The organism is Lewinella sp. 4G2 (genome assembly GCF_001625015.1).
Classification (GTDB): Bacteria; Bacteroidota; Bacteroidia; order Chitinophagales; family Saprospiraceae; genus Neolewinella.
The window spans coordinates 230,686-346,028 of the sequence record NZ_LVWJ02000019.1; the positions used below are offsets into that span (position 1 = coordinate 230,686).

General features: G+C 55.5%; 101 protein-coding genes and 3 tRNA genes (1 of these 104 running past the window's edge). 50 read left to right on the forward strand and 54 right to left on the reverse strand.

Annotation, left to right across the window (positions count from 1 at the left end; translation table 11 throughout):
* Positions 1 to 34 precede the first annotated feature (34 nt).
* Entirely contained in the window at positions 35 to 1,117 is a 1,083-nt protein-coding gene (locus A3850_RS17935) for a trypsin-like peptidase domain-containing protein (RefSeq protein ID WP_068220433.1), read from the forward strand.
* On the opposite strand, the gene A3850_RS17940 is transcribed toward A3850_RS17935, so the two are convergent.
* Complete coding sequence (locus A3850_RS17940) at positions 1,114 to 1,893, reverse strand: alpha/beta hydrolase (RefSeq protein ID WP_068220436.1); 780 nt, start codon at positions 1,891 to 1,893, stop codon at positions 1,114 to 1,116. The genes A3850_RS17935 and A3850_RS17940 overlap by 4 nt on opposite strands.
* A gap of 40 nt (positions 1,894 to 1,933) precedes the next feature.
* A complete protein-coding gene (locus tag A3850_RS17945) occupies positions 1,934 to 3,586 on the reverse strand; it encodes a glycosyltransferase family 39 protein (protein ID WP_157501427.1) in 1,653 nt (550 codons plus the stop codon).
* Between the two features lie 201 nt (positions 3,587 to 3,787).
* On the opposite strand from A3850_RS17945, the gene A3850_RS17950 reads away from it, so the two are divergent.
* A complete protein-coding gene (locus tag A3850_RS17950; RefSeq protein ID WP_068220442.1) occupies positions 3,788 to 4,897 on the forward strand; it encodes an OmpA family protein in 1,110 nt (369 codons plus the stop codon).
* A gap of 779 nt (positions 4,898 to 5,676) precedes the next feature.
* Here the strand turns inward: A3850_RS17950 and A3850_RS17955 are convergent.
* Positions 5,677 to 6,393, reverse strand: coding sequence for a polyprenol monophosphomannose synthase (locus A3850_RS17955; RefSeq protein ID WP_068220445.1), 717 nt, complete (start codon positions 6,391 to 6,393; stop codon positions 5,677 to 5,679).
* 177 nt (positions 6,394 to 6,570) lie between these two features.
* On the opposite strand from A3850_RS17955, the gene A3850_RS17960 reads away from it, so the two are divergent.
* Positions 6,571 to 7,410, forward strand: coding sequence for a hypothetical protein (locus A3850_RS17960; RefSeq protein ID WP_068220449.1), 840 nt, complete (start codon positions 6,571 to 6,573; stop codon positions 7,408 to 7,410).
* A 2-nt stretch (positions 7,411 to 7,412) separates the two neighbouring features.
* Here the strand turns inward: A3850_RS17960 and A3850_RS17965 are convergent, their stop codons facing one another.
* The 4 genes from A3850_RS17965 to A3850_RS17980 form a co-directional block, all read right to left on the reverse strand.
* Positions 7,413 to 8,150 (reverse strand): (Fe-S)-binding protein, encoded by a 738-nt coding sequence (locus tag A3850_RS17965; protein WP_068220452.1) that lies wholly within the window; start codon positions 8,148 to 8,150, stop codon positions 7,413 to 7,415.
* Positions 8,151 to 8,315: 165 nt separating this feature from the next.
* Entirely contained in the window at positions 8,316 to 8,513 is a 198-nt protein-coding gene (locus A3850_RS17970; RefSeq protein WP_068220455.1) for a hypothetical protein, read from the reverse strand.
* Complete coding sequence (locus A3850_RS17975) at positions 8,500 to 8,718, reverse strand: hypothetical protein (RefSeq protein ID WP_068220458.1); 219 nt, start codon at positions 8,716 to 8,718, stop codon at positions 8,500 to 8,502. The genes A3850_RS17970 and A3850_RS17975 overlap by 14 nt, the downstream gene beginning before the upstream one ends.
* A gap of 348 nt (positions 8,719 to 9,066) precedes the next feature.
* Positions 9,067 to 10,086: a hypothetical protein gene (locus tag A3850_RS17980; protein WP_068220461.1), complete on the reverse strand. Its 1,020-nt coding sequence runs from the start codon at positions 10,084 to 10,086 to the stop codon at positions 9,067 to 9,069.
* A gap of 501 nt (positions 10,087 to 10,587) precedes the next feature.
* On the opposite strand from A3850_RS17980, the gene A3850_RS17985 reads away from it, so the two are divergent.
* Positions 10,588 to 13,701: a DNA polymerase III subunit alpha gene (locus A3850_RS17985; protein ID WP_076639980.1), complete on the forward strand. Its 3,114-nt coding sequence runs from the start codon at positions 10,588 to 10,590 to the stop codon at positions 13,699 to 13,701.
* 2 nt (positions 13,702 to 13,703) lie between these two features.
* Here A3850_RS17985 and A3850_RS20540 read toward each other — a convergent pair whose 3' ends face one another.
* On the reverse strand, positions 13,704 to 14,315 hold the full coding sequence (locus A3850_RS20540; protein WP_068220467.1) for a CatB-related O-acetyltransferase: 612 nt from the start codon (positions 14,313 to 14,315) through the stop codon (positions 13,704 to 13,706).
* Between the two features lie 183 nt (positions 14,316 to 14,498).
* Positions 14,499 to 15,446 (reverse strand): winged helix-turn-helix domain-containing protein, encoded by a 948-nt coding sequence (locus A3850_RS17995; RefSeq protein ID WP_068220470.1) that lies wholly within the window; start codon positions 15,444 to 15,446, stop codon positions 14,499 to 14,501.
* 129 nt (positions 15,447 to 15,575) lie between these two features.
* Between A3850_RS17995 and A3850_RS18000 the strand changes: the two genes are divergently transcribed.
* A complete protein-coding gene (locus A3850_RS18000; protein ID WP_068220473.1) occupies positions 15,576 to 16,529 on the forward strand; it encodes a hypothetical protein in 954 nt (317 codons plus the stop codon).
* A gap of 78 nt (positions 16,530 to 16,607) precedes the next feature.
* On the opposite strand, the gene purE is transcribed toward A3850_RS18000, so the two are convergent.
* The 4 genes from purE to A3850_RS18020 form a co-directional block, all read right to left on the reverse strand.
* Positions 16,608 to 17,102, reverse strand: coding sequence for a 5-(carboxyamino)imidazole ribonucleotide mutase (gene purE / locus A3850_RS18005; protein ID WP_068220476.1), 495 nt, complete (start codon positions 17,100 to 17,102; stop codon positions 16,608 to 16,610).
* Positions 17,103 to 17,199: 97 nt separating this feature from the next.
* Entirely contained in the window at positions 17,200 to 17,595 is a 396-nt protein-coding gene (locus tag A3850_RS20640) for a four helix bundle protein (protein ID WP_068220479.1), read from the reverse strand.
* A 115-nt stretch (positions 17,596 to 17,710) separates the two neighbouring features.
* Positions 17,711 to 18,424, reverse strand: coding sequence for an NUDIX domain-containing protein (locus A3850_RS18015; RefSeq protein ID WP_068220481.1), 714 nt, complete (start codon positions 18,422 to 18,424; stop codon positions 17,711 to 17,713).
* A gap of 242 nt (positions 18,425 to 18,666) precedes the next feature.
* Positions 18,667 to 20,124, reverse strand: coding sequence for a nicotinate phosphoribosyltransferase (locus tag A3850_RS18020; RefSeq protein ID WP_068220483.1), 1,458 nt, complete (start codon positions 20,122 to 20,124; stop codon positions 18,667 to 18,669).
* A 30-nt stretch (positions 20,125 to 20,154) separates the two neighbouring features.
* Between A3850_RS18020 and modA the strand changes: the two genes are divergently transcribed.
* Positions 20,155 to 20,994: a molybdate ABC transporter substrate-binding protein gene (gene modA, locus A3850_RS18025; protein ID WP_082921950.1), complete on the forward strand. Its 840-nt coding sequence runs from the start codon at positions 20,155 to 20,157 to the stop codon at positions 20,992 to 20,994.
* Between the two features lie 151 nt (positions 20,995 to 21,145).
* Positions 21,146 to 21,424, forward strand: coding sequence for a hypothetical protein (locus tag A3850_RS18030; RefSeq protein ID WP_068220486.1), 279 nt, complete (start codon positions 21,146 to 21,148; stop codon positions 21,422 to 21,424).
* Between the two features lie 99 nt (positions 21,425 to 21,523).
* Here A3850_RS18030 and A3850_RS18035 read toward each other — a convergent pair whose 3' ends face one another.
* On the reverse strand, positions 21,524 to 23,014 hold the full coding sequence (locus A3850_RS18035; RefSeq protein WP_068220490.1) for a family 20 glycosylhydrolase: 1,491 nt from the start codon (positions 23,012 to 23,014) through the stop codon (positions 21,524 to 21,526).
* Between the two features lie 44 nt (positions 23,015 to 23,058).
* Between A3850_RS18035 and A3850_RS18040 the strand changes: the two genes are divergently transcribed.
* Positions 23,059 to 23,745, forward strand: a complete 687-nt coding sequence (locus A3850_RS18040) for a M15 family metallopeptidase (RefSeq protein ID WP_231915364.1) — start codon at positions 23,059 to 23,061, stop codon at positions 23,743 to 23,745.
* An 87-nt stretch (positions 23,746 to 23,832) separates the two neighbouring features.
* Here the strand turns inward: A3850_RS18040 and A3850_RS18045 are convergent, their stop codons facing one another.
* The gene (locus tag A3850_RS18045; RefSeq protein WP_068220494.1) at positions 23,833 to 25,845 is read right to left on the reverse strand and encodes a tetratricopeptide repeat protein; all 2,013 of its coding nucleotides are present in this window, start codon (positions 25,843 to 25,845) and stop codon (positions 23,833 to 23,835) included.
* A 104-nt stretch (positions 25,846 to 25,949) separates the two neighbouring features.
* On the opposite strand from A3850_RS18045, the gene surE reads away from it, so the two are divergent.
* The 6 genes from surE to A3850_RS18075 all read left to right on the forward strand — a co-directional run bounded on the left by surE (position 25,950) and on the right by A3850_RS18075 (position 30,142).
* The gene (surE, locus tag A3850_RS18050; RefSeq protein WP_068220496.1) at positions 25,950 to 26,726 is read left to right on the forward strand and encodes a 5'/3'-nucleotidase SurE; all 777 of its coding nucleotides are present in this window, start codon (positions 25,950 to 25,952) and stop codon (positions 26,724 to 26,726) included.
* A 90-nt stretch (positions 26,727 to 26,816) separates the two neighbouring features.
* On the forward strand, positions 26,817 to 27,185 hold the full coding sequence (locus A3850_RS18055) for a hypothetical protein (protein ID WP_068220499.1): 369 nt from the start codon (positions 26,817 to 26,819) through the stop codon (positions 27,183 to 27,185).
* Positions 27,186 to 27,343: 158 nt separating this feature from the next.
* A complete protein-coding gene (locus tag A3850_RS18060) occupies positions 27,344 to 27,646 on the forward strand; it encodes a hypothetical protein (RefSeq protein ID WP_068220502.1) in 303 nt (100 codons plus the stop codon).
* A gap of 34 nt (positions 27,647 to 27,680) precedes the next feature.
* On the forward strand, positions 27,681 to 28,367 hold the full coding sequence (locus A3850_RS18065) for a spermidine synthase (RefSeq protein ID WP_068220505.1): 687 nt from the start codon (positions 27,681 to 27,683) through the stop codon (positions 28,365 to 28,367).
* A gap of 225 nt (positions 28,368 to 28,592) precedes the next feature.
* Entirely contained in the window at positions 28,593 to 29,258 is a 666-nt protein-coding gene (locus A3850_RS18070) for a hypothetical protein (RefSeq protein WP_068220508.1), read from the forward strand.
* The gene (locus A3850_RS18075; RefSeq protein ID WP_068220510.1) at positions 29,252 to 30,142 is read left to right on the forward strand and encodes a glycosyltransferase family 2 protein; all 891 of its coding nucleotides are present in this window, start codon (positions 29,252 to 29,254) and stop codon (positions 30,140 to 30,142) included. Before A3850_RS18070 ends, A3850_RS18075 begins: the two co-directional genes overlap by 7 nt.
* A 52-nt stretch (positions 30,143 to 30,194) precedes the next feature.
* On the opposite strand, the gene A3850_RS18080 is transcribed toward A3850_RS18075, so the two are convergent.
* The 5 genes from A3850_RS18080 to A3850_RS18100 all read right to left on the reverse strand — a co-directional run bounded on the left by A3850_RS18080 (position 30,195) and on the right by A3850_RS18100 (position 36,149).
* The gene (locus A3850_RS18080; protein ID WP_068220512.1) at positions 30,195 to 31,154 is read right to left on the reverse strand and encodes an L-histidine N(alpha)-methyltransferase; all 960 of its coding nucleotides are present in this window, start codon (positions 31,152 to 31,154) and stop codon (positions 30,195 to 30,197) included.
* Between the two features lie 45 nt (positions 31,155 to 31,199).
* Positions 31,200 to 32,468 (reverse strand): ergothioneine biosynthesis protein EgtB, encoded by a 1,269-nt coding sequence (egtB, locus tag A3850_RS18085; protein ID WP_068220516.1) that lies wholly within the window; start codon positions 32,466 to 32,468, stop codon positions 31,200 to 31,202.
* Entirely contained in the window at positions 32,465 to 32,761 is a 297-nt protein-coding gene (locus tag A3850_RS18090) for a DUF427 domain-containing protein (protein WP_068220520.1), read from the reverse strand. The genes egtB and A3850_RS18090 overlap by 4 nt, the downstream gene beginning before the upstream one ends.
* 200 nt (positions 32,762 to 32,961) lie before the next feature.
* The gene (rplS, locus tag A3850_RS18095; protein ID WP_068220523.1) at positions 32,962 to 33,312 is read right to left on the reverse strand and encodes a 50S ribosomal protein L19; all 351 of its coding nucleotides are present in this window, start codon (positions 33,310 to 33,312) and stop codon (positions 32,962 to 32,964) included.
* A gap of 116 nt (positions 33,313 to 33,428) precedes the next feature.
* A complete protein-coding gene (locus A3850_RS18100; protein ID WP_068220525.1) occupies positions 33,429 to 36,149 on the reverse strand; it encodes a hypothetical protein in 2,721 nt (906 codons plus the stop codon).
* A 543-nt stretch (positions 36,150 to 36,692) separates the two neighbouring features.
* Between A3850_RS18100 and A3850_RS18105 the strand changes: the two genes are divergently transcribed.
* The 11 genes from A3850_RS18105 (at position 36,693) to A3850_RS18155 (ending at position 50,489) form a co-directional block, all read left to right on the forward strand.
* Positions 36,693 to 38,057, forward strand: a complete 1,365-nt coding sequence (locus A3850_RS18105; protein WP_068220528.1) for a lactate utilization protein B — start codon at positions 36,693 to 36,695, stop codon at positions 38,055 to 38,057.
* An 82-nt stretch (positions 38,058 to 38,139) separates the two neighbouring features.
* Positions 38,140 to 38,703: an LUD domain-containing protein gene (locus A3850_RS18110; protein ID WP_068220531.1), complete on the forward strand. Its 564-nt coding sequence runs from the start codon at positions 38,140 to 38,142 to the stop codon at positions 38,701 to 38,703.
* A 218-nt stretch (positions 38,704 to 38,921) separates the two neighbouring features.
* The gene (lon, locus tag A3850_RS18115; RefSeq protein WP_068220534.1) at positions 38,922 to 41,339 is read left to right on the forward strand and encodes an endopeptidase La; all 2,418 of its coding nucleotides are present in this window, start codon (positions 38,922 to 38,924) and stop codon (positions 41,337 to 41,339) included.
* 72 nt (positions 41,340 to 41,411) lie between these two features.
* Positions 41,412 to 42,062: a carboxypeptidase-like regulatory domain-containing protein gene (locus A3850_RS18120; protein ID WP_068220537.1), complete on the forward strand. Its 651-nt coding sequence runs from the start codon at positions 41,412 to 41,414 to the stop codon at positions 42,060 to 42,062.
* Positions 42,063 to 42,122: 60 nt separating this feature from the next.
* Positions 42,123 to 42,857 (forward strand): hypothetical protein, encoded by a 735-nt coding sequence (locus A3850_RS18125; protein ID WP_068220541.1) that lies wholly within the window; start codon positions 42,123 to 42,125, stop codon positions 42,855 to 42,857.
* A gap of 119 nt (positions 42,858 to 42,976) precedes the next feature.
* A tRNA-Glu gene (locus A3850_RS18130) sits at positions 42,977 to 43,048 on the forward strand.
* 181 nt (positions 43,049 to 43,229) lie between these two features.
* A tRNA-Glu gene (locus A3850_RS18135) sits at positions 43,230 to 43,301 on the forward strand.
* Between the two features lie 390 nt (positions 43,302 to 43,691).
* Entirely contained in the window at positions 43,692 to 44,684 is a 993-nt protein-coding gene (gene gap, locus A3850_RS18140) for a type I glyceraldehyde-3-phosphate dehydrogenase (protein ID WP_068220544.1), read from the forward strand.
* 188 nt (positions 44,685 to 44,872) lie between these two features.
* Positions 44,873 to 46,090 (forward strand): phosphoglycerate kinase, encoded by a 1,218-nt coding sequence (gene pgk / locus A3850_RS18145; protein ID WP_068220547.1) that lies wholly within the window; start codon positions 44,873 to 44,875, stop codon positions 46,088 to 46,090.
* 106 nt (positions 46,091 to 46,196) lie between these two features.
* Positions 46,197 to 48,584, forward strand: coding sequence for a GAF domain-containing protein (locus A3850_RS18150; protein ID WP_068220549.1), 2,388 nt, complete (start codon positions 46,197 to 46,199; stop codon positions 48,582 to 48,584).
* 105 nt (positions 48,585 to 48,689) lie between these two features.
* Positions 48,690 to 50,489 (forward strand): acyl-CoA dehydrogenase family protein, encoded by a 1,800-nt coding sequence (locus tag A3850_RS18155; RefSeq protein WP_068220553.1) that lies wholly within the window; start codon positions 48,690 to 48,692, stop codon positions 50,487 to 50,489.
* A 114-nt stretch (positions 50,490 to 50,603) separates the two neighbouring features.
* Here the strand turns inward: A3850_RS18155 and A3850_RS18160 are convergent, their stop codons facing one another.
* From A3850_RS18160 to A3850_RS18170, 3 genes are all read right to left on the reverse strand, one after another.
* Positions 50,604 to 51,632, reverse strand: coding sequence for a hypothetical protein (locus A3850_RS18160; RefSeq protein WP_068220555.1), 1,029 nt, complete (start codon positions 51,630 to 51,632; stop codon positions 50,604 to 50,606).
* A 236-nt stretch (positions 51,633 to 51,868) separates the two neighbouring features.
* The gene (locus A3850_RS18165) at positions 51,869 to 53,497 is read right to left on the reverse strand and encodes a T9SS type A sorting domain-containing protein (RefSeq protein WP_082921952.1); all 1,629 of its coding nucleotides are present in this window, start codon (positions 53,495 to 53,497) and stop codon (positions 51,869 to 51,871) included.
* A 37-nt stretch (positions 53,498 to 53,534) separates the two neighbouring features.
* Complete coding sequence (locus A3850_RS18170; RefSeq protein ID WP_068220561.1) at positions 53,535 to 56,342, reverse strand: TonB-dependent receptor domain-containing protein; 2,808 nt, start codon at positions 56,340 to 56,342, stop codon at positions 53,535 to 53,537.
* 533 nt (positions 56,343 to 56,875) lie between these two features.
* Here A3850_RS18170 and A3850_RS18175 point away from each other — a divergent pair.
* Positions 56,876 to 57,793 (forward strand): TIGR01777 family oxidoreductase, encoded by a 918-nt coding sequence (locus A3850_RS18175; RefSeq protein WP_068220563.1) that lies wholly within the window; start codon positions 56,876 to 56,878, stop codon positions 57,791 to 57,793.
* 11 nt (positions 57,794 to 57,804) lie between these two features.
* A complete protein-coding gene (locus A3850_RS18180) occupies positions 57,805 to 58,566 on the forward strand; it encodes a TIGR03915 family putative DNA repair protein (protein ID WP_068220566.1) in 762 nt (253 codons plus the stop codon).
* Here A3850_RS18180 and A3850_RS18185 read toward each other — a convergent pair.
* Both A3850_RS18185 and A3850_RS18190 read right to left on the reverse strand, forming a co-directional pair.
* On the reverse strand, positions 58,553 to 60,175 hold the full coding sequence (locus A3850_RS18185) for a choice-of-anchor B family protein (protein WP_068220568.1): 1,623 nt from the start codon (positions 60,173 to 60,175) through the stop codon (positions 58,553 to 58,555). The two genes, A3850_RS18180 and A3850_RS18185, sit on opposite strands and share 14 nt — an antisense overlap.
* Positions 60,176 to 60,294: 119 nt before the next feature.
* Positions 60,295 to 60,816 (reverse strand): YfiT family bacillithiol transferase, encoded by a 522-nt coding sequence (locus tag A3850_RS18190; protein ID WP_068220571.1) that lies wholly within the window; start codon positions 60,814 to 60,816, stop codon positions 60,295 to 60,297.
* Between the two features lie 333 nt (positions 60,817 to 61,149).
* Here A3850_RS18190 and A3850_RS18195 point away from each other — a divergent pair, with 333 nt between their 5' ends.
* The 4 genes from A3850_RS18195 to A3850_RS18210 all read left to right on the forward strand — a co-directional run bounded on the left by A3850_RS18195 (position 61,150) and on the right by A3850_RS18210 (position 63,734).
* Complete coding sequence (locus A3850_RS18195; protein WP_068220574.1) at positions 61,150 to 62,169, forward strand: hypothetical protein; 1,020 nt, start codon at positions 61,150 to 61,152, stop codon at positions 62,167 to 62,169.
* A 90-nt stretch (positions 62,170 to 62,259) separates the two neighbouring features.
* Positions 62,260 to 62,580: a hypothetical protein gene (locus A3850_RS20350; protein ID WP_068220576.1), complete on the forward strand. Its 321-nt coding sequence runs from the start codon at positions 62,260 to 62,262 to the stop codon at positions 62,578 to 62,580.
* Positions 62,581 to 62,620: 40 nt separating this feature from the next.
* Complete coding sequence (locus A3850_RS18205; RefSeq protein ID WP_197494108.1) at positions 62,621 to 63,091, forward strand: TlpA disulfide reductase family protein; 471 nt, start codon at positions 62,621 to 62,623, stop codon at positions 63,089 to 63,091.
* A 4-nt stretch (positions 63,092 to 63,095) separates the two neighbouring features.
* Positions 63,096 to 63,734, forward strand: coding sequence for an O-methyltransferase (locus A3850_RS18210; protein WP_068220582.1), 639 nt, complete (start codon positions 63,096 to 63,098; stop codon positions 63,732 to 63,734).
* A 350-nt stretch (positions 63,735 to 64,084) separates the two neighbouring features.
* Here the strand turns inward: A3850_RS18210 and A3850_RS18215 are convergent, their stop codons facing one another.
* The 8 genes from A3850_RS18215 to A3850_RS18250 all read right to left on the reverse strand — a co-directional run bounded on the left by A3850_RS18215 (position 64,085) and on the right by A3850_RS18250 (position 72,091).
* The gene (locus tag A3850_RS18215; RefSeq protein ID WP_068220585.1) at positions 64,085 to 64,681 is read right to left on the reverse strand and encodes a hypothetical protein; all 597 of its coding nucleotides are present in this window, start codon (positions 64,679 to 64,681) and stop codon (positions 64,085 to 64,087) included.
* A 32-nt stretch (positions 64,682 to 64,713) separates the two neighbouring features.
* The gene (locus A3850_RS18220; RefSeq protein ID WP_068220588.1) at positions 64,714 to 65,313 is read right to left on the reverse strand and encodes a hypothetical protein; all 600 of its coding nucleotides are present in this window, start codon (positions 65,311 to 65,313) and stop codon (positions 64,714 to 64,716) included.
* A 238-nt stretch (positions 65,314 to 65,551) separates the two neighbouring features.
* Positions 65,552 to 66,136: a Uma2 family endonuclease gene (locus A3850_RS18225; RefSeq protein WP_082921954.1), complete on the reverse strand. Its 585-nt coding sequence runs from the start codon at positions 66,134 to 66,136 to the stop codon at positions 65,552 to 65,554.
* Between the two features lie 101 nt (positions 66,137 to 66,237).
* Positions 66,238 to 67,272: an NAD(P)/FAD-dependent oxidoreductase gene (locus A3850_RS18230; RefSeq protein WP_068220591.1), complete on the reverse strand. Its 1,035-nt coding sequence runs from the start codon at positions 67,270 to 67,272 to the stop codon at positions 66,238 to 66,240.
* A 110-nt stretch (positions 67,273 to 67,382) separates the two neighbouring features.
* Complete coding sequence (locus A3850_RS18235; protein ID WP_068220594.1) at positions 67,383 to 68,066, reverse strand: phosphoadenylyl-sulfate reductase; 684 nt, start codon at positions 68,064 to 68,066, stop codon at positions 67,383 to 67,385.
* 3 nt (positions 68,067 to 68,069) lie between these two features.
* Complete coding sequence (locus A3850_RS18240) at positions 68,070 to 68,948, reverse strand: bifunctional precorrin-2 dehydrogenase/sirohydrochlorin ferrochelatase (protein ID WP_068220597.1); 879 nt, start codon at positions 68,946 to 68,948, stop codon at positions 68,070 to 68,072.
* A gap of 81 nt (positions 68,949 to 69,029) precedes the next feature.
* Positions 69,030 to 69,791 (reverse strand): uroporphyrinogen-III C-methyltransferase, encoded by a 762-nt coding sequence (cobA, locus tag A3850_RS18245; RefSeq protein ID WP_068220599.1) that lies wholly within the window; start codon positions 69,789 to 69,791, stop codon positions 69,030 to 69,032.
* Between the two features lie 179 nt (positions 69,792 to 69,970).
* The gene (locus A3850_RS18250; RefSeq protein WP_068220601.1) at positions 69,971 to 72,091 is read right to left on the reverse strand and encodes a nitrite reductase; all 2,121 of its coding nucleotides are present in this window, start codon (positions 72,089 to 72,091) and stop codon (positions 69,971 to 69,973) included.
* 307 nt (positions 72,092 to 72,398) lie between these two features.
* On the opposite strand from A3850_RS18250, the gene A3850_RS18255 reads away from it, so the two are divergent.
* Positions 72,399 to 73,406 carry an endonuclease/exonuclease/phosphatase family protein gene (locus A3850_RS18255; protein WP_068220604.1) on the forward strand — a complete coding sequence of 336 codons (1,008 nt, stop codon included), beginning with the start codon at positions 72,399 to 72,401 and terminating at the stop codon, positions 73,404 to 73,406.
* Between the two features lie 135 nt (positions 73,407 to 73,541).
* On the opposite strand, the gene A3850_RS18260 is transcribed toward A3850_RS18255, so the two are convergent.
* Positions 73,542 to 73,943, reverse strand: coding sequence for a DUF4345 domain-containing protein (locus A3850_RS18260; protein ID WP_197494109.1), 402 nt, complete (start codon positions 73,941 to 73,943; stop codon positions 73,542 to 73,544).
* A gap of 132 nt (positions 73,944 to 74,075) precedes the next feature.
* On the opposite strand from A3850_RS18260, the gene A3850_RS18265 reads away from it, so the two are divergent.
* Together A3850_RS18265 and A3850_RS18270 are read left to right on the forward strand one after the other, a co-directional pair.
* Positions 74,076 to 74,849 carry an ABC transporter ATP-binding protein gene (locus A3850_RS18265; RefSeq protein ID WP_068220607.1) on the forward strand — a complete coding sequence of 258 codons (774 nt, stop codon included), beginning with the start codon at positions 74,076 to 74,078 and terminating at the stop codon, positions 74,847 to 74,849.
* Positions 74,842 to 76,524: a hypothetical protein gene (locus A3850_RS18270; protein ID WP_068220610.1), complete on the forward strand. Its 1,683-nt coding sequence runs from the start codon at positions 74,842 to 74,844 to the stop codon at positions 76,522 to 76,524. Before A3850_RS18265 ends, A3850_RS18270 begins: the two co-directional genes overlap by 8 nt.
* 679 nt (positions 76,525 to 77,203) lie before the next feature.
* Here A3850_RS18270 and A3850_RS18275 read toward each other — a convergent pair.
* The 7 genes from A3850_RS18275 to A3850_RS18305 form a co-directional block, all read right to left on the reverse strand.
* Positions 77,204 to 77,878 (reverse strand): NAD-dependent epimerase/dehydratase family protein, encoded by a 675-nt coding sequence (locus A3850_RS18275; protein ID WP_068220613.1) that lies wholly within the window; start codon positions 77,876 to 77,878, stop codon positions 77,204 to 77,206.
* Positions 77,879 to 78,001: 123 nt separating this feature from the next.
* Positions 78,002 to 78,559 (reverse strand): PRC-barrel domain-containing protein, encoded by a 558-nt coding sequence (locus tag A3850_RS18280; protein WP_068220615.1) that lies wholly within the window; start codon positions 78,557 to 78,559, stop codon positions 78,002 to 78,004.
* Between the two features lie 47 nt (positions 78,560 to 78,606).
* A complete protein-coding gene (locus A3850_RS18285) occupies positions 78,607 to 79,257 on the reverse strand; it encodes a hypothetical protein (protein ID WP_068220620.1) in 651 nt (216 codons plus the stop codon).
* A gap of 177 nt (positions 79,258 to 79,434) precedes the next feature.
* Positions 79,435 to 80,184 (reverse strand): YsnF/AvaK domain-containing protein, encoded by a 750-nt coding sequence (locus A3850_RS18290; protein WP_068220623.1) that lies wholly within the window; start codon positions 80,182 to 80,184, stop codon positions 79,435 to 79,437.
* Positions 80,185 to 80,307: 123 nt separating this feature from the next.
* Positions 80,308 to 80,697, reverse strand: a complete 390-nt coding sequence (locus A3850_RS18295; RefSeq protein WP_197494110.1) for a DUF2382 domain-containing protein — start codon at positions 80,695 to 80,697, stop codon at positions 80,308 to 80,310.
* A gap of 337 nt (positions 80,698 to 81,034) precedes the next feature.
* Entirely contained in the window at positions 81,035 to 81,742 is a 708-nt protein-coding gene (locus A3850_RS18300) for a DUF2490 domain-containing protein (RefSeq protein WP_068221143.1), read from the reverse strand.
* A 23-nt stretch (positions 81,743 to 81,765) separates the two neighbouring features.
* On the reverse strand, positions 81,766 to 82,560 hold the full coding sequence (locus A3850_RS18305) for a carbonic anhydrase (RefSeq protein WP_082921955.1): 795 nt from the start codon (positions 82,558 to 82,560) through the stop codon (positions 81,766 to 81,768).
* Between the two features lie 347 nt (positions 82,561 to 82,907).
* On the opposite strand from A3850_RS18305, the gene A3850_RS18310 reads away from it, so the two are divergent.
* The gene (locus A3850_RS18310; protein ID WP_068220630.1) at positions 82,908 to 85,307 is read left to right on the forward strand and encodes a DUF3536 domain-containing protein; all 2,400 of its coding nucleotides are present in this window, start codon (positions 82,908 to 82,910) and stop codon (positions 85,305 to 85,307) included.
* Positions 85,308 to 85,341: 34 nt separating this feature from the next.
* On the opposite strand, the gene A3850_RS18315 is transcribed toward A3850_RS18310, so the two are convergent.
* Complete coding sequence (locus A3850_RS18315) at positions 85,342 to 86,214, reverse strand: energy transducer TonB (protein ID WP_068220633.1); 873 nt, start codon at positions 86,212 to 86,214, stop codon at positions 85,342 to 85,344.
* A 265-nt stretch (positions 86,215 to 86,479) separates the two neighbouring features.
* Here A3850_RS18315 and htpG point away from each other — a divergent pair, with 265 nt between their 5' ends.
* From htpG to A3850_RS18355, 7 genes are all read left to right on the forward strand, one after another.
* Positions 86,480 to 88,369 carry a molecular chaperone HtpG gene (gene htpG, locus A3850_RS18320; protein ID WP_068221151.1) on the forward strand — a complete coding sequence of 630 codons (1,890 nt, stop codon included), beginning with the start codon at positions 86,480 to 86,482 and terminating at the stop codon, positions 88,367 to 88,369.
* A gap of 579 nt (positions 88,370 to 88,948) precedes the next feature.
* A complete protein-coding gene (locus A3850_RS18330) occupies positions 88,949 to 89,377 on the forward strand; it encodes a Dabb family protein (RefSeq protein ID WP_068220640.1) in 429 nt (142 codons plus the stop codon).
* A gap of 78 nt (positions 89,378 to 89,455) precedes the next feature.
* Positions 89,456 to 90,079, forward strand: coding sequence for a thioredoxin family protein (locus A3850_RS18335; RefSeq protein ID WP_068220643.1), 624 nt, complete (start codon positions 89,456 to 89,458; stop codon positions 90,077 to 90,079).
* A 28-nt stretch (positions 90,080 to 90,107) separates the two neighbouring features.
* The gene (locus A3850_RS18340; protein WP_068220648.1) at positions 90,108 to 90,674 is read left to right on the forward strand and encodes a UbiX family flavin prenyltransferase; all 567 of its coding nucleotides are present in this window, start codon (positions 90,108 to 90,110) and stop codon (positions 90,672 to 90,674) included.
* A gap of 29 nt (positions 90,675 to 90,703) precedes the next feature.
* A complete protein-coding gene (locus A3850_RS18345; protein WP_068220651.1) occupies positions 90,704 to 91,060 on the forward strand; it encodes an arsenate reductase family protein in 357 nt (118 codons plus the stop codon).
* A 141-nt stretch (positions 91,061 to 91,201) separates the two neighbouring features.
* Positions 91,202 to 92,107, forward strand: coding sequence for an oxygen-dependent coproporphyrinogen oxidase (hemF, locus tag A3850_RS18350; protein ID WP_068220656.1), 906 nt, complete (start codon positions 91,202 to 91,204; stop codon positions 92,105 to 92,107).
* A 63-nt stretch (positions 92,108 to 92,170) separates the two neighbouring features.
* Positions 92,171 to 93,523, forward strand: coding sequence for a DUF58 domain-containing protein (locus tag A3850_RS18355; RefSeq protein ID WP_068220659.1), 1,353 nt, complete (start codon positions 92,171 to 92,173; stop codon positions 93,521 to 93,523).
* Between the two features lie 23 nt (positions 93,524 to 93,546).
* On the opposite strand, the gene A3850_RS18360 is transcribed toward A3850_RS18355, so the two are convergent.
* Positions 93,547 to 93,915, reverse strand: a complete 369-nt coding sequence (locus A3850_RS18360) for a YraN family protein (RefSeq protein ID WP_068220662.1) — start codon at positions 93,913 to 93,915, stop codon at positions 93,547 to 93,549.
* Between the two features lie 205 nt (positions 93,916 to 94,120).
* On the opposite strand from A3850_RS18360, the gene A3850_RS18365 reads away from it, so the two are divergent.
* Complete coding sequence (locus tag A3850_RS18365) at positions 94,121 to 94,744, forward strand: hypothetical protein (RefSeq protein WP_068220665.1); 624 nt, start codon at positions 94,121 to 94,123, stop codon at positions 94,742 to 94,744.
* 76 nt (positions 94,745 to 94,820) lie between these two features.
* Here the strand turns inward: A3850_RS18365 and A3850_RS18370 are convergent, their stop codons facing one another.
* The 3 genes from A3850_RS18370 to A3850_RS18380 form a co-directional block, all read right to left on the reverse strand.
* Positions 94,821 to 95,648 carry a mechanosensitive ion channel family protein gene (locus tag A3850_RS18370; protein WP_068220668.1) on the reverse strand — a complete coding sequence of 276 codons (828 nt, stop codon included), beginning with the start codon at positions 95,646 to 95,648 and terminating at the stop codon, positions 94,821 to 94,823.
* Between the two features lie 54 nt (positions 95,649 to 95,702).
* Positions 95,703 to 96,986 carry an asparagine synthetase B gene (locus tag A3850_RS18375; RefSeq protein ID WP_068220672.1) on the reverse strand — a complete coding sequence of 428 codons (1,284 nt, stop codon included), beginning with the start codon at positions 96,984 to 96,986 and terminating at the stop codon, positions 95,703 to 95,705.
* 65 nt (positions 96,987 to 97,051) lie between these two features.
* Positions 97,052 to 99,646, reverse strand: a complete 2,595-nt coding sequence (locus A3850_RS18380; protein WP_068220676.1) for a T9SS type A sorting domain-containing protein — start codon at positions 99,644 to 99,646, stop codon at positions 97,052 to 97,054.
* A gap of 214 nt (positions 99,647 to 99,860) precedes the next feature.
* Here A3850_RS18380 and A3850_RS18385 point away from each other — a divergent pair, with 214 nt between their 5' ends.
* The 3 genes from A3850_RS18385 (at position 99,861) to A3850_RS18395 (ending at position 102,107) form a co-directional block, all read left to right on the forward strand.
* The gene (locus A3850_RS18385; RefSeq protein WP_068221154.1) at positions 99,861 to 100,553 is read left to right on the forward strand and encodes a hypothetical protein; all 693 of its coding nucleotides are present in this window, start codon (positions 99,861 to 99,863) and stop codon (positions 100,551 to 100,553) included.
* Complete coding sequence (locus A3850_RS18390; RefSeq protein ID WP_076639981.1) at positions 100,496 to 101,425, forward strand: DUF92 domain-containing protein; 930 nt, start codon at positions 100,496 to 100,498, stop codon at positions 101,423 to 101,425. The genes A3850_RS18385 and A3850_RS18390 overlap by 58 nt, the downstream gene beginning before the upstream one ends.
* Before the next feature lie 91 nt (positions 101,426 to 101,516).
* Positions 101,517 to 102,107 carry a TIGR04282 family arsenosugar biosynthesis glycosyltransferase gene (locus A3850_RS18395; RefSeq protein ID WP_255360120.1) on the forward strand — a complete coding sequence of 197 codons (591 nt, stop codon included), beginning with the start codon at positions 101,517 to 101,519 and terminating at the stop codon, positions 102,105 to 102,107.
* Between the two features lie 309 nt (positions 102,108 to 102,416).
* Here A3850_RS18395 and A3850_RS18400 read toward each other — a convergent pair whose 3' ends face one another.
* Together A3850_RS18400 and A3850_RS18405 are read right to left on the reverse strand one after the other, a co-directional pair.
* Complete coding sequence (locus tag A3850_RS18400; protein WP_082921958.1) at positions 102,417 to 103,691, reverse strand: AI-2E family transporter; 1,275 nt, start codon at positions 103,689 to 103,691, stop codon at positions 102,417 to 102,419.
* A gap of 14 nt (positions 103,692 to 103,705) precedes the next feature.
* Positions 103,706 to 104,515, reverse strand: coding sequence for a hypothetical protein (locus A3850_RS18405; RefSeq protein ID WP_157501433.1), 810 nt, complete (start codon positions 104,513 to 104,515; stop codon positions 103,706 to 103,708).
* Between the two features lie 226 nt (positions 104,516 to 104,741).
* On the opposite strand from A3850_RS18405, the gene icd reads away from it, so the two are divergent.
* On the forward strand, positions 104,742 to 105,968 hold the full coding sequence (icd, locus tag A3850_RS18410) for an NADP-dependent isocitrate dehydrogenase (protein WP_068220686.1): 1,227 nt from the start codon (positions 104,742 to 104,744) through the stop codon (positions 105,966 to 105,968).
* Positions 105,969 to 106,102: 134 nt separating this feature from the next.
* On the opposite strand, the gene A3850_RS18415 is transcribed toward icd, so the two are convergent.
* Positions 106,103 to 106,681 (reverse strand): hypothetical protein, encoded by a 579-nt coding sequence (locus A3850_RS18415; RefSeq protein WP_068220691.1) that lies wholly within the window; start codon positions 106,679 to 106,681, stop codon positions 106,103 to 106,105.
* 156 nt (positions 106,682 to 106,837) lie between these two features.
* Between A3850_RS18415 and A3850_RS18420 the strand changes: the two genes are divergently transcribed.
* Both A3850_RS18420 and lptB read left to right on the forward strand, forming a co-directional pair.
* Positions 106,838 to 108,013, forward strand: coding sequence for a S1C family serine protease (locus tag A3850_RS18420; protein ID WP_068220694.1), 1,176 nt, complete (start codon positions 106,838 to 106,840; stop codon positions 108,011 to 108,013).
* A 55-nt stretch (positions 108,014 to 108,068) separates the two neighbouring features.
* Entirely contained in the window at positions 108,069 to 108,818 is a 750-nt protein-coding gene (lptB, locus tag A3850_RS18425; RefSeq protein ID WP_068220697.1) for an LPS export ABC transporter ATP-binding protein, read from the forward strand.
* Here the strand turns inward: lptB and A3850_RS18430 are convergent.
* Together A3850_RS18430 and A3850_RS18435 are read right to left on the reverse strand one after the other, a co-directional pair.
* Positions 108,815 to 109,327, reverse strand: a complete 513-nt coding sequence (locus tag A3850_RS18430) for a hypothetical protein (protein WP_068220699.1) — start codon at positions 109,325 to 109,327, stop codon at positions 108,815 to 108,817. The two genes, lptB and A3850_RS18430, sit on opposite strands and share 4 nt — an antisense overlap.
* Before the next feature lie 60 nt (positions 109,328 to 109,387).
* Positions 109,388 to 111,472 (reverse strand): TonB-dependent siderophore receptor, encoded by a 2,085-nt coding sequence (locus A3850_RS18435; protein ID WP_068220702.1) that lies wholly within the window; start codon positions 111,470 to 111,472, stop codon positions 109,388 to 109,390.
* Between the two features lie 303 nt (positions 111,473 to 111,775).
* Between A3850_RS18435 and A3850_RS18440 the strand changes: the two genes are divergently transcribed.
* Positions 111,776 to 111,853: transfer RNA gene (locus tag A3850_RS18440), tRNA-Val, on the forward strand.
* A gap of 110 nt (positions 111,854 to 111,963) precedes the next feature.
* Here A3850_RS18440 and A3850_RS18445 read toward each other — a convergent pair.
* From A3850_RS18445 to A3850_RS18455, 3 genes are all read right to left on the reverse strand, one after another.
* Positions 111,964 to 112,395 carry a hypothetical protein gene (locus A3850_RS18445; RefSeq protein ID WP_068220705.1) on the reverse strand — a complete coding sequence of 144 codons (432 nt, stop codon included), beginning with the start codon at positions 112,393 to 112,395 and terminating at the stop codon, positions 111,964 to 111,966.
* Between the two features lie 927 nt (positions 112,396 to 113,322).
* Positions 113,323 to 114,687, reverse strand: a complete 1,365-nt coding sequence (locus A3850_RS18450; RefSeq protein WP_157501479.1) for a Gfo/Idh/MocA family protein — start codon at positions 114,685 to 114,687, stop codon at positions 113,323 to 113,325.
* Positions 114,687 to 115,343, reverse strand: the 3' portion of a protein-coding gene (locus A3850_RS18455) for a DUF1080 domain-containing protein (RefSeq protein ID WP_068220711.1). It continues 138 nt past the right edge of the window; 657 of the gene's 795 nt are visible here — the last part of the coding sequence; its start codon lies beyond the right edge, outside the window; its stop codon occupies positions 114,687 to 114,689. Before A3850_RS18455 ends, A3850_RS18450 begins: the two co-directional genes overlap by 1 nt.

Genomic DNA, 115,343 nt, shown 5'->3' on the forward strand with positions numbered 1-115,343 from the left:
CCCACGGTGAACGCCCGCTTGCCTATCTTTCGGCATGCAATCCGACTACGTCATTCAGGTGGCTACCCCCTTCAGTACCGGCACCGGCGTGTACCTGCCCGACCTTGGCCTGGTAGTGACGAACGAACACGTAGTCCGCGACAATGCCAACGTGGTGATCGGCAGTAAATTGATCGAGGAGCAACTCGCCCCCGTAGTTTACCTGGATGCCTATTACGACCTAGCCTTTCTGCGGCCAGCAACGCATATTGACCTGCCCGAACTAAAGATTGCCATCTCTCCTCCCGGAGTCGGGGAACCCGTCGTCGCCATCGGCCAACATTTCGGCCACTCCCTCCGGACGAGCAACGGTGAGGTGCTGGAACTCGGCCACGAACACCACGGCATTCCCTTCATCCTCCACGATGCCTGGCAGGAGGCCGCCCACAGTGGTGGACCACTTTTCAATGCCGCTGGCCACCTGGCCGGCATCAATATGTACGACATCCGCGAGGGGAAGGGCCGCGCCCTGAGCCTGCCGGCCAGCTTCCTGCGGGAGTGCCTGGACCGTTTTGCCGAAGGCGAGGGCAAGAGCGCCGCCCGTTGCTTTAACTGCCATAAAGTGGTGTTTGAGGTGATGATCAACCCCAAGGGCCACTGCCCGAATTGCGGGGAGGCCATCGTCCTGCCGGATATGTTGGAGGATTATTCCCCGACCGGCATCCCCGCCACCGTGGAAAAGATCATCACCCACGCTGGCCACGATGCCCGCCTGGCTCGCCGAGGCCCCAGCCTATGGAACATCCGCCAGGGCAGCGCCATCATCCAACTGGCTTACCATGAGGATAGCGGCTTGGTCACGGGAGACGCTTATCTATGCTCGTTGCCGGACCTTCCTTCAGCGGAACTTTTCGAATTCCTACTCAAGGAAAACTTTAAACTGGAGCAACTCACCTTCAGCACCTACGGCCGCGACATCATCCTGAGCCTCCTTATTTACGACCGGTACCTGACGGCGGAAACGGCCCTTCCCCGCTTCGAGCACCTCTTCGAACGGGCGGATCACTACGATAATATTCTCGTAGATCGCTACGGTGCCGAGTGGTTACCCGGCGGCGCGACGGTGATCAGCGACTAACCGACCTTAATAAATTCTTCCACGGTTTCCCGCGCTACGCCGCCGAACATCCAGCGGCCGGCGTCCAGGTGTCGCCCCCCTTCGAGGTATTCCAGGTCGGCTTGGTGGCCCAGGGCCCGCAGTTTTTCCAGGAAGACTTCCGAATGGGCGGGGGCGACCACCGGGTCGATCGTCCCATGCAGGAGTTGCCACCGCAAAGGGTGTTCCGGGTGGGGTGGCTGGACGACCTGAATGGCATCCACATCCGCGTAGCGCGGCAGCAAGAAACGACCACTCCGCAGCAGGCCGAGGGATAAGGGGCCGGCACAGAGTAATGCCCGTTCGGGCGCAGCGGACCATCCTGCTCGTAACCAGCGTTTTGGCTGGGTAGCCAGGACGGCCGCGAGATGAGCACCGGCGCTGATTCCGCCGACGTGTACTATCGCTTCCGGACCGGCTTTGTTAGCAAAATGAGACACGGCGCTCCAACAATCCTCCACGATCCGGTGCAGCCCCACCATTGGTGGCCGCCGGTAGCTGGGTAGCACTACGGTGAACCCCTCCCGTAGCCAGGGAATGGCCGCCGGGGTAAAGGTCTCCGGTTTACCGAAGGTCCAGGCGCCCCCGTGAAAGTAGAAGGCGTAGCGGCCGGGCCGGCGCAGAGTTTCGTCGCGGTTCCGTACCACGATCGCGTATTGCCGCCAGTGTGGCCCATAGGCGACCTTGGTTTGGTGCACATCCATCGTAGCCTGCGCTTCGCGGCATTTTGCCCAGTAGCGGGGGAGGTTCAGGAGCATGGAGTGGGTTAGATGAGTCCTTACAATGCCTAAGCGCAGGTTAGGGTTCCCGCACGTAAAAGGAGAAACCTCCTTCCGAACGGAGCAGGATGGCGTCGGGCACCTCGCGAAGCACTTGTTCCGTCACGCGCAACGGGCTGGCAAAAAAGAGCGGCTTGGTGATCTTTTCGTGGAAGCGGCACTGTCGCTCCTGGCAACCTTCCGCGTACCGGTCCGGCGGCAGTTCCGCGAAATAGTAGTGGGCGTAGGACTTGTAGTAGGCCGTCCCGACGTAGACATCCCGTCCCGCCAGTTGCCGAAAAAATTGGGTCGGTGCGCCCTGGCTGTAAGTCTGCACGCGGGGGACGATAGTATATAAGGATGTCAGTAGTAGCAGCGGCGTCAGGAACAAGAGGGCGCTGCCGCGGGTGCCAAGTAATCGGGACCGGGCCGCGGCAGTGTTAGGACCGGCCCTCCGACCGAGGACCCACCACGCTACTATGCCGGCCACGCCCACGATGGCGGGAAGGAAGGTGTACCAGGGCCATTCAACATTGAGCTCCAGCCGGGATACCAGCTCAGCATCTTCGACAAAATGGATCCATTGCGGCACGGTCTGCCCGAGGGTCGGTACGGCGATTGCAATGATGGTGTACAGTAGCCAGGTTCCTAGCAAGCCGGTTGCCACGGCCCTGCGCCAACCTTTGATCAGGATGCCTTCCCCCAGGGCACGGGCGGCGAACCAAGCCAGCGGGAAATAACACAAACTGGAGTAGTGCACGATCTTGGTGTTGACGATCGAAAAGAGGATCAGGACAATCCAAAAGAGTGCGCGCATCCCCCGGTCCGTGGCGGAGGCAAAGACTTGGCGCCGAAACAGGGCCGGCAGGGCCAACCAGGCCGCCGGGAAACAACCCAGTAACAGGACGATGACGTGATAACCGGGGAATCCACCGTGGCCGGCATCCTCCCGCAAAAAGAGTCGCCACTGGTAGGTGATGAATTCCCGGGCAAAAACGCCCCCGTCCTGTTGCCAGACCAAGCCTACCCAAATGGCCATCGGAAGCAGCGCTAGGAGGCCCGCCGCACCGTACGCCAACAGCCGCCGGGGACGGTCTTGAGGCTGGCTAACGAGGAGGACGCTCCACAGTAAAGCAGCAATCAGCAGAGCGACGGGACCTTTAGTGAGCACCGCCAGCCCCAGGAAGAGGCCACCCTGGCAGATGGCCCTCCAGCCACTTGGCTGGCCCCGGTGGCTTGGCCACAGACCCAGTAAAATGAACAGATTGTACCAGGGGTCGATGATTCCAGACTGAAAATAGAGCAGTGGCAGGAGGCTCCCGCCGAGTAGCCACGGCCAGGATTCACTGCCTTTGGGCCGCGCGCGCCGTCCCCATCTGGCGAGCAGGATGATGGTGATCACTCCGGCAATAAGATTGGGAAAGCGGGCGCCACGTGGTGAAGCTCCAAAAATTTTTGTGCAGAAGGCCTGCATCCAGAAAAAAAGTGGGGGCTTTTCGTGGAAGGGCGCGTAGTTGATCTGTGGTGCCAGAAAGTTGCCGGACCGGCTCATTTCCCGGCTTACTTCGGCGAAGTTGAGCTCGTCCCAATCAAAGAGGTAGAGTTGGTTCGTCCCCAAAAAACAGAGGCCCGCAACTACGGGAAGTAGGCTGGCCAACTGAAGGGGCAAATTGCGTGGTAAGGGGCGGCTCACGGGAAGCGCAATTTACGGATAAGTAGTACAAGTCACGGGAACCGAAAACGGTTTAAAAAACCTGACGAAAAAACGTCATATAAGTTGCAGTTAATCAGCAAATCTCTTGATAGCTTGTATATTTGTAGTGAACATAGGCACTGGTTTGCCTCTTGTATAATGGTAACTTTCAAATAAACTTTACAAATCAACAGTTCTCCTATGAGATTATCTCTTACACTTTTTGCAGCTCTTGCCATTGGCGCGACCAGCGTCCAGGCTCAGCAGCTCCCCTCTAATCCTGATCCGAACAAGTGTTACGTTCGCTGTGTAACGCCTGACGTTTACCAGACCGAAACCGTTCGCGTTCAAACTCGCCCTGCTTACAAGCGCCTTAGCGTAGTTCCTGCTACCTACCGCACCGTAACTGAGCGTGTACTCTCCAAAGAAGGTTACAAGCGTTACGAATTCGTTCCCGCTACCTTCCGCACCGAAACCGTTACTTACCAGTCTCAGGCACCCGCCAAGAGCATGAGCGTCCAGCCTGCTTCTTTCGCTGATGCTAGCGAGCGCGTACTCATCAAGCCAGAAGTCAGCAAGTGGGAAACTACTGCTTACGAAGGTTGTGAGTCTGACGATCCTAACGACTGTCAGGTACTGTGTTACCGCACCTACGAAGCTGAGTACCGTACCGTTCCCGTTCAGCGCCTCGCTAACGACGCCGGTTCTACCTCTTCCGAAGTTCCCGGTAGCAACTCTACTTACACCAAGCAAGTAGTAGCCACGCCAGCACAGGTCCGTGAGATCGACGTTGAGCCTCAGTACGAGACCATCACCAAGCGTGTCGTCGACCAGCCTGCTTCTGTAACTACTCAAACTGTAGAAGCTGAGTACACGACCATCACCAAGGAAGTACTTGCTTCCAAGGGTGGTCTGAGCAGCTACGAAGAGATCGACTGTGAGTTAACCAGCTACAGCGTTCTTCCTATCCAGTACGAACTGGGTTCTGCTGCCATCACTGCTTCTAGCCGCCGCGTCATCGACGATCGCCTGTTGAACCTCCTCCGTGAGCGTCCCAACATCCGCATCCAGCTGAACGCCCACACCGACAGCCGTGGTTCTGCCGCTTCTAACCAAGACCTCTCTGAGCGCCGCGCCAAGTCCGTTGCTGACTACCTCGTTAGCCGTGGCATCAACCGCCAGCGCCTCGTAACCCGTGGTTACGGTGAGAGCCAGTTGAAGAACCGTTGCGCCGACGGCGTAAACTGCTCCGAAGCTGAGCACCAGGTTAACCGCCGCACGGAGTTCCGTGTACTTAACATGGACATGTAATTCAGTTACCACCGCGGTTTCTCATGAAATCGCCTATGTTCAATGAAAAGCCCCCAGCCTCTTTGCGAGGTTGGGGGTTTTTCTTTTTGGGACGTTAGATGTTGGATTTTAGATTTTGAGACGGAATACCTTGAGCCTACTCCAGGTACGTCGACCTTTAGGTCGACGCCTGAGACGTCTCACGTTCATTTGTTCTTCTCGGCTCCTGGTTCCAGACCGGGTTGCTCTAGATTTCCAGGTAATTCTTTCCAGTCTAGCACATCTTTTGTGACCACCACGCAGTAGCAGCGAAGCGCAATGAAGCGAAAGTCTTGTCCTATGACCATGGCTTAACGCGATTTGTTAATGGCTCGCGAGCTCCAGGTCGGGTTTGATGGGTTTAAATCTTGATAATTTTTCTTCTCTACCACTTCTTTTGTAGCCAAAAGAAGCAAAAGCTTTGTCCTGTGCAGGTGGCTTAACGCAAAATTTCTTCGGATTGCCTAAACGCTGCAAACTCGCTCAACGATCTGTTTTTCAATCTCCATCTTCAGTCTGCATTATACTTCGGTTCTAATCATCAACAGCATCAGCTCGAACAGTGCAGCGTTCTTAACGCCAATCCGAAGAAATTTTACTACCACCTGCAAGGGACGGATTAACCACCACGAGCCATAACCATTACCACGGCTCAAGGTATCCCGTCTAAAATCTAACGTTTAAAATCCCTCACTTAAAATCATTACTACGATCAAGGGACGAATTGACTACTGCGAAATTTAACCGTCGCGTAGATCCACCTAACTGCCAAATCGCAAACTCAAAACCCCCTTGATCGCCTCCTTCACGATCGAACCGTGCATTTTACTCGCACCCAGCACCCGATCGGTAAACGTGATGGGGACTTCCACGATCTTGTAGCCCAACTTCCACGCCGTGTGCTTCATCTCGATCTGAAAGGCGTACCCGATAAACCGGACGGCGTCGAAATCAATGGCCTCCAGCACCGGGCGGGTGTAGCACATGAAACCGGCGGTGGGGTCCTTGACGGGCATCCAGGTGATGGCGCGGACGTACACGGAAGCGCCGTAGGAAAGGAAGCGCCGGTCAAACGGCCAATTCTCTACCCCTCCGCCGGAGGTGTAGCGGGAACCAACGGAAACGTCTCCCCCACCGGTATGGCAAGCATCGCGCAGGCGTAGCAGATCTTTCGGGTTGTGGCTGAAGTCGGCGTCCATCTCAAAGAAATAGGCGTAGTCGGCGGATTTTTTCAATCCCCAGCGGAAGCCGTCGAGGTAGGCCGTGCCGAGACCCAGTTTTCCGGCGCGTTCCAGCAGGTGAAGGCGGCCGTCAAATTCTTCTTGCAGCTGGCGAATGATGTTAGCCGTACCGTCGGGGGAACCATCATCTACGATGAGTAGGTGGAAGGGGAAGGGCAGCCCAAAGACGGTACGTACCATCTTTTCAATGTTTTCCTTTTCGTTGTAGGTAGGAATAATGACCAGGCTGTCGCTCAAGGGAAAGTACTTTAAACTAATTGGGGTAAAGATACTAGCGCAAGCGGGAATACAGCATAGGCCCTCCCCTACCAATTCTACTAGCCACCAATGCCATTTGGGCCTGCCGTTCGTCGCCGGCTTACCCCTTTCGGGATGGGCCAGACGAAGTCCACCAAATCTTCGTTCTTTGTCCCTATGCACGTACGTTTTAACTCTTCTACCTGGCGGATGGCCCTCCCGGCCCTGCTTGCCCTCTTCCTCGGCACCCGCGGCAGCGCCCAGGGGCCCATCAGTGGATTCCCGATGGCGAAAGGGAAAGCTGCGATTGCCCTGACTTACAGCACGGACAACTACGATACCTACCTGCTGCCCGACGACGTGGAGGAAGCGCGGGACATCGAAACCCTGAGCTACAGCTTCTTCGCCGAGTGGGGGATGAGCGACCGAGCCAGCCTCGTCGCTACCCTACCCTACATGCAGACGAATGACGGCGACGGTAGCCTGCAGGACGCCGCCCTGTGGATAAAATATATGAACCTCGACCGCCGGGGCGAACGCTTCGCCCACCGGTTTTTCACCGCCGTGGGGCTGAGCACGCCGGTGGGTGACTACGAAACGACGACCGTAGAAGCCATTGGCCAGCGCGCGACCGTGTTTCAGGGACGGTTAACTTACCAGTTTCAGCACGACGCCGGGTGGTTCGTGCAGGCCCAATCGGGGATTGATTTTCAGTTCGCGCCGGAAGCCAGCTCTTCGTGGCCGGTGCTGTTGCGGACGGGCTACGGCGCCAAGTATTTCTACGTCGAGGGCTGGTACGAATTCATCACTGCGTTGGAGTCTGGCAGTGGGCTACAATCCGCCACGGCCGGCACCGGCTCGAGTTGGCAGCGGGTGGGGGTGACGGGCTACGTCCCGATCACGAAATGGCTCGGCGTTTCGGTGGGTGGCGCCTGGGTGACCAGCGGTAATTTCATCGGCAAAAGCCGGCGCGTCAACGCCGGCGTAATCTTCAACCTCAACGCGGGGAAGGAATAGGACTAGGCATTCGCATTGAGGATCTCCGCCACGTGCATCACTTTCAGGGGCTTGCCTTCCCGGCGGATGAGGCCTTCCATGTGCATCAGGCAGGACATATCGCCAGAGGTGATGATCTCCGAATTATTCTTGAGGTGGTCCCCAATTCGGTCGCGGCCCATCTTGGTGGAGAGCTCGGGCTCGTTGACGGAAAAGGTACCCCCGAAACCACAGCATTCGTCGGTGCGATCGAGCATAACGAGTTCGATGTCCTTTACCAAACTCAGCAGGTAATTGTAGTGGCTGAACGCCGCCCCCACGCGCTCCGAACCCTGGCCGAGGCGCAGCCCCCGCAGCCCGTGGCAGCTATTGTGGACGCCGACGCGGTGCGGGAAACGGGCGTTGAGTTCAGTTACGTTGAGCACGTTGACGAGGAAGTCCGCCAGCTCAAATGTCTTGGCGCGCAGGGCGACCACTTCCGGGCTTTGTTCCAGCGTATCGTAGTGGTGGCGGATGTGGTACACGCAACTGCCACTGGGCCCGACGACGTAATCGAAACCACTGAACGTATCCACGAAATGCTCGTAGATCGGCCGCGCTTCGCTTTCCATGCCCGAGTTGGCGAGCGGTTGGCCACAACAGGTCTGCTCCTTCGGGAAGGTGACCGTGCACCCCAGTTTTTCCAGCAACTCCAGGGTAGCAATGCCCGCGTTCGGGTAGAACTGATCAATGTAACAGGGGATGAAAAGCGCAACGTTCATGATCGGGTAAGTCTGTGTCGGCTAATGTACGGTGAGCCCGCCGCCAAACCCTCCCGTGCTTACCCGTACAGCCGGTAAGCCTTACTGGCGCTTAGCAGTTGGGCGCTGCCGCAGGTGCAAAGCGAAGGAACGAGTAATCAGGACCGGGCGGATAGCAACGGACAACTACTCCGAAGTAGAGGAAGCCCGGTTACGGAGGTAAAGCGCCGCCACCAGGCAAACACCGATGAGGGCCGCGTTGAAGTACCAGGGTAGATCCCCACCGAACACCCCATACTTCAGGCCAAAGTAAAGACCGAAATAGACCAGGCTCATGGCGACGAAGGTCTTGGCCGAGGGCTTGTTCTCTTTAATCGGTTCCATGCTCATCGTTATTGGTGGGCCGGGTGAACTGCTTGCGGTACTTCCAGAGGGCGATCTCCGCCAGGATGACCGCTCCGATCAGGTAAAGATGCTGGCGGCCGGTCATGTTCTCCTGCCCAATGACGAAGTACTTGACGGCGAAGTAGAGAAGGACGGGCACCCAACTCACGTAGGGTAACCAGGAGGGAGGCGATTGATCCTGCATGCGCCAAAGGTAATTATTGCGGTGGCAACTGAGTGGAGCATTCTAAGCTATGCTTGTACAATACTCACGCCGACAACCCTTGCCCGTACAATAAAAAGGGCCCAAGCGCTTAGCGCCTGGGCCTACTATACGACTGTGTTGTCCACAGCGTCTCTCATGAAAAATAAACCTAATCTTGCAGGCTCCTTTAGAACCTTGGCGCAAATATAATATAGCTTCATAACCAAAAACGGTTAAATTAACGGGAATTTCATATTTTGTTTTTGTACATATCAGTACCCGTAGGTACTAACATATAATCCACGAAACCATAACAATGTGCTTCCTTGATTTTGAACGGTCAACTATCTAAAATAGGACGCTAGCAGCCTGGCTCCGTTCCCGCGCGATCTGGACCTGCTGCCGTAGTTGCCAGAAGTAGCGGGTGGTGTACTTCCCGGTATCCTTGTTCAGGCTGTTGCCCGTTCTGGCCAGGCGGTCGAACCATTTTTTGGCGTCGGTCAGGACGCGGCTGTCGTCACTCATGACGTAGTTGGGGCTCATCAGCGTACTGAACAGGGCGTTCTTTTCGACGGAGGTAACGATCACCGACCCATTCGTGTGGGAGAGCTCGTTGTGGAAGACCTGGAAGTCCGGACTATCCACAGTGGGTGTTTCCCCCAGTTTGAAGCGCTTACCGGCGCGGGTCATTGCTTCCAGGTGGCTGACGATTTCTTCCAGTTCGGTGAAGAGGAGGTCCGTCAGGTCCGGGTCCGTCAGCCGGCCCGTTTGTTGCATGTAGGTGATTTGCCGGAGGGTGACGTCCAGAATACCGATGGACCAGAGTTCCCGCCCGGCCATGGCATTGACGTTATCTACGATGGCATCGATGTGCGCATTCGTTTGGGGGGAGATCAGATCGGGGTGGAAGGTAAGGCCCTCCCATTTACGCAGGCGCCAGGTAGAAATACCGTAGGTAAACACTTTGAAGGCCCGTAGCGTAGGCGTCGCCATGGCATAAAAGATGGGAAGCTCAGGCGTGGCGAAATCGACCCAGACGCGGTCCAGGTCCGTGATCCATTTGGTGTGGCGGCTGAGGTTGGCGAAGTAGTCCTCGTCGTCGGAGGTCTCTTCGATGCTATTATAGTAGTAGATCAGAGGCACCTTGCTCATGTCGCGGCCTTCGTCCACCGGAACGCGGAAGGTGCGGGAGAGCAGGATAAGTTCTTCGGCCGTCAGGAAGGTATCCCCCCGCAATCTGCGGTAGACGGCGTCGCGGCCGATGTGGAGGGTTTCCCCCACCCCTTGAACCAGTTCACTACGGTTACGGAAGCGGGATTGTAAACGAGAAAGGAAGACTTGCTGGAAATTCCGAGGAGCAACACTCATCCGGAGGAAAACTTAAGCACCCGGAAACACCCCCAATCAGGGTACCATCGGGCAGTTCAGATTACCGGCCGCGCAGTACGATCAATCAATGACCACCACGCGGGCTGAAAACCGCTACCGGGAATGGCAACCATCGTTTGGTCGGCCCCGGTACCCGTTGGGACGGACTGACGCTAAAAGGTCACAATTTCAGCGATTTACGTAAACAAAAAAGCGCCCCGTGCCAGGGAGCGAGTTGGTCAGGCGCCATCATCTTAAAACAAAACGTAAAATATTACCATACTCAACTACAAAAAGCACTACTTTTACAACAAATAGTTTATTTTATCTTTTGATTCCTGACCGGCCTCTCCGGTTTCCGCTTGCTGTTTTACCAATTCACCCAGTCTACTAACTCGCTCAAACAACATGAATTTTCCTTTTTTGGCTCCGCCCGGTGCTTACGGTTGCCCCGTACCACCGGCCGTCCCGTGCTTCCCTGGCGCCTTAATGCCGTAGCGGATGCACCTGACTTGCCACACAGCCTTTAGCCTACGCTACGGTGTGCTTACTCCCGAGATGCTCGTCAACAAGGCCAGCGCCTGGGGGGTACAGACCCTCGCGTTGGCCGACGCCAACAACACCAGTTGCGCCGTCGAATTCGTTGACCGTTGCCGCAAGGCGGGGATCAAACCCATCCTGGGTATCTCCTTCTGGCGCGACGGGCAGTGGCTCTACACCGGCCTGGCCCGCAACGCCGAAGGGTGGCGTAACCTGTGTGCCTACCTCAGCAAGTACTCCCTGGCGGAGCAGCCCCTCCCCACCTGCCCGCCGCCCCTCGCCGATACCTGGATCATCTACCCCCGGCTCTGTAAGCCGATCCGCGACTTTAAGGATAACGAACTACTCGGCATCCGCCCCCAGCACGTGAACCGGCTCTTCAGCCACGAGCTGCGGAACTTCCAGCACAAACTCGTCGCGCTGGCCCCCGTACTTGGCATTACGGACGAGGACTACGCCCGCCACAAAACCTTACGGGCGATCGACCTTAATACCGTGCACACCAAACTTACCCCGAAGGACCTTGGTGGCAAGGGCGACCGCCTCCTTCCACCCGATACTTTTCGGGAGTTCTATAAGTCCTACCCCGCCATCCTGAAGAATACCCAACGGCTAATCGATACCTGTACGGCGGAGCTGGAGACGGGCATCCAGATCAACCGCCAGACCTTTACGGGGAGTAAGGACGGTGACTACTCCCTCCTCGAAAAACTCAGCCTGGCCGGGCTCCAACGCCGCTACCCACCCGGCAACCGCTTCCGGAAGGCCCGCCTACGGACCGAGAAAGAACTGCGGGTCATCAAGCAGCAGGACTTCTGCTCTTACTTCCTCATTACTTACGACATCGTCCGCTACGCTAGGGCTTCCGGCTACCAGCACGTGGGCCGGGGCTCCGGGGCCAATTCCATCGTGGCCTTCGCCATTGGTATTTCGGACGTGGATCCGTTGGAGCTCGACCTCTACTTCGAGCGCTTCATCAACCCCTACCGTGTCAGCCCACCCGATTTTGATATCGACTTCAGCTGGGACGAGCGGGACGACGTGATCGACTACGTCTTCAAGCGCTACGGGAAGGACCACACCGCCCTGCTGGCCACCTACTCCACTTTCAAGGGCCGGGCGGCACTCCGGGAGGTCGCCAAAGTGTACGGCCTGCCCAAGGAGGAGATTGATCTGCTCGTCCGTGATCCCCGCACCCGGGCGGCGGAGGACGAGAAGGCGGCCGAGGTCCTCAGTATTGCGATTGGTATCATCGGCCTGCCGAACCACCTGAGCATACACGCCGGGGGCATCCTCATCACCGAGAAACCGATCCACTACTACACGGCCCAGCGGATGATGCCGAAGGGCTTCCCCGTCGCCCACTGCGATATGTACCACGCCGAGGATATGGGCCTGCACAAGTACGACGTCCTGAGCCAGCGCGGATTGGGCCACCTCCGCTCGGCCGTCAACCTCGTCAAAAAGAACCAGGGGAAGGCAGTGGATATCTACGACCTCGATAAGGTGAAGAGTGACCCCAAGGTGAAGGCGATGCTCAAGGGCGGCCGCGCCATTGGTTGCTTCTACGTCGAAAGCCCGGCCATGCGGGGTTTGCTGACCAAGCTGGCTTGCGATAACTACGTCCACCTCGTCGCTGCGTCCAGCATCATCCGGCCCGGGGTGGCCAAGTCGGGGATGATGAAGGAATACATCCGCCGCTACCACAATCCCCATAGTTTTGAGTACATCGCGCCGGTCTTCGAGGAGCACCTCGGCGAAACTTTTGGGATCATGGTTTACCAGGAGGACGTGATGAAGATCGTCCACCACTTTGCGGGGCTGGACCTGGATGAGTCCGACATCCTCCGCCGCATCATGAGCGGCAAGAAACACAGCGGTGATACGCTGGACAACCTCCGGCAGAAGTTCTTCCTCGGCGCGGCGGAGTACGGGCATTCGGACGAGACGGCGGCGGAGGTCTGGCGCCAGGTCGAGTCCTTTTCCGGCTACAGTTTCTGCAAGGCTCACTCCGCCAGTTTTGCCGTGGAGAGTTTCCAGTCGCTTTACCTCAAGGCTTACCACCCGCTGGAATTCATCGTCGGCGTCATCAACAACTTTGGGGGGTTCTACAAGACGGAGTTCTACCTCCACGAAGCGCGGATGGACGGGGCCACCATTCACCCTCCCTGCATCAACCACTCCAATTACCTGACGACGCTGGAAGGGACGGATCTCTACCTCGGTTTTGGCCTGGTGAAGGGGCTGGGCGAAGGGATCGTCCTACAGATCATGGTGGAGCGGCGGCGGGGCGGGGCCTTTCGCGGGCTCACCGATTTTTGTAACCGCGTGGAAGTGGAGAGTACCCACCTCGATCTCCTCGTGCGTTGCGGTGCCTTTCAGTTTACGGGGCTGACCAAGTCGGAACTCCTGTGGGAAAAGAACGCCGTCTTCAATCCGAAGGCCAACCACGTCAAGGAGCCCGAGTTATTTGCCTCCGCAGCCCCGAAACAGTATTTCCACCTCGACCTTTCGCCGAACCACCGTCCCGGCCACCCGCTGAGCGCCCGGCAGTTCGACCAGGCGTTTGACGAGTTGGAGCTGCTCGGTTTTCCGCTTTGCTCTCCCTTCCTGTTGCTGAAGGAAACGGAGGTCCCCACCCGCAAACCAGCCATCGTGGAGGCTACTGGCTTACCGTCCGTCCTTTCCCGTACGGTGGCCACGGAGGAGTTAGCCGCTGCGTCCTTACCCGGCACCCGCGGCAGCGCCCAAATCAATAGTTGGGGGGACCGCAACCAACCGAACCGCCTGGCCAGTACGCGGGAGGGAGGCCACCTGACGCTGCGGGCTTATTTTGTGTGTGATAAACTCGTGCCCACCATCAAGGGCGACCGGATGAGTTTTGGTTGCTGGCTCGACGAGAACGGCCACTATTTCGACACCGTCCACTTCCCGGATAGCCTTCAGGCCTTCCCCTTCCGCGGGCCCGGCGTGTACCGGCTCTCCGGCCTCGTCAGCCGCGAGTTTGACTTCCCGAGCCTGGAAGTATACCGGATGGAACGGCTGGCTTATGCGGGGGATTTGCGGTTTGGGTGATCTCACTCCACGGGTGGCGTGGTGAGCTCCGAGACCCGCGCCGAAATTTCTTCCACGGGGAGATCCCACCACCGGGCGGCGAGTAGCTTTTCGATGATCGTATCGGAGAAGCGTTTTTGAATCACCCGGGCCGGGTTACCGCCAACGATGGTGTAGGGCGGCACGTCCTTTACTACCATCGCGTTGGTGGCGATGATGGCGCCGTCACCAATCGTCACTCCGGGCATAATGGTAGCTCCGTGCCCCAACCAGACGTCGTTACCAACCACCGTATTCCCCTTATTGGGGTAGGTCTTACCATCCATCGCCTCGCCCCAGTCTCCCCCAAAAATGGCGAAGGGGTAGGCGGAGACGGCCTCCGTGAGGTGGTTACCACCGTTCATAATAAAGCTTACGCCGGAAGCGATCATGCAGAACTTCCCGATGATGAGTTGGTCACCAATGAAATCGAAATGGTAGCGGACGTTACGCTCAAAGTTTTCCGGGTCCTCAAAATCATCGTAGTAAGTGTAGTCCCCCACAATGATATTCGGGTTCTTGATGATGTTTTTCAGGAACACCAATTTCTCGTGGCCGGGGAGCGGATAGGTAAGCTGCGGGTCGGGAGCGGGCATACGGTGGTTTTTTGGTCGCTGACGCGGGGTGGTAGTCTGTAGTCTGTAGTCTATAGTCTATAGTCTGCAGTGGCCGCCGTACTATAGACTACAGACTGTAGACTACAGACTATAAAAGCCCAGTTACGATATAAGCATACTAGCACAAAGCTAATCACAACGTATTCCACTTCGGCCAATACCCTAACCTTCTACCCTGAACCGATACCCGATACCGTGCACCGTTTGAATCTCCACGCCGGGTACTTCCTTGATCTTTTTTCGGAGCCGGGAGACGAAGACATCGAGGCTACGGCCGGTGAGGACGCCTTCTTCGCCCCAAACGGCTTCGTGAATCCGGGCGCGGGGCAACACCTCGTTGCGGTTATCGGAGAGGTATTCCAACAGCTTGGCTTCGCGAAAAGTGATCGTGTCTGCACCGGCAGCAGTGGATAGTTCCAGTGATTGGGGATCGAGGGAGCAGTGGTCGTTGATCCGGATCACGCCCGGCGTAGTACTCACTGCTTCGGGTTCAGCGATGCGGGGTGGAGCGACAACCGAGCCGTCCACCGGGGAAGGCGCGGAAGCGGTTGGGTGCTCTTCCACCAACCGGGACCGGCGAAAAGCCAGGCCAATGATCAACAAGAGGGCGCCGGCACCACCGAGCAGGTAGCGACCGGTCGGTGAGGGATTAGCCTGGGGGGAAGAAAAATACACCCGCGCGTTGGCGCAACGGGCTTCCTGGTCGCGGCCAATGCAGGCGGGCTGGCCACTGACCAATTCACCGGCAAAACCAGGCGCGGGGAAGGCCGAACCGAGGAATACTTCACCGGAGGCGCAGTCCGTAAGCGTAAGGCTGTACCCCTGGTTCAGACCCGCCTTGGCAAAGGTGATGGGCGCGGTAGCCGCTAGCAGATCGTAATCCACTTCGGCGGAGAGGCGTAAAAGGTAGCTGCCGTCTTCCCGCACTACGGCTGGGATCCGTGACGTGGAATCGCCCCGGGCCAACAGGTAGTCGTGGCCGAGTTGGCGAACCACCAAATCAAGGGTTACCGGTTGGTTTTCCCCCTCCGGCCAGAGGGCACCGGTGAGCGTCACCAATAGTAACGCCAGCCCGATTACCCGGCTTAATCTTAGGACCCACTGTTGCATAAGCACAAATTTACGGCCTTACCGGTGGGCGTAATGCCAGTAAACACAAGCCTTTACATACTTTTACATTCGTTGACGGGGCCGACCTTACCCGGCCTTTACCTTCGGGGCAACCAAAAAAACGAATCAATGTGTCGCTCCCTGCCCTTGGTACTATTCTTGCTTTTCACCACCTCCTTACTGGCACAACAAGCCAGGTTAACGATTGATGATTTGCTGGCCGACAACCCAATGGATGCCCTTAACCGGCCAATCTCAGAGCTCGTAATGCCGGGTGCCCTATTCCTGAGCAGTGACCAAGGCAAGACCTGGACGGATTTTACCGATGGCTTACCCGCCGACGCACTCAGCCTTCAACTACTGGACCACGAGGGCGATTTGTTCCTGACCACTTCGATGCACGGCCTTTTTACTTTGCCGGAGAATGAATGTGAATGGCGCCCGATCGGGGAGGGTTTACCCGACCCCAGGCACTTTACTTACGGGGCCATGGAAGCTCACGGAGACCATATGGTAATGGCAACTTTCCAGCACGGGATTTTCATTTCCGACGACCGGGGGGCGCACTGGAGGCGGCCCGTCCTCAATATCTCCAATCAACAAGTGATGTGTCTGGAATTTCACGACGGCGTGCTGTACGCCGGCACGGGCGCGGGCATTTGGCAATCACACGACTACGGTCGGAATTGGCAATTTAACGGCGGTGAAATGTTCCCCGTTTACGGCCTGCTTTCGCACAACGGCAGACTGGTCGTAGCCCAACAAAACGGGTTGGGCGTGGTGAATGGGAAGGACATATCCTGGTCTCCCGTTACTACCCAGACCGCCGTTACTCAGTTGCTCCCGGCGGGTGACTTCGTCTACGCCGTGACTGCTAGTCACGAAGTGTTCCGTAGTGAAAATGGCGGGGCGTGGGCCACTCCGGACGACAACTCCTCCACCCAAGCGGATCCGGACCCCATGACGCGGGCGCTGTGGAATGGCTTCTGGCCAGCCCTCCCGGTAAAATTGCCGAAAAACTACTCCACGCGTTTGGTGCCCGATGCGCGGGGATGGATGGCTTTGGTTAGGGGAGGGTGTTAGGGTTTTAGTCTGGAGTTTGGAGTCTATAGTCACCGCCGTTACTATAGACTACAGACTGTAGACTACAGACTTTCAGATCTACCCCTCCCAACCATCCCGCTCCAAACGATCGTATTTCACCTGTACGGCCGCGCGCAGACTTTCCTGATAATCGGCCATCTTTGTCCGGATGTTTTCGTCACTCGCACCGAGGATACGTGCAGCCAGAAGACCAGCGTTTTTCGCTCCGTCCAACGCGACGGTGGCGACGGGGATACCGCCCGGCATTTGTAGGATGGAAAGCACGGAATCCCACCCATCTATACTATTGCGGCTCTTGATTGGGACACCAATAACCGGCAGGGGTGAAAGGCTGGCAACCATACCTGGAAGATGAGCCGCACCGCCCGCACCGGCGATAATGACCTGAACGCCCCGACCAGCAGCAGCCTTCGCGTATTCAAAGAGCCGATCCGGCGTACGGTGAGCGCTGACGACGGTGACTTCGATCTCAATACCGAACTCAGTAAGGATTTCGGCGGCCTGGCGCATGATGGGAAGGTCGGAGTCGGACCCCATAATTATTGAAACCATCGAATTGATAATTTTTTATTTTGAATTTATTATTGAGAATTTGTGACGGACCAATCAGTAGACATCAATTTTTTAGAGGGCAGGTATTCCATTGATACTACCGAGGTGGGGTACGCTTAATTCTTTTGGCGGGGAGTTGCTTGCTTTCAACCTTTTTTACGGTTGCCATGAAAATCGCTACTAGTTGACCGGCTTCATCGAGGAGGGGGTCGGTTCTTTCCTGTGGGAAATATTGCATTTGTTGAATGTACCGTAATTCCGCCTGTGACTCCCGAAGTTCCTTTAGGAGTACCTTGATCTTGTGAATAAAATCTCTATCGGATTCCGCGGCTCTGGCTTCCGGGTAATGAAAGCCGGCGTGCGTTCCTGCTCTAAGCAACTGACCCGCTACGTGCCTTGAATCGAAATGCCCCAGCTTGTGTAACTCGCGACAGAGATACGTGCAACGAACCGCGAAATCGATCAGTCTCGTCTCCAATTCATTGGCCGTCATAAAGCATTATCGTTTAAATTGATCGCAAGTCTACAAGTCACGCCTGTGACGCCTGTGACGCCTGTGACGTAAGCAAATTCTCAATTCTCAATCTCCAATTTAAAATTCTCAATTCTTAAATTTCAAAGTCCAATGCCCTTCTGAGCACTGCCCCATCCCGTTGGTCCGCCAGTTGTTTGTAGGCGGCTTCGTTGAAGCGGTAGAGGACGGCCGGGCGGTGCGCCACGTTTTTCTGGCGGCCAACTTCTTCCAGGATGCCAGTGCGGAGGATGCGGGTGCGGAAATTGCGCTTGTTGAAGGCCTCCACGTTGAGGACGGTTTCGTAGAGTTGCTGCAACTGGCCGAGCGTAAACTCTTCGGGAAGCAGCTCAAAACCAATGGGTTGGTAGCGCACTTTGGCAGCTAAACGGTTGACGGCCATCTTGATGATCTCGTCGTGGTCGAACGCCATATCCGGGATCTTATTGACGGGGAACCATTCGGCGCGGGTGGCATCAGAGGAAGCTACGGCAGGGTGGTCCTGCAAGTTGACGAGGGAGAAATAAGCGACGGAAATTACGCGGCCGCGGGGGTCACGATCGGGTGTCCCGTAGGTATAGAGTTGCTCTACGTATAGGTCCTTTACGCCAGTCTCTTCCTCCAGTTCGCGGAGGGCGGCGGTCTCGAGGGTTTCGTCCATATCCACGAAGCCGCCGGGGAGGGCCCAGTGGCCTTTATACGGTTCGCCCCCCCGCTCGATGAGCAGGATCTTTAGTTCGGAACCGCCATCGTAACCGAAAACGACAATGTCGACGGTCACCGAAGGGCGGGGGTATTCGTAGGTGTACATAGGGGACTTAGTTTAGATATGGCGCTAAGATAAGGGGGCGGGGCTTAGGGGAGGGGTTGTGAAGTGCGGCTCTAGTCACTACTCAATGGGGTAGCGTTTAGAATTTTGACTTGGGTTGAAGTGCTTGTGGATTGATTTGGGTGGGGTTCGATCAAAGCATAGCTAAGATGATTCTGGAGTATATCAGGACGGCTAAAGCCGTCCTTACTGGCGCCTTCGGCGGGTACGGCTGAAGCCGGACTCTACGGGTTTAGTAGGTCTACTTTCTGGTGGTATAGACTGGGATCAAGGCCATGGGGGAAGTTGGCGGGGTCATCCATGGAGGACCAGAGGCGCCAATTTTGGGTAGCCTTATCCCGGGTTTCTTGCAGGGTAGGTTGGGGGGCGATCAATTTCCCCTCCTCAAAGATGGGTTGAAGGAGGTCCACCCCCCGCAGCGGGCCGGGGTAACCAACGGTGCGCACCGCATCCGTGCCATCAACAAATTGGACGGCATCATCTGCCGGTACTCCCTGCAACTCATCGTACAGAACGCTGGCCTGAGGAAGTCCGTCCGGATCGAGGAAGCGGCGGATATTGAGTTTACCGGGGTTGCTCGTTTTGATGGCCGTCTCGGAGCGTTTGATTTTGGGTACCCAATTGCCCGCTTCATCCTGAAGGGCCGCCAATTTATAGACGCCACCGAGGGCGGGTTGGTCTTTGGCCGTAACGAGGTTGGTCCCGATGCCCCAAACGTCGATTCGCGCGCCACGGCTTTTGAGTTCCCGGACGGCGTATTCATCCAGGCTATCGGAGGCGACGATCTTAGCATCCGGGAATCCCCCTTCGTCGAGGAGGGCACGGGCTTTGATGGAAAGATCTGCCAGGTCACCACTATCGAGGCGGATACCGAGCATCTCGTGGCCCCGCCCCCGGAGTTCCAGACCGACCTGGATGGCTTTTTTCACCCCCTCCACGGTATCGTAGGTGTCCACTAAAAAGGTACAGTTGTTGGGCATCGCGGCGGCGTAGGCTTCGAAGGCCTCCCGTTCTTCGGGGAAGGCCATCACCCAAGCGTGTGCGTGGGTACCCTTCACGGGAATATTGTAGTAGCGGCCGGCCCAGACGTTGCTCGTCGCATCGCACCCACCTACGTAGGCAGCGCGGCTGGCCGTTAGCCCACCGTCGATACCCTGGGCGCGGCGGAGGCCGAATTCCAGTACGGTATCGTCGCCGGCAGCCTCCTTGATCCGAGCGGCTTTGGTAGCGATGAGGGTGGAGAAGTTCATGACTGTCAGCAGGGCAGTCTCCAGTAGTTGGGCCTGGATGAGTGGGGCTTCGATCCGCAGCAAAGGTTCGTGCGGTAGCGCGATCTCCCCTTCCGGGATGGCGTGGATCGTGCCCGTGAATTTCATCCGCTGTAAGTAGTTGAGGAAAGGTTCCTTGAATAAAGGTTCCCCGTTCGCTCCCTTCAGCCGGCCGAGGTACTGTACGTCATCCGCCGAAAAATGCAGACCTTTGATGAGGTCGATGGCCAGGGGCAGTCCTGCAGCGAGGGCGAAGTCCCCTCCAAAGGGTGCCTTGCGGAAGAACAGGTGAAAGATGGCCTTGCGCTCGTGCATCCGTTGCTGGTAGTAACCGGCGGCCATCGTGAGTTGGTAGAGGTCCGTCAACAACCCGAAGTCAGGGCGGTAAACCGTAGCGAGGTGGGAGTGGGACATGGTAGTTAGTTTAAATTTTAAGTAAAGTTAATGACTGCTAGCTTCCCGGACAAGTTTTTCGGCATCCTATTCCAAAGTCAGCCCGTTAGTAACCGCCACGGATGGGTGCTAATCTCCGCACTCCTGGTATTCGTTACTTCCTGCGGACCAGCCCCCGATTCCCCCACCCTGACCATCGCCGCCGCCTCCAGCCTCCGCCCCGCCCTCGAAAATATTGTGGATGAATACGAACGGGAAACGGGCACGACCTGCGAGATCGTTTACGGCTCCTCCGGAAAACTCACGGCTCAAATCTTAGCCGGCGCGCCCTACGACGTTTTCCTCTCCGCAAGCGACCTCTACACCGAGCAACTACAACAAAAAAACCGGACCGGCGGCCCCGCCCAGTTCATCGCCAGCGGCCAGCTTGCCATTTGGTCCTACAGTGAACGTTACGACTCGACCTGGCTCCAGTATCACTCCCCCGCTCCCGGCCGCATCGCCATCCCCAACCCCACCACGGCCCCCTACGGCATCGCCGCCATCGACTACCTGAAGGGCGCCGGCCTCTATCAGGATCTATCAGACCAACTCGTCTACGGCGAAAGCGTAGGGCAAACGGCCCAATTCATCCAATCCGGCGCCGCGGAAGTTGGCCTGGTTGCCCTTTCCATCCCCCTCAGCCTTCCGCCAGCGGAAAGGGGAAATGTCAGGAAGATCGAGCCGGAAACTCACCTACCCATTAAACACTGGGCGGTGACAATCAAGCGAAATGATACCCCTGCTGAGCAATCGGCTAAGCGGTTCGTTACTTTTTTACAGGAGGAGCGGGTGAAGGGGACTTGGGGGGAGTTTGGATTCCTCTTAGAGACCTTAGATCCTAGATTTTAGAAGTTAGACGGGATACATGAAGGCTCGATAGTTATCCGTCCCTTGCAGGTGGTAGTGAAATTTCTTCGGATTGGCGTTAAGAACGCTGCACTGTTCGAGCTGATACTGTTCTTGCCTGACACCAAAATCTTATGCAAACGCAGATCAGTGCTTGAAAAACAGATCGTTGAGCGAGTTTGCAGCGTTTAGCCAATCCGAAGAAATTTCACTACCACCTGCAAAGGACAAAGCTTTTGCTTCTTTTGGCTACAAAAGAAGTGGTGGAAAAGAAGTGGCTACAAAAGAAGTGACATTAAGCATCGACCTAAAGGTCGACGTACCGGAAGAGAACCCGGCCTGGAGGCCGGGAGCCGGAGGGCAAATTCGCGAGAAGCCACCTGCACAGGACAAAGCTTTTACTTCTTTTAGCTTCGCTGCTACTACGTGGTGACTACAAAAGAAGTGGCTACAAAAGAAGTTACGTTAAGCATCGACCTAAAGGTCGACGTACCGGAAAAAACCCGGCCGGAGGCCGGGAACCCCAACCCCACTACCGAAAAACCCGCGAATCATACGTCCCAATCCCCTGCTCCTTCAACCACCCCTGGTGCACCTTCAACCGCTCCACGAATGGTGCGTACTGCCGCTTCATTTGGTAACTCCAACCCACCTCCGCGAGGGCGGGCAAACGGGGGAAGACGAGGTAATCAATATCCTCCAACGAGCGGACGGTCTCACTCCAGAGAGGCGCTTCGATACCGAGGATATCCTTTTCCGTTAAGCCGTCCACCAGCGTACCGGGGTCCCAGTTGTAGGCATCGTCCACTTCGATGTAGGCGGCCCAGTGGAGGCCGATCCGGCTGAGGGAATCGTACTGCATATCGAGGTAAGTGCGCTTGGCGAGACTGAACAATACTTTGTTCCCCGCTTCCTTCGCTTTGAGGGCGTACTCGGTATGGTTCCAGAGTTGCACGACGGAGCCTTCGGCCAATCCGGCTACGGCTACCTCGTCCCAACCAATGGATTTTTTCCCGTGCTTCAGTACGATATCCTGCGCGCGGCGAATCAGCTTTACGTAATCGTCGTGCGGCGTTACGCTACTCTCGTCGCCGCCAATGTGAAAGTACGGGCCGGGCGTGATGGCACTGATCTCCCGGACCACGTCGTCGATGAATTCGTAGGTCACTTCTTTATTGGCATCCAGCGTGGAGAAACCCACCTTTGTGCCGAAGTAGGGGTCCCGCGCTTTACCGTCGCCGTTCAGTTCGGCGTAGGCGTTGAGGGCGGCATTGGTGTGGCCGGGCATGTCAATCTCCGGCACGACGGTGATACCGCGGGCGGCGGCGTAGTTCACGATCTCCGTGTAGTCCTCCTGAGTGTAGTAACCACCGGGCGTACCATCCACCTCAAACCGGCCACCGATCTCGGCGAGGCCGGGCCAGGATTTGATTTCAATCCGCCACCCCTGGTCGTCCGATAAGTGGAGGTGCAGGTGGTTAATCTTGTAGGGAGCGATCCGGTCAATCACCTGCTTCACTGTATCCACGCCGAAAAAGTGGCGGGCCACGTCCAGCATGAAGCCCCGGTAAGCGTAGCGGGGTTGGTCCGTAATCGTCCCAGCGGGGAGGAAGATCCCCCGTTCGGTATTCGGGCTGAACTCAACGACTTGCACCAGCGTGATGGCCCCGTTCAGCAGCCCCGCGGCGGCTTTGGCCGTGATGGTAATTCCTTCCGCGGAGATGTCCAGCAGGTAGGCTTCGTTTGGCAGCGTCAGGCTGGGGTCGAGGCTGGTGGCCAGCGGCAGCATCCCCAGATCACGGCTCCTCAGGTAATCCATCGCACCCGCGTCAGCGCCCGAATTACCTGCCGCTGCGTCGCCGTCGGTATCCACCCATAGGTAACCGTCGCGGCTGCTCATCTCGAAGGGCAGGGGTATGATCGGCAGGTCCGCCAACGGTGCCATGGCCGGGGCGGGCGGGATGGCATCGCCCCCACAGGAGAACAACAAAAAGGCGAGGCAACAGAGGGAAAGCAGGCGCATGGGTCGAGATTTGAAGGGCAAGATAAGGTACCTTCGCGGCTACCATGATGAAGTTTTTGCCCCTGCTTTTTGTCCTCGCCGCCTGCACCAATGGCGAGCCCACTCCCCCACCGGTCCTGCAAGCCGGGTTCCCCATCGAGGTACCGCCGCCACCACCGCCACCCGCGCCAGTCTACGATTACGATACGACGCAGTGGCTGGAAATGACGGACCTCGAGCCCACCATCCGCCTCGATCTCCGCTACGCCACGGCCAATAATTTCATGAAGACCAAGATCTACGATTGCGCCCGTTGCTTCTACCGGCCCAAAGTTGCCAGGGCGCTGGCGCAGGTGCACAGGAAGTTGGGGGAACAAGGACTGGGCCTAAAAATGTACGACTGCTACCGGCCAGGACCGTACCAACAACGGCTCTGGGACGTCCTCCCCGACGCCCGCTACGTCGCCAACCCCAAACGCGGTAGCCTCCACAGCCGCGGCGCCGCCGCCGACCTAACGGTAGTGGACCTCACCACCGGCGAAGAACTCGACATGGGTACCGGCTACGATTTCTTCGGCGTGAAAGCCTACACCACCACGACCAACCTACCGGCCAACGTACTCGCCAATCGGAAACTTTTCCAGGAAGCCATGCGCGCCGAAGGTTTCGGAACGATTCGGACGGAATGGTGGCACTTTAACTTTCTCGGCCCGCGGTATGAGTTATCGGATTGGGTTTGGGGGTGTGAGTGAATTGGTATTTTGGTGCTTTAGCTTCGCTGCTACTTCGTGGTGGTATTTTGGTGCTTTGGCTTGCGGGAGACTACGCCAGATTTACCATCACTGTCCGCGTTCCTTTACAATCTCCGGACGGATCCGTTGAGCCGCAGCGAACCGCTCCTGGGCCTCCGCCTCGCGGCCGGCGTTGAAGAGGGCCATCCCGTAGTTCCATTGAGCATCCGCATCGTTGGGGCGGACGGCCGCGGCGCGCTCAAAGAAGCCTACAGCCTCCTCCGTCTTGCCCGACACCCCAGAGGTGACGCCGAGTAAGCGCAAGGTTTCGTAATCCATCGGCCGCAGTTGTTCGGCTTCGCGGAGGTAGCGGTAGGCGCCTTCGATGTCGCCACGCTGCTCCCCGGCGGTTCGGCCACCGGCGCGCAGGGCAAGTATGAGATTGTCCTCGGCGGGTTGGTAGCTTGGGTCGAGCTCGAGTACCTTTTTGTAGGTGGTGATGGCGGCATCGTAGTCCTCCAGCAACAATTCGGCGTTACCGCGCAGCAGGTAGGCATTCCGGTAGGTGGGGTGGATTTCGATGGCTCGGTTCAGGTCGGTGATGGAGGTCGTCAGGAGTTCCTTTTGTCCGGGCTTCGCGGCGTCTGTCAGGCTTTGGTAGTAGTCCACCCGGGCCCCGCCGGCGGCGTTCAGTAGCTTGGCGGAGTTGGGTTGCTTTTTCACGTCGGTGGTAAAGAGGGTGTAGTTATCCTTCCAGTCCGGATTACGCAGTAGCGTCAGGACCGAGAAGACGGCCACCACGGCGACGCCGGCCCACGCCAACTTACCACCGTACTTCCGGGCTAGCAACTGTAGTCCGTAGCCCACCGCAAAGGCCCAGCCCAAGCTCGGGAAGAAGAGAAAACGTTCCGAAAGCAGCGTCCCGACGGAGAAAGGAATATTACTCGCCACGCTGATTCCGGAGAGGTATAGCAGGATCCCAAAAGCTAACGGCCGGTGGGTTTTCCACTTCAGGAGGGCAAAGGCCGCTAGCCCGAGGTGAACCAGTAAACCAATCCACGGGCCGATGTTGCCCCAGGTCTGCAGGGGGATGGAAACCGGGTAGTAATCGTGCACCAGGTTGACGGGCAGGAAAATCAGTTTCAGGTAGAGTAAAAGGGTGTAGCAACCGGTGGCGACCCTTTCGGCCAAGGGGATTTCCCGCCAGATGCCGTTCCACCACTCCACGAAGGGATTGTTCATGAGTTCGAGGATGGGGGCTCCCGAAGCGTCCGGGAGGATAGCGCTGCGCACGGCCAAGTACCCAAAGGCAGCGACGGCGGCGGGAGCAACGTATTTTAGTCCGGACCAATTCACGCCGTTTTTCGCCGGTCCACCGTCCCTTTTTACCGGTGGAAAGAGAAGTACTGCAGCCGGCAGCACGGCCAGGTAGGTGAAGGCGGTTTCTTTGCTCAGGCACCCCAGACCCATCGCCACGGCACCCGCGGCAGCGCCCAGCCAGCTTTTATCACGCGCCGCGCGCCAGACCAGCCAGGTGGCCAGCGCGGAAAAGAGCAACGCCGCAATCTCGTCGCGACCCTTAATGTTGGCCACGGCCTCGGTGTGGATGGGGTGAGCTGCAAACAGCCCCACGATCAGCAGCGGCAACCACCAGGCGTAGCCCCTGTTTTTGAGTAGGCCGGTCACGAAATACAGCAGGAGCGCCAAGAGAGCTCCGTACCAGACGACGTTGAAGAAGTGGCCGATGAATGGGCCCGGACTCACCTGCTGCTCCACGGCAAACAGCGCCAGCGTCAACGGCCGGTAACGCCCGCCGGTGACGAGGTTGGCCTTGGACTCATCCTCGAAAAAGCCGTAAAAAGTATCGTAGGCAAAGATGTCGCCAATGCCCGCCGTCCCCTTTTGTACGAGGGCATTGTCGGTGATGACGATGGCGTCGTCCACCGTAAAATCGTGGCCCAAGGTGTTGCCGTAGAGCACGAAGGCGAAGAGGAACAAGGCCGCGGCCTGCACGACCGGGCGTTGGAACCAAGCGGGCGCCGCCGTAGACACAACGATGGGTGCTGACTCAATCTTGGAAAGAGGGGAAACGGGAGCTTTCCGTTTTGACTTTTTCGCCATGGAACGAAAGTAGCCCATAAATGGGATTCTGCAGATTGCGGGGCGGGCCCCGAACCAATCAGGACTTGGTTCCTTTGGTTAACTCACGCACTAAAGAAAAATCTATGCCCCTGATCCTGGTAACGAACGATGATGGCATCACCGCCGGCGGTATCCGCGAACTCGTAGCGATCGCCCGCACCTTCGGCGAAGTCATCGTTGTGGCGCCGGATAGCCCCCAATCCGCCCAGGGCCACGCCATCACGATCGAGACGCCCATTTTCGTAAGGGAATCGGACGTGTTCGGCCCCGACGTCAAAGCCTTTGAATGTAGCGGCACGCCGGTGGATTGCGTCAAGATCGCCAAGAGCGTTTTGCTGGAAGGGCGGACGCCGGACCTCTGCGTATCGGGCATCAACCACGGGAGCAACGCGGCGGTGAATATCATCTATTCCGGTACGATGTCCGCCGCCATGGAGGCCAGTCTGGAAGGGGTACCGAGCATCGGCTTTAGCTACCTCGATTACGCCGCGGACGCCGACTTCAGCGTCTGCCGCCCCTACGTGGAAAAGATCATGCGCCAGGTGTTGGAAAACGGTATGGCCGGGGGCAGTCTCTACAACGTGAACATTCCCAAGCTGCCGGCCAGTGAGATCAAAGGCATCAAAGTATGCCGGCAGGCGGACGCCCGCTGGGTGGAAAAGTACCGGGCCGGCGAAGACCCCCGCGGCCGCCCCTATTACTGGCTGACGGGCGAATTCGTCAATAACGACCCGCACGAGGATGCTGACGCTAATGCACTATTGGCCGGATACGTCAGCCTGGTCCCAAGCCACCACGATCTTACGGATTACCGGACGTTTGAACGCCTGAAGAAGAATTTTAGTCGCGTAGTCGGGTAGTCGGGTAGTCGGGTAGTACGTTACTACCCGACTACGCTACTACCCGACTACAATACTAACAAAGTCGTGTAAAAACGTATATTCACAGCTATGAAGAAGCGTATCTGCCCGGAATGCGGCGAAGAATACACCGGCCGTTCGGACAAGAAATTCTGTTCCAGCCCCTGCCGCGCCGGTCATCACAACCGTAAGAACGCGGAGGATAATTCCTTTCAGCGGAGCATCAACAATATCCTGAAGCACAACCGTAACGTCCTGGCCGAGCTTAACCCGGACGGAAAGGCCAACGTGCGGAAGGATCGGCTGATCGACCGGGGCTTCAAGTTCCGCTACTTCACCAATCAGTATCGGACGAAGAACGATACGCTGTACCACTTCTGCTACGATTACGGCTACCGCGTGGAGAAGGCGGATAGCGACTGGGTGTTTCTGATTAAGCGGCAGGAGTACGTGGAGTGATTTAGTTGGGTAGTCGGGTAGTCGGGTAGTCGGGTAGTCGGGTAGTCGGGTAGTCCGCAATATTATTCAGCCTTTCAGGTTTTTCAACTAACTACTCTTTTAGCAGTCTTTCGTCTAAAGTCTTTCTTCTAGCCTCTTTCCTCTCCTCAAAGCAAGTAATGATTTCCAAGTACGATAATCTCCTGGTGGGCATGCTGGTTGCCATTGCCGTCGCCCTCATTGGCTACGCCCTTTGCGTGCAGGGGGTGGAGTCCGCCAACCAGCTCTTCGATATTTCGATGCAGTGGCGGCAGCGTTCCCTGGCTTTGATCGGTATCTGCCTGAACGTCATCCCTATGAACTACTTCCGCAAGAAGTACTGGAACAAGGCGCTGCGGGGGCTCGTGATCGGGACCTTTTTACTCGCCGTAGCCTGGTTTATTTACTTTGGCAATGACTTGCTGAACGGAGCGGCGACCTAAACACAGTCCTGGCCGCGGGACCTACCTTTGCGCCGTGGCGGTTACCATCCCCAAATACAAATACTGGCTGAGCCACCTTACGGAGCAGGTCCTGGAAACGGCTACCTCTCCGTACAATGACTACCTGCAGGTCAGCCTCGTCAGTGGCCGCCTGCAACTCGTTGCGGAGGACGCGATCTACAGCTTCGGTGATTACTACCTCAACTTCCGCAAAACATTCGACCGCTTCGTATTCGACGCCCTGCCGGAGGATGCGTCCGTACTCGTCCTCGGCCTGGGCCTGGGGAGTATTCCGGAGTTACTAGAGCGTCACCATGGTCTGAAGTACGAGTACGTAGCCGTTGAGATTGACCCGGTCATCATTGAACTGGCGTCCGACTATAGCTTGCCCGCGTTGCAATCCCCCATCGAAGTCGTGCAGGCCGATGCCTTCGCCTTTTTGCAGTTGGACGACCGGACCTACGACCTCATTTGCGTCGACGTTTTTCAGGATGCGGACATTCCCGACCACATCCTCACCCACGAGTTCCTGCACCTGCTGCAGGCCCGCCTCGCTAAAGGTGGAGCCCTCATCTACAACCGCCTGGCGGATACCGCTGAGCACCGGGAGGAAGCCCGGGTGTATTACGATGAGGTGTTCCGCATCACCTTCCCGGATGCCGGCGTCGTGGATACGGGGGGCAACTATATGTTGATCAACGAGGACGAGTTTATTAAATAGCTCGCGTCGTCGGACGATTCACCAGAAATAAGGCACAGCCGTTTCCTGGCTTCGTCCAACGACTTGAATAACTCAAATCCTAATTTTCTTACACGGCATTACTAAAAATTCTTTGGCCATAACTGAGGAAAATGCGTATGCGCTTCCTCCAGTGAATTGTCCGACGACAAGATCGTTTCTACATTCCGTCACAACCCCCTCTACCCCAAATTTGTCCTTCACCAGATGGCCTACCCTACTTTCACGCAACGCCTTGCCTACGCCAAACGGTGGCGGTCGCGCCGTGGGGAACGGCTGGCAGCGTTATGGGCTAAGCCCCTAAGTTTGCGCGGCGCGCTCGATCTATTTTTTGCGGGCCTCGACTACGTCGGCTTCAGCGATCTGTACGAGGCGACGACTACCTTATTTGCGCCTCGGTCCCGCCCACTTACGCCGCGGGAACGCGCCCTGCTCAAACCTTACTTCGGCAACAGCATCCCCTGGGATTTGATCCGCATCGACGAACGGGCCTGGGTCGGGCCGCGCTTCGCCAACCTGTGCTACGTCAGCTTGCACACCATCAATTCCTGGGGCCCGATGTCGGACCACGTCCTGGTCCACGAGGTCGTTCACGTTTGGCAGTACACCCACCGGGGGGCGGCCTACATCCCCCGGGCCCTATACGCGCAGACGACCGAAATGGGTTACAATTACGGTGGCCTTATGGAGCTCGACGCCGCTTACGAACTCGAAGATTTCAACTACGAGCAGCAGGCCGATATCATCGAAGATGCCTTTCGCCTCGCCAACGGGTACCAAGCGCAGTGGGAGCCCGGCCGGGGGGCCGAGATCCTTCCCTACTACCAACCTTACCTGGCCGAGATTCGCGCCGCCAACTATCAGCCATGGTAAGTATCTGCATCCCTACTTATCAGTACGACGTTACGAAACTCGTTCTTCGTTTGCAGGAGCAGATGGACGAAGTAGATTTTCCTACCGAACTCCTGGTTTATGATGATGCGAGCCCGCAGGTGCCGGGTTGGTGGGCCAGTAAACAAAAGCTGGAGCGGCGGGGGACCGTACTCAAACGCCTGGAACACAACCTCGGCCGGGGGAAGATCCGTAACCAATTGGTCCGCGACGCGCGCTTCCCTTTCGTGCTATTGTTGGACGCCGACGCGGCCGTACCGAACGACTTCCTCGCCACCTACGGGCGCCACCTCAACCTCCACCAACCGATCCTCCCCCTCCTACTGATTGGCGGGCGAACCTACGCCGAAGATCCACCCACCGACCGCAGTCTCCACCTCCACTGGTGGTACGGACGGAAACGGGAGAGTACGGACCGGCCGTACCGGGAGAATCCTTTTCACGGGTTCCAATCCAACAACTTTGTCGCCTCCCGCCAGCTGTTGCTGGACCGCCCCTTCCCGGAAGACGCCATCGGCTACGGCCACGAGGATACGCTGTGGGGTCAACAGCTGGAGGGGAAGGGCATCACGCTGAAGCGCATCGATAACCCCGTCGTCCACCTGGGTTTAGAACCGGCGCCGACCTTTCTCCGGAAGCAGCGGGAGGCCATCCTGAATTTAGCCCGCCTCCGGTCCCAACACCCGCACCTGCGTACGCGCCTAACGGATCTGTACGAGAAGGCTCCCCTCATGGGAAAGCTGGTAAAACTACTGCCAGAAAAGATCCTGATACAATACCTGATGGAAGTGAAAAAGCCGGACCTGCGGGGCCTCGATGCGCTAAAGCTCCGGTGGTACGCGGAGGAAATGGGGAAGCGTAATTAGGACCAAGGATATGCATCGTAGCGTGTCGTGAGATCCGCTAGTTCAAGCAATCTCAGGCACCAACCGCCCACAAACTATCGGCGAACCAACCTTTGCTATCCTCGAAATTACGGATGAAGCGGAAGTTGGCTTCGGCGGCGAGTTCCTGGATCTCACGGCGGCTGTACTTCTGGCTCACCTCTACGGAAATGGCCTCGAAGGGCTCGAACTCGATGGTCTCGTCCAGGTCCGCCAAATGAACGGTCTGCTTACCCTGGGTGACGATGAAGCTGCGGGCGGCACCGGAGACAGGGTCGTAGGTTTCCCAGTGGCGGAAGGCATTGGTTTGGAAGTCCGCCCCCAGTTCCCGGTTGATGCGGTGTAATAGATTGAGGTTGAAAGCGGCGGTGTGCCCCGCCGGATCGTTGTAGGCCGCCAGGATTTGCGCGGGGTCCTTCTTGAGATCAAAACCCGTCAGCAACAGATCTCCGGGACGGAGGTAGGTGCCCAGTTGAAGCATAAAGGTGGCTGCTTCGGCCACGGTAAAGTTGCCCACGTTGGCGCCCGGAAAGAGGACGAGCCGGCGGCGGTCTGCCCCACCCTGCCCGAGGCGATCGAGCGCCGCGAGGTATTCGCCCTGCACGGGTTGGAAGGTCAGTTGTGGCCAGCGGCGGTCGATCAGGCTCCCCAGCATTTCGATGGCGTGCATGCTGATGTCGATCGGCCGGTAAGTGAAGTCCGCCCCCTCCGCAATGAAGTGCTCGATGAGGAATTGGGTCTTGGAGCCATCGCCCGCGCCTAGTTCCACCAGATCGAAGGCCTGGCCCCGCATCTGCGCCAGCAGGTCCGGCGCCGCGCTTTGGAAGATCTCCCGTTCGCAATTCGTCAGATAATATTCTGGCATGGCCATGATGGCTTGGAAGAGCTTATCCCCACGGTCGTCGTAGAACCACTTGCTCGACAGGCGTTTGGGCTTGGCGCGCAAACCCTCCAGCGTTTCGGTGGCAAAGGCGGAATGAGCGGAGTGATTCATAGTACAAGGTGGGAGGAAACGGTAGCGGACAAACTAAGGCAGTATTTACGAAAGGCCATCCCAAGCCAGCCGGATGCCGGTGAACTGCCACCGCTTATCCGTCTGAAAGAAGTTGCGGTAACTCACCCGGGCGTGGCTCTGCGGTGTGGCACAACTCCCCCCACGCAGGACCATCTGGTTAACCATGAACTTGCCGTTATACTCGCCCAGTGCCCCTTCCGGCCGCGGGTAACGGGGGTAAGGCAAGTAGGCGGAATTGGTCCACTCCCAGGTATCTCCCAAGAGGTCACCCGATGCGAGCGGTTGGAAGTTGGTTCGGTCGGACCAGTTTTGATCGTTGCGGACTCCGCCACCGGCCACTTTGCAGGCGGCCTCCCACTCGAATTCTGTCGGCAGGCGGGCGCCGGCCCAGCGGGCGTAGGCATCCGCTTCGTACCAACTCACGTGGGTGACGGGGAGGGAAGGGTCAACCGGTTGCAGGCCACCCCCAAGTTGGTAGTGCAGCCATTTGCCGGACTCATCCTGGACCCAATAGAGCGGCGCCTTGACTTCTAACGAACGGGCCCATTCGATGCCCTCCATCTGCCAGAGTTCGAAACGTTCGTAGCCGCCGTCGCGCATGAAGCGGAGGTAGTCCCCGTTCGCGACGAGGGAAGTAGCCAAGCGGAAGTCTTCCAGGTAGACCTGGTGGACGCTCAATTCATTATCCCAACAAAAGCCGCTGCCTTCATGGCCGATGGTGTGAAGACCAGTCTCCACCTTGAGGTATTCCCCTTGGTAGGCAGCTTGGGTTTCGGTAGTTACGGGTTCGTCCGTGTAGGCGGGGAAGAAGGGGTTTGTCCCCAGGATGTATTTGATGTCCGTCAGCAAAAGCTCCTGGTGCTGCTGTTCGTGGTGGCAGCCCAATTCGACGAGTTCGCGGATACGGATAATCTCCCGGTGGTCGGAAGCGAGCAATTCGGCAATACGCTCATCCACGTGCCGCCGGTAGTCCAGGATGGTACTAAGTTCGGGCCGGGTCATGTTCCCCCGGTTGGAGCGGGTGATGCGTGGCCCCTGGCTCTCGTAGTAACTATTGAAGAACCAGTTTAATGCGGTGTCGTACGGAGTGTAGCCGTCGACGTACTCCGCGAGGATAAAGTTTTCGAAAAACCAGGTGACGTGCCCGAGGTGCCACTTCGGTGGGCTTACGTCGGGGTAGGGTTGGACGACGTAATCCTCCGGCCGGAGGGGGGCACACAACGCGACGCTTTGTTGGCGGACGACCAGAAAATGATCGGCAAGACTCGTGTTACTGTCGATGCTTTTGGTCATGCGGTGGCCACTTCGGAGACGGCCACTCCCTTCCAGAAAGCGATGTACCCGGCAATCTTCTGAGCTTTGGGGTAAGGTTCCCGGTAAACCCAGGCGGCGTCGGCGTTGACGTCATCACCCACCACCACGTCGTAATAGCTGCAGTCTCCCTTCCACCCGCAAAAACTGGTGGTATCGGAGTGGCGGAGGTAATCCTTATTCACGGCCGTTTCCGGAAAGTAGTGGTTGCCCTCTACGACGACCGTTTCGTCGCTCTCGGCGAGCACCCGGCCGTTCCACTTAGCTTGCATCATATTGCTAATCTTCTTTAATCTGCCACTTAACGCCAAGCTATTGGATAGGTTGAGATAAGAACGGCCCAACATCCTGAATGCGAAGGAACACCGACTGCAGACTATAGACTACAGACTGTAGACTACACCTTCCCCCAACGCAGAAAGCCCAACCACTGTACGTGATTGGGCTATCCGGATACAAAGAAGCGAAAACGTTCTTAGTTAATGCGACGCTCTTTGATACGGGCCTTCTTACCGACGCGGTCACGCAGGTAGAAAAGACGGCTGCGACGCACCTTACCGTGCTTGACGATCTTGACGGTGTCAATCGCGGGAGAGTTCATGGGGAAGATACGCTCAACGCCAATGCCGTTGGAGATCTTGCGAACGGTGAAGGTCTTCGTAGCGCCTTCGCCTTTGATCTGGATCACATCGCCGCGGAACTGCTGGATACGGGACTTTTCGCCCTCCGTAATCCGGTAGTCAACGATGACGGTGTCGCCGGCACGAAAATCGGCAAATTCCGTTTTCTTGGCCAACTGTTCTTGTACAAATGAAATAGCATCCATGGCGGAGTAATTTTCTGGTAGTCGCTTTTTGCGGGGTGCAAAGGTACGTACTCTCTTTTTGCTGGGCAATAGGCGCCTGAATTTATTTTCGGCGTTGGCGGCCCTTCCCGGCTGGACTAAGGCGCGGGAGTCGGTGGGGGCAGCTCACCGATAGAGATGCTTACACTCTTGTCAGCAGTGTTTAAGTCTTCCGCATAGGTGCCCGGGGCGATGATGATCGTTTCTTGTGGCATACCTAGATCAGCCGCCGCGGCAATCGCATCTTCTATTGATAGATAATACTCCCCTTTAGTTACATTGACGACTACCGCGGGTACCAGTGTTACTGCTTGAGTCGAATAACTGGGTAGGTAAACTACATCGTTTACCACAGGTACGGTAATATTGGCAAATTCTCCGACGACTGAAGTGGCGCTGATGATCTCGAAGGTTTCTCCCGGGCTGGGGATAAAGGAGCCCCAATCGACTCGCAATGATGTGTTGGTGATCGTCACCGACTTCATACAGTCTAACTGATCGTGTCCTTGCCCTGGCGTGGAGCCTTGAATTTCGCACACGTAAGTCGTTTCATCAAGGTCAAGGACTTCAACGAAGGTGAGGGTCCCGGGGCTTGCTCCCGGTTCAAAAGTGGAGGTGGAGCTGTTGGTGGAAAAAGTAGTAGCGCTCTGGATATCGTCGATGGTACCCCTCCCGGTAATCTTCCCGGCATTGGTAAAGAGGCCATTATTGTCTAAGAGGCCATCAACTTTAATCGTACCATTATTGGTAAATTGAGATCCAGTATTGACCCTGAGCGTTCCATTCGGGATAACCTCGAGTAGTCCATTGATTCCATTGGTAATTGCTGTTTGAGCGTGTATTGCGTCGCCGCTGACGTCCCCAAATTTCATGACGCCGTCATTCGATATTCCTTGGACCGCCCGTACGGAAACCGCGTGAGTGCCCCCCGTGGTAGCAAACTCTATCGTTCCAGCGTTAGAAAAATTCGAAGTGTTCAAGAATATTGCCGTGCCCGGGCTCGCAACTGTACCCGTAACATTTTCGATTTGTATCCGCCCATTAGCCTGATTGGTAAATTCGCTGGACCCCCCATTGATTTCGATCGCTGCTTCGCTCACCGCACTCGTATTTCCAATAGTCAATGACCCTGAGTTGGTAACGGTTGCGCTAGTGCTGCTTACGTCGCTAATCCCCGATCCACCCGTGTTATTGATGGTCATAGCGCCAGCGTTGACAACTTCGGCATTATTCTTTAAAAATACGCCGCCCCCAGCAATGGGGCTGTTTGAGCCGATAGCTACCGTAGCGTTTGTTTGGTTGGTGAACTTTGTATCCGCCTCCATGTCGATACCGTTGAAGCCGGTCACATTATCAATCGCAATACTTCCTGCGTTATCGAACGAGCAGTCGTCAGTTAAGCGAAATCCTGAGACTTCGATGGGGGCTACCCCGCCGACCACGATATTGCCATCTGATGTGTTAGTAATGCTGGCATTTCCCGTCGCAAAGATGCCGTTGAACTGGGTGATGTTATCAACATTTAAGTTACCGCTATTGCTAAAGGTTGAACCATCGAAAAGTGCGATACCACTTAGGTTGATTGGGCCACTTGCGCCAATATTAATGGTTCCCGAATTGGTTAACCCCGCATCTGAAAGGATATGGATACCATCTTCATTCACGTGATTAATATTTAAACGGCCAGTGTTGTTGAACCTGGAATTGTTATTTGCTAATACGCCGTGCCTTCTAATCGGCCGCGCGGCGGAGAGGCCGATATTTATCTCATTGGCGTTAGTAAATACCGCCCTCGCAAAGAGGGCAATCCCCTGGAACACAGTGGTGTTCTCGATGTTAATCACTCCTGAATTGCTAAACGTTCCTCCAAGACAAGCAATACCACTATTCTGCAAGGGGCCGTTGCTACCCAAGTGAATTCGCCCACTGGAGGTATTTAAGAAGCTAGCTTGGTTGAATGTAATGATGCCATCCTGAGTGACGGAATTATCGCACGTCAATTCGCCACGGTTCTCAAAACTTGAGGTGCCTGCAAGTGAAACCCCGCTTGTATTGATTGGATTATTCTCTCCAATTTTGACCGTTCCCGACGCTTCATTAATAAAGGCGCCCGTGTCAGTCATGCGAAGTCCGTCGCTACCTATCGAGCCGCTGTTTCCAATTAAGACAGTAGCGGAACTACGGTTGATGACACTTGAATTGCGGCTGACCACCATACCGAACGTTGCACATCTCGATATTCTAACCGACCCAAAGTTCTCAAAGCTTACGTTAGAGGCAAACGCCATTCCAACGGCGCCAATATTTCCATTTTCGCCAATATTGATCTCACCCCGGTTGACGAAACTGGGCGATATCTCATCGCGAAAGAAACTGCCGTAAGCGCCCGAAGTCGTCCGGTCAATATTGATTGAACCGCCAACATTATTTTCGATGACTCCAAAGTCTTGGATAATTCCTACCTGTTGTGGCCCGTTCGTTGTACCGATACTAATCGTACCACTATTCTCTAACCTGGCGCCAGGAGCCCTTAGATTAATTCCATGTACTTGAGAATCGTTGATCTCCAAGCTTGCACTGCTTCCGATGGTAAGCTCCCCTCCCCGTAGGACGACGGATTGAGCTACGGCGAAAAAATTTGCCGGAATGGTGACCTCTTCCCCCGCCTCAATGATAACATTATGTGTTGCGGTGGGCACACCCAGCGACCAACCAGAGGGGTCATTCCAGTTGCCGGCACCGCCAGTCCATTCATTGTCCTGAGCCAAAAGAGATAAGCTGCTTACTACGGCTAGCCATAGAGTAAATGTAAGTCTCATAATAGTTTGTGTTCTGACAGCAATACCACCAGATTAAATTCTTGGTCTTCGATGGCTGGATACATCGGAGATACTTTCCCAAATAAATTAGGCAGGCTATGCTAAAAGGCGAGTAATCTCTGGTACGTAGTAATTTTAAGTAATCGCTTAGAGCTTGTTTGGGATTTTTGAGAACTGCTAATCAATGATTACCTGCGGTGCTACTGCGTGGTTACGGTTCTTGCTAAATTAAAATTTACGCACCTAGCGGGCTAAGTAAGTAGATTTTGATGACGCCAGGTTTGTAAATGCTTGATTAGCAGGAAGCAAAAATCCGAACAAGCTCTTAAAGGCAGCAAAGGTAGTAAATGGCATCCATCTCAATGGTGATGAAATGGATATCGACTGGTAGTAGTTGGTCTCTACCTATTCGTCTTAGTTAAGAATATGGTGCACCGGCTCGGGTGTAAGGGGAAGAGACAAAAAAATACGTTATGGAACCCAGACAGACCGGTACGGTCAAGTACCACCATCGCCTTACCTTACCGGTACAAGTCACCTCCCATGCAAAACCACGCCTCCCGCACCGCTGCCTTCCTGAAGGACGATGCCCGCACCGACTGGCACAACCAATCCATTTGGCACGTGCGCTCCAAAAGAGATAACCTGGTCCACGACATCCCGGAGTGGGAAAGTATTCGCCAGTTGGGGTCGGACATCAAGGACAACGTCCTGAGTAACCTCGACACCTACCTCGAGCAATTCTCGGCCGCGGCGGAGGCCAACGGAGTAATCGTCCACTGGGCGGCGGACGCTAAGGAGCACAACGAGATCGTCCACGGCATCCTGGCGAAGCACGACGTGGACCGCATCGTCAAATCCAAATCCATGCTCACCGAGGAGTGCCACCTGAACCAGTACCTGGAAGCGAAGGGCATCGAAGTGGTGGATACCGACCTCGGCGAACGCATCATCCAGCTCAAGAACGAGCCGCCCAGCCACATCGTCATGCCCGCCATCCACCTGAAGAAGGAGGAGATCGGCGAGCTCTTCCACGAGCATCTGGGTACGGACAAAGGCGCCAGCGATCCTCAGTACCTCACCGAAGCCGCGCGGGGCCACCTCCGCGAAAAATTCCTCGCCGCCAAGGCCGCCATCACCGGCGTCAACTTCGGGGTGGCCGAGACGGGGGGCGTCGTCGTCTGCACCAACGAGGGCAACGCCGACATGGGTGTACACCTTGCGCCGGTACAGATTCACTGCATGGGTATAGAGAAGCTCATCCCGCGGGCGGAGCACCTCGGCGTATTTACCCGTCTGCTGGGGCGGAGCGCTACGGGCCAACCCATAACCATATATACGTCTCACCACCACCGCCCCAAACCGGGCGGGGAAATGCACATCGTTATCGTTGACAATGGCCGGACCGAACAGCTCGGCCGGGAGGATTTCCGCAACAGCCTCAAGTGCATCCGTTGCGGAGCCTGCATGAACACCTGCCCGATCTACCGCCGGAGCGGGGGGCATTCCTATGACCACACGATTCCCGGCCCAATCGGCTCCATCCTCAGCCCGGGGAAGGACCTGAAGAAGCATAAGGACCTGCCCTTCGCCAGCACCCTCTGTGGTTCCTGTTCGGACGTATGCCCGGTCAAGATTGACATCCACGAGCAACTCTACAAATGGCGGCAGATCGTGAGCGAGGAAGGCCACCTCGAGAAGGTGAAGAGCATCCCCCTAGCGGGCGCCGGCGCCGTGCTGTCCAAGGGCGGGTTGTACAACTTCATGGGTAAGGCTGCCCGCACGGCCCTCAAGATTGCTCCCCGCGCGCTGGTCTACAATCAGTTCAACGCCTGGGGGCAGAGCCGGGAGCTACCGGAAGTCCCCAAGCAATCCTTTAAGGAGTGGTACGCGGAAAATCGGAAATGATCCGGACCCGCCAGGTATCCAAATTTTTTCTAGCTCCGTTTGCCCATTTTATCGCACCTGCGACAGCGCCCAAGTCAACGTCATGTCCAAGCAATCCATTTTAGCCGCCGTCCGCGCCAACAAGCCCGCCGATCGCCCGCTGCCCGAGCTCCCGACCTATACGCCCGACCCCGAAAACGATCTTGCCGTTTTCACCGCTTCCCTCGGTAGCAGCAAGGGCAAAGTGATTCCCGCCAGCACCCTGGATGACTATTTGCGGGAGCAATTTCCGGACGCAAAAGTGATCGCCTCCACGGTGCCCGAGGTGACTGGCAACGTAGATTTGGACGCCATCAAAGAACCCCTCGAACTGGCCCTGGTCGACGTAGCCATCATCGGCGCCCAGTTTGCCGTAGCCGAAAACGGCGCGATGTGGGTCAGTGAGCGAGAATCCATTATCCGCGTCCTCCCCTTCATCACCCAGCACCTGATTTTGATCGTTGAGGGCGACATCGTCCCCACCATGCACGAAGCTTACCGCAAAATCAAGATTGACGACACGGGTTTCGGCGTCTTCATCGCCGGTCCCAGCAAGACGGCAGACATCGAGCAAAGCCTCGTAATTGGTGCCCATGGCCCGCGTAGTTTGGCGGTGGTGATTAAGTGAGTTCCATTTCTATTTTGTTCTCTGGCGATAGGGACTTTAGAAGATAGATTTTAGACTTTAGAGCGGTGGCTGTCTAAAATCTATCTTCTAAAATCCAAAGTCTGAAAAGGGGCGCTGACGCGGGTGCGATGAGAAAGGCAAGAAATTTCCTGGCACGCTTCTTGCAAACCAACCTTTCCCGCAGCGTGAGCTTTAATAGTATAGACCCCAGGACAAACATGAGCAGCAACAAGACCAAGATCAACATACGAGTGGAAAAACCAGGTTTCGATGAAGACCAGGACATGTTTCCCTTTATCGGCACGGACGATGGCGACGAACTGCTGGATAGTTCCGACCTGCCATCAACGCTGCCCTTTATTGCCCTGCGGAATTCGGTGTTCTTCCCTACGATTGTCACCCCCATCAACATTGGCCGGGAGCAGAGCACGAAGGCCATTCAGAAAGCGAACACTACGGCGAAGTACGTAGCCATTTTCGCCCAGCGGGATGCGTCCACCGACGATCCGGATGAGGATGACCTGTACGAGATCGGTACTATTGCCAGGATCGTAAAAATGATGCGGATGCCGGATGACAGCCTGACGGCCGTACTCCGGGGCCGCCAGCGTGTCCGCCGCAAATCCCTGAGCAAAAAAGGGGGGTATCTGAACGGAAAGGTTGAACTATTAAAGTACGACCTGCCGGAAGATGCACTGACCTTCCGTGCCACCATCGACAGTGTCCGGGATGCAGCCCGCAAGGCCATTGAACTGAGCCCAAACATCCCCTCCGAGGCTCAGATGATGCTGGACAATATTGACTCTAGCAGCCACTTATTGAACTTCATCGCCAGCAACCTTAATAACGAGGTCATCAGCAAGCAAAACCTGTTGCGGGAGAACTCACTGGCGAAAAAAGCCACCATGGTTTTGGAGTTGATCACTAAGGAGCTCCAGGTCCTCGAAATTCGGGACCAGATCGATACCAAGGCCCGCGGCGACATTGAGGAGCAGCAGCGGCAGTACTACCTCAACCAGCAAATGAAGGCCATCCAGGACGAGTTAGGCGACAACCCCAACAAGGCTGAGATCGAACGTCTCGAGAAACGAGCACTGGAAACGGAATTACCGGAGGACGTCACTAAAGTATTCGCCCGGGAAATTGCCCGTTTGCGCCGGATGAATCCGCAGGTAGCGGAATACAGCGTACAACTTTCCTACCTCGAAACCTTACTGGACCTTCCCTGGAACGTCTACACTGAGGACAACTTCGATTTACCCTCCGTGGCCAAGAAACTGGACGATGACCATTACGGTCTTGAAAAGGTAAAGGACCGGATCCTGGCCCACCTGGCCGTCCTGAAACTGAAGGGCGACATGAAGGCGCCGATTCTACTTCTACTCGGCCCTCCCGGTGTGGGTAAGACCAGTCTTGGGAAGAGCGTTGCCGAAGCCCTGGGCCGCAAGTACGTACGGATGAGCCTCGGTGGTCTCCACGATGAAAGTGAGATCCGTGGCCACCGCAAGACTTACATCGGCGCGATGCCGGGCCGGATCGTCCAGAACCTGAAAAAGGTCGGCTCCAATAACCCGGTCTTCATCCTGGACGAGATCGACAAGGTGGGGCAGAGCCACCGGGGAGACCCCTCCTCCGCCCTCCTGGAAGTACTGGACCCGGAGCAGAACAGCACCTTCCACGATAATTACCTGGACGTGGACGTAGACCTGTCCAAGGTCATGTTCATCGCCACGGCGAACAACTTCGGGGCGATCCAACCCGCCCTGCGGGACCGGATGGAGATCATTCGCCTTGACGGTTACTCCGAAGAAGAGAAATTAGAGATTGCGAAGAGCCACCTCGTCCCCCGGCAGCGGAAGGAACACGGTTTGAAGACCAAGCAGATTAAGATCGGCGCCCCTACCCTACGCGCCGCCATTGGTGGGTACACGCGTGAGAGTGGCGTCCGCAGCCTCAACCGCCAGATTGCGGGTATGATGCGGTACGCGGCCAAGCAGATCGCGATGGAAGAAGCCAAATCCGTCACCATAAAGCCGGACATGCTGGAAACGGTACTCGGCCCGGCCACCTTCGAGCGGGAGCCTTACCGCGCGGGGAAACTCCCCGGCGTTGCGGTTGGGCTGGCCTGGTCTCAGGTGGGTGGTTCCATCCTCTACATTGAGGCTTCCCTCAGCCCCGGAAAGGGTGGCCTGCAGCAAACGGGCAACCTCGGTACGGTGATGAAGGAGAGTGCCATTACGGCGCGGTCCTACCTGAAGGCACACGCTGATAAACTGGGCATCAAACGGGAAGCCATCAAGGAGCAAGATCTGCACGTCCACGTCCCGGAAGGTGCGACCCCGAAGGATGGCCCAAGTGCCGGCATTACGATGCTGACGGCGATGGCCAGCGCCTACTCCGGCAAACCGGTGAAGCCGTACCTGGCAATGTCCGGCGAGATCACCCTGCGAGGTCGGGTCCTTCCGGTCGGCGGTATCAAGGAAAAGTTGCTGGCTGCCCGCCGGGCGGGGATGAAGCACATCCTACTGAGTAAGCTGAACGAAAAGAACGTCCGGGAGATCGAAGCCCGTTACCTGAAGGGCCTGACGATCACGTACGTGGAGACGATGCGCGAGGTGCTGGATTTCGCCCTTTAGTATTTGGTAACGCCCACCGGTACAACCGGAGACGGTTGTGGATTGTCCATAGTAACGAGTAACTCAATCAGTATGCGGATATTTCTTTTCAGTTTGCTTGCCTTTTGCCTGGCATCCAGCGCCAGCGCCCAGGAATACGTGGACCAGAACGGGGAAGAACTGGTACAATTCTCCGGAATGGTGCTGGACGGAGGGAATGAGCGCCTGCTGCCGATTCCGTACACGACGGTCTTTATCAAAAACGATGGCCGCGGCACCTACGCGAACCTGGAAGGTTTTTTCAGTATCGTGACGCACAAAGGGGATACGGTGGTCTTCTCCGCCCTCGGCTACGATGACGCGACCTACGTGGTGCCCGACACCCTGACCGAAGAGAAGTACAGCATTGTCCAGCTGATGACGCAGAACAACATCGACTTGCCGGCGGCGGTCGTCTTCCCCTGGCCGAGCCGGGAGCACTTCAAACTGGAGTTTTTGGCCATGGACGTCACGCCCGAACTGCAGAGCATTGCTAACGACAACTTGAGCGCGGACAAATTGGAGCAACTGCGGGAAACCATTCCGCGGACGGGTGCGGAGAACGGAAGTTACTACCTCCGCCAACAGGCTAAGCAGACCTATTACATTGGCCAGCAACCGCCGATGAATATTTTCAGCCCCGTAGCCTGGAAACAGTTCTTCGACGGATGGAAGCGGGGAGACTTTAAAAAGAAAAAGAATTAGGGATTCCGACACGGCCGATCCGGCAGGCAACTATCCCACCGGATCGCTCGTTTAACGGGTATGAACGCCCCTAACGACAAGGAACCTGACTACAACCACTGGCTGATTGGTGGAGGTATTTTGTTTTCTTTCCTCCTGATCGCCATCGCGATCAACCCAATCGTTGGCATTTCTCTATTCCTATTTTGCGCACTGGTCACGCTATTTGTTTTGGTGTTTCTGCTGATCAGAAATCCGGGCTTCTTCCGTAGACAAGCCCAGCCGGCAAAGACGGATCTTTCCAGCCGCCTCCAGCAACGCCTACTGGATTGCGAGATGCGAGAGAATAAGTTTCGGGACGAGGCTAATGCCATCCGGGAACGCATCGGTGAACTACGGACAAGCCTCGACAAAAACACCACCGCCCCGGCGGAGGAAGTGACCAAGGCGGAGGAGCTGATCAAGGCGCTGAAAGCGGAGTTTGACCTGCGCCACACGAAGGCCCTCTTCTTTGCCGACTGCGCGACCCGCCTGCGCCAGCTGCAGGACCGTCACCAACTCAACCAGCGGATGGCCGCTAGCCGCGCGGAGTTGCGGGCCTTACGGGCAACTAATTTTGATGACGAGGCCACCGTGGAAGAAACGCGGTACCACCTGGAGCAGGATGCCATCCAGCTGGAAACCATCAGCGAACTCACTAAGGATGTGGGAGATAACTTCAAAGCGGATAAAGCGGAAGAGTTGCGCTTGCGCCTGGAGAAGTTGAGGAAGGATATTCTCAGCAACGGCGCATCGTTGAACGGGAAGAAAAATTAGCCCGGGAGCTTGCAGGATTTAGACGGGGCTGCTTATCTTTGCACCCGCTAACGCAGAATGCTGCGTGATGCTAATATTTGATAGTTGATTATTACTGATTGCTATTGCATATCCTACCAGGCCCGTTCGTCTATCGGTTAGGACGCCAGGTTTTCATCCTGGTAAGAGGGGTTCGATTCCCCTACGGGCTACAAAAACGCTACGCGTTTTTGATATGCGATTGGCGATTTGCTTCGCAGTACTTCGTGCTCTCGATAAGTGATTTTTGATTTCCCGCACGGCACTCGTGGGCTTCGCCCTACTCGGTAGTGCTTTCTATGCGAGATAAGTCAGTCCTCAAAAATCACCTATCTAATATCACATATCTTTCCAGGCCCGTTCGTCTATCGGTTAGGACGCCAGGTTTTCATCCTGGTAAGAGGGGTTCGATTCCCCTACGGGCTACAAAACGCTTTGCGTTTTGATATGTGATTCTCGATATTAGAGTCTCGATTCTTGATTTCTCGGCTGGCACTCGTGCGGCTGCGCCGCTACTCGGTAATGTGTTACTACGTTGCACTACGAAGTAGCTGTTTAGAAAATCAGTCCTCAAATATCACCTATCAAAAGGCCCTTCATCGTATGGTGGAGGGCCTTTTTTGTGTCCTCTGGTGATAGTTATTGTTAAATTAACACTAAGTACCCTATTTTTGGGGCCTCAATTGGATAATGGCGGGCTTGGAAGCCAACTTCGCTTCTGAATTATCCGTTATCCTTCTTTACGGCCGCCGGTGAATTTTGCTGGGTAGATCTCAGTTCGGCAGCCTTTACGCTATTAAATATCCCCACACAACCATGGCAAGAATTGCTATTAACGGCTTTGGCCGTATCGGACGTATCACCCTTCGTAACCTACTCGAAAAAGGCCTCGACGTTGTTGCCGTCAACGACCTGACGGACAACGCTACCCTGGCTCACCTTTTCAAGTACGATAGCGTACAGGGCAACTACCCCGGCGAAGTAAAGGCGGATGACGATTACATCTACATCGACGGTAAAAAGATCGATGCCCTAAGCCAGCCCGACCCGAGCAAACTGCCCTGGGGCGACCTTAACGTTGACGTGGTACTCGAATGTACCGGCCGTTTCCGCGACCAGGACAAGGCGCAACTGCACATCGATGCTGGTTGTAAGAAAGTACTCATCTCCGCGCCTGCGGGCAAGGGGGACGTTGCTACCGTAGTCCTCGGTGTAAACGAAGAGGTACTCGATGCCGACACCAAAATCTACTCCAACGCGAGTTGTACGACCAACTGTCTGGCTCCTCTCGTAAAGGTTCTCGACGACGCCTTTGGCGTTGAGCATGGCCTCATCACCACCGTACACGCCTACACGGCCGACCAGAACATACAGGACGGCCCGCACAAGGACCTCCGCCGTGCACGTGCTGCAGCGGTGAACATCATTCCTACCAGCACCGGTGCCGCTAAGGCGGTAGGTCTGGTACTCCCCCACCTCAACGGTAAGTTGGATGGTGGCGCCATGCGCGTCCCCGTTCCTACCGGCTCACTGACGGACCTGAGCGTCGTTCTCAAGAAAGAGGCCAGCGTAGAAGAAATCAACGCAGCCTACAAAGCAGCGGCGGAAGGCCCAATGAAGGGCATTCTTGACTACGTAACTGACCCTTACGTGTCTTCTGACATCGTAGGTAGCAAGTTTTCCAGCCTTTACGACGAAGGCCAGACCAAGGTGATTGGTAAGCTCGTCAAAGTAGTGAGCTGGTACGACAACGAAGCTGGCTACTCCGCCCGCCTCGCTGATCTGTGCGAGCGCATCGCTGCTATGTAATTTAGCCGGGAACATCCACCCGACTTCATCCCTTACAATGTACAGTCCGCCCTGGCGTGGGCTGTACATTGTACTTTTAACTCCTCCCAAAATTGCGATCCGTACCGCGTTGGTAATTGGACGCTCGTGCGTGCGGTCAGCTGACTTGAATTCATAGCTGATGCCTCGTACGCCCCAAAACATAAAAAATGGCTTCCCTTAAAGACCTAGACGTATCCGGCAAGAAAGTACTCGTGCGCGTAGATTTTAACGTACCGCTCGACGAAGACAAGAACGTTACGGACGATACCCGAATCGCCCGCGCAGCACCAACGATTAGTTACCTGTTGGAGCAGGGAGCCGCCGTGATTCTGATGAGCCACCTCGGCCGCCCCCAGAAGGAAAAGCTCGATGATGGAACGATCAACTACGACAAGTTCAGTTTGGCGCCGGTCGTCACGACCCTGGAGGACCACGTTGGTTGTCAGGTGACTTTCGTCAACGATACCATTGGTGATAAAGCTAAGGAAGCCGTTGCCGCGCTGGAACCCGGACAGATCCTTCTCCTGGAAAATACTCGCTTCTACAGCGGAGAAGAGAAAGGCGATGAAGACCTCGCTAAGTCCCTATCCGAACTGGCCGACGTGTACGTGAATGATGCCTTCGGAGCCGCCCACCGGTCCCACGCCTCCACGGCTACGGTGGCGAAATTCTTCGGCCAGGATGCCAAAGCGTTTGGCTTCCTGATGGAGGCCGAAGTTGAAGGCGCCCAGAAACTGCTCGTAGACCCCGCCCGCCCCGTAACGGCCATCGTCGGCGGTGCCAAGGTGAGTGACAAGATCCTGCTGTTAGAAAAACTGTTGGACTTCGCCGATAACATCATCATCGGTGGTGCAATGGCTTACACCTTCAGCCTCGCCCAGGGCGGCAAAGTAGGCATGTCTTTAGTTGAAAAAGACAAAACCGACAACGCGCTGGACCTCCTCAAAAAAGCGGAAGCCAACGGTACCAAAATCTACCTGCCAGTAGATACGAACGTGGGCAAAGAGTTCTCTAACGAGACGCCCAGCAAGATCGTTAAGGCCGGTGAGATTGGCGATGAGTGGGAAGGCCTGGATATTGGCCCCGAAAGCATGCAAAACTTCAGTGAAGTGATTGCAGATAGTAAGTCCATTCTCTGGAACGGCCCAATGGGGGTCTTTGAAATGAGCAATTTCGCGAAGGGGACGAATGCAGTTGCTAACGCAGTCGCAAAGGCTACCCAGGAGAACGACGCTTATTCGCTGATTGGTGGAGGTGATTCCGTTTCCGCCATTAACCAAGCTGGCTTGGCGGACCAAGTAAGCTTCGTTTCAACCGGTGGTGGAGCCATGCTCGAATTACTGGAAGGCAAGGAATTGCCCGGTATCGCTGCCATCAAAAACTAGCGATCAATTAATAAACGAACTCGAAAGCCGGAGCCGACGCCACTGTCGCTCCGGCTTTTGTATTTTCAGACAATCATCCTTTTAACTTTCAGCGTGTTTATTAGGCATGGAACTTGAAATCACCGTCGGCAAAGGAACACAGGAAGACAATAATCTGTCCTTCGATACGGCCGTTGCGCTGGATGAGTCCGCGCAACCCGGCATGTTTGCGAGCCCGTACTCATGTGTCCTGTGTCTGGACCTCCTCTTCAAAAAGGTGGAGGAACTGGTCGCTACCGGAGATGCCGGAACTCAGTTTCTGGGGAAGGAGGTCCTACGACGGGCTAAACAGGTGCCTGAGTTACGGGAGCCCATTGTGGATTTAAGCATCTTTGGCGAGCACAAGGAGACGATTGAAATGCTCATGCTCTTCATCATCCCCGCCGCTGAGAAGGAAACGGCATTGTTCAAGTTTAGCCGCCCCTTCACCTTTAACCCCGTTTACGTAAGCCCCGCCATGCAAAGGTTGCTGGCGGTGCAGGATGCCTGCTACTCCTTCACCGGAGAGATGAGTGCCGTGATGACGCGCCACCAGATCATGATTGGTGCCACTATATTGAAGACCTTTTATGACGTCGATATCAACGTCATGCCTACGGCGATGCTGACCGTACCCGACCATCAGTCAGGCCTCCAGTTGTTCTTTAAGCCGGAGATGGTGGATGATTACGCTACGATCATACCTAAAGGACCGCTGCCAAAATTAAACCAGGCTGATATCAATCGGCTGCTGACCAACGTCAGTGACACCTCTCTCTGGCTGGAGCTTTTGCCGCCGGAAAAATTCGAATTTCACGGGGTTCATCTTACGCGGCTCTCCGAAGTAACGGAGGAGGAAGCACTCAGCCGGCTCAAACACCGATTGATCAGCCGCGATGCCATTCTGGACGTTGAGCGCGTCCGGGAACTGGCCAACCTCATTAGGATTCACTTCAAGAACCCAACCTTAAGTCTGGGGCTCTCCGCTGTCGATTATCCGCTGGACCGTGCGGTGGACCACGAGTACCGTATCCGCTTTAACATGCTGGCGGACTCCGTCGACCGGCTGACCGGAGACAACTTTAAGGGTAGCATCTACGAGCGTGCGTTTGAATCTCGGGAAGTGCTCGTCATTGAAGACCTGAGTAATCTGCAGTCCTCCGGAAGGTTGGAGCGTCTTCTCCTGCAGCAGGGTATTCGAAGTCTGCTGATCGCCCCTTTGCTGGACCAACAGCGCAACGTGATTGGAATGGTAGAGCTGGGCTGCCCGGAACCCTACGGGATCAATGCTTTCATGGAGCTTAAATTCCGGGAAATTCGCGGCCTCTTCAGAACGGCCGTTGAGCGTAGTCGAGAGTATATCGACAACCGTATCGAAGCTATTATGCGGGAGCAATACACCAGTTTGCATTCCAGTGTAGAATGGAAGTTTACCGAAGCAGCCTTCGACGTATTGCAGCAGATCGATCAGGGTAAATCCCCCATTTCTCCTCCCATTGCGTTTAGTGACGTCTATCCCCTTTACGGGCAGGCGGATATTGTGGGGTCTAGCGCCATCAGAAATGCAGCCATCTACCAAGACCTGTTCGATAATATCCGGGAAGGTAGATTTTTCCTGGCCCGGGCGCTGGAGTTGATTGAATTCCCGCTTACTCAGCAGGTTATCCGAGCGATTGATCAACACCTACAGTTGCAGGTAGAAGACTTCAATAATGGCCACGAAATTCAGTTAGGTGAATTGATCCATACGCAGATATCTCCGTTGGTGAATCAACTCGGGCGGCAACACCCGGAGCTTAAGGCACTCAGCCACGCCTATTTTGAGAAGGTTGATCCGGAACTGGGCCTGTTTGCCCGCATCCGGACGGACTACGAAACCAGCGTTGGAAGAATCAACCGTGAATTATCGGACTTCTTCACCGCTCGGGATCTGGCCGCGCAAGCCACCCTACCCCACTACTTTGAAAAGTACCGGACGGACGGCGTGGAATACGAGATCTACGCGGGGCAGAGTTTGCTCAAGTCCCAAGAATTCAGCGACGTTCACCTCCGCAACTTCCGGTTGTCGCAGTTGATTGATTTATCCGACGCCACCAGGTTAGTTGACCGCATTTGCGAAGACCTCCCAATGCCACTGAGCACAGCTCAATTGATCTTCGCGTACACCTCACCCATTGACATCAAGTTCAGGATGGATGAGAAACGATTTGACGTGGATGGCGACTACAACGTCCGCTACGAGATTCTGAAGAAGCGCATCGACAAAGCCACCATCCGCAAGGGGAAGGAACGGTTGACGCTGGCCAATCACGTTTCTATCGTTTACCTCCACGATAAGGACCGCGAGGAGTACGAAGGCTACCTCAACTTCCTACAGCAAGCTGGATACGTAGATGGCGAGGTGGAGCATCTAACCCTCGATCCCCTGCAGTCCGTTACGGGTTTGCGGGCTTTACGCTTCAAGGTGAAGGTCTAAGAGCTTGTCCGGCTAACAAGAACTAGCGAAAATTCGCTAAATCATTTGTGCGCGTCACTTGAGCAGCCTATCTTCGCTAGCGAATTTTCGCTAAAAGTAAAGATCATGGCAGTAGTTGCAGAAAAAGTAAACGTACTCAAGGGTGGCCAATTCCTCGTAGCCGATGCGCTGCCGGAGACCACGTTCACTCCTGAAGACTTCAACGAGGAGCAGTTGATGGTCCGCCAAATGGTGCGGGACTTCATTGATACCGAGATCATCCCCGTCCTCAATGAGATTGAGGACAAAAAGAATGGCCTTCCTCCCCTACTGCTGGATAAAATGGCAGATCTTGGCCTCCTGGGTAGCCACATGCCCGAAGAATACGGCGGCATGGAGATGGACACTAACACCAACACCCTGATCTGTGATGTGATGGGTGGTAGCTCTGGCTCCTTCACCGTGTCTTTCGCCGCTCACACCGGCATCGGTATGCTTCCTATTCTATACTACGGAAGCGAATCGCAAAAAGCCGAATGGCTCCCCCGCCTCATTAACGGCGAATTGAAGGCCGCCTACTGCCTAACTGAACCTGGTTCCGGATCCGATGCGACCGCTGCGAAGACGACCGCCATTAAGGATGGTGACGAGTGGGTCCTGAATGGCCAAAAGATGTGGATCTCCAACGCTGGCTTTGCCGACGTATTCATCGTATTCGCTCAGGCGGATGGTGATAAGTTCACCGGCTTCATCGTACCGAAAGGGCTCGAAGGTTTGACGCTTGGCGCCGAAGAAGATAAATTAGGTATCCACGGCAGTTCTACCCGCCAGGTCTTCTTTGAGGATGTCCGCATTCCCGCTGATAACTTCCTTGGCGAAATTGGCCGCGGCCACTTGATTGCCTTCAACGTACTGAACGTTGGCCGCTTCAAGCTACACGCACTTAGCGTAGGCGGTGCCAAGCGCGCGCTGGGCGTTGGCATTAAGTACGCCAACGAAAGAGTACAATTCAAGCAGCCTATCGCAAATTTTGGGGCCATTAAGCACAAGATCGCCGAAGCTGCTACCCAAATCTTTGCCAGCGAAAGCGCACTCTACCGCGTCAGCCAGCAGATTCAGGACATGAATAAGTCGCTGCAGGCAGACGGTAAATCTTTCGCCGAAGCCAAGCGCCTCAGCGCCGAGGAGTATGCCATCGAGTGTGCGCTGCTGAAGTTTATCGGTTCCGAAATGCTGGACTACACCGTCGACGAAGTTCTCCAGATCCACGGAGGAATGGGCTACAGCGAAGAAACCCTTGCCCCTCGAATGTACCGGGATAGCCGCATCAACCGGATCTACGAAGGCACCAACGAGATCAACCGCCTACTGAGCGTTGACATGCTCATGCGCCGCGCAATGAAGGGTGCTGTGGATATCGCCACCCCGGCGTGGAACGTCCAGAAAGAATTGGCCAAGCCCGCTGACACCTCAATCCCCGAAGGCCCGTACGGCGCGGAACTAAAAGCCGTCGCAGACTTCAAAAAACTGATCCTCATGGTTATGGGTGCCGCCGTGAAAGGGCAAATGGACGGCAAACTCAACCTGAAGGAAGAGCAGGAGATCCTGATGAATGTCTCCGATATGCTCGCCGACCTGTTGACGACCGAGTCCACCCTCTTGCGCATCCAGAAGAACTGCGACAACGGCACGGGCACCCAGCCTCAGGAAGTGTACGATGCGCTATTGCGGGTTCACTTCCACGATGCCAACGGCAGAATGGCGAAGAATGCCCTTGACGCCATTGCCAGCTTCGTTGTAGGAGACCTGCTCGATACGTTCGTGAAGGGAATTCACCGCTTCACCCAGTACCCTCCCCGCAACGTGAAATCCCTCCGCCGTGTGATTGCCAACGACCTGATCAAAAAGAATGAATACGCTATTTAGTAATTAACAAGAGAAATCAAGTTTTGTATTGTTTTAGACTTATTGGTATAAAGCAAAATCCCCCACTAGCTCAGGCCAGTGGGGGATTTCTTTATTAAGTGAATTACCTCACCTTTAGTCATTATTCAACCATACGGAAGAGATACCGGGAAAATCGCCGGTAATGGTTGGAGCAACGTTACCTACGGCGCTTAATGGCCAAGCAAGAATGCGGCCACCACCGTTAGCTGCCTCCGCTACGAAGATGCGGTCACCATCTTCGTCGTAGGCCACATCAACGGGGTTACCGAGCGTGGTGGCGGAACCCGCGATGCGCGTGTATTCGCCAGCGGTGACCGTTCCGTCAGCAGAGGCCGTGGACCAGTCGCGGATAATAAATACTGCACCATCCGTATCGCTACCGGCATCACCAACGTCAGTAAGAATCATCAGATCATCCTCACTCCAAAATTTGATGCCGTGGGTGCGTACGAGCCCATCAATTTTAGTGTAGGTGGTTGGGACGGCGGTTGAGTCATTCTCGAGAATGAACACGTTGCCGAAAGTAGCAATGCTATCGGTATTATCCACCACGGCGAATAGCCGTCCTGAACCGTCAGCCTGTACTCCCCAAACATTGAAGGGTACGTTCAGCGCGCGGTCTGAAGTCAGCGTTTCGTCGTCCGTTTTCTCGAAAATGACGAACTTATTCTGGTTGTCGTTTGCGTCGTTGCCGTCCTGAGCTACCAGAAAAAGACGATCGCCAGCCTGCGCCAGGCCCCGCCCGTTGGTGAAGAAATTGGCTTCGGAAACGATGTTGATATTAACACCTTCGTCGTCGTTAATGTCGTCCAACACGTCTTCGTATTGTACTAGCGTATTGTTGGAACGGTCAACCTGGTAGAGAAGGCCTTCGCTTTCGTCGAAGTATATACCGTCAGCATTCATACCGGCGGCGGCGAAGGTTTGGATGGTACGATTGTCGGAGTCACGGGTATCAAGAACGCCGACGATGCCTTCACCGTTAGAGGACATGAATAGAGTACCGTCATCATTAAAGTCGAATCCGAGAATGTCATCGTCATCCTCACAGGAAGAAAAGCTTACGAATGAGACAGCAAGAAGTAGCATCAGCGCACGGCTGAAGGGGAAAGAATTAATCATCTATGTTTTTGGTTTGGTTAGATGGGGAAAACAAATGACGAACACTCGCCATTTGCTCCATCAAGCGCAAAAACAGCTCCCCGTGTTCGCAAAGAGTGTCCTTTTCCTTTTTGCTAAACTATTTGATGCTACTGCAAAGAATTGGTTTTCAGGTAGTTTCACCTTAAAAAAAGCCCCCGCCGGATTACATCCGACGGGGGCTTAGTTCTGATCTATTCAATCAGGTCATTGTGGCACTACTTAAGCACCACTTTTCTGGCGGTCATACCGCGCTCCAACATGATCTGTACGATGTACAGTCCGGTGGGTAATCCCTGACGGTCCAGGGTCATTTGGCTGGTGTTCAGGCCACTTTGGGTGCGGAGTACGCGACCTTCCATATCCAGGATACGGATGGCGTTGATCTTCTCCGTTTCCGCTACGGCAACGGTGAATTCGCTGGCAACTGGGTTCGGGTAGATTTCCAGACCAACAGCAGCGTTAGACACAACATCCTCAGTGGATACCAATGATTCCAGATCAAGTGCGTACCAGGCGCGGGGGTAGAAGTGCGCCATGATCGTATCGATCTCCGCCTTTGCAGCGTCCGGATCATTGAAGTTAGGGTTCGTCAGAGGCTCACCGGCAATGATGCGGTCTGCATCAATGTTTGCGTCAGGAACTTGAGAATTAATGAAAGCAATCGTACCGCGGAGTACGGGCTCATTGAACCAGTTCCAAGTTGCGCCCGTCACACCGAGGGAGCCAGCGGCATCGCCCTGGCGAAGGATCGTCCACAGATTATCAACACCTAGTGGGAAGACATCCGTTGAGGAGCCGGGGACTGGGTTCTGGTATTGCACCTGCTTATAAGCCGCAACGGTAGCGTTCAGCGTAGTAGCGAGGGAACCAAACATTTCGGGAAGTGGAACGGCGTTGGCGGGGGCCAATACGTCATTCACACCACGCTCGTTGGCGAGGGTAACTACGAGGTTGGAACCAGGTACGTTAACAACGGCCCGTGGAGGCGTCGTTGGTACGGTAACCAAACCGTAGTAGAAGGGAGCGAAGGGGTCCGTCGCACTGTGGGTAGCGAAGAACGGCGCTTCATTATCAGCACCATCGATCCAGAGAGAATCTCCCAGGGCACCGCCGAGGTTTACCGTCAGCGCAACATCGGAAGAATAACCTGGGTGATTCACCGTATTGCGTGGCGTTTCGATAGTACCCTCAACGTTACTGATGTCATCAACCTGGATGAGTACGTTTCCGTCCTGATCGTAGAATTGATCATTTAGCGCGATCTGGTCTACGTCATCCAGGAAGTTATGGGCCTGTACGAGGTAACCACCGGAACCGACTCCGTAGAAAACAATCCGGTTGGTGTCAACGCGGAAGGGGTTGCCATCTTCAGCCACACTTTTACGCAGGTAACGCGCCATGGCGTGCGCATCCTGGCTAGCCCGGTAAACGGCCTGCAGGAGGGACCCCGTTCGGATGGACTGTATTTCAGCCAGTGGGTTCCAACCAAAGCGGTAGGTAGCGGACATGCCCACGTAACCACGCTCTACGAGGCGGCTGAGGATCTCTACGTTGACGGAATCCTTCTTACCACCGTAAGCGGAACCGTTGAAGTACTGGGGCAGAAAGTTACCCGTGTGAAAGAGGACCACCACGGGGCGCAGCTCCTCCTCGTCGTTTACTGGCTGGTATACATCGGCCGTGAGGGGCGTTTGCATGTTCAACTGTACGTTGAAGTTGGTGGCGTACACCACGGTGTCCGTCAGGTCGACGTCGAACATCGGGTCCAGGTAGCGAACCTGGGCTTGTAGGGCGCTCGCCGTAAACAGCAAGCACATTACCGCGATAAAGTAATTTTTACGCATAATTTGAGTTTGTTAAAAATTTCAGAGTAGGGATTAACTATCGGCGATCGAGCTGATAGGTAGCAGAGATATAAGCCAGGCGCCCAATCCGCGGGCCACCGTAGACTTGGAATACTTCATTGTCTAACAAGTTGGAAGCACCCAACTTGATGGTTGTGTTGATACTAGGGACCTCGAAATTCACCTGGGCGTCAAGCATCCCGTAAGCCTCGATGAAGCCCGTAAACTGGGGCGAGCCCTCGAAGATGAAACCATCCACCCACTTATAGTTCACACTGAAACCAAATTCAGGAATTGAACCACTCAGGAATGGAAGGGGTACGTTACGCCCACTGATGCCTAAATTGTACTTGTGCTCCGGCGTATTAAAAGCTGGAATGATGGGGTCATCAGAAGCTGTATTCAGTTTGTTCCAACTGTAGTTTCCGTTGAAGGAATAGTATTTGCCGAAATAGTAATTCGTACCAATACTGAAGCCTTGTGTGGTGACTCGGTCACTAGCGTTAGCCGCAACTCGGAAAGCTTGAGCCCCCGTAATGAGTCCGCCCACATTGTCCAGATCCACTCCAAGATTGAAGCCAATGAAGTCTTCGTAGAAGCTATAGTAATAGGTAGCATCTACGTATAGCTTTTCGAAAAGCGTCGTCCGGTAGCCAGCTTCGAGGGTGCGCACTTGCTCAGGTCTAATGGGCGCTACGTCGAAAGTCTCCAGGTCATCCGTATTACCCGTATTGGTAAAGGTTGTCAGGCTCTCTACCGTCGTGAGATCGTTTACACCGTCCAGGTTACCGAGGAGGATGGCACGGCCAACATTATAAAACAGGTACTGATCACTCAGTGTCGGGTTACGAATGGCAGAAGAGAAAGAGATCCGCGCCGTAGTCGTTTGAGTAGGAGTAAAAACGAAGCTCGCCGCCGGGCTCACCAGTAAGTCAAAGTTCTGGTTCTTATCCAATCGGAGGCTACTACTGATCTTATAGCGGTTATTCAAGTGGAGCGTACCTCCACCGTAAGCCCCCACTTCGTAAGTGTCAATGTTACGGCCCGCCGTATCGAGTAGGATCGACCCCTGGCTGTTAGGCGTGTACAGACGGCCGTTAGCACCAACCGTCAGTTCCAGGCGGCTGTCCTCGTTCGGGGCCCATACGTTGTTAAACTTCTTTTCGCCGTGCAGGTGGTAAAGAGCACTCCGGTCGAAAAAGCGCGTGCCACCTTCGCCGTCGTTCCCGATGCGGCTGGTGATGTCATCAACGGCAGCATTAAACCGATCCGTGCCCGGTTGGAAATAATCCAGGGTATTCAGGCCATTTGGCCCTTGGGCAAACGTCCGCGCCTCAGCGTGGTATTCAGCGAGCAAGGATTGAATTTCCGGCCGCTGGAAAAACTCATTTCGCAGCTGGTCGCGCTCCGAAATGGTACAATTGCGGGGGAAACAGTTCGGGTAACCATCCAATTGGTTGAAGCGGGGGACGATCGTTCCCTGCCAGTAAGAGGTGTAATCCGCCGCCCAGTCACCGTCCGTCTTGAAGCTATCCTGAAGCTGGATGGCCGTGAAGTAGGGGTCGTAGCTATCACCGGCATCTTCGTGGGTTGCGTAGGCGCGGATGAAGAAGTTATCCCGGTTCCGCAGTTCGATCCGGTGCTGGTAAAACTGGATGTTCCGCAGGCTAAACCGGTTGTCCCCCTGGTACACCGTCGTTCCCGTGCTGTAATTGGACGCCAGTAGGAGTTCCGTACTTTCTAGCGACTTATCCGGTTGCAAACGAATGTGCACCGCCAGACCGGCCTTAAGGTTTTCGCTGTCGTAATCGACGAGATCCTCCTCCTTGTAGCCTTCCCGGAAAATCTGACCAATACCCGGCAAAATCCGTAGCCCCCGATAGTCAAATGCACTACTGCCTTCATCGCCGTAACGATTAACGGCATCGTAACCACCAGGATTTTCGGGGCCAAACTCCGTCTCAAAAACCGGGTCAAAATTATCCGCCACCCAGTCGTTAGCGCGGAAGCCGAAGAGGTTGGCCTTGTAGGCGATCCACTCTTGTCCTTCCTTATTCTTAAAGGCCTGGGCGTAGCGGAAGCCCCCTTCAAAAAGGCTCCTTTCGGCTACTTTGATCTGGGCGGAAAGCCCCTGCTGCAGGAAGGGGTCCTTAGTTTCCAGGGCGATCACGCCATTGAAGGCGTTCGGCCCGTAAAAGGCGGAGCTGGCCCCAACGACGAGGTTTACCCGGTTCACGTCCAGTTCGGAAGCCCCCAGGAAGTTACCGAGGGAGAAGTTTAGGCCCGGGCTCTGGTTATCCACTCCGTCAATGGTCTGGAGGGAACGCACCGGGTTGGTCGAGTTGAAGCCACGCGTATTGACGATCTTGAAACCAAGGCTGGCGGCGGTTAGGTCCACGTCCTTGAGGCTACCCAATCCGTCGTAAAAGTTGGCGGCGGGTGTCTGTTTGATGGCAATGGCGTCCAGCGTTTCCACCGTCAGGGCGGCCTGCCGTTGCTTATCGCTGATGCGCTGGCCAACTACCTCAACGGTTTCGGTGGTAATGGCGTCGTCGCCCAGTTTGATCTTCAGGTTCTGGTCCACCGAAGTCACTTCCACTTCCGTCGGTGAGTAACCGATGTAGCTGAATTGCAGAATGGTCGGCAGGCCCGACACCGTCAATTCCCAATCTCCGTTAAAGTCGGTTACGGTACCGGTTGTCGTGCCTTTAGCCAGTACGCTGGCTCCGATGAGGTCTTCGCCACTGGTTCCGTCAACGATCTTGCCTTTCAGAGTGACCTGCGCGGAGAGGCCCACGCTCACAAAAGTGCAGCAGAGAATAAACAGGAGTTGTTGTAACCGCATAGGGCAAAGCTTCACATGATCGATAAACAAGACGTAACCAAAGCGCCGCGGTAACGGCCACCGGGCCAAATTTAGTGAAAATTCGCTGGGCTCAGTGTCGCACGATCATTGTTAGAGAATTTTCGGGCTTTACTTACTTTCCAAGCTTTCACCCGCATTTTCATTGGGCCCGCAATGATACGCACATTCACCTTTAAACACATTTTTGTCTTCACTCAACCAGCTAGTGACTATGGGGCGCTGCCGCGGGTGCAATGGAATGGGAACGGGGCCGCTCCGGCGCAAAGCGCAGCCTTTACCAAGATGAACCATTAGAATGATGGGTGACGCTACCACTACAGTGCTATACATGAAACGCCTATCACGTCTCCCCTCTCCTTTGGACCACGCAGTAGCCGCGAAGCGAAAGGGGCCGGGGGAGAGGAATTCGCAACGTCATGTATAGCAGCCTAACGCTACCCCAATCAATAATCGTTAACACAAATCCAGCCCGGGGCCGAACAACCTTATCTATCCCTCTGGTTTAGGAAGTCATGGCAATCATCAAGCAAAAAGGCATCGTCCTCATCGGTGGGGGGACGGGATTCATCGGCTCCCACCTCGCTAACCATTTGGCCGACGAGGGCCACCAGGTTCGCATCCTTACCCGCAGCCCCAAAATGGGTGGCCGCCACCTCCAGTTCGAATGGGACACTAAGAAGGACTACCTCGACCCCGCCGCTCTAAAAGACGTCGACTACGTCATCAACCTCGCCGGCGCCGGCATCGCTGACAAGCGCTGGACGGCCAAACGCAAAAAGGTCATCATCGAAAGCCGGACCCAGACGACGGCCCTCCTCGCCAAGGGCATCAGCAAAATGGCCGTCAAGCCCAAACTCTACCTCTCCGCCAGTGCCGTCGGTTACTACGGCGACCGTGGCGAAGAACTACTGACGGAACACGACGGCCCCCGCAGTGGCTTCCTCAGCCGGAGTTGCATCGCCTGGGAAGAATCCACCAACCTGGTCGCGGAACAGGGCGTGCCGGTCTTCATCAACCGAACGGGCATCGTGCTGCACCCGGACGGAGGTGCCCTCGAAAAGATGCTCCTCCCCCTCCACGCCTTCACCTCCACTTACTTCGGCGACGGGCAGCAGTACTATTCCTGGATCCACTTGGAAGACATCGTCCGGATCTATTCTTTCGCGATCGACAACCAGCTCACGGGCATCTACAATGGCGTGGCTCCCGGCCCCGTCCGCAATAAGCAACTGGCCGCCGCGATCGGTCCGGCCATGGGGAAGGCCGCCGTCGTCATCCCCGCACCGGCTTTCGCCATGAAATTGGCCATGGGCGAAATGAGCCACACCGTGCTCGACTCCGCAAAGGTGAGTTCCAAAAAGATCGAGGAGGCCGGTTTCCGCTTTGCCCATCCGGAACTGAGCCAGGCCCTGATTGACCTTCTCAGGTAAGGCGCACCCCCATGCTTACCCTTACCTACGACGCGACCTTTTCGGGCTTGTTCTCCGCCATTTTCGCGGCCTACGAACGGAAAGACCTGGACGTAGACATCGTCCCCGAAGACCGCTACCAGGACCAACTCTTCGCCGAACCGCTGGCCATCGCTACCGATGAGGCCAAAGCGAAACGCGTCCTGAAAGGCTTGAACGCCCGTTCCCCCGGCGCCTCGAGTTGGCTCCATAAAATCTTCCTCACCGAGCAACCGGGGACGGAGCGGCTCATCCTCCACTTCGTCCGCCGCCAGTTTGAGACGGAGATGAACGTCCGCCAGGATGCCTCCGACGAAAAGGTGCGCGCGTTGCAGTTGCTGGAAAAACAGATGGGAAGGGAAGTCCACCGGATGCACGCTTTCGTCCGTTTTCAGGAGACGCCCGACGGTATGTACGTTGGCCTGATCAACCCGGACTTCAACTGCTTGCCCTTACTCGGAAAACACTTCGGGGCGCGGTACCCAGCTATGGAATGGATGATCTACGATACCACCCGGCAGTACGGCCTGCACTGGGATAAGGATAAGAAAAAGGCCTCCTTCGTCACCCTGACGAACGACAGCAATAGCCGCCTGAGCCACCTTTCGGCGGAATTATTAGCGGCAAAAGAAACCGGCTACCAGGACCTCTGGAAGGCCTACTTCAAGGCCGTCGACATCCCCGAACGGCGGAATATGCCCCTCCATCTCCAACACGTCCCGAAGCGCTACTGGAAATACCTCATCGAGAAATGACGACCGTGGTGACCTGGGCGCCGTCTACCCTCACGTGATATATTCCGGGGGCCACGTTGGCTTCGATCCGGTTCCCCCGCCCACGGGCGACCAATCGGCCGTCCGCTGCCCATAATCCCCACTTGGCACCTGCGTCAGCGCCCCTTAAAACGATGGGGTGGTTGATGGGTGCTGGATTCGGGAAGGCGGTGATGTTAGCTGCATCCGACGAGCTACCGAAGGTGACCGAACGCACCTCGCTGTAGTGCTCGGTGCCATCCAGATCCCGCTGGCGCAGCCGGTAATAGTGGAGGCCGGGGCCGGGGTAATCGTGGTCGAAGGAATAGGTATCTCCGGCGGCGGGCACCCAGGCCACGTCGGCAAACTGCCCGTCCGCCAGCGCGTGTTCCACCGTGAAGCCGGCGTTATCGCGTTGCTCGCTGACTTCCCAATTCAGATAAGCCGCTTTGGTGTCAGCCGACACTTCGAAAGCGCTGTAAGTGACCGGCAGTGACCGGTCGATACGGACAACGTGCAGCCCGGTGTACTGGTCGCTGGCCAGGATATTTCCGGAGGGGAGGTAAGGGTAACAGCCCCAAACGCCGCGGCTGTAGGTATTTGCGTTGGGCGTGGTATCGAAAAAACCTCTGCGGCTGGCGTTGTTGCGGTCGGTGATGTCCCAGACCTGCACGCCCTCGCCGTAGTAGCTGAGAACGACCAGGCTATCGCCAAGTACGTAGGGGTTGTGAGCGAGGCTCCGCACGCTATTCGGTGCCAGACTGGCCGAGCGAAACAGGCTCGTCACTTCCATATCGGTAGGGTCCGCGACGCTGACGACCTTGACGCCAGTGTTGCTCGTCTCGTCGCACATCACGACGTGCTGTGCGTCGTCCGTACGCCAAACGCTGTGGTTGTAGCCCTGCTCTGCGTAATTGGAAAGGATGCCGAGTTCGCGAGGATTCGTGGGCGTGGAAACGTCGTAAACGTACATGCCCCGGCCCTCGGAATTGGCGTACAAGGTGTCATTGATGGCGTAAGCGTCGTGGACGTAGCCGCCCGTCAGGTTGACCGAGGCCATCTCCACGGGGGCGATAGGGTTGGAGATGTCGAGCACGATGTACCCCTGGCGCTGTACCTGCGTGCCCACTGCGTAGAGGCGCACGGGCGAGCTCGTAGAATCGATGAAGATGTTGTGGCAACGGGTGAAGAATTCCGTACTCTGGTAGGGCACCGAGACGGAGTTGGGCAGGCCCGACAAATCGATGATCTGCAAGCCCTCATTTCCCTCCGTTACGCAGTAGGCGTAATCGCCGTGCACCTTGATGTCCCGCCACGTGCTCTGAGAATTCAGGACGACATTGAGCCGGCTGATCTCGGTGATGTTCGCCGGGTCCGTGACGTCAAGGACGTGAATGAAGAAACGGGAGGCAATCAGGGCGTATTCCCGGCCGTCCCGCGCGTAGCCCCACACGTCGCTGTAACGGTTTTGGTTTGGCTGCCCGGCCAACGTCGGGTCGTCCCAGCTTCCCAGGGAGAACATATTATCACTTTCCTGGGCGCTGGCGCGGGTGCCGGGGAGGAGGGCAAGCAAAAGGGACAGGCAGGTAAGGACCGGGATAAATCGTTTCACTACAGTAAGTTTTCTCCGGCCAAAAGGATAGGCCAGACTAAGGGGAAGTTCTATTGGCAAAGATAGAACTGCCGGGTTGGGGGCGAGTCCCCGAGCCGACTTACCGGCGGAACCCGGGTCTAAATGGCTTCCCCAAGGATCACCCGCAGGTGCCCGAGGTGGTGCTTCCCGTGCCAGGCGTACTGGGCCGCGAGTTGGTCGAGCCGGTAATCCACGCCCGCGCCGCCGTGGTAAGCCGTGCGCATCCACTGCGCGTCGGTACACGTAGCGAGAAGTACGGACCACCGTAAGTGCAAACCCCGCAGTGCATCGAGGGAGCTCTGGACGGGGACGGCCGTTACGTCGGGGAGCTCCGCCCAGCGCTTTTCGTCGTAGGGAACGAGGGTCGGGTGCTCCTCGGTCAGTATCCGCTTGTGGCGTACGTAGGCGTTGACGTGGCTATCCAGCACGTGGTGAATCACCTGTCGGGCCGTCCAGCCACCGGGGCGGTAGGTGGCGTCGAGTTTGCCGCGCGCTTTCAGTTCGAGCGCAGCCGCGGCAAAAGAGGCGGGGAGTTCCCCTATCTCACGGACGTAGGCGAGGCGGTTTTCCGCCGCGATCGACAATTCGGGGAGGATAAATTGGCCAATGGGGTACTGCATAGCAACTAATTTGCGGCCAAATTACAGCACATTTTGGGGAGCAAATGGAGAAGTTTTGGACGGGAAAAGGCACTCAACAATACTTCCGCAAGGCTTGTTTTATAGGGCCTTACGTGGGTTAGTGACCCAATTCAACCGGCTTCGGTGATGAGGAATGCTACGTGAACCACCTTCCCACATTTAACATTTCAGCGTAATACCGGGGCCGAGCTTTACGTTTATACGCCCACAACCGTGGAGATTTCCGCGGCCATTATTCACGAGCGAGCCGGATGTATAGTGCGTTGCACCGCGTTGCACATCCACCAAAAGCCCGCTCACAAACCAACCTGTATGTCTACCATTCAGAATAATCCCACCCCAAAATTCACCTCTAGCCCCGCAGCCAAACCCAACCGGACGCCGCTGCTGCTAGGTATCATCGCCGTGTTGCTCATCGGCCTCGTCGGCTTCGGCATTGGCTACATGAACCGGGGCACCGAAAACGCTCAGGTCACCGCGGACCTCGTAGAGATGGAGCAATTCAAGGCTACGGCCGAGAAGCAGTACTACGAATCTCTCGCCGAGCTGGAAGAGATGCGCGGTAGCAACGAAGAGTTGAATGCCCTCATCGACCAACAGAAAGCCGAGCTCCGTACCCAAAAGGATAAGATCGAGGGTCTGACCCGCGATAGCCGCAACCTCGCTTCCGCCCGCCGCGAATTGGCTAACCTTAAAACACAGGTAGAAGGCTACGTCGTCGAGATCGAAGAACTCCGCCTCGCCAACGCCGAACTGGCCGAGAACAACCAGCGCCTCACGAGTGAGCGGGACATTCTGTCCAACGATCTTCAGGCCAGCCGCGAGACGAACGAGAGTTTGAATAGCGAACGAGCTGTCCTCGTCAGTGAACGGGAACGCCTGACCTCCAACAACCAGGAGTTGAGCCGCAAGGTCGGTATCGCCAGCGTCCTTAAGGCGAACAACGTCAGTGTCGTCGGTCAGAAGCAACGTAACAGTGGCAAGTGGGTCGACCGTAGCTCTGCCCGCAACGTGGAACGCCTTTACGTATGCTTCAACAGCCTTGACAATGCCGTAGCTCAGACGGGTGAGGAGACCTTCCAGGTTCGTATCGTCAACCCCAACGGCGAGACGATCCAGATTGACGCCATGGGCTCCGGTGTTTTCACCAGCTCCGAAAGCGGTGACCGCATTCCCTACACCACCGAAGTTGGTTTTGGCTTCGACGGTTCCGCCGCCAGCCACTGCGCCGAATGGAGCGTGGAGGGTAAGGAATTCATGAAGGGAACCTATCAGGCAGAGCTCTACAATAAGGGTTACTTCGTCGGGGAAGGCTCCGTGACGCTTAAGTAAATTCTAGTTTCCGGATATCCCATCCAGATACTCACCAATCGAAACGGCTCCGCACTACGCGGGGCCGTTTTGTTTTTACCTTTGCCTACCATGGAAAGCGTGAAAGCAAGCCTGGCGGAATCCTTCGGCCTCCCCGCCCTCCGGGACGGCCAAACCTATACGGAGGAACGCTTCCTGCAAGCCCTGGCTGACGCCATCGATTACTGGATGCAGTACCGTATGGAAGAGCTAATGAGCCTGTGTTATACCCTCGACGTGGATGAGGCGGCCGTTGCCTTCGCCTTCCACCCCTCCGCGCCGGATCCGGCCAATCACGGCTTGGCCCGCCTGCTGTACGACCGGCAGATCAAGCGCCTGGAAACCAAACGAACCATCAAATCTCCCCCCGTTGACGATGAGGATGCCTGGTAGAGCACGAAGTACTGCGAAGCAAAAATTCTTTATTCCGCTGGTGATCCTCGTGCTCTGGTTCGGGGGCCGGGCCTGGTACTTCGCGCCCAACGCAAGTGCCGGTGAACCAGCGGCGACGTTTACGGTGACCCTCGCCAACGGCAACCCGTTTAGCTTGGAGGGCTTACGGGGCAAAACCGTCCTGCTGGATTTCTGGGGAAGCTGGTGTGGCCCCTGCCGGGCGGAAGTCCCCCAGCTACAGCAACTTTACCGGGAGCGGGGTGACGAACTGGCCATCGTCAGTATCGCCATTGAACGGGATAGCAGCCGCTGGCTAAACGCCCTGGCCCGCGATGGGAGAAGTTGGCCCTACCAGATCATGGATGAAACGAGTTCGTTGAAATTCCTCAATGGTGAGCTGGCGGATTTGTACGGTATCAACTCCGTCCCCAGCAACGTCGTCGTCAACGGTGCGGGGGAAGTTGTCGCCGTCAATATTGACCTTAATGACCTGAGCACCTACCTCCCCTAAACCTATGCGTGACACCATCGATCTCCGTTACGAGTACGCCGAACGGCTCTCCGGCCCGCTGCCAACTTACCTCGAGGAAGTGGAGCGACAGACCTTTCTGAAAACCATGGCTCCCCAAATGCTGAGTGGTCGGTTACAGGGGCGGATCCTGAGTATGCTGTCGCAACTCGTCCGGCCGTCCTGCATTTTGGAACTGGGCACCTTTACGGGGTATTCCGCCCTCTGCCTGGCGGAAGGACTAGCGCCGGGCGGGGAACTCCACACCATCGAAGGGAACCGGGAAACGGCGTTTTGGGCGGCTAAAAACTTCGCGGTTTCTCCCTTCAGCGAAAGCCTCAAATTACACGTGGGGCAGGCGGCGGACCTCCTCCCCACCCTACCCGACCGATTTGATCTCATCTTTTTGGATGGCGACAAACGGGGCTACCCCGGCTACTTCCACCAGCTCATCGACCGGCTCAATCCGGGCGGCCTGCTACTGGCCGACAACATCCTTTGGGACGGTAAGGTGAGTAAGTCGGGCAAACCGGATCCAGACGTGGAGGCTCTCCGCGCCTACAACGAATTGGTGGCTGCGGACGAGCGCTTGGTTTCGGTGGTGCTGCCGTTACGGGATGGTTTGAGTGTGGGGCGGCGGGTTTAGGGTGTCCCAATAGATGCTTGCAGGATTGGGTTCGACCCGGCCGCTCGGAGACCCTCCTACGTCGGGCGGTCATACACACGGCCGGACGCTTGCAGGACCTCCTGCGTCGGACGCTACAAGGACCTACTCATCATCATTACCACTGCTCCTCGTAGCGTCGAATCTATTGTAGCGTAGTGGAAATAGAATCGTCCTGCGAGCGTGCGGTCATACACACGGCCGGACGCTTGCAGGACCTCCTGCGTCGGACGCTACAAGGACCTACACATCATTTCTGCCACAGCTCCTCGTAGCGTCGATGCTATTGTAGCGTAGTGGAAATAGAATCGTCCTGCGAGCGTGCGGCCCCCTTACCGCCGCCACATCGAGAAGCCACCCACCAGATCTACACCGAGCAGACCTAAGTCTGTGTTGTAGTAGACCTTCTTCAGCTCACCGGGGTTGGGGTTGTTGTAATTCTGTTCTAGTACGTTGAAGTAGATCTCGCCTTCGCGTTCGTACTCCGCGATTACGCGGGCGTTGGCGTTACGGCCGGCGGTGATGCGGCCGTCGGGTAGCAACTCTACTATCAGGCGGTGGTCGCTAGCCGTAGGAATATTAAATACGTAGAAAATATCCGTTGGCCCAAACCCAGATGGATAGGCATCAATTGCGCCGCTTAGCTCCTGACTGGGGCTGCTCCCCGAAAACTCCATGATGAATTGTTCGTTGCAGCCATTCAATTCCGTGGCTTCGTTGATGCCACCGCGGAAGATCATGCGGAGTTCAGTCCCATCCGAAACCGTATAGGTGACTATTTGGGCGTCAGTATGGGGAATAGCGTTAAGGGTTTCCGCTTTAAGCCGACGGTCTTCCGGCAGGTCGCAGCCGTTGTTATCTTCACTACAGCCAGTCCCTAGTCCCAGGCAAAAGCAGGTGAGTAAGAGTAAAAGTGAATTCGTTCTCATCGTTGGGGTTTTGACCGTGGTATAAGCAGCGGCTACTGGTTCGCTAAAAAGATGGACGTACCGTCAGGTAGTTCTACTCCAATCAGTCCGAAGGAGAGGTTATAATATGCCATCTCAGTTTGTGGGTCCGTTGGCTCACCGTAGGCTACGGCCAGCACGTCGGTGTAGGTACTTCCGTTCAGGGTTGTATCCGGAATGATGCGACCGAATGGGGTGTCGCCAGCGAGCGTCCCTGCTTCGTCGAGAATGACGGAGATGGACCTTCCCCGCCTACCGTTCGCCGTATAATTTAGGCCGTAGGTCAAGAGTTCCTCTACTTCCCCAAATACCAATATGTCCACGTTGAGACTACTATTCACGTTGAGGCCGCTGAAGGTGGTACTAATCTCTTCCAGACAGCCCGTGATCATTTGTGGCGTAAAGGCTTCGCGACGAACGACGGCCATAAAGTCCGTCCCATCGGACACTTCAAAAGTAAGTGTCTGCTCGTCGCGGTAAGGAATGGCGTTGATGAGGCGGGCATCAACTCGCGTAATTTCTTCGCAGGGTGGGTCGTCACCTTCGCTGCCTTCAAAAAAGGAGCAGGAGGTTATGGCGATAGTCAACAGGAAGAAGGAGAATATTTGTTTCATAGGGTTCGATGCATATCCCATTAGGGATGGGATGACAGTGACGGTTTGAAGAACGAGGATAGATCGTAAGACGGTAGAAAACTTACCTTCTCCGTACTAAAAGGTGGCAAAATTAATCAGTAGCGGAGTGGCTGGCAATCAAAAAAGGTCGACTTCCTTGCGGAAGCCGACCTCGGTGGTGTTTATTCAAGTCGTGTAATCTGTAAAGCCATGACGGCCTGATGTTCAATAAACGGCGCTAAACCTCTGGCAACATACTATCAACAAGAAGTTCTCCCGCAAGCGGGCTAGTAAATCGACTCCCCGCTTCGTGAACTGACCGCGATCCATAAATCCCTTTTGCGATGATGGGTTCGGCGTGAAATTCTAACTGGCGCTCACGAATGTTGACAATCCAGTATTCTTTGATTCCCGCCAGCGCGTAGGCTTCCATCTTGCTAGTCCGATCGTACTCCAAGGTAGAGTCAGCTATCTCAATGAGCAGGTGAATGTTTTCAGCGTTCGGGTGGCCGGTACTTCTATTGTACTTGCGGCGTTCAACAACCGCAAAGTCCGGCTCCGGCTCAGAATCGTTGGGTAAGGTTACCGGATTTTGGACGCGGTACTTAAACCTAGTCCCAAACTGTTCGTAGAAAAAGTCAGTGATGTCGGAAAGTACATCGGCGTGAGGTTCACCTACGGGCATCTTGGGTATAATTTTACCAAAGAGTAGTTCTACCTTGTCCAGTTCGGTCAGGACGCCTTTCTCAATGGCATCGTGGTACCGTTCGAGACTCCACCGAAATTCTTCGGGCGCTGAATTTAGGCCCATTACTTTGGTCATAGCTTAAAGATAAAGCCTTTGCTCCGTAAGATAAAGAAGGAGAGGATCAGTTCCAACGTGAAACTGATCCTCCTTTGCTGAACTCTTGAAATGCAATTTTTCTAAGCGGGCACTGTTTCCGCTTCCTCCTTCGGCAGACCCTGTACCCCGTTCACCGTAGTGTACTTGAAGCTCAGTTTCTTGTCCGGGTAGATGTAGGAGAAGGCGCTCTGCACGGCAATCGTTCCTTCGTGGAAACCACAGAGGATCAGTTTCAGCTTGCCCTCGTAGTGGTTGATGTCGCCGATGGCGTAGATGCCGGGGATGCCGGTGCTGTAATCCTTCGTATCCACGATGATGGCATTTTTGTGGATGTTCAGTCCCCACTCCGCGATCGGGCCGAGTTTGGGGGCAAGGCCGAAGAGGGGGATGAAGCTATCCACGGCGATGTCTTCCATTTCGCCGGACTTGTGCTTCACGGTGATGCCCTCCACCTTCTTGTCGCCGATGATGCCGACGGCCTGGGCGTTCGTGACCAGGTTGATCTTGCCTTCCTGGGCGAGTTCCATCACCTTTTCGACGCTATCGAGGGCGCCCCGGAAAGAATCCCGCCGGTGTACGAGGGTCACGCTGTTGGCGACGTCGGCCAGGAAGATGGTCCAGTCCAGGGCGGAGTCACCGCCACCGGCCAGGAGGACATCCTTACCGCGGTATACTTCAGGGTCACGGATGACGTAAGCAACGCCGTTATCCTCAAATTTCTCAATGTTGGGGATGGGTGGTTTCCGGGGTGTAAAGACCCCGAGGCCTCCGGCGATCATGATGACGGGTGCCTGATGCACAGTGCCTTTATTGGTCGTAACCTGGTACATTTTCTCACCGACCTCTTCAATTTTAGCGGCGCTTTCTCCGAGGGTAAAACCGGGGTTGAAGGGCTTGATCTGCTCCATTAAATTATCGACGAGCTCACCGGCTAATACACTAGGGTATCCAGGAATATCGTAAATCGGCTTTTTCGGGTAGATCTCCGTTAACTGCCCGCCCGGCTGACCGAGGGAATCAATTAAATGGCAACGAAGCTTCAATAAACCCGCTTCAAAAACGGTAAAGAGACCGACGGGGCCGGCGCCGATGATGAGGATGTCTGTTTGGATCATAATGATTTTAAATTGGGGAGATTTATTAGTCGGGTAGTCGGGTAGTACGGTAGTACGGTAGTCGGGTAGTAGCGTAGTACTACCCGACTACCCGACTACCGTACTACGTCCTATGTATGCAAGCCACACTCATCCTTGTCCTTCCCCGCCCAGCGTCCGGCGCGGCCCTGGCCCGGTCGGGTACAGTGGTGGCAGCCGATCGAGCCATAGCCCTTTGCTTCGAGGGGGTGGCGCGGTAGTTGGTCTTTTTCCAGATAGAAGAGAAACTCTCCTTCGGTGATGTCGATCAATGGGTGGAAATGGATCAATCCGTCTACCTCTTCGAAGATGCGCATGGCGGCGCGGTTCATCGTTTGGTAGGAGTGGACGCCGGACATCCACACGGTATGCTGTGCCTTGATGCCCTTCAGCGGCAGTACCTTATTGTAATGGCAGCAGCGGCTGGGTTGTTTTTCCCACATCTCCGCGTCCAGGGTTTGCCGGTGGCGGTGCTCATCGGGGTGGATCTCGACGACTTCCAGCCCGGTGACCTCGCTCAGCGTTTCCTTGTACGCCAGCGTTTCGGGGAAGTGGTAGCCGGTATTCAGCATATGCACTTTCTGCGCGGCATTGGCCTTGCTGACGAAGGTGAGCATGACGACGGACTTCGTCCCGAAGCTACTCGTGAAGAGCACTTCTTCCACGGGGAAGTATTCGTACAGGCGCGTGAAGCGGTCCTCAAAACCCAGCTCCGCAAATTCTGCGTTCAGGGCTTCGATATCAACCTTAAGTAGCGTTTTGGTAGTTGCGGACATAGTTCAGTTGGATGGGGTGGCTGGGTCTTCGGTAGGTGCAAATTGCGCTCCTCCCGATTCTGGCTGTAACGAGTTGGGCGCTGACGCGGGTGCAAAGGTAATGGGTTCGGAACTGGCTTCCTGCGCGGCGGCGGCCACCAAACATCCGCCGGGCGGGCAGCGGTGGACGGGCCTTTCGCCGGAGGCGGACGCCAGCAAACTACTCGTGACGCTGTTGAGTTCGCGCACTTTGGTTTGGAAGTCGCCCGTCAGCCGGTCCCGGAAAAGTTTCAGGTTATCTAAGAGGGTAGTCGTTTCAAATTCGGGTAATTCCGCCTCCAGAAACTGGCGGAATCGTTTTGCAAAAGTGGGGCTCTGGCCGTTCGTGCTGATCGCCACCTTGAGGGGGCCGCGGGTTACGATACTGCCGAGGTAGAAATCACAGAGACTGGGGGTATCGGCGATATTGGTCAGTCTACGGGCGGCCTTGGCGGCCTTCCAGACGGAGAGGTTGATATCCTTAAAATTGGTGGCGGCTACTACCAGGTCGGCGATCTCTACGTCACTTTCCTGGAATTTACGGGCGTAGTAGATGACCGTACCTCCGGCTGGCGTTTTCCATTCTCCGTTGGGGACTTCGCCCGTAAACCGGGCGGCTTCCAACGTGTGCCCACCGAAGCCTGCTTCATCCTCACTTTGCACCTGCGACAGCGCCCGCTGATGGTGGTCGTCGAGTAGGGCCTTGAGCTCTTCACCCATCCACGGGGCGACGATGACGACGCGGGCGTTGGGGCTGGATTTGAGGATGAAACTTAACTTTTCCTCACCTACCTCTCCGGCGCCGACAACTAGTAGTTGGAGGCGGTCCAGGCGGAAGAAGGCGGGGTAGAGGGGGTTGGTCAAGGGATATTTGATATTTGATCGGTGATACTTGATATTCGATTTGGCTGCCGCTGTTACGCTCGCTGCGCTCGGCTGCCGCCGTTATAGCTGGCGGGACAGGCGAGACAATACGGCTGACTTGTATGATGGATGTTGTGAGACGGTTGCTCCTAGGACGATGATGCCGGGGCCTTTGTCACGCTCCGCTGCGACGCGGGGGGCGATGTCGTTGACGGTGCCGAGCCAGCAACGCTCGTTGGGGCGGCTGCCGTTTTGGATGACCATGGCGGGGAGGTTTCCCTTGCCTTCGGCGTTCCAGAGGGCGCAGATTTGGTCGAGGCGGCCGAGGCCCATGAGGATGATCACGGTAGCGTTGGATTTGGGGGCGAGCAATAGATCTTCACTCAAACCGTGGTCGCGGGTGTGGGCGGTGAGTACCCAGAAGCTATCGGCGTACCCGCGGCTGGTGGGGGCGACGCCCTGTAATTCCGGCAAACTGATGCAGCTGGAGATGCCAGGAACGGTGACCGTTTCGATGCCGTGCTCGCGGGCAAAAGCGATCTCCTCCTGGCCGCGGCCAAATACGAACGGATCCCCACCCTTCAGGCGGACGACGTGGCCGTACTCGAAGGCACAATCGACGATGAGTTGATTGATCTCCTCCTGCTTTTTGTAGTGGCACCCGGCGCGCTTGCCGACGAAGAGCTTTACGCAACCCGCGGGGGCTTCGTCGAGCAACTCATCGCTGCTGAGCGCATCGTAGAGGATGGCATCGGCGGACTGGATGGCCTTTAAGCCTTTGCGGGTGATTAGGTCGGGGTCTCCGGGGCCTGCGCCTACTAGGGTTAGGAATGGAGTTTTCATTTGAGCATTTTAATTGATACGCGATATGCGATATGCGAATCTCGATTCTTGATTTAGCTGCCGCACGTCTTTGTCGCACTGCGTGCTCCGTCAAGCAATTGCGGTAGCGGAGCAAAGCGACTGAAACAGCGGCAGCCAAATCGTATATCAAGAATCGCAAATCGCATATCGCATATCGATCAGGCTTTATAATATTCACCAATCACCTTCTTATCAAGTTGGGATTCGCGTTCCTTGATGGCTTTAGAGACGAAAATACGCGCATCCGCCAAGTAAGCCGTGACGAAAGCCTCAGTGGGCTGCTGTTTTTTGATGCGTAATACGAAGGCTTCGAAAGGCATAGCTTCGGAGAAACGATCACCGAAGTGTTCGGAGAAATCGCGGAGGATACCGATGTGGGTATTACATTTTTTGTCTTCGGCCAGCATGAGGGCTTTGGCGGCCGTGATCATTCCGGAGTAGGCGTGGTAGGCCGCGTCGGGCAGGAGGCCGGCTTTGAGGGCTTCGCCGGAAGCGATGACCTTGTTGCTGGCATCGTCGAGGATGGCGCCGATGACGTCGATGCTGACGCCGGCGCACTCCCCTACTCCGATCTCCTGGACGTATTCGCGGTCCTGGCCCCAATCATAAAATTCTTCCGCCGTGATGGTTTTGGCGTCACCGAGGGGTTTGAGGACGTCGTAGAAGTAACGCTTACCCTGGCGGACGACGTAATCGTTGTAATACTCCCCTTCCGTAGCGTTGGCCTTGTAATCGTTGAAGAGGTCGCGGATGACCTGGGGAATACGGCGCGTCGGCACCTTAATGACCTTTTGGGCGACGAAGCCGCGGCCATCGTCGGTGATGCCACCACCCACGACTACTTGCATGGCGGGGGCAATCTTCTGGCCAACGCGGATGCTGGAACCGTGGAAGCCGATGTTGGCTGCCATGTGCTGGCCACAACCGTTCATGCAGCCGGAGATCTTGATGCGGATGTCGTCCTCCGTCACCATTTCGGGGAACTCGGTGCGGACGAGGTCTTCGAGGATCTCCGCCAGACCCGTAGAGTTAGTTACGCCGAGGGCGCAGGTATCGGTGCCGGGGCAGGCGGTGATGTCGGCCGTCGTGTCGTAGCCGGGGAGGCCAAGGTTAAGGGCGTAGAGACCGTTGAAGAGGTGGGGTAGCGCAGTCGGTGGCACGTAGCGGAGGATCATCCCCTGCTGTACGCTCAGCCGTACGTCGTCGCTTGCAAACTCTTTAATGAGGCCGGCCAGCAAACGCGTCTGCTCCGCGCCCAGGTTGCCAAGGGGGATGCGGATGGCGACGGCCCGGTAGCCTCCCTGCTTTTGTTCGGTGACGTTGGTCTTGAGCCACTCCGCGTACAAATTGGGGTGGAGTGGCTCAGTTGCTTCGAAGTTATCGGACGGGATCGTTCCGAGAGCCGGGGCCCAGGATTCGTCGATCTCTACCGTCTGATTTTCGAGGCTGGCCATTTCTTCGGTGACGAGCTCCAGGAAGGTTTCGAGGCCCATGTCCTTGAGGAGGTACTTCATGCGGGCCTTCATCCGCTTTTCGCGTTCCCCGTAACGGTCAAACACCCGGAGGCCGGCCTCCATGAAGGGGATGATCCGGTTGGCGGGGAGAAATTCGAAAGCGGTGGGGGCGATCATGGAAACGGCGCCCAGCCCTCCGGCTACGACGACCTTAAAGCCCTTCACCCCGTCCTGAATGCGAGGGATGAAGCCGAAATCGTGGAAATAGGTAAAGGCACTATCCTGCTCGCTGCTGGAGAAAGCCGGCTTGATCTTACGGCCCATTTCCTGACAGATGGGATTGCGCAGGAAGTATTCGAAACTGGCCTGTACGTAGGGCGTCACATCGAAAGGTTCGTTGGGGTCGACGCCGGCCATGGGGCTGGCGGTGATGTTTCTGACGGTATTACCACAGGCTTCGCGGGCGGTCATACCGGCCTCGGCGAGTTCCTTCCAGATCTTCGGGCTGTCGTTCAGCTTGACGTAGTGCATCTGCACGTTCTGCCGGGTCGTAATGTGAAGGCGACCATTGGTGTGGCGCTCGGACATATCCGCCAGGGCAATCAATTGGTCGGGGGTTACGTGGCCGAAGGGGATCTTCGTCCGGAACATATGGACGCCCAGTTGGCGCTGCCCGTAGACGCCGCGGGTGAGGCGGTAATGCTTAAAGCGGTCCTCATCTTCCTGGCCTCGTTGATAGGCGTAGATGCGGTCCACGAGTTCCTGGATATCCGCGCGGGCGGGGGCGTCAATGTGTTGTAAGTCGAGATCTTGTGTGGTAGTCATACCCGAAAGTACCCGTTTGCGTGCCTTTCGGTCGAATTGAAGTATGAAAAGAACAACCTATGAACGTTTAATATTTTAGGCCAACTATCTGTAAAGCAGCATTTTACAAAACTACATTTCCGGCATTCGTCCAAACCTTAACATATATTAAAAATCGCCATGCGTTGTTTTCTTTCATTTTAAACTAAGTATTTGATCATACCAATGGTTTTCACCTCCATTTACGGTCGTTAACAACTGATGGCAGAATGGGTTAGAACTGGTGAGCATTAGCGTAAACACTCGTAACTATCCAAACAACGGAACCGTGGAAAAATTTAGAAAAGCCATTTACATTTTGCTGTGCGTGGTTACCGTCATCGTGATGCTGGCCTCCGTGCTTTCAGTATTTCGGGATACACCGAACCGGTACCTGAAAATGCTGGATTTCCCGCGCATTCAATTCTTCATCGCCTCGCTGATCACTTTGCCGTTGTTCATCTGGGATACCCAACGGTGGAAATGGTACGACTATGCCCTCGTAGTGGGCCTGGTTGGTGGGCTCGTTATCCAGGGGCGGTACCTGATCAATTATACGCCACTCGTCAGCCCTACCGTCCCGCAGGCGGATGCGTCGGTCACCACGGCGGACGAAGTGAGTATCCTACTCGCGAACGTGTACCGGGAAAATAAGGAGACGCAACCTTTAATTGATTTAATCGAGGATAAGCAACCCGACTTCGTCGTGGCCATGGAGGTCAACGCCTACTGGGATAAAGGGCTGGCGCCAATTGAACGGGACTACCCCTACGTTGAAAAACGCGTCAACGAGGTTGGCTACGGGATGTCGCTGTACAGCAAATTCCCACTGGAAAATGTCATCGTAAAGGAGCTGAATAATGACAAGGTGCCTTCCTTCGAAGCCCGCGTTCAATTAGATAATGGCCGCGAGATACAATTGCACACCGTCCACCCCGTCCCGCCGAAGTACTTTGAGAAATTACCCGACAATGAGGGCCAGAAAGAAGTAGCTCTCCGCAAGGTTGGTGATGATATAGCCGCTAATTCCCTCCCCAGCATCGTAGCCGGAGATCTGAACGACGTCGTTTGGGGGTTCACCGATGAGCTTATGGAAACGGAGGTAGACCTGCTGGACGACGTCCGCGTTGGCCGTGGGATCTTATCCTCTTTCGACGCGACGTCCTGGATCATGCGGTGGCCGATTGACCACGTCTTCGTCACCAAGGAATTCAGCGTAGTGGAGTTGGAGCGGGGATCGGATATTGGTTCGGACCACTTCCCGATCTACGTTAAGTTGGCCATTCCGGCACAATAGCTAAAGACACATGTTTGGCCATCCGTTCTGATCTAGAAAAGCAACATTACCCGCCCATATATTCAATTGTTAGGATCGACACAGGAATAGGCTTTTATGCTGGGCCATCCTTGCGAGCGTTTGCGAGTGCACTGCTTAACCTTGAGCTGATAGCCTACCATCCGGTTCGGGGTACCACTTCGTAAGGTTGAGGACCGCCCACGCGAAAAGGATCAGTTCTAAAATTAAGCCAACCAGGAATTGTGGCGAGTTACCGTCAAGAACGATACTGATCGTCCGCCCAACGGCTAGACCGCCCATGAAGAGGGCGTTTACGAACGTGGCGTTTCGCCAGTGGTCCGGTTTCCAGACGGCGTATACCCAGTAGCCGCCGATGGCCCAGTACAGCCCCATCACCGCGCGGAAGATGTTTTTCAGATCAATATCCTCTACGGAAAAGCCGAATACTTCCGGCAAGATTCTGGCGGGGGCGGCGCCGTATACCAGACTTACCGACAGTACGATCGCCGCAGAAATAATGAGTTGGGCATTTTTCATGATTATTCCTTCTTCCGGTAAAGCTACCATACCCATCTTCCCCGGCACCCGCGGCAGCGCCAAAAAACCATTACCCGTACTCAACCATATATTGGCTTCACCCGATTAGTAGTTGAACACCCCCGAAACACTATGTCCCAACCCGCCGTCTATATCCGTAACCTCGTGAAGAGTTACGGGAAAAAAGAGGTAATTACCGGCCTCGACCTTGAACTGGATAACGGCCAGATTATTGGCTACATCGGCCCGAATGGCGCCGGAAAATCCACGACCATGCGGATTTTAGCCGGCCTGGATAACGACTTTACCGGCGACGTGCAGGTACTGGGAATCGACGTCAAAAAGGACCCCGTCGGCGTTAAACGCCGCATCGGCTACCTGCCCGAAGCGGGGGATATGTACGACGTGCTGCGGCCCGATGAATTCTACGATCTGGTCGGTAGTTTGCACGGGCTGGAGCAGGAAACCATCCGCCGACGCGCCGCCAAACTGGAGGATTTTCTGCAACTTAAATACACCGATAAACAGCGCATCGATACCTTCAGCAAGGGGATGCGCCAGAAAGTATTGCTGACGAGTACGCTGCTTCACGACCCGGATCTGATCTTCATGGACGAGCCGCTGAACGGCCTCGACGCCAACTCCGTCATCCGGGTAAAGGACCTGCTTGCGAGCCTTGCGGCGGACGGCAAAACCATCTTCTACAGTAGCCACATTATGGACGTCGTGGAACGGATCAGTAACCGGATCGTGCTGCTCAACGACGGCAAGATCGTAGCCAACGGCACCTTTGCGGAGATCAATGAGCAAGTCCGGGGCGGCAATCTGGAGAACCTCTTTGCCAGCCTCACCGGCGGTACGGCCTCCGGCGAAGTCGCTACCTTCAAACTCGGCGACGATGAATAAATTATTCGTTTGGCTCATCGGCCTCTTCGGCCCCCTCTGGGAGCGGGCGGGGGCGGACCCACGGGCCGTAAAACTGATCGTCGCCACCAAACTGAAGGTATCCGACCGGGTACCGAAGGGCATGAATTACGGGGCGCGCAAGAAGAAGCCGAGCAAGTGGATGGAGTTCTTCAGCTACTTCATGATGGCCTTGATCGGCCTTGTGGTGGTCGTGCTCCTCTTTAAGTTTGACCACCAGCCTACCGCTCTCGGCATCGGGTACTCCGTGATCGGTATTTACCTGTGCATGATGCTCGTCCTGGAACTCAGCGACAGCATATTTGATACGCGGGACGTGAGCGTGCTGCTCAGCCGGCCCATCAGCGACTTCACTTTTGCTTTATCGCGCGGCTTATTCGTGTTCGCCTACGCGGCCAAGATGATGCTTTCGATGGCCCTGCCGCCCTTCATCTGTCTGGCCTTTATTGCGCCCCTGCAGTTGCCGATTTTCTTTTTGGCGACTACGGCGATCACGGTGATCAGTACGGTTGGCATCCTCAGTTTTTACCAATTTTTGCTGCGAAAACTGAGCACGGCCACGCTGAAAAAGGTGCTTTCCACGACGCAAATGTTGTTCAGCGGCTTCTTCATTATGATCTACCTCGGGCCACAACTTGCCAGTGGCATTGACGATTCTTACTACGGCATCCGATTGGTCGGGGAGACCGCCGGGTTCATCTTCCCGAGCTTCTGGATCGGGGCCTGGCACGACCTCGGCGCAGGGGCGACGACTCTCAGTTACGTACAAGCGGGCTTGGGTTTAGCAACGGTCATCCTTGCCTCGGTGGTGTACCGCAGCCAGGCGCAGGGTTACGCTGCGGGCTTGCTTAAGCTGGGCAGCTCGGGGTCGGCGGTACAGGAAACCGAACCCGACGGGGATACCCCCGTAAATACGCAGACGGATACGGGCCCACGGAAACCCTCCCTGGGCGACCGGTTGGCGGTCCTTTTTACCCGTCCCGGTATTGAGCGGGCGAGTTACAAGTTTCACTGGGCCATGATGCTACGGGCGCGGTCGTTCAAGAATAAGGTTTACCCTACGCTGCTTTTTGCGCCATTCTTCGTAGTGTTCTTCATGATCCGGGACGGCTTTAGTGGGGGGGACGGTATCTTCGGTAGCAGCCTACTTTTCGGGCTGTACTACATGATGATGACGGTCATCACGCCCCTCGGCCAAGCGCGCATTGCCGAGAAACCTTCCGCCGCCTGGGTGTGGCAGGTGCATCCGTTGCCGAACCGGGGGCCGGTGGCTTACGGGCAGTACATGGCCTCGTTGAGCCAGTTTTACCTGCCCACTTTTTTGATTACCCTTCCGCTCTTTTTGTACCAGGGTGGCCTCGGTTTTTTCCCCGACGTTCTGCTGGCGATGGCGCTTTCCATCGTGGCTGGTGCCCTTTTCCAAATGCTGGAGCGCACCCTCCCCTTTTCCCGCGCGATTGACAATAATCGCATGAGTAATATTGGTGCGGTGATTGCAGTGTTTTTGTTTGCGGGGTTGGCTGGGTTTGGTCATTATTTGTTACGCCAACTTCCTTACGGTATTTGGTTTGGCCTTGTTGGTGCCGTGATCGCCGGATTTATCAGTTTGTATTGGTTGCGGCGGATGAAGGGTTCTTTTGAGGAGGTGGTTGAGTGATTTTTTGCGCTGTCGCAGGTGCAGGGTGTAGGGCAAGTAATATGGGATTTGACGGATTGTGCTGGATTACTCTAATAATTATGATGGATGCCTCGGTGTCCATAACTGTGGCTTTCTGTGTCTTCCCGGCTCCCGACCTCCAGGTCGGGCTGCTATTTATTCGATAAAAACTATTGATATAATTTTTTCCGTTTCCTTTCTGACACTTCTTTTATGCCATTTCCTTTCTATCACTTCTTTTGTGATCACCACGCAGTAGCAGCGAAGCTAAAAGAAGCAAAAGTCTCGTCCTATAACCATGGCTTAACGCGTGTACTCGGCTCCCGATCTCCAGGTCGGGCTTTTTATTTTTGGGCAATTCTAATAATATGATTTTGCTGTTTTCTTTCTGACACTTCTTTTGTGACCAAAAGAAGCAAAAGTCTTGTCCTTTGCAGGTGGCTTAACGCAAAATTTCTTCGGATTAGCTAAACGCTGCAAACTCGCTTAACGACTTATTTTCAAGCACCGATTTGCGATTGCATCAAATTTGGTTCCATACAGAATTTGTATCAACTCGAACAGTGCAGCGTTCTTAACGCTAATCCGAAGAAATTTTACTACCACCTGCAAGGGACGGATAAAACCTACGCATCAAAGTATCCCGTCCAAAATCTAAAATCTATCTTCTAAAGTCCTTCTACCCTCCCCCCAAAGTCTTAATCTCCTTCGCACTCAGTACCGAACCTTGCACCTGCGTCCGCGCCGCGTTGATCATAGCTTTGCCTACCTGGGCGCTGGTGGATACGCTTTTGAATTTATTGAATAAACCGTAAAGGGGTTTGGTGACGGTGAGCAAGGCATTGACCCACTTACTTTTGGATTTGATGCCTTCACCGGGAATGACCATACCGATGCGGAAGGCGTAGGCTGCCGCGAAGCCACGGTTGAGGATGTAGTTCTCAGTTTTTCCCTTGACGCGGGCCCACATGAGTCGGCCGGATTCAGTGCCATCCGTGCCTGCACCCGAGACGTAGATGAATACCGAGCGGTAGTTGGCGGCGTAGATGGCGTCGGCCAGGCTCTGGGTGACGGTGTAGGTGAGGCGGGTGTAGTCGGCTTCGTTCATGCCCGCTGAAGAGACGCCCATGCAGTGAAAACAGGCACCGGGCTGGAAGGCAGTGAGTTGGTCGATGGCCGTGGAGAAATCGGTAAAATCCTCATGGATCAGTTCCCGCAGCTTGGGGTGGGTAATATCACCGGGCCGGCGGGCGATGGAGAGCACCTGGTCGACCGCCTTGTTCTCCAGGCATTCGAGCAGAACACCTTTACCGATCATACCGGAGGCACCAGTGAGGACGACGTTGAGGGGCATACACTACAGTTGGATGGGCGGCAAAAGTACATTAATTGAGACTACTTGGTAGGATCCACGCTAAATGTAAAAATCCCCGCCAGACTGAAGTCTGGAGGGGATTTTAATGTTTGCTTTTTCAGCTTACTGGCCTACGAAGAACTTCGACATGTAGAAGTTATTATCGTGGCGATCGCGGCGGCGGTAGTCGGGGCTGTCAAACATCGACCGGTTATAGGACGATCCAAATTCATGGAAGTCGGACAGGTAGTTGGTGGTATCAATTTCGAAACTGGTTGTGTAACCGTTGGTACGGTTAAAACGGGGGTAGTCCACGAAGTGATCCAGACCAAGACCAAGAATAGTCACTGTCTTATCAGCGTTGATCTTCACTAAGCCAATCGGAATGAGGACATTGCGATCTTCATTGGTGTAAGTGCCGAGGGTGTGGCGGTTGATGATATCATCTTCCACTTCAATCTCAACGTAGCGCACCTGGCGGGCGGGTACATCCGCTAAGAGACCTTCCACTTCACCGATCTTTTCGCCGGTTGACAGGCGGACATCGAATCCACGGATATCCGTGTCATCGTGGTGAACCTGGTAGTCGCTCAGGTTATCAACAAACTTGAGATTTACATTCTTTGTGGTGTACTTCTCAGTTGGGGTGACGGTGGAGGTTGTTTTTACTATGGTACTCATTTTATCTTAATTTACTGGTTATGGAAATGGCATGAAAATGTCGGTCATTACATTTTCATCATCAATTTGTTGGCTGCCTTGAGGAAACCGCGCACATCTTCTTTCTGGTTGAGCGTGAGTGTCGCACCATCAATCGCCTGAGCTTCCTCGCGGATGGTCTCAATGTGCGCAGAATTCATGTTGTTGAAAGCAGTTGCGTCAATGCGCTCTAGTGATTCCGTAATATTGATGGCCGCCATGCGGATCTTTTCGGCGTGGTTGGTGGCGTACGGATCGACGGTGATTTCATCGGCTAGCTGCTTGGCGCGTTCCGTATTGTCGGTCAGATTAACGTCGTAAGCATCGGCGATGGCTTCAGTTGCTTCCGCCAAATACGTGATGGCGTTATGGCTAAACTCGTGGTCGAGCCCCATTTCACCTTCCATTTCAGTGGTGTAGGTGATGAATTTCGTTACAGCGGGTTGGTAGAGCGTAGCATCTACGTCATTGTCCAGGTATGTCCCGTCAGGTTGGCCCGTAATTTCGGTCGCCATCTCTGCGAGCGGAGCCTCTACTTCCTCGGTATCGAGGAGGGCACCGTCATTGTCCTCATCATCTAAAAAGGCAAAACCGGCCCAGGCTACGAGGCCTAGGAGGAGTAACCCGAGAAGGATGGGAATAAAATTGGTCTTTTTTTCTTCGATTCTAATATTTGCCATAATTGTGGTCTTTTAATGTTGGTTAATGAATGGAAAGCCAAATACTGGATTCCAATAGTTATTACTTGCAGTTACGTGCTGGGGTTGGATTCAGCTCGGGGCCCGCCTAATTATATAGCCGGGCCCCAATGCTAAATTCGATGCTGAGTCATAGGATTAACCTAATCACCTCAGCTTTTACTTAGTGGCATTGTACTCTTTGACAATCTCACCTGCCGTTTCAACTACGTCTACCTCCGTTTCGCGGATGGTTTCGTTAATTGTCTCGGTCCGGGTAGTTACCTCCTTACCTACGGCGATCTCCTCGACGACGCGGGCCTCTTTGGCGACCACGGCTTCCTCTGCCGTTTCGGTCATCGTAATGGTGCCGGTGGCATCAGCGAAATCTGCTGCTGTTGCGACTCTATTCACAGGAGTGCGGGTTACGTACACATTTTCGGCACGCAGGCGCAGTTCTTCAACCACTGGCTTCTCGATGATCCGTGAACGGACGGTAGTGGCACCGGTCTGTACTTCACGCTTACCGACGGCGATGTTCTCCTGGATGACCTTAATGGTATCATCGTTGAGGTCTTTGCCCTCGTAGCCGGCGTAGGCAGTGCGGCGTTCGTCGAAGTCAATGGCTCCATACTGGTCGAGGATTGCGGCGGCTTTCTTGGCGTCCTCCATGGTGTCCGTATATACAGTCACTACGGTACCGCGGCGAGCAACTTCTGCGTATCCTTTAGCGGTTTCCTCGTCAGTGTCGAAAAGGTTACCGAAGAAAGCGTAGACGCTGTCAGTAGCGCTGGCGTAGCGGTCGTCGTAACGGCCGCTTTCCCCGAAAGTTTGGGTATCAACGTTGGTGAAGGTGGCGGTTTGAAGGGCGGTTTGCGCTTCTTTGGCTTGGGCGGCGGTGTCAAATACACCAATAACGGTCTGATTCATAATGCTTGAATTATTTGGTTAAAAAAATTGATAGTTTACGACTCATTTTACCGAGACCGTAATGAAATATTCTTCGCCTCCAATCGTGAGATTGGGGTATTAATTATAATATCTACTGGTGAGTTAGACTGGCTTTCGTTCTACCGTTACCTGGTCCTCCCGCAGCTCAACGGATACCGATTCAGTAGTTGAAATTTCTTCTTCAATAAGATGAATTTCTTCTACTAAAACGAGGCGTTTGACGATCACTTCTTCCTCCCGCACAACGGGAATGATGAGGCGATTACCTTCTCTCCTCGTAGAAGGCGCTTCCTGAATAATTATATTCCTAGGAATCCGTTCCTCCCGGTACTGAATGGATTTGCTCGTCAAGGGCACTTCGACTTCCCGGTAGTTGATTTTCCGGTCCACCGTCACGGTGCCTGTTTTAACAACTACGCTACCGACTTTCAACTCCTCTTTAATTACGGGAACAATTTGTTCACCTAAATTAAATTGTTGTTTGTCAGTCATTATGCGTTGCTTCGTCCAATAGTCTAAGCGCAAGCTGGCTGCGATTTGTTCGCATTTAGGTTGCATTAACTAATAGACTTTCAGCCAACAAGGTAGACACGCATAATGGTGATTGTTAGCTTATTCGACGTAAGTGAGATTTGAGTAACGGTGAACGCTGGCAAATACCATCCTTTCTATCTCACGCTCCGCGGAGAAAATAATTTAGGTATATCCGCGCAAACTATCGCGTGCACCAGCGTGCTGCATTTAGAACCGGCACCATAAAAAAACGCAGCGCCCGGGAAGATCTCCCAAACACTGCGTTCATTCCGTGAAGAGCGATCGTCAATCCGCCCTAAAAACTGTGGTGTAGACTTAATTGCGTCTGCCCTTTCTGCCAGTTGACAGTGGTTTGCTGCATCCAACCCGCCTGCACTCTCAGGTTATCCCTCAGGCCGTAACCGAGGCCGAGGTAGGTACGGTTACGGTCGAAGTACTGGACCGTCCGGCCGTCGCCAATATTGGTCTGCCCGTTGATAAAGAGTTCATTGTACAGGGCGACGTAGACGGTTTTCCTAGCAAATTCATCCGCGTTCAGTAGGATGTTTACGAACAGGTTGTAACGGTAGCGCGTCCGAAAATCCTGGTCATCTACGAAACGTTGCTCGTAACGGAAACGGTGCGTTAATCGGATGCGGTTACTTAGACGATGTGGCAACAGGGCCTCCTGGTAAATCCGGCTCTCGCCCGTCGTTGCATCCCCGTCGCCGAATTCGCCGGTAGTGATGTTGGCGTATCCCAGGGTCAGTAAAACGTTGGCATTCTCTGGCCGGTACGTGAGGCCACCCCGCAAAAGGAGTTGTTCAAGGTCGCCGCCGGCGTCCCAGGCGCGGTACTGCAAATCACCCTGGAGGCCGAAGCGGCTTTCCTCGCTGAATGATTTATTGAAAAAGTACATGTACCAACTGCCGAGTTGGTCTTCGTCCGGCCCACTCTGCGCTAGGGTAGCGTGGCTACTCAGGGCGCAGAGCAGGAGAAGGACGGCGGTGCGGAAATGAAGCATATTCATACTTGGTGGATAGCCGCTTACTTACCGCCCGCGTTGTTACGAAGGTTGGGATCGACGAAGCCGGGCAAACTCGTGATGGTTTCCTCGATGAACTCGATCTCACCAGTAGTAAGGTGGTAGACAGCCCCGACGATGAGGACCTCACCCGCCTCAAAACGATTGGCGAAGACGGGCTCGAGGGCACGCAGCTCCTCCACCTGCTCGACGACGTTACGGAAAACGGCCGTATTCAACTGCTCTTCTTCCGTACCGCCCTTTTTCTTAGCGTAAAGGCTGGCCGGCTTGATGGCGTTGATGAGCGTCACGACGTGGCCGGGCGGGTTCGGCGGTAGTTTCATGGCCGCGCCGACGGCTCCACAGGATTCGTGGCCCAGCACGACGATCAGGCGGGTGTCGAGCACCTCAGTGGCATATTCGATCGTACCGTAGCTGGCTTCCGCCATAACCTGGCCGGCCGTGCGGGTGATGAAGAGGTCTCCGACACCCTGGTCGAAAATGATCTCGTTCGGTACCCGGCTATCGGCACAGCCAATGATGGTAGCGAAGGGCTTCTGACCGAGTTCGTTGTTCTTCAGGTCGGCATCCGTCTGCCGGGGTTTGATGGACTTGTTCTCGGCGAAGCGGCGGTTGCCGTAGATCAGTTTTCTCAACGCGTAGTAGGGGTCGAGATTGGCACTGTCGCGGTCGGCGAAGTACTGGCCGTCTTCCAAACCGAGGAGTTCGGAAACTTTGGCGGACTGCTGTGCGGCAAGGGTAATCGTTCCGAAACACAGCAGGGAGAAAAGCGCGAAGCGCAAGAGTATGGGGGTCATAAGGAACTTGTTTTAGTCCGTGATTGAATGTGCCAGTAGTACCTGATTTTCTTATTGTATGTGCGGTTCGGAAGATCGGTATGACGCAAATCTGACCATAGATGTTTCCACATCGGTTGTCGTGGCAACAATCTTGAAAATGTTCTTCGCTGCGTCCTAATAATTGCCTAACGTGAGCCACAATCCTGCTAGTGAGCCCTCGGCAGTTGAAGTTGTTGGACGCATCCAATAAACTGGTTGCCAGCCATTGTTCACCATTAATGCGCTGCCGCGGGTGCCGTAGTTAAGGATAAATGAGCCGGGTGACTTACGGGGTATTGAAATGCGCCTCCGTATCTTCGGTACCTATGTCTGTAAGCCCCAAGAAATTCATCACCATCCACGGCCACTTCTACCAGCCCCCGCGCGAGAACGCCTGGTTGGAAACCATTGAAGTCCAGGAATCCGCAGCGCCCTACCACGATTGGAACGAGCGGATCAACGAGGAATGTTACGCCCCCAACGCCACGGCACGCGTACTGACGGACAACCAACTTATCGGGGAGATTCGCAACAACTACGCGGGCATTTCCTGGAACCTCGGCCCCACCCTCCTATCCTGGCTGGCCGAACACGATGCCGCTACCTACCAGCGGGTGATCGCTGCGGATAAAGAAAGCCAGTCCCGCTTCGGTGGCCACGGCAACGCCATCGCCCAGTCCTACAACCACATCATCATGCCCCTGGCCAACGCCCGGGATAAGCAGACGCAGATTCGCTGGGGCATCGCCGACTTCCAGCACCGGTTCGGGCGCCTCCCCGAAGCGATGTGGCTCTCCGAAACGGCGGCCGATACGGATACCCTCGAAGCTCTCGTGGACAACGGCATCCACTTCACCATCCTCGCGCCGCGGCAGTGTAAGAGTGTCAAGCACGAGAATGAGGAGCACTGGCACGATGTCCACGGCGGCGTGGATAGCCGGCGGGCCTACCGCTGCCCGCTGCCCTCAGGCCGGTCGATCAATATCTTCTTCTACGATGGCGACGTCAGCAAGGGCGTCGCTTTCGAAGGCTTATTAGAAGACGGCAAACGGCTGGCTAATCGCCTCATGAATACGCTCGATGCCAACGACGAAATTCAGATCGCCCAGATTGCTACCGACGGGGAAAGCTACGGCCACCACCACGCGAAAGGAGAGATGGCCCTGGCTGCCTGCCTCGCCCACGTGGAGGAGAACCCCGACTTCCAACTGACCAACTACGGCCACTTCCTGGAACTGCACCCGCCGACCTGGGAAGCGCAGATTTACGATAATTCTTCCTGGTCCTGCGTCCACGGCGTGGAAAGGTGGCGGAGCGACTGTGGCTGCTCCACAGGCGGCGGCCCCGGTTGGCACCAACGCTGGCGGCAACCACTACGGGAATCCCTTGACTTCGTGCGCGAAAAACTCATCAAGGTATTCGAGAAGGAAGGTGGCAAATACTTCACCGACGTCTGGGTCGCCCGCGACGCTTACATCGCACTGGTCCTGAACCGGGACGAAGCTGCAGCGGAAGCCTTTCTCACCAAACACGGCAAAAAGAAAGAGACCAGCCGCGAAGACCGCGTCACCATGCTCCGCCTGCTGGAGATGCAACGCCACGCGATGCTCATGTACACCAGTTGCGCCTGGTTCTTCAATGAGGTAACGGGCATTGAAACCCTGCAGGTACTCCAATACGCTAACCGCGCACTGCACCTTTGCCTGGTGATTACTGGCGACGACTACCACCCCGAGTTCGCCGCTTTATTGGATAATATCCCTTCCAACGTGCGGGAAAACGCCGGCGTCGCTTACCGGGAGGCCATTGTACCCGCCCGCGTCGGTCTTCACCGCGTGGGGATGCACTTCGCAGCGAGTAGCCTATTCGAAGAGGACATGGACAACCTGGAGCTCTTCAACTACCGCTCTGAAACCCACTTCCTGCGGCGGGCCCGCGCCGGCTCCTACAACCTAGCGCTGGGGCGGATGACCATCACCAGCCGCATCACCCAGAGTTCGACGACCTTCACCTTTGCCGTCCTCTATCTCGGCCAACAGACGATGATTGGTAGTTTGCGGGACGATATTAAGGAGGCCGACTTCATGGCCATTGCGCCGGTCATGGAACGGGAGTTCCGGGTCGGCCACGTCGGTGAGGTCATTACCATGATGAGCGCCAATTTTGGTTCCGAGACCTTCTCCATTTGGAACCTCTTCAAGGATGAGAAGCAGCGCATCCTGATGATGATGACCGATAAGACCATGCGCCTGGCGGCCAAGAACTTCAACGACATCTACTACGACAATTATCAGTTGATGGGCACCCTCCGGGCCAACAATATGCCCCTGCCGGACGCCTACAAAGCCGCCATCCGCTACACCCTCCACCGCCGCCTCGCCGAAACTTTGCGCGACGAAGACCCCATCGACCAGGAAAGAATGGGCCGAATCGTCGCCGACTTCAGCCACTGGCAACACGAATGGCGCGAGGATGCACTAAAGCTCCAAAAGGCCGCCGAAGAAAAAACAAAACTTCTCGTCACCGAAGCCTTCGCCGACCCAGCCCAGTGGAGTGATCTCGTCTTCCTCCTCACCTCGCTGAGCCAGCTGCAATTGAACCCCAATTACTACCGGGCGCAGACGCTGTTCGTGGAGGGGTGGTCGTCAGATTATGCTGCTTCTCTTTCTGAGGCGCACCGGGAAGCGGGGTTGGCGGTGGCGGAGGCGTTGGAGTTGGTGGTGTGAGACGCGCTCTCCTGACAATTCCCGGACGCCAACCCTACAACCGAAAAACCCTGCCTGAGTAAAGCAACTCATCGTCCTCGGACAACAGTTCATAGTGAAACCACCGAGGTTGATAGTCCGCTACGTCGATGCTGATGCCATTCACGCCCGCTTTGGTATTGGCTTGCGCCAGGTCGAGGAAGTTCATCTCTTCGTCGTACAGTTCGATGGTGACCGCCGCCGCCTCCGTGCTGCTGAACGTCAGAAATAGTTCCTCTCCGGTCATGCCCAGGTCAGCCTTTAGATCCGTGATGGTACTGCCCTTGGCAATTTTTTCGCATTCGTGGCAGGTGGGGTGAAAGTTGATTTGTTCCCCCGAACGTCGGTATTCGATCGGTTCGGGTAAAGTATAGGGCGGGGGCACCTTAGGGCTGAATTTTCCGCTTTCCAATTTGAATTTTATCGGTAGGCTCCACTGTACCCGCACTGCTTCCCCGTCCATAAGCCCGGGCGTCCACCGGTGACCATCCGCCATCATTTGGCGGCCGATACGTAGCATTTCGTGTTCAAATTGGCCACCGGGGTTGCGGGTTACTTTAAAGGAACTAAGGCAACCGTCTTTTTCTACGATAAATGACAGGATAGCCATTCCTTGAAAACCGCCGTCTCTAGCCGCTTTTGGATAGGCTAAATCCTGATAGGTGTATTTCAATAAGGCTTTATCGGCAATCTTTTTTCGCTCAAAATAGGGGAGGTCATTTTCCTCTTCGGAAACGGGGAAGGTCGGCATTTCCGTTACGACTTTAAACACTTCGCCCAGCGTATCCACTTGGCAATTACAGCTCAGCATTTCGCTACTCTGTCCGAGGAGGGGTGCCCAACAGGTATTGAGAATAAATAGGAAGATTAGGGGTAGGGTGCTTTTCAAGGGGTTTGTTTTAATCGTTCGTAAGGTACGCCGGCTTAGATGGTTGTATAGTTCTTGGCGGTAAGTCCTTTGTTTCCCCCATTTTATGGCACCCGCGGCAGCGCCTTTATTAGTCTATAGTCTGTAGTCTATAGTCGTGGCGGCCACTCCACACTGTAGACTGTAGACTACAGACTATAGACTACATTCTCCCGCCAAAAAGTCACCCCCACCCCCCTGGAATACCCTTTGCCCATTCACCAGCCCAAACCAAAACATGACAACTATGCAGACAGGAAATATCTCGGTCCAAACCGAAAACATCTTTCCCATCATCAAGAAGTTCCTCTACTCCGATCAGGAGATCTTTCTGCGGGAACTCGTCTCGAACGCCGTGGATGCCTCTTCGAAGCTGAAGACCCTCAACCGGAAGGGTGAATTCAGCGGCGATATTGGCGAGGACACGATCGACATCATCATCGATAAGGAAGCAGGTACGCTGACGATCCGCGACCGTGGTATCGGCATGACCAAGGAAGAAGTGGAGAAATACCTGAACCAGGTGGCCCTCTCTTCCGCCCAGGACTTCGTGGATAAGTACCAGGACGACGCTAGCATCATTGGCCACTTCGGTCTCGGTTTCTACTCCGCTTACATGGTCGCCGACAAGGTGGAAGTGCAAACGCTGAGCTGGAAAGACGGCGCCGAACCCGTGCGCTGGATCTGTGAAGGTGACCCGACCTACCAAATCGGTGAGGGCGACCGCGACTTCCGCGGCACGGACGTGATCCTGCACATTTCCGAGGACAGCAAGCAGTACCTCGAGGAAGACGAAATTGAAGGCCTGCTGAACAAGTACGCCCGCTTCCTCCCCATCCCGATCCGTTTCGGTACCCGGACGGAAACGACCTACGAAGAATCCGACGTGGCCGTCCTCGAAGGCGAGGAGAAGCCCGAGCCCGTCAAGGTGGAGACCGAGGTGGACAACATCGTCAACAACACCCACCCTCTCTGGAAAAAGAACCCATCGGACCTGACGGACGAAGACTATAAGGACTTCTACCGCGAGCTCTACCCCGCGAGCCAGCCACCGATGTTCTGGATCCACCTCAATATCGACTTCCCCTTCAACCTGACGGGCGTGCTATACTTCCCCAAACTGGCGGGCGGTATGGAACTGCAGCGGAACAAGATCCAACTCTACTCCAACCAGGTTTATGTGACTGACGACGTGAAGGAGATCGTACCCGAGTTCCTCACCCTGCTCCACGGCGTGATCGATAGCCCGGACATCCCCCTCAACGTCAGCCGCTCCTACCTGCAGGCGGACACGAACGTGAAGAAGATCACCGGCTACATCACCAAAAAGGTAGCGGAGAAGCTGAACGACCTCTACAAATCTGACCGCGAAGACTACGAAGCGAAGTGGGCCGACCTCGGCGTATTCGTAAAGTACGGTATGATCTCCGAGGACAAGTTCTACGACAAGGCGAAGAAGTTCGTCCTGCTGGAAAACACCGACGGTAAGAAGTTCACGCTGAAGGAATACCGCGAGCGCATCACGGAAAACCAGACCGACAAGCACGACCGCACGGTGGCCATCTACACCGCCGATAAGGAAAAGCAGCACACCCTGATCTCCGGCGCAACGGACCGTGGCTACGACGTCCTCGTCCTGGAACACGCCATCGACGCGCCCTTCATCCAGTCCCTGGAGCAAAAGGAAGACAAGATCACCTTCGTACGGGTCGACAGCGCCACGCCCGACCAACTCGTACAGAAAGACGAGGAGAAGGAAAACCTACTGAGCGAGAACGAGACGACGACCGTCAACGACCTCTTCAGCGGCATCGTCGGCGAGAAAGGCTCCGTAGAAGTGAAGCCGCTCGACACGACGGACGCGCCGGTACAGATCGTTCGCCCCGAGTTCATGCGCCGCATGAAGGAGATGCAGATGCTGCAGGGCATGGACGCTTCGATGTTCCCCGACATGTACAACGTGATCATCAACGCCAACAACCCCGTCGTGAAGGAGAATATCCTTTCCGTTGAAGACGAAGGCGCCCGCGCGGAAAACGCCACCCACCTCTACCAACTCGCCCTCCTCAGCCAGCAGATGCTGACGGGTAAAGAGCTGACGGAGTTTGTGGCACGGAGCGTAAAAATGATGAAGTAGTTCCTCGCTTCTTCTTGCAGCCACCCAGCTGACTGCGACTGATGGAACGGCCATCCTCTTTGGAGGGTGGCCGTTTTTTGTATTGGGGTTGCTTCAATTCGCAGATGTCGCGTATCCCTCACCCCAAAACCTTCACACTCTCTTAACTTAAAAAAAAAAGCAAACCAGCCCAAAAGTTGTGACCATCCAAATTTCCCACGTCCTAAAGGCAGTTAAACGATAAAAAAGAACCTTCCCGATCAACCCCAATCCAAGTCTTCTAGTGCAAACAAAATAAATACCGGACAACAACTCCATTTTCTCTTTTCGTCCAGAAATAACGCCGAGGAGAAATACCGGCCCAGTGATTAAGTAATGTGTGTGTATAAGTGAAATTTTCTGCCACGAGTGCTTTTCAGCGCTCGTGGCCTTTTTTATTACTGTCGATCCCGGAAGGACCACGCAGTAGACGCGAAGCGCATCACCAAGATAGCCCGGACCACGAAGTAGCTGCGTAGCAAATCAGATTTGTCCGAAGGACAAAGCAGATCCCGGCGACGTGATGCCACGAGTGCCACGATTTTAGCTACCTTCAAATCCATGAGATACCTCCTCCCCCTCCTCTTCCTCCTAGCCTGCAACACCCCCGACCAACCGGGCACCAACGACGCACTCACCGAAACCACCACCACAACCGCTCCCATGATGGCTGAAACCCCGGATTCCCTCTTGCGCCACGCCGTTCTTTTCTCGTTCAAAGAAAGTGCTTACCCCGCCGGCGCTAAAGCAGTAGAGGATGCCTTTCGGGAGTTGCCCAATAAGATTCCGGAGATTCATGATTTCGAATGGGGCACCAACAACAGCCCCGAAGGCTTGGACCAGGGCTATACCCACCTCTTTTTCGTCACCTTCAAATCGGAAGAGGACCGCGCGGCCTACCTCCCCCACCCCGATCACTTGGCATTTGTGGAGGCGCTTAAGCCTCACTTGGACCAAGTCCTGGTGCTCGATTACTGGACGCAGCGGTAGGGAACTTCAGGCTACCCACCTTTCGCACGCAACAATGCGGCCACTTTTGGGGTATCATGGGCCAACTCATTCCCCACAATGGCCACTCCCCTCCACACGGCGTTACTCTCCGCCCGCCCCTACCCTGTCTACCGGCAATTTCTGACGGACCTGCTCGAAAAAGAAGGCCGCACTACGGGCGATAACCAGTCCGAACTCTACGTCAGCATCGCCAAACTGAACCAGGCAAGGATGGGCCGGCTCGACCGCAAGAACCGCCTTACCGATGAGTTTCGGGAGTTGCTTACTGGTCTCACCAAAAATTACACCATTCTCGTCCTCACCGAAGGTTGGTGTGGGGATGCGGCGCAGATCGTCCCGGTCCTGAACTGGATGGCGGAGGCCAGCCCACGCGTCCAGCTCTTCTGCGCCCTCCGCGACGCTAACCTGCCGTTGATGGATCAGTTCCTGACCAACGGCGGCCGCTCCATCCCCAAGGTTTTCTTCCTGGAGGCCGGCACCGAAAACATCCTCGCTACCTGGGGGCCGCGGCCGCTCATCGCCCAGACGATCTCGATGGCTTACAAACGCAAGCCCGAACCGAAGGAGAGTTACGAAGTCCACCACGCGGAATTACACAAATGGTACGCGCGGGATAAAACCCTTTCCACCCAGGCGGAATTACAATCCATACTCACTTGGCTGGAAAGTAGTGGCCAGTAATGTTTACCACGGCCCCAAACCGCATCCCATGAAAAAACACAAGATCGTCGTCGCCATCGGCGGAAGTTCCGGTAGCCTCTACGCCAAATTATTGCTGGACCGACTGGCCGGACTATCCGACCAGTGGGAGGCCGTCGGCGTCGTCATGACGGATAATGGGCGTTACAACTGGGAGCTGGAGTTGGGGGAGTTTTCCGAGGCGCTTTACCCCGACTTTACCTTTTACCAGAAGATGGATTTCATGGCCCCCTTCGCCTCCGGTTCGGCGAAGTACGGCACGATGATCGTCTGCCCCTGTTCCATGGGTTTGCTGGCCCGCATCGCTACCGGCGTCAGCGCGGACCTCATCACGCGGGCAGCGGACGTCGTGATGAAGGAGCGCCGCCGCCTCATTATTGTTCCCCGGGAGACGCCCCTTAGTTTGATACACCTCCGCAACATGGTGGCCATCACCGAAAGTGGCGGGATAATTTGCCCCGCCATCCCTAGCTTCTACGGCAGCGCCGCTACGCCGAATGAATTAGGCCTGACCGTCGTCGACCGCGTCCTCGACCTAGCCGGATTTGAACTAGACACCTTCCGTTGGGGAGAATAAAATAGATATAACTGACTAATTAATTTGATATGGCCAAAGTATTCCAATTAAATACCTGCACCACCTGTCAGCGCATTCTCGGCGAATACGGCGAGCGCCCCGACATGGAAGTGATCAACATCAAGGACCGCCCGGTCACCGAAGCCGAACTGGACCACATGCGCGACCTTGCGGGTAGCTACGAAGTCCTCTTCAGCCGCCGCGCCATGAAGTACCGCAGCCTGGGCCTCGCCGATAAAGTACTGGCCGAGGAAGACTACAAACGCCTGATTCTCGAAGAATACACCTTCCTGAAACGCCCCGTCACCATCATCGGCGACCAGATTTTTATCGGTAATTCCAAAAAGCAGGTAGCCGCCGCGATTGCCGCTATGAATGAGGAATAATAAAGACGCTCTCAAACAGATTATTTAGGGCGCTGCCGCAGGTGCCAAGAAATTGGAAAAATGAGGACCGCAATTTGACAACGGACCCACCCAGTAACGAAGGACGACGCCCTACCTTGCGGACCAACCCAAGTAAGGACCATGGCCCCCAACAAACAGGAAATAACCGACTACTTCCGTACCCTCCAGGACAACATCTGTACCGCCCTCAGCGCCGCCGATGGTAACGATTTTGTGGAGGACAGCTGGGAACGCCCCGGCGGTGGCGGCGGCCGGGCCCGCGTCCTGAATGGTCACCACATCCAGAAGGGAGGCGTGAACTGGAGCGCCGTCCACGGTAACCTCCCCCCCGCCGCGGCGCAGAGCCTGAAAATTGGGACGGAGGAAACCAACTTTTACGCCACGGGCGTGAGCATCGTGCTCCATCCCCGTAACCCCCACGTGCCGATCATCCATATGAACGTCCGCTACTTTGAGCTGGACGGTGGCCGCTTCTGGTTCGGTGGTGGGATTGATCTGACGCCCCACTACGTCGTACCCGAGCAAGCCGCCTACTTCCACCAGCAGCTCAAGGACACCTGCGACCGTTTTGACGGCGCCTACTACGACCGTTTCAAGACCTGGGCGGACGATTACTTCTACATCCCCCACCGCCAGGAGACCCGCGGCGTGGGCGGTATTTTCTTCGACCGCCTCGAGCCAGTCACCGAAGGCAAATCGAAACGCGAACTGTTCGATTTCACTGCGGCCGTCGGGGAAACCTTCGTCCCTACCTACCTCCACCTTCTGGGTCTGAACCAGGATAAGCCCGTCACCGAGGACGAACTTCGCTGGCAGGAACTCCGCCGCGGCCGCTACGTGGAATTCAATTTGGTCTGGGACCGGGGCACCAAATTCGGCCTCACCACCAATGGCCGCACCGAATCCATCCTGATGAGCCTTCCCCCACTCGCCGGTTGGACCTACGATTACCAACCCACCCCCGAAAGCCGGGAAGCCTTCACGTTGGCCAACCTGAAAAAGGGCGTGGACTGGCTGGCGGGATAATTCCTGCGGTCGGGCTCGGACACGGCACGTGCAAATTGCGCCAAGCGTATATCTTTACCCTCAATGCGTGAGCACCTCAATTCCTTTTACGACCACCTGCGCTATTTCTACCTGGGCAACCGCTTCTTCTACGCGGTAGCCGGAGTGATCTTGCTATCCGTAATTGGTTTTTCCGCAAACTGGGTTTTCTACCTGGCCGTGCTGGGCCTTGTCGCATTGGTGATTGCCACGCTATACGATGTCTACTTACTCTACCGGGCGGCCAGCGGTATCTCCGCTACCCGACGGACACCCAAGGTCCTTTCCCTGAGCGATGAGATGGCCATCCGCGTAAAGGTGCGCAACGATGGGGCCGCCCCCGTCGCCGCCACGCTGGTGGATGAACTCCCCGCCCAACTACAAATCCGCGATCATCGAATTGCCTTTACCCTCGATCCGGACCAGGAGAAAGAACTGACCTACCCCGTCCGCCCCATGTCGCGGGGTGAATACGCCTTTGGCAACATCAATATCTTCCTGACGAGCAATCTGGGTTTGGGCGAACGACGCGTGGAGGTACCCGCTGAGGAAGTCGTCCCCGTCTACCCCAGTATTCTGCAAATGCGGCAGTTTGCTCTGAAGGCGAAAACGACAATCCCCGCCCCCGGCATGCGGAGGATGCGCCGCCTGGCCAAGAGCTACGAATTTGACCAGATCAAGGACTACGTGCTGGGTGATGACTTCCGCAGCATCAACTGGAAGGCCACCGGCCGCCACCAAAAACTGATGGTCAATCAGTACGAAGACGAACGCGCCCAGCGGGTATTCTGCGTAATCGATAAAGGCCGGACCATGCTGATGCCCTTTGACGGGCTGAGTTTAATGGATTACTCCATCAACGCCACGCTGGCCCTCAGTAATGTTATCATTAATCGTCAGGACCGGGCTGGCCTCCTCACCTTCTCCGACAAGATCGGGAACGTCCTCCCCGCCGACAGCAAACCAGACCACATCCGGCGGCTGCTCGACGTACTGTACCGGCAGCAGGAAAGGCAGAAAGAATCCAATTACGACCTGCTTTACTATGCCAGCCGGCGTTTGCTGGGAGGACGGAGTCTCCTGATCTTATTCACCAATTTTGAGAGCAATTACGCACTGGATCGGGTGTTACCGGGCTTGCGAAAGATCACCAAGGCCCACCAGTTGGTCGTGATCATGTTTGAAAATACGGAGGTCGCCGACAAACTGGAGGGGCGCGTAGAAACCGTTGAGGAGCTGTACCAACAGTCCACCGCCCGCCACTTCATTCAGCAAAAGCAACTCATGGCTGCCCGGCTACGGCAGAACGGAGTTAAAGTGATCCTCACCCGCCCGGAAAACCTGACTGGCGACGTCATTAATAAGTACTTGGAACTGAAGGCTCGGGGAGTAATCTAGGTGGCCCAAAGCCCAACCTTCGTTCAGTGAAGGCCCGGAAAAAAGGCATCTTCCAAGTGCTCCAGATCGTACTGCCCGTTTGGGTGCAGGACGATGGAGATTACGTCGAAGCGAAAGGCGCCCTCGTGGTTGGCGGTGTACATGAAGTGAGCAGCAGCCTTAGCGAGAAGCTTTTTCTTGGCATCGGTAAAGGCAACTGTTGGGTGCCCGTGGCCCAATCCCCGCCGGGTTTTTACCTCGATGAAGTAATAGGTTTCATCCTTTAAAGCGATCAGGTCGATCTCCGCCCGCCGGTAGCGATAGCTGCTTTCCACGATGGTGAAGCCGCGTTGGTGCAGGTACCCCTCCGCGATCGCCTCCCCTAGCTGGCCCGTCTGCTGGCTGTCTTTCACGGTTGAAAGGTAAGGGTTGCACCATCAGATGCCATTTGCGCGAGAAAACACCAGCCCGGCATCCGTCGTTACGTTGGCAAGCTAAAAGGACGTTAATTTTAGCCCCCGAGCCAACGTGTGCTTCGTTGCTGGCGTCCTCCGCTACGCAAGGCGACGGCTGCTTCGAGGCGCCCAGTTTTACTTTACCAAACTCCAAGCAAAGGTTATGAATAAGTCCCTTCTCTTTCTTCTTCTCCTGATATTCAGTTGTTCCACCACCGCCTTCGCCCAAACTTCGGAGGAAGAAGCACAGGACGATCTTGACTACTATAACAACTCCACCACTAGCGACTACAGTGGAGATCGTAGTGGTAAACTGTGGTACGGTACGGGGGCAATCCTGGGCTTCAATTCCAATACCGTTCAGAGCAACTTCGTGTTGGGGCTTACCCCGATCGTCGGGTACAAACTCAATAATTGGTTAAGCGTTGGCCCTCGCGCTGGCATCACTTACAATCGGATCCGTTTTGCCAGCTTCAACAGCGCGCCGGATGAAAAGTACAGTTTCATTGAGTGGAGTGCAGGTCCCTTTGCTCGTGCTCTTGTCTACCGCGGCATCTTCGTGCACGCAGAATACAGCGTCACCAGCGAAGCAACGGGGATTGACCAGAATACCAATGAAGTAGTGAAGAGTACTCGCTTCACACCCTTCCTTGGTGCAGGACTCCAACAGGGCGGTGGCATTGGCGCGACGGGTTTTGAAGTTCTGATTCTATTCCGTCTCTCTCAGGCGGAATTGATTGGTGACCGCCCATTTGAAATTCGGACGGGGATCAATTACAACTTCTAAGAAACCAGCCAACCTTAGTAGACCTCACCTACTTGGCTAGACCCAAAACCGGGCTATGGAAGTGCGTAATTAGTAATTACTCTCCAATCCCCCCAAGCTCCACTCCTTCGCTGTAAGCCATTTTGATGCCGTTAGCGGACATGGCTGCCTTTACCCGCTCATTCACGGCGAAGGTCGCATCCCAGAAATCGTTCGGCTTCACAAATGGCCGAATGGCAACGATGATATTATGGGTATCATAAGATTCAATCCCCACCTGCGGGATGGGATCGTTCAGGATGATATCTAAATCCTGCAAGCACTCCAGAATAATTGATTTCAGCCGTGGAAATGATTCTTCGTAAGCCATCAGGATAGACAATTCCAACCGGATGTAACCCTGTGTACTAAAGTTCGTCACTACGCCTCCGATGACATTGGCATTGGGCACAATCAGTGTTTTCTCACCGGGCGTCCTCAGGATGGTATTAAATATCTGGATCTCTTCCACCCGGCCAAAATAGCTGTCGGGAATCTGCACCCAGTCTCCAATTCGGTAGGGCCGAAATAATATGATAATGATGCCCGCCGCAAAATTGGACAGGCTTCCCTGCAGAGCAAGACCGATCGCAAAACTAGCAGCCGCCAGCACCGCTACAAAGGAGGCTACGTCGATACCCAGGACTCCCGCAACCGTGAAGAGTAAGAGGATCTTCAGTAAAATCCCCACGACGGAACCAAGGAAAGGCGTCAAATCCTGACCGATGCCCCGCGCCGACATGGCTTTCACGGCAATAGTTACCAATTTATTGATGATCCGTATGCCGACCAACATGATCACGATGGCGGCCAGTACCTTGGGGGCGTACTCCATTGCCATGGTGACCGCCGTATCGAGGTAATTCGTCATTGTTTCCGTCTCCATACCGCAAGATAAAAAGTGGCCGGAAAGAGCACCATTAAACTGGAGTAAGGAAGCTTACTTAGTCTTCCGCTTCTGCTTCTTCGCCGCAGGGAATAGGATATTATTCAAAATTAGCCGATACCCGGGGCTATTGGGGTGCAGGCTGAGGTCCGTCTCCGGGTCATTTACGAAGTGCTGGTAATCCGCCGGGTCGTGACCGGCGTAAAAGCTGAAGAAGCCCTCCCCAAAATTACCGTGCAGGTAGCGTACTTCCTTGGCGGGTTTATTCTCTCCCAGGATCAAGATATCCGATTTGATCGTCCGCTTCTGGAAGGCCGTCGTCTGGCCCATGAACCCTTTAACCGTGCGGAAGTGATTCTGGGTGAGCATCGTCGGTACCGGGTCCCACTTAGCGCTGAAGTCGAACAGCGTGAAGTAATCCTGGTCCTTACTCACCTTGCGCGGGTTGTGGTCGATATCGCTGAACTCGTATTCCAGCGGATTACGTCGCAGCTTAAAATCCTGGAAAGCAAAGGTCTTCGAGAAATCCAACTTGGATTGTGCCGTCGGGTCGATCGGGTCGCCGTCGTACATCTCGGCACAGATGTCGAGACCCTCAGCGGCCAGGGCGATGTCGTAGCTATCCGTCGCCGAACACATGGCAAACATGAAGCCGCCGCCACCGACGAACTCACGGACTTTCTTCACGACGGCCAACTTGCTCTGGCTGACTTTATCGAAACCATTTTCTTTGGCGAGTTTCTCCTGGTAGGCCACCTGCCGGCGGTACCAACCAGCGGTGTGGTAAGCCTTGTAGAAGCGGCCGTGCTGCCCCGTAAAGTCCTCGTGGTGGAGGTGCAGCCAGTCGTACTCGGCCAGGTTATCCTCCAGCACTTCGGTATCGTAAACCGTTTCGTAGGGGATTTCGGCGTAGGTCAGCACGAGCGTTACCGCGTCGTCCCATGGTTGCACTTCGGTGCCTTCCCGGAAGTTGAACTCGGGCGTGTAGACGGCGATCTTCGGCGCCTTCTCCAGTTTCATCGCGTCCATGTTCTTCTCCGGGTTGGCGATCTCAGCGATGATGGCGTTGAACTTCCCGTCCGGAATCACCTCGTACTTCACGCCCCGCGTCAGGCACTCCCGCTCGAAGGCCCGGCTGTGTTGGAAGGCAAAACTGCCGCCCCGGTAGTTCAGTAACCACCAGGCCTCGATCTCATTGGAAAGCACCCAGTAGGCGATACCGTAAGCTTTCAAATGGTCCGTCTGCGATTCGTCCATCGGGATCAAAATCGTAGATGCCCGTGCGGTCACGGAGCTAACGAGTAACAGGAGAATAAAGGATAGTTTGCGTAAAGACATACTCAGTAAAGTTCTGTTAGCCCTAACGTTTTTACCAACCATTTAGGTGTGCTTCTCTTCGGTATTTACTCCACGATCAGGCGTTGGCCAAGACCGGAGGGTTGACCGTTTTCGTCCAGGGGCTGCACAAAATACAGACCAGCCTTTACATCCTGCAGCGACAGTTCGGTTTTCATGCCCCGTGCTTTCGTCCGGACAATCTCCCTGCCAGCAATGTCGTACAAACGGTATCCGTCTGCTTCCCCCTCAAGGGTAACCTGCCCGCGCGCGGGGTTCGGGTAAATAGCAATGGGCGCTGCCGCGGGTGCAGTGTCAGGACCGAATAAAGAGACCAACTCGTCCACCCGGAAGTCCCAAGCGCCACGGCCGTAGGTACCGAAACGGGCGATGCCCTTCTCCGGGACGAACTCCACCGAGTAGTAACGCATCGTGGGGGCGAACTGCCCCGTAAGGTCAAACCACCGCTCTTCACTTTCCAGGTAAACAAACGGGCCGGATTCCGTTGCCGCAAAAAGCATGGTCTCATCTTCGTTCGAAGCTAGACCGTGCACCACCGTGGGCGGCAAGCCTTCGCTGATGGGTTCGAAATTGTCACCTCCATCCTTCGATCGCCAGACCGGTGGATTGCTGTAGCCAGAACCACCTAACCACACCGTTTCGGCCTCCGTCTTGGAAGCGTGGATGGCCTGCCCGTAGAGGTACCATCCTTCGGGGATGAAGTTGAGCGTTCGGTCCCAGGTCTGCCCGCGGTCGTCGGAAGCAAAGAAGTTCCCTTCTTCCGTTGCCACGTAGAAGCGGTCCGGATTGAGCGGTGAGTAGGTCATGGCGGAGAGCTTCCCAGCTGCCGCGTCGATAAAGTCAAAGGGAAGGTCCGTGGCTTCGATCTCGCCGATGGCACGATTCAGTTTCAGTTCCACCAGAAACGATCCGGGGCGCTCGGAATTAGCACTACCACCAGCCAGGTAAGCAACGAGTTGCCCGTCCGTTCGTGGTGCGGACATCAGCGGGTTGATCCAGATAAATTCATCCGGGCTGTTGAGCTCGTAGCGATCAAAACCATTGTAGTACTTTCCGGCATCGTCCCAATCGTAAAACCCATAAACTACTCCCCGAGGATAAACGGTAAACATGGCTTCCCCTTCGTTGGCAAAATCAATGTGTCCAAAGTCACCCCCGAACCACTTGTAGCCGCCCGTGATGCTTTCAGCTCCATTCTCCAGGTCGTTCAGTACCTGGAAACCCTGGTCCTGCGAGCCCGCGAAGATCTCGTCGGGGTTCCGAGGGTTGGTTCGCACGTCGTAATACTGGGCTACATTCAGGCCCCGCTGGGCAATGCTGTACCACAGGCTATCGGTGGGGTTGAGCTGATTCAAACCGCCGTGGTTACTTACCAGCATCTGCTTTTCACCCGTTTCATCTTCCACCTCGAGGAGGCGCATGATGTCAGCGTGGAGGTACTTGACCGGGTCTTCGCGGTTCTGGAACCACTCGTTGGGGAAGTAAAAGGTCTGTCCACCATCGCGGCTCACCCATAGTTCTACTGCGCCCCAGGCTACGAAATCCGGGTCGGAAGGCCGTACGTAGATGGACTGGTAACGCCAGGGCACTTTCTCAAGATCCGGCAGGCGGCTCCACGTTCCACCGTCGTCGTCACTGCGGTGTAGTTCCTGTCCGGACTGCAGGTAAAAGCGCAGGCTATCCACCGTTCCCGGCTCGTTGGTTGCGGTGATGCGCGAGCGTAGGTCCGCATCCACGGGGATATTCGCTAATTCGGTAAAGTCACCGTTCGGTGAGTTCTGGTCCAATTCATAAAGCCCGATGCTAAACGTTAAGTTGGGGCTTGTTCTCCGGGTGGCGTAGAATAGCCGATTAATTCCCACGGGGCTGTACAGGTGGGTGATGGTCTGCACGTAATCTGGTGTCGCTTCCGCCGGGGTATTCATACTCGTGTAGGTCCGCCCTCCATCAGGTGATTGAAAAAGGAGGTACCGTAAGCGATCCACCTGCATAGATGCGTAAGCCATATTTCCCACTACTTGCGGGGAGAAGAAGCGAGTGATTTGCTCGGGCCGCAACGTTTGCCCGTTTAAAGAAACGGTCGCAAATTCCCAGGTAAGGCCATCGTCCTCCGAGTACATCGGCCGGTTGTCTGCGTACGCGATCAGGTTACGCCCGGTTGTCGTCGGCACCAGCCCTAGGTATTCCCGGCTGAAGTAGATATCGTGGTTGACGAGGCTATACTCTTGTTTCGGGTAGTCCATCTCCCAAATCGCACCGCCGGCGGACATGATGAAAAGCCGGTCCGGGTTTTCCGGGTCCTGAATCACGTCGTGGATGCTTCCGGCAATCGTGTTGCTGCCGCGCTCAAACCACTCGCCACTCAGGAGACCGTCGGCGAATGTTTCCACGCTTTTCTTCCGTGGGCCGTTTTTACGCTTGCGGTGGCGGGCCATGGCGTTTTCGGCTTCCAGCTTTTCCCAGTCCGTACCGGGCGCGGCGCGGTGGATCGCCTCCAGCCAAGCCTCGCGGTATTCGTGGTTTTCCTCGCCTTCGCCCATGGGTTCGGCGGGGATGGAAAGTAGGTTGTCCGGTTGGACCTGGGCGCTGTCGCAGGATGCGAGGCAAAGACTAAGAAAAAGGAATAGGGCAAGGTTCTTCATAGTGCAATAGGGTGTGTGTGGAAATACTTGACAGTCAAGGTAATACCTGGGTAAGTTGTACCGCAAAATTTTGTTGCGATACTGATGTTTCAATTAGTGTGAATTCATCTTCGGTCGGCGGGATTACGCACCGCCCGCCCAATTCAACAATTTGTTTTTACTCGAATCACGACCTACTTTTACGTGGTATTCCTTTATGTACGCTGATCCCAAGATGAAAAAGCAAAAAGTAAACCGCAAGTATAATTTCCCCGACGCTGACCTCTATCAGATGTGTATGGACGCCATCCGGCTGGCTAAGCGGGACCTCGCCCACTTCAAGGAATACAACTACGATGGCCGCCGGCTGAAGGGCTTCCACGACCGCTGCGCCAAATTCATCGAAGGCCCCGACGACGATGAATTACTGGGTGACCAGATGATCGTTACCGACAAAAAGTACGAGGCCGCCGACCAGGTCCGCCACGCCGTCCGCTCCGTGATGACCCGCGTGCGAATGAAGTTCAGCAACCGAACGGGACGCTACCGCAAATTCGGCACCGCTAAAATTGGTGACATGACGGACGCCCAACTCCTCTTCTGTGGCCGCCGCGTAATTCGTGTCGCCCGCGCCCAGTGGCCCTTCCTGGAGGAGACCGGCCTCAACGAGGGCCACCTCGAAAAGCTCGCTAACGCCTGCAAACGGTTTGAACAAGCGATGAACATCCAGCAGGATAAGGTCGCGGATCGGGACATCGCCGTCGAATCTCGTATCGACATCGGCAACCTACTTTACGACGAGATGATCAAAGTCTGCGACATAGGAAAGGACATCTGGGCCGAGACCGACCGGGCCAAGTACGATGCTTATTGCATCTACGAGAGCAACAACGAGCAGAAGATCATCGCCAAGTCCAAACAGTCCTGAGTTACATCCTCCTTACCACCGACACGATCTTAGTACTCCTTTGCTGTCCATTCTTCTGCTGGTGGGCCGTTCGCCGAGGGAGCCTGACGCTTGGTGGTGCCCTGGCGGCAGTGGCCATTGCACTGAGCGTGACGTTCAGTATCGGTTCCTTTTACCTCCTTCCCCTCCTTGTATTTTTCGGCTCGAGCACGCTGATTGGAAAATTCCTCCCCTCCCAGCAGGTAGCAGCAGATGATAACCACGGAAAGGCACGAAACGCAATTCAAGTTTTGGCGAATGGCGGGCTGTACGCAATTGTGGCAATACTGTCCTACTTACACGTACTACGCGCTGATAAAGAACTTGGTGATATCATTTTAATGGTCCCGACAACTCCGGATGATGCGTACTATTACGCCCTCTACGTTCTAGCCGCCATCGCCACGGCGGATACCTGGAGCAGCGAAGTTGGCCAGTACTTCAGCCAACCGACCTACGACTTGCTTCGCGGGAAGAAAGTACCGCCTGGCCTCAGTGGTGGGGTAAGTGTATCCGGAAGCGTGGCTGGTTTAGCGGGTTCCTTCCTCATTGCCTTACTAAGCCTGATCGATCCCAGGCTGACTGGAAGCCAAGTACTCATGATCACTTGTGCTGGCTTCCTCGGGATGTTGATTGATAGCTTGCTGGGCGCTTCGCTCCAGTCCACCTATTACGATAGTCAACGCGACTTGCTGCTGGATAGCCAGCTTACGGGATCGACCCTGGCGCGTGGCTACGCCTGGATGACGAATGATCTAGTTAATCTCCTCGCCCTGGCTATCGGTCTTCTTGTGTGGTACTTTTTATTGTATCCCTTCTTCCTCGGTTTCTCCTCTCCTCCCGTCGTCCTGTAAACCTTACGTTCTGGCCGTTGTACTTTGGCGAGCAGTGAGCCACTCATCTAAAGACTGATCCATCAAGCCCTACCCTACTTCCCCCGCCCTCATTTTATTCGTAAAGAACCCGATACCGGGAAAAACGAAAACGCGCCTGGCAGCCAGTGTTGGTGACGACATGGCCCTTAAAATGTACGGCATCCTCACCCGCTGGACGCGTGACCAGGCGGCCGGCCTGGGGGATGCCGTAACCCGCTACGTTTACTATTCCAGCTTTATTCCTGATAACGATGATTGGCCGGAAGTGGATTTCAGCAAACGATTGCAGCAGGGGGATGACTTAGGTAGTAGAATGCAGGCAGCCTTCAGTGAAGTGTTCGCCGCCGGCCACGATGCCATAATAGTCATTGGAAGTGATTGTCCGGGCATCACGACGGCGTACCTAGAGCAAGCTTTTGCTGCGTTAACCTTACATGATGTTGTAGTAGGTCCAGCGTTGGACGGCGGTTATACCCTGCTGGGCACCAGAAAAGAGGACGCCGACCTGTTTAGTGATATTAGTTGGAGCACCAACACGGTGTTACGAGAGACACTAACTAAGGCCACTCAACAACAACTAACCTACGTAGAACAAGAAACGCTTTCTGACGTTGATTATCTTGAAGACTGGCAAAGTTACGGCTGGCCCTTACCCAAGTAAGCTAGTTAAACCGTCAGTTGTTAACATTTTGCGCTCATTTTGGATTGTTTCCTTTTATAACAATTCTTTAGGGCATACATTTGCATTCACAGTTTATACACACTAGTCTTACGCTCTCAAGAAAAACAACCTTATACCACCCATCTCCAAGAATTTTGACAGTGTGTTTTCCGCGTGTCCCGGAGTCTCGATGTTCTATCGACTCCGGGATTTTGCTTTTTAGCGCGATTGGCAGAACAATCATCTCACATTGCCCCTCCAGGCACTTGTGATTGAGGCACTGCTTTAAGGCAAACAAATTTCACTGGATCAAGCCGGTCGCTTCCCAATCTCAACCCGTCCGTTCCGGCTTAGCAGAATGGCGACATTCCGCGTGGTGGGGAATTGAGCGCAGACGATGATCGTCGCCACGGTGATCGGCACACTCAGCAACATGCCTACTATTCCCCACAGCATGGACCACAAGATCAGGGAAAGGACGACCACTAAGGGGCTGATGTTAAGGGTATTGCCCATCAAACGGGGCTCTAAGATATTTCCTACGGCCACCTGAATAGCGGAAACGCCAATCACAATGACCAAAAAAGGCGTCAAGGTATCAAACTGGATGAGCGCCAAGGTCCCCGGCAAAAAGGTGGCCACGACCGATCCCACCGTAGGGATGTAGTTGAAAATGAAGATCAGGAAAGCCCAGAACAAGGCAAAGTCTACCCCCACGGCAACGAATACGATGTAGCTCAATACCGCCGTGATGAGGCTGGTCAAGGTTTTCACCCCCAAGTAGGTTCGCATGGCGGAGTTCACTTGCCTTAGCGTGATGGATAGTCGGTTAGCTTCTGTCAGGTCTAAGCCAAGGGCTGCCATCTTGCGGCCAAACATCCCTTGCTCAAGGAGAAAGAAAAGTACGTAGAGCAGGACAAGTAGTAGCGTCTTTGCGAAATTGGTTAGGCTCGCTAATACCTCAGAACTGTACTCCCACAAGAATTCATTCAACCGCAACTCTTCAATGGTGGGAGGTGTGGCGCTCGGACGTACCATCGCGTAAACGCGTGCAATTTGGGCGTCTACACGCGGTAAGTACTTCCCGCTGTCGTCGACAAATCCCTGTACGGTGGCTACGATGGAGTCCCCAATAAAGTAAAGCGCCAGGCCTATGAATAGTAAGGACATCCCTTGCGCCAGTGCCTCCGGAATTTTACGTCCTAACAGTGGTAGCCGCTCAAACTGCTCACTAAGCGCAATCACGAGGTACCAAACTACCAGCGCCAGAAAAATAGGCACGAGGTAAGATTTGCCCACAACGATCAGGACAAACATCAAACTGATGGTAATCAGCCATGCAGCCACCCTCGTAATCTTCAGGGAGACTGGCTTACGAATAATCGACTTGATATCCGTCTGCTGGCTATCGATCGATACGTTATCAGTACTAATGTTAATATCACCGTTGGCGGATTCCTGGCTTTGCTTCCCCAACTCTCTGTGAGTTGATTCAGCGCCCGAATCTTCGTTCACACGAATGACGACCGACTCTTCGCGTGCCGCTCCCTCGCTGGGGCTTATGTCAGTCGGATCTTTCGCCACGGTATGGGTGTTTGCTAGTTCTCGTAAATTATCAGCCCATCAGAAAAGCTCTCGATAAAACTAAGGCAATTCTTACGGGGCCGGCAAATCAGGTACCCACGGCAGTCGTAGAGGTACTGCCCTTCGGCAGATTCGATCAGGTAAACGTACCGGCCTTCCTTCCAGGGAAAGCGGGTAATGTAGGTGGCACCGACACTTTTGGCGGCGTCCAGCAACCACTGCGCTGGGCGGTCGTACGCTTCACAAACGACCGGCCGGGGTAGTCCGCTGCTCACCCGCAAGAGACGCATACACGTAATTCTGATGACGGCATCTACGTTCTGGCAGGGGCTGCTTTCGAAGGATCTCATGTATTCAAAACCAATGCTGATCCGCGTTCCGGCTTCCAGCGGTTCCCCCCGGGGCTTGATCCCGACGCGCAATAGCGCACCACTATCCGTTTCCAGGAGGATACCGCAACCGTCCAGGCCATCGTAATTTCTTACCTCCACGGCCAGTGAACACTTGTTGCGGGGCCGGGGCATGATGGGTTTCGGCGTTACCGAACGCTGAATGAAAGGCTCGTACCGCGTTGGAGGGATAACCGGCGGCAGGTACGGCCCGGTAGGTGAAGGGTCATCCTCCCTTCCTCTGACTGGCTCCGGATCAGTAGTAGTCGTTGTTCCGGGGTCAGTACCGGTAGTCGTGGACCCACTGTCACCGACGATGACGGGCACCTCCGTATCATCGTAACGGTCATCATCACCGGGGTCGACGACCGGGCGTAGGGACCGGCAGGACGCGATCAGGATGACGAGTAGAAATAGGGGCCAAAGGGATTTCAAAAGCTTGGTATTACTGATGAGTAAGTCAGGTACAGGCAAACGCCCTGAGAGAACACAAATATCGCTGCGCCAAAAATGCTTATTTTTGCACGCCCGAACGGTAAAGATCGGAAGATTTACCCACCTTCGGGCTTAATTAGTGGTCCGCAGCCAGAACGCATTCAGTTTTGCACGGTTACCCCTAGCGATAATCCAATCTAAATCAACCAGAATAACCCTCCAACCAATGAGCGGAACCAAAATCACCATCTCCGGCGGTAAACTCAACGTCCCTAACGACCCCATTATTCCCTTCATTGAGGGAGACGGCATTGGCCCCGATATCTGGGCAGCCGCCAGCCGGGTACTGGAAGCCGCCGTGGAAAAAGCCTACAACGGTGAAAAGTCCATCGTCTGGAAAGAAGTCCTCGCTGGCCAGAAGGCCATGGACCAAACCAATGAGTGGCTACCCCAGGCAACGCTGGATGCCATCGAAGAGCACCTCGTTTCCATCAAAGGTCCCCTTACTACCCCCATTGGTGGTGGTATCCGCTCCCTCAACGTGGCCTTGCGCCAGAAGCTGGATCTCTACGCTTGTGTACGCCCCGTACAGTACTTCGAAGGCGTTCCCAGCCCGGTCAAGCACCCCGAAGACGTAGACATGATCATCTTCCGGGAAAATACGGAGGACATTTACGCCGGCATCGAATTCGCCGAAGGCACCGATGAGAACAAGCAGTTCCTCAGCTGGCTGAAGGAGAACTACCCCGAGCGCTACGCGAAGGTCCGCTTCCCCGACACGGTTGGCATCGGCATTAAGCCCGTATCTCAGGAAGGCACCAACCGCCTCGTGAAGGCTGCCATCCAGTACGCAATCGATAATAATAAGGATAGTGTGACCCTCGTCCATAAGGGTAACATCATGAAGTTTACGGAAGGCTCCTTCCGCGACTGGGGTTACGAAACCGCTGCGCAGGACTTCGACGGCACCGAACTCGACGGTGGCCCCTGGCACACCATCAAGGTGGGTGACCGTACCATCACCATCAAGGACGTTATCGCTGATGCCATGCTGCAGCAGATCATCCTCCGCCCGAAGGAGTACAGTGTGATCGCTACCCTTAACCTCAACGGTGATTACATCTCCGACGCCCTCGCCGCTCAGGTTGGTGGTATCGGTATCGCTCCCGGCGCCAACATTAACTACAGCACCGGAGTCTCCATCTTCGAGGCTACCCACGGTACGGCACCGAAGTACACGGGCCAGGACAAGGTGAACCCATCTTCCGTCATCCTTTCCGGAGAAATGATGTTCCGCTACCTCGGTTGGCCGGAAGCTGCCGACCTCATCATTAAAGGCATCGAAGGATCTATCGCCAAGAAACGCGTTACCTACGATTTCGAACGCCTGATGGACGGCGCTACCCTCCTCAAGTGTAGCGAGTTCGGTGATGAGATCATCGCCAACATGTAAACCAGCTTCGGCTTACAAGAACCGGTATTCGTAGAAGCCTGAGCTGGTTTTTTATCAGAATACCCTACGCTCGGTCCCTCCCCAGGGATCGGGCGTTTTTTATTTGGTGCGATAAAGAATGATGGTGTGATTCCTTACTCGAATTCTACTACCTCTATTCCTTCCATCGATTCCTCAAACCAAATGAGGGGAGCCGGATTTTTGTCCCCCGTACAGGTATCACACTTGAAGAACAGGTAAAAGAACTGGAGTAACGGACCCGTCTTTTCCCGGATGAGGTCGAGACGTTGTTCACTCTCGTTAAACTTGCGGTACAAGAAGCGCAATCGCCAGGCGTAGTAGGCATCATCGTGAAATTCTACTACGTTCAGCAGGTGCTTTTCCTCCTCAGTATCGACGTACCGCTCCAAGAATTGACGGGCGTAGACGGCGTGGTGCTTGGTCCAATCCCGCGGGTTGCCCTTGTGCTCAATGTTCTTAAAGGTGTCGTGGACCCAACTCACGATGCGGAGTCGCTCTCTCGTTTTTGCGTCCACTGGCAAACGGTCGATGTTGGCGTTCACCTCAATGATATGGGCGAGAATCGTCCCTTCCGGGTGGCCGTACCGCGGCACCCCCCAGAGTAAGCCTTTGCAAAAACCTTCATCCTTCAGGAAACTCAGTTCCAGTGGGGTTTCGGGTTGTAGGGCGGCGATGAATTCCTGGCGGGTCACGAAGGGTGGTCTAAATTCAAGTGCAATACTAAGGTAAACGATTGAAATGCAGCGAACGGCTTACCCCCGAGATAATCGGTAGCGCGGGCAACCTTCCTACCAGTAACTACGCCCTCCGTACAACCGATCCGACCGCGTTGCCGTTAGCAAACTCGTATGCGCCACTTCCTCAACTTACTTTCCGCCGCTCTTTTGGGGGGCATTCTGGCTGCGTTGATCGTGTTGTCCGTACTTCCCGGTATCGGGCTTAGTGGAAACCCAGTCCCCGCCCAACTTACCCCGGCACCTGCGGCAGCGCCCTATTCAGCATCGAACCCTCCTGTTTATTTGGCTAGCTACGACGGTGAAGAAAAAGTATTGGACCTGCCCAGCCCTCCCGATCTACGAACCGCCGCCAAGCGAGCGACCCCCAGCACGGTTCACATCACGGCCCGGCCCGAGAACCTATCTCGCAACGCCGTAAAATCGCTATTCAGCGAGCGAGATGAGCGGCAGCCGGCCGACGGAGAAGGCTCCGGTGTGATCTACAGTAGCGATGGATACATCGTGACGAACCAACACGTAGTGCGAGGTGCCGGCGAGATCATCGTCCGTATGACGGACCGCCAAACCTTCCCCGCCCGCCTGGTGGGAGAAGACCCGAAATCGGACCTGGCCGTACTGAAGATCGAAGCCGGGCGCAAACTCCCAACCCTCCTGATTGCGGATAGCGACCTCGCCCAACCGGGAGAATGGGTGCTCGCCGTCGGTAGCCCGCTCGGCCTGGCGAGCACCGTGACCGCCGGCATCGTGAGTGCCAAAAGCCGGAACATCAGCCTTTTGCGCGACCTCGACGCCATCGAAAGCTTCATTCAGACCGATGCGGCCGTGAACCCCGGCAACAGCGGCGGACCACTCGTAACGGCGGACGGAAAACTACTCGGCATCAACACGGCCATTGCAACCCGGAACGGGCGCTTTTCGGGCTACAGTTTCGCGATACCCAGTAATCTCGTGCGGCGGGTTGCGGATGACATTATTGAATTTGGCTCCTACCAACGGGCCTTCCTGGGCGTTGGTATCTCTACGCTGACCGGTGCCGACATTGAACGGCTCCGGCCCGGCCGAACCGAAGGCGTACTCGTGGACGAAGTATTTACGGAAGGCTCCGCTGCCGCCGCGGGCATCCTGGTCAACGATCTGATCGTGCGCATCGGTGACCGTAAGATCAGAGACATCCCCGAACTGACGGAGATCATTGGCCGGGCTAAAGTTGGGGAAACGTTAAAAGTAAGCGTAGTCCGGAACGGAAAACTGCTCGAAGTCATCGTTCCTTTGCTGAGCGGTAAGTAAAACCGCAACCTTGCTCATCTCCCCAGCTGCGAGAGACCGAACCAACCCCTGAACCATGCGCCTGAAGTCGGAACAACTTATCAAAAAATACGGTAGCCGGACGGTCGTAAAGGGCGTCAGCCTACACGTAGACCGGGGGGAGATCGTCGGACTACTCGGCCCAAATGGCGCGGGGAAGACGACCACCTTTTACATGACAGTGGGTTTCATCCAACCTAACGACGGTCGGGTTTACCTGGACGATGCCGACATCACCGAGTTACCCATGTACAAACGGGCCCAGCGCGGGATTGGCTACCTACCCCAGGAACCTTCCGTGTTCCGGAAGCTATCCGTCGAAGATAACATCGCCGCCGTTCTGGAAATGACTGACCTCAGCAAGGCCGAGCAAAAGGATAAACTGGAGTCGCTGATCAGTGAGTTTCGCCTCGAAAAAGTCCGCAAGGGTAATGGCGACACCCTTTCCGGCGGTGAACGCCGCCGGACCGAAATCGCCCGAGCGCTGGCCACGGACCCAAAATTCATCTTGCTGGACGAACCCTTTGCCGGCATCGACCCGATTGCCGTAGAGGACATTCAGTACATCGTAGCCAAACTAAAGACGAAGAACATCGGTATCCTCATCACGGACCACAACGTGCAGGAAACGCTGAGCATCACGGACCGGGCCTACCTCATGTTCGAGGGCAACATCCTCAAAGCCGGCACCGCCGAAGAATTGGCGGCCGACGAGATGGTGCGTAAGGTCTACCTGGGTAAGAACTTCGTCCTCCGCCGAAAGAAGATCGACCTGGACGCGGACTAGTGGTTGTGGCCAGAATGGTCGTGCCCGTCGTGGTCGTGCCCATCGTGGCTGTGGCCGGAGTGGTCTCCCACTAATTCTTTGGCCATGGCGACGGAAGAATTGATGGCCGTCTCGACGTCCGCGATGTCAGCGGATTCTTCGCGGATGTAGGTGATGATGGCGTCGTTATCCATCGTTTCGCGGAGTTCTTCGAGCGGCTTCATGCCCTGCATCCATTCCATCATGCCGTCGTTGGCGTCTTCGAGCTGTTCGTAGGCGGCTTCCAGTAGTTCCTTCTTGTCTTCGGCGAGGCCGTCCATTTCCAGCTGTTCCTTGATGGCGCGCTGGGCGGCGGTGATTTCTCCCATCCGTGGCATGATGCGGTCGTGGGCTTCGTTCATTCCTTCGTAGGCGGCTTCCTGGGCAACTCGGGCGGCTTCCATGGCTTCGAGGCTGGCGTCAGAACTGACTTCTCCGTTGCCACAGGCGGCGAAGAAAGCTATGGCAAAGAGGAGGGTGAGGATTCTCATAGTTCAATAATTTAAGCGTGTAACGTTTGGGGGCGGAGGGTGTTTATCGGCGACGTGAAGCTACCAGGCGATCCGGTAACTGAGGACGGGGATGATGCCTAGTTGAAAGCGGTCATTGGGCCGCTCCAGCAGGGCGTCGTAATAGACGTTGCCTACGTTCTGGATACTGGCCACGTTCTGAACGTCCAGGGCCAAGGTAGTGGTCGTTTTCGCCCGTACCTTAGTTTTGTACAGGCGGAGGTCGGGCCGGAAGTAGGTGCCAGTGCTAAGGATGAAGCCTTCGCTCAGGTTAGTTGGTGCAAAATAGGTAAACTCGTTTTCCGAGGCTTCCACGCGCCCGTAGCGTTCGCCGCCGTGGGCGATGAGTGCCAGGTTCAGACCGTAGGTGCGGTCGCGTTCCTTCTTGTCCATTCCGGCCCATTCACGGCCCAGGGTTAGTTTGCCGATGTAGTCGGCGGCGTAGCGGTCGTCCGCCCAATCACCCTCATCCTGTTGGGTTTGTGCACTTAGCAGGGTGAGGCTTCCGCGGTAGTACCAGCCATCTGATTTGCGGCCACCGCCGACCTCCAGCTCCACCCCAAAGCGACGGGTGTTAGCGGACTCCGTAAAGCTGAGGGTAGAAATGGGTTCCAACAGGTTGTTGGCCGAAACGAGAAATTCCCCGTCCCGCGCGGCTACTTCATCCGGCGTCCGTTGGAAGAAGCCGGTGATCTTAGTTTGTACTGGCCCCACTTTATTGGCGTGGCTGAGTAATAACTGCTGGGTCTGGTACGCTGCCTCGGGCACGATACTCGCTGTCAGTTGCTGAATCAGCAGCGGCGTGACGTACAGCATAGAGTTGATTTCCGCCGCCAGCGTCGTCCGGGAACCATCCCCGAGATAGCTGAAGGAGAGGCGTGGTTCGGTAAAGGATACATCAATTGCGCCGATGGCTTCGTAGATAGAATGGCGCAGGCCCGCGGATAACTCCAGTCGCTCCTTTTGGTATTCTACGCCCAGGTAAGGACTGACGCTCGTTTGGTCCAGGTTCCGAAGATTAGCGAATTGGGAAGTACTGGTCAGGCTATTTAGGACCGTCAGGCCATCAACTTGCTGGAGAAGCACTTCGGTACCCGCCAGGAGGCGCAGCTCATCGTTCAGGGCGTAGTCGTACGTCACTCGGGCGGAGGTATGTCGTTGGTCGTAGATACTTTCCGCAATAAAGAAATCTCCTTCGCGCAAGGATTGCCTGCGTTCTGGGGTGGCCACCGAGTGCGCTACCCCCAACTTAAAGACTGAAGATTTCCCGCGGTAAGCGTAATCCGCCCCAACGATGAAGAGGCCGGAGTTGAAGTCGATATCAAAGAGTTCTTTCTGTTCTTCCAGGTCATTCTCTTCGGGGTCGGGGGCCAAGAACTTATTGCTGCTCTGCCCCAGTATCGAAAATACACTCAGGGAGGATCGTTCTCCGCCGTAGTGCAGGTGGGCGTTGACGTCGGCGAAGCGAATCTCTTCCCCGCCAAAATCGACCCCGGCGTCCCCCAACAGACCGGTAAAACTGTAGCGGCCGTTCACGAGGTAGCTGATTCTCCCAGCCCGGTCAATCGGCCCTTCCGCCGCCAGGTCGAAGCCAATGAATCCGGCCTGTACTTGTTGCCGGTGCTTAATCTTGCTGCCGGGGCGAAGTTGCAGGTCGAAGGTGCCGCCGGTCGCGTTTCCGTATTCCACCGGCAGGCCGCCCGCGTAGAAACCGGAGTTGTCCAGCATTTGGGCGGAGATGGCGTTGACGCCGCCACCGTTCAGGGTGGGGAAATCGTAGAAAGTACCAGCGTTGGCCGTGTGGTTGGGGTTCACGATGGCCAGCCCGTTCAGCCGCCATAGGTTTTTATTAGGAGAGTTCCCCCGCACGCTCAGGTGGTTGGCCTGGTCGTTCGTCTGCACCACGCCGGGTAGTAGGGCCACCAGCCGGGCGGGGTCGTAGAAGGTGCCCGGCAGCCGGTAGACCTCCTCAATCGTAAACCGTTGCGCGAGTGGGCTGACGGCTTTGTATTCGGCCCGCACTTCCGCCCCGGGCAGGTCGTAGCTGCCTCCAAAACTCAGGCTATCCTGCCCCGTAAGGCTACCACTCAGGCAAAATAGGACCAAGGCAAATAATCTCCAGATCATTAATTGTTTTTTAAGGCAGCCGCGAGTAGTCCGGTCTAGGCAACTTCGAGTAAGCCTTGTCCAGGCACCCTCTAAAATCTAATGTCTAAAATCTAACGTCTCAAAATGGGCGCTGCCGCAGGTGCAAGGTAAGGACCACCGTACCCCTCACCACTAGGACGAAGCTCAATCCCCCTCCCCCATCCACAACTTGACGACCGACTGACACGCAGCTACGGGGGCCAGGACGGTACGGATAAAAAAATATTGAAACGCTTGCGTAAGTTTAAATCCCTGTGCTATCTTTGCGGTCCCTTACACGAAGGGCGGTTAGCTCAGTTGGTTTAGAGCACCTCGTTTACACCGAGGGGGTCGGGGGTTCGAGCCCCTCACTGCCCACCAAACAACGCCAGTTTTCGCATCGCGGAAGCTGGCGTTCGTGTTTCTACCCGGCCCATTTGAGTGACTCAGTCTGACGGTATTCAAAGTCGTTGCCAGCTCGCCACCCACGCTTATTCATTGATCCGCAGCGTAGTATCCGCTCCCTCGATCGTGAGAATGGTCGGTTCAGATCCCACGTAGAGTTCCACGTCAAACGTATCCCGCCGCTCAAAAAAGGCCAGGCAACTGATGGCCTGGGTAGAATCCTGGTGCAGCGCCACCGATGTTTGGGTAGGTAAACTCTCGGCCACTTCCCCCGTGGTAAATAGAAAAGCCCGGGCGCTTTCGCTGTCGCAGCCGCTCACCCCGTAGCTGATATCGATACACGTCCCCTCTACCCCGTTGACGGTCAACCTAGTAACCTGCGGCCCGTTGCGCCAATCACCGGAAGGGTCAATGCGCACTTCTGTCCCGCAACTCGGGGGAGGCACGCTGATATCATCGTCATCACAATTACAGCAGGGAACGACGGAGGCGAAGAAGAGTAGAAGGAGGTATTTCATGCTTGGGTGGTTTCAGTGAGTAGACGGTCACAGAGGGACTTGGCGTTGGGGATTTTAGAAGATAGATTTTAGATTTTAGATGGGATACCTGAGGCCTTGGACGTTATCCGTCCCTTAACCGTGGTAGTGATTTCAGAGCCGTTGAGCGTGAAGAAATTTGTACTGTTCGAGCACGCGAAAGATTGGTTAATTGACCACCGAATCACGTAATCAAATAACTCAGGCTTAGCATCAAGGACGATTGGCGAGTTTGCAGATTTTTGCCTTCCACCGGAAAATCGCGTTAAGCCACGGTTACAGGACAAAGCTTTTGCTTCTTTTAGCTGCGCTGCTACTGCGTGGTGGCTACAAAAGAAGTGCCAGAAAAGTGTGCCAAAATAGAGAGTACCAAACAACATTAAAACCCGGCCTGGAGGCCGGGAGCCGGGAAGGGCGAAATCGCATTAAGTCACGGTTACAGAACAAGATTTTTGCTTCTTTTAGCTACGCTGCTACTGCGTGGTCATCTGACAAGAAGTGATAGAAAAGACACCACGTTAAGCATCGACTAAAGGTCGACGTACCGGAAGTAAGCCCGGCCTGGAGGCTGGGAGCCGGGATAGCACCGAGAAACACTAAATACAACATACTAAAATCAACGAAGCACAGCAACCAACGTTACCGTGCTTCGAAACTACGCAACCAAAGCTGCGCAACTATTCCAAACTACCACTCCTCAAAGCACCAGATCGAACGTCGAAACGCCGTGGCTCTTGGTGAGGGAAGCATCGCTGTGAAAAACGAGTTGGAATAAGGCGACTAAAGAGAACATGTGTAACAGGATTTGGTGAGCTTCTAAAATAAGGGGACGAGGCAGTACTGCGCAAGTCCCCACCCTGATTTACAAGGAGTTAGCCCACAAAAAACAGCGCTTTACAAGACGCCAACCTAAAATTTTCGATAATCACCTTCCAAATACGAATTAGCCTTCTCCTCCCGAAACCGCCCCGCCGCACTATCCCAGTGTAACGTCTCTCCCGGAAAGCGGCCGGCAATCGTGCCCAACAAAATGGTTTCCGTCAACCGAGCGGCGTAGCTGAAGGGAGCGGTGGTTTCCCCTTTACCTAAACAGGCATCCACGAATTGGTGGTAGTGCTTCGGCGATTCTAGCGCGTAATCCCGCACCGGCTCCGCCATGTCCGGGGTGGAGACGGCGGCGATCTCCGCCTCAATATCGACGAAGGCCCCATCCACAATCTTTTGGGGCAGCAACTGGAAGTGGGGTAAGTACAGATTCCCCTCCTCCCCAAAGAAAATAGCCCCCTGATCGTGTAATTCCGTCCCGTCGGGCAGGGCCAGCTCGGGCACGGCGCCCGGTGCGCCCGGGCCATCGTACCAGACCCATTTAAAATCATCCGTCGTGTAGGGGGTGCCGGGGAATTCGTAGGTCACCATGTTGTTCTCCGGGAAGCCAACACCGTTGGGCGGCCGACATTCCGTGGTGATGGTCTCCGGCACGTCGAGGGCCAGCGCGTTGTAGGGCGTATCAAAAATGTGGACGCCCATATCACCTAAAGTACCGCAACCAAAGTCGACCAGTTTGCGCCAGTTCATGGGGTGGTAAAAGTCTTTGACGTAGGGGCGTTCCGCGGCCGTGCCGAGCCAGAGGTTCCAATCGAGGCTATCCGGAACGGGGTCACTCCCCGCCGGCGCCAGCCCGTCGTAGCCCCAGTTTTTGGGTGACCAGGCCCGTACGGTATGCACCTTCCCGATGATGCCCGACTGGATCAACAGAGTCGCCAATTTGTAGTCGTAGAAAGAGTGGACCTGGATCCCCATTTGCGTCACCAGCCCTTTCTCTTCGGCCACCCGCCGCATCTCCCGCGCTTCGGATACGTGATGGGTGAGCGGCTTCTGGCAGTAAACCGGCTTGCCCAGTTCCATCGCCGCCAGGGAAGCCGGGGCGTGGGTGTGGTCCGGCGTGGAGACAACCACGGCGTCTACTTCATCCCCCAATTCTTTGAGCATCACGCGGTAGTCACTGTACGTTTTTGCATCGGGGAAGAGGGCGGCCGCGGCGGCCAAATAGCCGGCATCGACGTCGCAAAGCGCAGATACCGTTACCCGGTCGTGGGAGGCGACGGCTTGCAGGTCTTCCAATCCCATGTTTCCCACGCCGATGTGGGCAGTGCGTAGTTGGGCTGCTGCCGTTTCCGCGCCTTCACCAGCCGGTTTTGTTTCCGGGTTACACGAAGGCAGCGCCGTCGCGGCGGCCAGCACGGCGGAGGCTTGCAAAAATTTCCTTCTCTTCATCATAGCTCTCTGATCTTAATGTTCCGAAACCACAGGGCACTGTCGTGGTCCTGTAAGCCGATGTAGCCGGATTTGAACTTCCCGTAGTCCGGAGCGTGGCTCCATTTTCCACTGTCGCGCCGCTTTTGCCAATCGTCGGACCAAGGCACGAAATTCACCACCAACTTACCGTTGAGCCAGTATTCCGCACGTTCCGGCGTGAAGAGAATGCGGCTGGTATTCCACTCCCCCGCGGGCTTCAGATTTCGGCCCTCCATTGGGGCCGGGTACATGGCGTAGTCGGCGCCCGTGCTTTGCCAATCCTGCAGTTCTGGGCCGTAGCCGAGGCCGGCGTTGTAAGCCGAGATGTCGTGAATCTTAGTGTAGTTTTCGTCGTCGATCAACTGGTACTCCGGTGCTACTTCGGGTGGGCCGCCGTAGCCTTCCTTCACGTGGTAAAAGATGCCGCTGTTGCCGCCGGCGGGGATCTTCCAGTCCAGTACCAGTTCAAAATTATCGAATTCCCGCGCGCCGTAAATGATGTCTTTTCCCCCTTCGTACTCGGCGTCACTCGTCTTGGCGCCATCGTCGAAGGTCAGTACGTCACCTTCGATCTTCCAGCCGGGGGGCATGGTTTCGGCGTTGTAGCCCCGCCAGCCATCCAGCGAGCTTCCGTC

Coding starts and splice junctions, on each gene's coding strand:
- A3850_RS18300 (WP_068221143.1), bottom strand. CDS start 81,742: ATGCTTCATTTCCGCACCGCCGTCCTTCTCCTGCTCTGCGCCCTGAGT.
- hemF (WP_068220656.1), top strand. CDS start 91,202: ATGGCCCCCAACAAACAGGAAATAACCGACTACTTCCGTACCCTCCAG.
- A3850_RS18160 (WP_068220555.1), bottom strand. CDS start 51,632: ATGATTAATTCTTTCCCCTTCAGCCGTGCGCTGATGCTACTTCTTGCT.
- A3850_RS18375 (WP_068220672.1), bottom strand. CDS start 96,986: ATGTCTTTACGCAAACTATCCTTTATTCTCCTGTTACTCGTTAGCTCC.
- A3850_RS18285 (WP_068220620.1), bottom strand. CDS start 79,257: ATGGCAAATATTAGAATCGAAGAAAAAAAGACCAATTTTATTCCCATC.
- A3850_RS18165 (WP_082921952.1), bottom strand. CDS start 53,497: ATGCGTAAAAATTACTTTATCGCGGTAATGTGCTTGCTGTTTACGGCG.
- A3850_RS18070 (WP_068220508.1), top strand. CDS start 28,593: ATGGCCTACCCTACTTTCACGCAACGCCTTGCCTACGCCAAACGGTGG.
- A3850_RS18210 (WP_068220582.1), top strand. CDS start 63,096: ATGCGTGACACCATCGATCTCCGTTACGAGTACGCCGAACGGCTCTCC.
- A3850_RS18055 (WP_068220499.1), top strand. CDS start 26,817: ATGAAGAAGCGTATCTGCCCGGAATGCGGCGAAGAATACACCGGCCGT.
- A3850_RS18250 (WP_068220601.1), bottom strand. CDS start 72,091: ATGACTACCACACAAGATCTCGACTTACAACACATTGACGCCCCCGCC.
- purE (WP_068220476.1), bottom strand. CDS start 17,102: ATGGTTTCAATAATTATGGGGTCCGACTCCGACCTTCCCATCATGCGC.
- A3850_RS18220 (WP_068220588.1), bottom strand. CDS start 65,313: ATGAAACAAATATTCTCCTTCTTCCTGTTGACTATCGCCATAACCTCC.
- A3850_RS17950 (WP_068220442.1), top strand. CDS start 3,788: ATGAGATTATCTCTTACACTTTTTGCAGCTCTTGCCATTGGCGCGACC.
- A3850_RS18150 (WP_068220549.1), top strand. CDS start 46,197: ATGGAACTTGAAATCACCGTCGGCAAAGGAACACAGGAAGACAATAAT.
- A3850_RS17940 (WP_068220436.1), bottom strand. CDS start 1,893: ATGCTCCTGAACCTCCCCCGCTACTGGGCAAAATGCCGCGAAGCGCAG.
- egtB (WP_068220516.1), bottom strand. CDS start 32,468: ATGACCAAAAGCATCGACAGTAACACGAGTCTTGCCGATCATTTTCTG.
- modA (WP_082921950.1), top strand. CDS start 20,155: ATGACTGCTAGCTTCCCGGACAAGTTTTTCGGCATCCTATTCCAAAGT.
- A3850_RS18305 (WP_082921955.1), bottom strand. CDS start 82,560: ATGACCCCCATACTCTTGCGCTTCGCGCTTTTCTCCCTGCTGTGTTTC.
- A3850_RS18110 (WP_068220531.1), top strand. CDS start 38,140: ATGTCCAAGCAATCCATTTTAGCCGCCGTCCGCGCCAACAAGCCCGCC.
- A3850_RS18420 (WP_068220694.1), top strand. CDS start 106,838: ATGCGCCACTTCCTCAACTTACTTTCCGCCGCTCTTTTGGGGGGCATT.
- surE (WP_068220496.1), top strand. CDS start 25,950: ATGCCCCTGATCCTGGTAACGAACGATGATGGCATCACCGCCGGCGGT.
- A3850_RS18075 (WP_068220510.1), top strand. CDS start 29,252: ATGGTAAGTATCTGCATCCCTACTTATCAGTACGACGTTACGAAACTC.
- A3850_RS18090 (WP_068220520.1), bottom strand. CDS start 32,761: ATGATGCAAGCTAAGTGGAACGGCCGGGTGCTCGCCGAGAGCGACGAA.
- A3850_RS18435 (WP_068220702.1), bottom strand. CDS start 111,472: ATGATCTGGAGATTATTTGCCTTGGTCCTATTTTGCCTGAGTGGTAGC.
- A3850_RS18450 (WP_157501479.1), bottom strand. CDS start 114,687: ATGAAGAGAAGGAAATTTTTGCAAGCCTCCGCCGTGCTGGCCGCCGCG.
- A3850_RS18020 (WP_068220483.1), bottom strand. CDS start 20,124: ATGTCCCACTCCCACCTCGCTACGGTTTACCGCCCTGACTTCGGGTTG.
- A3850_RS18235 (WP_068220594.1), bottom strand. CDS start 68,066: ATGTCCGCAACTACCAAAACGCTACTTAAGGTTGATATCGAAGCCCTG.
- lptB (WP_068220697.1), top strand. CDS start 108,069: ATGCGCCTGAAGTCGGAACAACTTATCAAAAAATACGGTAGCCGGACG.
- A3850_RS18215 (WP_068220585.1), bottom strand. CDS start 64,681: ATGAGAACGAATTCACTTTTACTCTTACTCACCTGCTTTTGCCTGGGA.
- A3850_RS17935 (WP_068220433.1), top strand. CDS start 35: ATGCAATCCGACTACGTCATTCAGGTGGCTACCCCCTTCAGTACCGGC.
- A3850_RS18430 (WP_068220699.1), bottom strand. CDS start 109,327: ATGAGAATCCTCACCCTCCTCTTTGCCATAGCTTTCTTCGCCGCCTGT.
- A3850_RS18190 (WP_068220571.1), bottom strand. CDS start 60,816: ATGCAGTACCCCATTGGCCAATTTATCCTCCCCGAATTGTCGATCGCG.
- A3850_RS18125 (WP_068220541.1), top strand. CDS start 42,123: ATGAACGCCCCTAACGACAAGGAACCTGACTACAACCACTGGCTGATT.
- A3850_RS18335 (WP_068220643.1), top strand. CDS start 89,456: ATGGCCACTCCCCTCCACACGGCGTTACTCTCCGCCCGCCCCTACCCT.
- A3850_RS18260 (WP_197494109.1), bottom strand. CDS start 73,943: ATGAAAAATGCCCAACTCATTATTTCTGCGGCGATCGTACTGTCGGTA.
- A3850_RS20640 (WP_068220479.1), bottom strand. CDS start 17,595: ATGACGGCCAATGAATTGGAGACGAGACTGATCGATTTCGCGGTTCGT.
- htpG (WP_068221151.1), top strand. CDS start 86,480: ATGCAGACAGGAAATATCTCGGTCCAAACCGAAAACATCTTTCCCATC.
- rplS (WP_068220523.1), bottom strand. CDS start 33,312: ATGGATGCTATTTCATTTGTACAAGAACAGTTGGCCAAGAAAACGGAA.
- A3850_RS18345 (WP_068220651.1), top strand. CDS start 90,704: ATGGCCAAAGTATTCCAATTAAATACCTGCACCACCTGTCAGCGCATT.
- A3850_RS18000 (WP_068220473.1), top strand. CDS start 15,576: ATGTGTCGCTCCCTGCCCTTGGTACTATTCTTGCTTTTCACCACCTCC.
- A3850_RS18270 (WP_068220610.1), top strand. CDS start 74,842: ATGAATAAATTATTCGTTTGGCTCATCGGCCTCTTCGGCCCCCTCTGG.
- A3850_RS17985 (WP_076639980.1), top strand. CDS start 10,588: ATGCACCTGACTTGCCACACAGCCTTTAGCCTACGCTACGGTGTGCTT.
- A3850_RS18105 (WP_068220528.1), top strand. CDS start 36,693: ATGCAAAACCACGCCTCCCGCACCGCTGCCTTCCTGAAGGACGATGCC.
- A3850_RS17965 (WP_068220452.1), bottom strand. CDS start 8,150: ATGAACGTTGCGCTTTTCATCCCCTGTTACATTGATCAGTTCTACCCG.
- A3850_RS20350 (WP_068220576.1), top strand. CDS start 62,260: ATGGAAAGCGTGAAAGCAAGCCTGGCGGAATCCTTCGGCCTCCCCGCC.
- A3850_RS20540 (WP_068220467.1), bottom strand. CDS start 14,315: ATGCCCGCTCCCGACCCGCAGCTTACCTATCCGCTCCCCGGCCACGAG.
- A3850_RS18170 (WP_068220561.1), bottom strand. CDS start 56,342: ATGCGGTTACAACAACTCCTGTTTATTCTCTGCTGCACTTTTGTGAGC.
- A3850_RS17980 (WP_068220461.1), bottom strand. CDS start 10,086: ATGAGTGTTGCTCCTCGGAATTTCCAGCAAGTCTTCCTTTCTCGTTTA.
- A3850_RS18330 (WP_068220640.1), top strand. CDS start 88,949: ATGAGATACCTCCTCCCCCTCCTCTTCCTCCTAGCCTGCAACACCCCC.
- A3850_RS17975 (WP_068220458.1), bottom strand. CDS start 8,718: ATGCAGGATCAATCGCCTCCCTCCTGGTTACCCTACGTGAGTTGGGTG.
- A3850_RS18365 (WP_068220665.1), top strand. CDS start 94,121: ATGAATAAGTCCCTTCTCTTTCTTCTTCTCCTGATATTCAGTTGTTCC.
- A3850_RS18045 (WP_068220494.1), bottom strand. CDS start 25,845: ATGGCGAAAAAGTCAAAACGGAAAGCTCCCGTTTCCCCTCTTTCCAAG.
- A3850_RS18445 (WP_068220705.1), bottom strand. CDS start 112,395: ATGAAATACCTCCTTCTACTCTTCTTCGCCTCCGTCGTTCCCTGCTGT.
- A3850_RS18290 (WP_068220623.1), bottom strand. CDS start 80,184: ATGAATCAGACCGTTATTGGTGTATTTGACACCGCCGCCCAAGCCAAA.
- A3850_RS18195 (WP_068220574.1), top strand. CDS start 61,150: ATGTCTACCATTCAGAATAATCCCACCCCAAAATTCACCTCTAGCCCC.
- A3850_RS18035 (WP_068220490.1), bottom strand. CDS start 23,014: ATGCGCCTGCTTTCCCTCTGTTGCCTCGCCTTTTTGTTGTTCTCCTGT.
- A3850_RS18100 (WP_068220525.1), bottom strand. CDS start 36,149: ATGAGACTTACATTTACTCTATGGCTAGCCGTAGTAAGCAGCTTATCT.
- A3850_RS17970 (WP_068220455.1), bottom strand. CDS start 8,513: ATGGAACCGATTAAAGAGAACAAGCCCTCGGCCAAGACCTTCGTCGCC.
- A3850_RS17995 (WP_068220470.1), bottom strand. CDS start 15,446: ATGCAACAGTGGGTCCTAAGATTAAGCCGGGTAATCGGGCTGGCGTTA.
- icd (WP_068220686.1), top strand. CDS start 104,742: ATGAGCGGAACCAAAATCACCATCTCCGGCGGTAAACTCAACGTCCCT.
- A3850_RS18175 (WP_068220563.1), top strand. CDS start 56,876: ATGGCAATCATCAAGCAAAAAGGCATCGTCCTCATCGGTGGGGGGACG.
- cobA (WP_068220599.1), bottom strand. CDS start 69,791: ATGAAAACTCCATTCCTAACCCTAGTAGGCGCAGGCCCCGGAGACCCC.
- A3850_RS18355 (WP_068220659.1), top strand. CDS start 92,171: ATGCGTGAGCACCTCAATTCCTTTTACGACCACCTGCGCTATTTCTAC.
- A3850_RS17960 (WP_068220449.1), top strand. CDS start 6,571: ATGCACGTACGTTTTAACTCTTCTACCTGGCGGATGGCCCTCCCGGCC.
- A3850_RS18380 (WP_068220676.1), bottom strand. CDS start 99,646: ATGAAGAACCTTGCCCTATTCCTTTTTCTTAGTCTTTGCCTCGCATCC.
- A3850_RS18015 (WP_068220481.1), bottom strand. CDS start 18,424: ATGTACACCTACGAATACCCCCGCCCTTCGGTGACCGTCGACATTGTC.
- A3850_RS18230 (WP_068220591.1), bottom strand. CDS start 67,272: ATGATCCAAACAGACATCCTCATCATCGGCGCCGGCCCCGTCGGTCTC.
- A3850_RS18280 (WP_068220615.1), bottom strand. CDS start 78,559: ATGAGTACCATAGTAAAAACAACCTCCACCGTCACCCCAACTGAGAAG.
- A3850_RS18040 (WP_231915364.1), top strand. CDS start 23,059: ATGATGAAGTTTTTGCCCCTGCTTTTTGTCCTCGCCGCCTGCACCAAT.
- A3850_RS18295 (WP_197494110.1), bottom strand. CDS start 80,697: ATGACTGACAAACAACAATTTAATTTAGGTGAACAAATTGTTCCCGTA.
- A3850_RS18180 (WP_068220566.1), top strand. CDS start 57,805: ATGCTTACCCTTACCTACGACGCGACCTTTTCGGGCTTGTTCTCCGCC.
- pgk (WP_068220547.1), top strand. CDS start 44,873: ATGGCTTCCCTTAAAGACCTAGACGTATCCGGCAAGAAAGTACTCGTG.
- A3850_RS18275 (WP_068220613.1), bottom strand. CDS start 77,878: ATGCCCCTCAACGTCGTCCTCACTGGTGCCTCCGGTATGATCGGTAAA.
- A3850_RS18340 (WP_068220648.1), top strand. CDS start 90,108: ATGAAAAAACACAAGATCGTCGTCGCCATCGGCGGAAGTTCCGGTAGC.
- A3850_RS18265 (WP_068220607.1), top strand. CDS start 74,076: ATGTCCCAACCCGCCGTCTATATCCGTAACCTCGTGAAGAGTTACGGG.
- A3850_RS18385 (WP_068221154.1), top strand. CDS start 99,861: ATGAAAAAGCAAAAAGTAAACCGCAAGTATAATTTCCCCGACGCTGAC.
- A3850_RS18370 (WP_068220668.1), bottom strand. CDS start 95,648: ATGGAGACGGAAACAATGACGAATTACCTCGATACGGCGGTCACCATG.
- lon (WP_068220534.1), top strand. CDS start 38,922: ATGAGCAGCAACAAGACCAAGATCAACATACGAGTGGAAAAACCAGGT.
- A3850_RS18310 (WP_068220630.1), top strand. CDS start 82,908: ATGTCTGTAAGCCCCAAGAAATTCATCACCATCCACGGCCACTTCTAC.
- A3850_RS18155 (WP_068220553.1), top strand. CDS start 48,690: ATGGCAGTAGTTGCAGAAAAAGTAAACGTACTCAAGGGTGGCCAATTC.
- A3850_RS18060 (WP_068220502.1), top strand. CDS start 27,344: ATGATTTCCAAGTACGATAATCTCCTGGTGGGCATGCTGGTTGCCATT.
- A3850_RS18225 (WP_082921954.1), bottom strand. CDS start 66,136: ATGACCAAAGTAATGGGCCTAAATTCAGCGCCCGAAGAATTTCGGTGG.
- A3850_RS18080 (WP_068220512.1), bottom strand. CDS start 31,154: ATGAATCACTCCGCTCATTCCGCCTTTGCCACCGAAACGCTGGAGGGT.
- A3850_RS18120 (WP_068220537.1), top strand. CDS start 41,412: ATGCGGATATTTCTTTTCAGTTTGCTTGCCTTTTGCCTGGCATCCAGC.
- gap (WP_068220544.1), top strand. CDS start 43,692: ATGGCAAGAATTGCTATTAACGGCTTTGGCCGTATCGGACGTATCACC.